Origin of the sequence: Trinickia mobilis, from assembly GCF_017315705.1 — a bacterium.
Taxonomy (GTDB): Bacteria; Pseudomonadota; Gammaproteobacteria; order Burkholderiales; family Burkholderiaceae; genus Trinickia_A; species Trinickia_A mobilis.
In genome coordinates this window covers 164,706-278,035 of sequence record NZ_JAFLRF010000006.1, presented here as the reverse complement: position 1 = coordinate 278,035, position 113,330 = coordinate 164,706, and the positions used below count along the sequence as shown (strand labels likewise).

The following is a 113,330-nucleotide window of genomic DNA, read 5'->3' as shown; positions in this document are numbered from 1 at the left end:
CCTATGCAAACCCTTCGCTTGATCTTCGTTCGGAACAGTGCGAATTTTCCACATCGGCTTTTCCTGGGAAATCCGCCAAGTGAGCACACCCACTACCGCCCAGCGTATCGGCAAGTTTGCTTACGATGCGCACGCCCCTGATCTCACGCTCGATGCACGCAAGGTCTTCAAACGAAACATTCTCGACAGCCTGGGATGCGCAATCGCCGCGTTGCCCGGCGCGCCATTCAAGGCGCTTAGGGGGCAGTTCGCCGAGTATCGCGGTTCGGGATCGTGCACATTGATCGGCGGCGGCAGCACGTCGCCGGATCAGGCAGCGCTGTACAACACGAGCCTCGTCCGCTACGTGGATCTTCTCGACAGCTACATGTCGCCAGGCGGTCTGTGTCACCCGAGCGACAACTTCGGCACGATCCTGGCCGCGGCGGATCATGCGTCGGCGAGCGGGGAGGATTTCATGCTGGCGCTCGCTGTCGCGTATGAGATCGGCTGCCGTATCACGGCAATCGTCCCCGTCATGGCGAAGGGCTTCAATCATGCGATTCAACTGGCGATATCGGCTGCGGCCGGATCGGGCAAGCTGCTCGGCTTGAATGCCGATCAAATCGCGCACGCGATTGCGATCGCGACGGTCGACAACGTGTCGCTTTCGTGCGTGCACTCCGAGCCGGTATCGCAATGGAAAGGCTTCTCGCCCGGCATGACCGGCATGCGAGCCGTCTACTCCGCGTCGCTTGCGAAACGCGGCTTCACGGGCCCGCTTCGCCTTTTCGAAGGGCCCAACGGGCTGGTTCGCATGTTCGATCAGCCGCTCGACGTGGACTGGGACGATCGGCGGCTTGAGATCGTTCATCAGACTGTCATGAAGAAGTACTGTTCGCTGATTCACGGCCAGCCTGTCCTCGAGGCGACGCTCGAACTCAAGCGCAAGCACGGCGTGAAGAGCGAGGATGTGAGTGAGGTCCTCTGCGACATTTTCCAGACCGGATACGACATCGCGGGCGGCGGCGGCTTCGGCCCGAAGGACGATCCGCAGACGAAGGAACAAGCCGACTACAACCTTAAGTATCTGATCGCCGCGGCGCTGCTCGACGCTCAAGTGGGCCCGGCTCAGCTTGAACCGCAGCGCGTCCGGGCGGCCGATGCGCAGGCATTGCTCAAGCAGGTCACCGTGCGTCCGGACGCCGAATTCTCGGCTCAGTACCCGCAAGCCTTGAACGCGAGAGTGACGATCAAATGCAAGGACGGCCGCGTGTTCTCGAAGGAGCACGCGGGCTTCGAAGGCGGCCTCGACAATCCGTTCACGTGGGAACGCACGGTCGAAAAATTCCACTGGTTGAGCGAGCCATACGCAGACGAAGCGCTTCGAGGCCGGATCGTCGATCGGGTCTCAATGCTGGAGGAACACTCGGTTGAGGAGTTGATGCAACTCCTGGCGAAGGTCAGTCCAGTTGCAAAGTACCCTGCGAAACATCCGGGGATTCAATAGTCGATACTGGAGCTTAGGAGATCGGCATGGCCCTTATATCTTGCGGCATGCGGTACGGAGGGACGGATGAGCAGATTGGAGACTCATCGTGCCTTTTATCGAATGCCACATCAAAGCGGGTTTGTCGCCAGCACGTCGCGAACAGCTCATCCGGGATATCATCCAGGTCACGCACGACTCGATCGGATCGGATCGGATCCGAAGATCATCAATGTCATCGTGCATGAACATCCGGCTGAAAATATCAGCGTTTCCAGCCGCATCAACGGCGAAGACTTCAAGCGGTGAAGACGGGCTGATTGCGCGGCTGGCGTGGCGACCCGAGTCCTTGAACTTTTAGGTATCTCTTGCGGTGCGGGATACTTAAATCCTCTCTGAAGGAGTTTGTAATGTCGATCGAACAGGTTCTCTACCGCGCTCACGCGCAAGTCACCGGAGGCCGCGACGGCCGTGCGGTGGTTCCCGATAGCAAGCTCGATCTGCATCTGACCACGCCAAAGGAGCTGGGCGGAAAGGGCGGCGATGGCACGAATCCCGAGCAGTTGTTTGCAGCCGGTTACAGCGCATGCTTCATTGGCGCGATGAAGTTCGTCGCCGCGCGCGACAAAATCGCCATGCCCGCGGATGCGTCGATCGACGGCAACGTCGGCATCGGCCCGATTCCCAATGGTTTCGGCATTGAAGTCGAGCTGAAAATCTCGCTGCCCGGCATGGCGCGCGACGCCGCGCAGGACTTGATCAACAAGGCGCATGTCGTCTGTCCTTATTCGAACGCGACGCGCAACAACATCGACGTGACGCTGACGCTCGTCTAAGCGGAGTTCTCGTTCGATCAATCGCTGGCCGCCTTTGCCAGGGGCGGCCAGTTCGAGGTGCAAAGCATGGATGTTGCCGACCTCAAGGTATTCGAGGCAGTGGCTCGTCATGGAAGCATGAATCGGGCCGCGACCGAACTTCATACCGTTCAGTCGAATGTGACCGCTCGAATCCGGTCTCTGGAACGGGAAATCGGTGTTGCGCTCTTTCAGCGGCACGTGCGCGGCGTGAGCTTGACGCCGGCGGGGCAGCGGATGCTGCCGTACGCGGCGCGTATTGCGAAGCTCGTCGCGGATGCCAAGCTCGCCGCGCTCGATGACGGCCCCCCTAGCGGCGCGCTCGCATTAGGAACCCTCGAAACCACGGCGGCGCTGCGCCTGTCTCCCATCCTGAGCAATTTTGCAAGAATGCATCCGCAGGTGCAGTTGTCGCTGACCACCGGCACCAGTTGCAGCCTGACGGCAGATGTCGCGGAATGCCGTCTCGACGGCGCGTTCGTCGCCGGACCGGTAGAACATCCGGACCTGCATGCCGAGACCATCTTTCAAGAGGAATTGGTGCTGGTGACGCCGCGCACCTTGCGCTCGCTGGAGTCGATCCGGTCGGTCAAGGATCTCAAGACGATCGTCTTTCGCCTCGGTTGTTCGTATCGTCAGCGGCTTGAGACTTTGCTTTCCGAAATGGGAATACTCACCGCCACGCCGCTCGAATTCGGCTCGCTGGACGCGATCGTCGCGTGCGTTGCAGCCGGTATCGGGATCACGTTGCTGCCTCGCGGCGTAGTGGCGAACGCGGCGGGACAGGATCTCGTCGCCGTTCATCCGATCGCTCCTGAGAAGGCGCAGGTCGCAACGCTCTTCATTCGACGGCACGACGCTTATGTGTCGAGCGCAATGCGGGCGTTTGTCGATGTCGCGCGTTCGGAGTTCGGGCCGCGCATGGTCGCGGCCTAGGCGAGGTCCGTCCGGTCGTTCCATAGAGCGTTTCCGCTCGATCCATCAAGCCGTCGACTAGCCCGGCCAGGAAAAGCATTTGTTCCTGGGGGGTAGCGATTTCTCCGCGCCCCGTCTCTAGAATGCTCCTTAATGATTCTTCTAGTGCAGGAAACGATCTCGCAACCCTTCCTGTGTGCCCGCGCTCCATCATTAGCGCCCAGTGATATCCGCAACTGCAATGGAAAACGCCACCACCACCCTCCCGCGATCGGCAGTGCCGCATGCCGAGAAGGTCACTTACGCGGCGCGCAACGCGCAGTATTGGCGAAGGAACCTGATTGTCTGTGTGTTCGGCTCATTTACGACGCTGGTCAGCTTGAGCATGCTGCTGCCGTTTTTGCCGCTTTACGTTCAACAACTTGGTGTCACGTCGACGTCCGCGGTCGTGCAGTGGTCCGGCGTGGCATTCGGCGTCACATTCCTGGGTACGGCGCTCACCGCCCCGATTTGGGGGCAACTCGCCGATCGCTATGGGCGCAAGCCGATGCTCGTTCGCGCAGCGGTCGGCATGGCGATCGTCATGTCGACGATCGGCCTCGCGCACAACATCTATGAGCTGGTGGCGTTGCGATTCGCCGCCGGCTTGATCGGCGGATACGCGTCGGCTGCGATTGTGATGATCGGCACGCAGGCGCCTCCCGAGCGTTCGGGCTGGGCGCTGGGCGTGCTCTCGACAGGCGTGCTTGCCGGTAATCTCGTCGGGCCGCTCATCGGCGGTGTGCTTCCGAATCTGATCGGTATTCGCGGCGCTTTTTTCGCCGGCGGCGGGATGATTGCCGTTGCTGCGATCCTGACGCTTACGCTGGTCCGCGAAGACTTCAGCCAAAGGCCGGAACCCAAGGCGAAGAAGGTGCAGGGAACGGCCGTCGGCGGAACGCGCAATTACGTGGCGCTTGCGGCACTGCTCGTGACCGCGACGATGGTGCTGCTGTCCAACATGTCGATCGAGCCGATCATCACGGTGTATATCGGACAGTTGGGCGTTGCTCATAACCGGCTCGCGACGGTCGCCGGCATCGTGATGGCATGCTCCGCGTTCGGCAGCATGCTGATGGCCGCGCGGCTCGGTGCGCTGGCCGACCGTATCGGCGGCTGGAATGTCATCATCGGCTGTCTCGTGGCGACGGGCCTCGTGATGATTCCGCAGGCCTTCGTCACCGAATGGTGGCAGCTCGCCGCCCTGCGCGGGCTGATGGGCATGACGCTGGCGGGGCTGTTGCCGTCCATCGCCAAGCTCGTGCGCCATGCCGTGCATGAGCGCGAATCGGGGAAGATGCTGGGATATCTGCAGTCGTCGCAATACGCAGGGCAGGTAATCGGTCCGCTGATCGGCGGTGCGATCGGCGTGCACTTCGGCATGCGCTACGTGTTCTTCGTCACGGGCGCGCTTCTGATCGGCTGCGCGGTGCTCGATAAATGGGCAAAGCAAAGAGAGGCGTCGGCGACGACAGCGTGAACTTCTGCTGGCGGCTTCGTTTGCGGTAGTGCGGCCCCTTACGCACGATCCATCAAATAGTCCGTCGGCGATTGCCCCATTGTCTTGCGAAACATCGCGGCGAATGCGCTCGGACTGGCATACCCCAGCGCGTTCGCTGCATTGGCGATGGACTCTCCGTGCTCCAATCTATTCAGTGCCTCGGCCAGGCGCACCTGTTGAACCCAATGCCGAAACGTATGGCCGGTTTCCTTGATAAACAAGCGTATTGACGTCCTTGAGCTGCCCCCCACTTTCTCGGACCGGTAGTCGAGATTCAACCCCTGTATCGGCTGCGGCTCGCATCAAGCCCGACGTCGCGTAGAGCAACTGACCACTGGGATGACTATGGACGATGTTCGTTTTATGCGTGGGCTACATGATCGCGGCGTTAGGCCCTTTGAGCTTCGGCCTTCTGCGCGACTCGACGGTCAGATTCTTCGACGCCTACCTGATGTTGCTGATCGTCAGCTCGATCATGATGGCGATGATCCCGCTTCTCAAGCGGCCGACGGCCGCATAGACAGAGGCGGCCTCGTTCGTTCGGACAGGATCTCCGAGTTTTCAAGTGGAATCGCTGTGGCAATCAAGCTGCCGATTTTCTCCGCGAGCGCAGCGCCCGCTTCGGGGCGCCGGCTGGAACTGTCCCGGCGGAAGAACTCCGTGCAAAAGTCCACGAACGTCCTGAACCGCGCAGGCAGCAGTTCCCGATGCGAATAGAACAAGCAGATTTCGACTTTGCCGTCCGAGGTCGAACAGCCGGGCAGCACGGGGATCAGATGTCCCATCGCAATATCTTCGCGGACCATCGCTTCCGGCAGTTCCGCGATACCGGTGCCCGTCAGCGCCGCAGCGCGCAGGAGCACTTCATTGCCGTCCATGGAGGACCTCGGAATCACTTTCACGGGTTCGTCGTTCTCGAGCAGCTCGATGAAATTCGTGCCGCGCTGTCGCGACTGAGGCAGTAGCAGCAAGAAATGCGCGGCGAGGTCGGCGGCGCGGGCAGGCGTGCCGTATTTGCGAAGATATCCCGGAGAAGCGACCCAGACCCCGGAGGACTTCGACAAGGTTCTGCGAATCGCTGCCGATTGCTCCACCTGGTGAGGCGGGAGAATCGCCATGTCGAAGTGCCCGTCGAAGAGGTTGACCGCGCCTTCCTGAACCGACACCACAAGATTCACGTGCGGGGCGATTGCGCGATAGCTCCACAGAAACTTCGAGAACGTCTCGCTGACCAACATCGGGTGGACCACGAGGCGAAGCTTGCCGCTGTCGACTTCCCTTTCCTGCGTAATTCGGCGGTTAGCCTCGTCCAGTTCCTCTAGTAGCCGGCAGCAGCTGAGGTAATAGGATTGCGCTTCTTCGGTCAGCGTGACCGATCGTGTCGTGCGGTGAAGCACTCGGGTCTGGATTGCCGCTTCGAGTTTGGCGATCGCTTTCGAAATGGAGCCAGTCGTGACGCCGAGCGAGGCGGCTGCCTTGCTGAAGCTGCGCAGCCGAGCTGCCGCAACGAACGCCCTCAATAGGTAAAGCTGATCCATCGCCAACCTCCGATCCGATTGCTGCCTCACTGCGATGTGATCACTTTAGCAACGGATTCGGAGGGCGATGCACGGTTTGTTTCGATAGGGCTATCGCGGGATTTGATAGCTGATGGACTTGCGCATCTGTCTTCGGGAAGCGTCCCGCTGAAACGCAGGACCGAAGTGAATCGCGATCGTGCCGGTGCGCCTTGCGAGGGCGTCAGGCCGCCCCTTGAATGCGCGGATCGAAATCGAACTCGAGGCGGATGCCGCCCGGTTCATAGACCATCGTGTGCTGCTTGGGCCCTTCACCGAGATTCTCCGGCGCAAACTCGACCTGGACGCCCGGCCACCGGGAGACGCGCGCAAAGATCTCCTTAAACGCTTCTTCGGTACCCACACGGAACGCGAGGTGATGCAGGCCGACGTTCGTCTTGCGGTCGAACTCCACGCGTTCGTCCTGATTCGTGACCTCCCAGAGCGTCAGCATCACGTGCCCGTCCGAAACGAAAGCGGCGGGGTACGCGGGCCTCTCGCCGACCTGTTTCCAGCCCAGGCAATTGACGAAGAAGTCGCGCGTGAGGCTCAGGTCGCGCACGGTCAGTCCGACATGATCGATGCCGAGCGTAAGTGGTTTATCGGTCATTCTCGAGTTCTCCTGTTCAGTGGTGGCAGCGATAGCGGCAGCGGCAGCGGTCTTCGCGATCCTTCGAGAACAGTAAGCAATGCCTTCATCGAATGATGCTCAAGCGCATGCCATGGGGAGCATAAACTGAAATCAGTGCTTCATGGCAAAACGTATTTTTTTGCAGGTCATCCGAGCCCGGCGGCGCGGGACGTCCGAACGGTGGGACCTACTTCAGTCCTCGCTGCTTGCGATACTCGGGAACCGGTAGTCCGCCCCAGCCCTAGTTTTCCGTTTCCACCTCTTGGATGACAACGAAGGTGGCTTCGAGCGGCTTGTTCAGCACGTCGAGCAGCAGATGGCTCACGCCCTTGATGAGTTGCGCTTTTTCGTCTGCTGTAACTGAATCGGCGCCGGGCTGGGTGCCCTCGCGGGTCACCTGAATCGTGACGATACGCATCTCGCTCTCCTTGATCGCGATGGATGAATGGGGATGAATGGAGCGCCGGCAAGCAGCGCTCCTCGTCGAATGCTTAGTGGCCGGCGATCTGACCGCCATCGACGTGCAGGATTTCGCCCGTCACGAACGGCGCCGAATCGAGATACAGGATGGCGTTCACGATATCGCTCATTTCGCCCATGTGGCCCAGCGGATGCAGGGCGCCGAGCGCCGCGTGCGTTTCCTGCGGGTGCATCGGCGACTTGATGACACCCGGCGCGACCGCATTCGCGCGAATGCCGCGCTTGGCGTACTCGATCGCGAGCGAGCGCGTGGCGGCGGCGAGGCCGCCCTTCGTCAGCGATGCCAGCACTGACGGCACACCGTCGATGGCGTGTTCGACCAAGGTCGTCGTGATGTTCACCACGTGGCCGCTCTTTTGCTTTTCCATTTCGGCGACGGCGAGCTGCGTGATGTAGAAGTAGCCCGCCAGGTTCACGGCGGTGATCGCGGCGAAGTCTTCGGGGGTGTACTGGGTGAACGGCTTCGCGATGAAGATGCCGGCGTTGTTGATCAGGGTATCGACGCGGCCGAAGCGCTTCACGGCTTCGTCGATCACGCGGCGCGCGGTGGCCGGGTCGGCGATGTCGCCCGCCACGGTCGCGATGTTGGGGTTGTCCGACGGCTGGATGCTGCGCGCCGTTGCTACGACGTTATAGCCGAGCTTGCGGAATGCCTTGACCGTTTCTGCGCCGATGCCTTGCGATGCGCCGGTAACGACGGCGACTTTTTGCGAATTGCTCATAGTAAACCTCGAAGTCAGTTGATTTAGCTTTGGATCTGATCGGGCTCGCAGCTCCGATGAGTGCTAAATCTAAGCGTGTGCCCGCCAAGTTCGAATACCCGGCGGAGACAAACAGTGTTGAGTCGAAGGAATAAATCGGGCGCACGGTTAGAAGCGGCTGCGTATGCCGGCCGTGCCCACTATCTGGTTCGCGGTCGACGGACATGTACCAGATGCTGTACATGCCTGGCCGGGTCCGCTATACTTGTACAACTTAAAGTACATATGGAGTGATCGAATGCGGACCATTCATTTCTCGGATGCGCGCGGCAACCTGAAAACCGTGATCGATCAGGTTGTCGACGATGCCGACGTGACGCTCATCACGCGGCGCGATGCGCCGAATGCCGTCATCATGTCGCAGGACTATTACGACAGCCTGATGGAGACGGTGCATTTGCTTCGCTCGCCGGCCAACGTCGCCCACCTCGAGCGCTCGATTGCGCAGTTGCGCAAGGGCAAGGCAAAGGAACGCAAGCTCACTGAGGACACGGAATGAGCGTGCGCCGCGTGCTTTTTACGCCCGATGCGTGGGACGATTGCGTCTATTGGCAGGGGCAGGACCGCAAGACCCTCAAGCGCATCAACCAGCTCATTCGCGAGGCGCAGCGCACGCCGTTCGAAGGCATCGGCAAGCCGGAACCGCTGAAGGCGAACCTCTCCGGCTTTTGGTCGCGCCGCATCGACGATACGAACCGCCTCGTGTACGACGCGGACGATTTCCAGATCAGCATCATCTCCTGTCGCTACCACTATCAGGCGTGACAGCGCATCGCCGGCGCAGCCTGTTTGGCTGGTGACTTTTGGACGCTTACACCGGAAAGCCTTCGGCAAAGTGCTCGCGAAGGTAAGCGACGAAGACTCCGACCGCACGCGGCACGTGGGACGTATAGGGGCGCAGGATGTAGAGCTGCTCCGCGAACGTGCCGGTGACGCGCCATTCGGGCAAGAGCACGACCAGCTTGCCGGCTTTGACGGCCGCCTGAGCCGTGAAATCCGGCAACAGGGCGATGCCGAGATCGTCGAGCGCCGCGTCGCGCAGCGTTTCGCTGTTGTTGGCGGAAAACGGACCGTTGATGGGCAGCGAGACCGTTGTGGCGGCCGTCTTTCGCGCCGCTTTGCGTTCGAACGACCACATCGGCGCTCCTGTCGAGCGTGGATAGAACAAACAGTCGTGGACGGATAGATCCTGCGGAATCCGGGGCGTGCCGCGCTTGCGCAGATAGGCGCGCGTCGCAACGATCACCGATTGGGTTTCGCAGAGCTTCCAGGCGACGTGCGTATCGGGCGCGGCGGCGCTGTGCCGAATCGCGAGATCGAATCCCTCCACCGCGAGGGAAATCAGCCTGTCGGAAACTTCCAGTTGGACGCGAATCTCGGGATTCGCGCGCAAGAACCCGGACAGCTTCGGCAGCAACTGTTGCCGCGCAAACGCGACGGGCGCCGTGACGCGCACGAGCCCGCGCGCCACGCCCGCCAATTCCCGCACGGTCGCGAAGCTCGCCGCGATCTGCTCGTACTGGCCGCGCGTGTTGTCGACGAGCCGCTGTCCGGCCTCCGTGAGCCGGACGCTGCGCGTGGTGCGCTGCACCAGCGAAATCCCGGCGGCGCGTTCCAGCTCGGAAATGCGCTGGCTCACTGCCGCCTTGCTGACGCCCAGCCGTGACGCCGTCGCCGTGTAGCTGCCTTGCTCGGCGAGCATGGCGAGCCAATGCAGATGCGTCCAGAGACCTTCGATCTTTTGAGTATCCATACACTCATTGTTCATTCGGCTAAACAATGAGTTCAATGGTAGCGTCTTTCCAGCCGGGCCGCCGCTTTCTACACTGCGTACATCGACCATTCACCCAAAGGAATCGACATGCAAGCCTATAACGACAGCGCCGACGTCGTGCATTACATCCATGGCCAGCGCGTGAGCGGCAGCGGAACCCGCAGCCAGCCCGTTTTCAATCCCGCGACCGGCGCGCGGGCCCGCAAGCTGCTCCTGGGCGAAGCGGCCGACGTCGACGCGGCGGTGGCAAGCGCCAAGGCCGCGTTCCCGAAGTGGCGCGATACGCCGCCGATCAAGCGCGCTCGCGTGATGCTGCGCTTCCTCGAGCTGATGAACAAGCACAGTGACGAACTCGCAGCCATCATCACCGCCGAGCACGGCAAGGTATTTTCCGATGCGCAAGGCGAAGTCGCTCGCGGCATCGACGTCATCGAATTTGCCTGCGGCATTCCGCAACTGCTCAAGGGCGACTTCACCGAGCAGGTCTCCACGGGCATCGACAACTGGACGACGCGTCAGGCGCTCGGCGTCGTCGCGGGCATCACGCCGTTCAACTTCCCGTGCATGGTGCCGTGCTGGATGTTCCCGGTCGCGATCGCGGCAGGCAACGCGTTCATTCTCAAGCCGAGCGAGCGCGATCCGTCGGCGTCGCTCTTCATGGCCGGCCTGCTCAAGCAAGCGGGCCTGCCCGACGGCATCTTCAACGTCGTTCAGGGCGACAAGGCGGTGGTCGACGCGCTGCTCGTCCATCCGGACGTCAAGGCGGTGAGCTTCGTCGGCTCGACGCCGATCGCCAACTACATCTACGAGACGGGCGCGAAGCACGGCAAGCGCGTTCAGGCGCTCGGCGGCGCGAAGAACCATATGGTCGTGATGCCGGACGCGGACCTCGACAAGGCCGTCGACGCATTGATCGGCGCCGCATACGGTTCGGCGGGCGAGCGCTGCATGGCCATTTCGGTGGCGCTTCTCGTCGGCGATGTGGCCGACAAGGTCATCCCGCGGCTCGCGGAGCGCGCCCGCAATCTGGTCGTCAAGAACGGCATGGAAGCCGACGCCGAAATGGGCCCGGTCGTGACGCGGCAAGCGCTGGAGCGCATCGAAGGCTATGTCGCGCAGGGCGTGAAGGAAGGCGCGACGCTCGTCGTCGACGGCCGCGGCCTGAAGGTTGCCGGCCACGAGGACGGCTTCTTCACCGGCGGGACGCTGTTCGACAACGTCACGCCCGAGATGCGCATCTACAAGGAAGAGATCTTCGGCCCGGTGCTCGCATGCGTTCGCGTCAAGGATTTCACGGAAGCCGTCGATCTGATCAATGCACACGAGTTCGGCAACGGCGTCGCATGCTTCACGCGCGATGGCCACATCGCCCGCGAGTTCGGACATCGCATCGAAGTCGGGATGGTCGGCATCAACGTGCCGATTCCGGTGCCGATGGCGTGGCACGGCTTCGGCGGCTGGAAGCGCAGCCTCTTCGGCGACACGCATGCCTACGGCGAAGAGGGCGTGCGCTTTTATACGAAGCAGAAGTCGATCATGCAGCGCTGGTCCGAGAGCATCGAAAAGGGCGCTGAGTTCGCGATGCCGACGGCGAAGTAAGGCGGATCCGGCAGAGCGTTGGGCGGCGCGGGATTTCGCCGCCGCTTTGTTTCATCGAAGGAAAAACGCTTTGTCTGCTCGACGGGTTTTTCCTGCGAGTCACAAGTGTTTTTCCCGCCAACCGGTTGACCGGACGTTCGCAGAAAAAGAACATTCTCGTCAGGACGATCTCCGAGTGAGAACCTGACCGAGAGCAACATGAACTTCTCATCGCCGGAAATATTTTGCGCCGTCACTGGCGCGCAGAGCATCACGCGCGCGGCTCGACATCTCGCGCGCGTGCAGTCGAACGTCACGACGCGATGAGTTCGGATCAGCCCGCTGGCGTGTTGCGCGTCGGCGCCTTGGAAAGCACCGCGGCGGCGCGCCTGCCTTCGTTGCTTTCGGTCTACCACAGCCGCTGGCCGCAGGTCGAACTCGAGATTTCGATCGGCACCTCCTGCTCGCTCGTCGACGACGTGCTGATGAGCCGCCTTGACTGCGCGTTCGTCGCCGGCGCAGGCATGGAAGATATTCTTGGCGTGGGCGGCAGGTTTGCCGAGTGCGGCTTGAGCGCAACGCGCGCTTGCACGGAAGACATGCTGCTGGTGCTGCCGCCCAATCACCCACCCGTCGAATGTCCGGAGGACATCCACGTAAGAACGCTGGCTGCCTTTTCCAAGGGTTGCAGCTATCGAAGCGTGCTCGAGCGGTGGCTCGGCATCCGGGATGCGGAGCAGGAGACCGGCTGGAAGGTGATGGAGCTGGCGTCGTACCACACGATGCTCGCCTGTGTGGCCGCAGGGTCGTGTTTCGCCCTTTGTCCGAAGTCGGTATTGGATCTCCGGCGCACCCCGCTGAATGTCCGGACCCGGCAAATCGCCACCGTCGATACCTATCTGATCGCGCGCCCGGCGTACAGTAGCGGTGCGTACGAGGCGCTGCTTCGAGCCGTCGGCACCGGGATTCGCGTTGCGCGCGAAAACGAAGCCGATCGATAGCCGCGCCGTGAAGAACGACATCGAACGGGATTCGACGGCCATGCAGCGTCAATTTGAAGATCTTGTGCTGGGCAGCATCGAACTGTTCTGTCTGGCGGCGGAACTCGAAAGCTTCACGCTTGCGGCCAACGCGGCGGGCGTCACACCGGCTGCCGTCAGCCGGGCGGTGGCGCGCCTTGAAGAGCGGCTCGGCGCGCGGCTCTTCGTGCGGACCACGCGGCAGATCCGGCTTACCGATTTGGGCAGGCGCTACTTCGAGCAATCCCGGCAGGCATTGAACCAGCTCGCGGATGCGGAGCGCGAAGCAACCGGGCAACAGACCACGCCCGCCGGCCTGCTGCGCGTCAGCATGCCGACGCCGTACGGCCACTACCGCGTCCTGCCGCTGCTGGGAGACTTTCGCGCACGCTATCCCGAGGTCACGGTGGAAACGCACCTCAGCAATCGCAACATCGATTTTGCGGAAGAAGGGTTCGACCTGGCGATCCGCGGGCGGGCGCCGCGCGATTCCGGTCTCATTGCGCGCAAGCTCGAGGATGCGGAGATCGTCGTCGTCGCGTCGCCCACTTATCTGCGGCGAGGCGGCAAGCTGGACTCGCCGGACGATCTGGCTCACCACGACTGCATCCAGTTCGCGTTGCCGAGCACCGGCCGCAACCTGCCGTGGGTGTTCAAGCGCGATGGCGAGTCCGTCGAACTCGTCACGCACGGAGGCTATGGGTCGTCGGGCGACGCGCTTGCCGGCGTAACGCTCGCGCGTCACGGCGCAGGCGTCTTCCAGACCTATCGCTTCATTGTCGAGAAAGACATCGTGGAGGGCACGCTCAAAGTCGTGCTCGCATCCTATGGCGGTTGTTCGCGGCCGTTCTACTTGCTTTACCCGCACGGCCGGCATTTGTCGTCGCGCGTGCGCTGCTTTGTGGACTTCCTGATGCTGAAGCTCGAGGCCTAGGGCCTGTTATTAGCGTGAACAGGCCCTGGCCCATCTGCGACCCAACCCATTTGAAGAGGAACCGAAATGACTCACCCGACAGACAATCGAACGCTGCTGCGTTTGCTGGGCATCGAAAAGCCAATCATCCAGGCGCCGATGGCGGGCGTCAGCACGCCTGCGCTGGCCGCCGCCGTGTCGAATGCGGGCGGGCTCGGTTCGCTCGGCGTCGGTGCGATGAACGCCGAAGGCGCCCGCAAGGTCATCAAAGAGACGCGTGCGCTGACGGCGAAGCCCTTCAACATCAACGTGTTCTGCCATAGTCCAGCAATGTCGAACGAAGCGGTCGAAAGCCAGTGGTTGAAGTGGCTTGCGCCGCACTTCGAGAAATACGGCGCGACCCCGCCCGCTTCGCTGTGGGAGATCTACACGAGCTTCCTGGCCGACCCCGACATGGTCGAGGTCTTCCTCGAAGAAAAGCCCGCGGTGGTCAGCTTCCACTTCGGCTTGCCGACCGCCGAGGTCATCGCCGATCTGAAGAAGGCCGGCATCAAGCTGCTGGGCGCAGCGACCAATGTTCACGAGGCGGCGCAGGTCGCGGCGGCGGGTGTCGACGCGATCGTCGCACAAGGTATCGAGGCGGGCGGCCATCGGGGCGTGTTCGATCCTGCGCTCGACGACCGCTTGGGCACGTTTGCGCTGACGCGACTCCTCGTCAAAGCGTTTTCGCTTCCCGTCATTGCCGCCGGCGGCATCATGGACGGCGCCGGCATCGCGGCGGCGCTCGCGCTCGGCGCGCAAGCGGCGCAACTCGGCACCGCGTTCGTGGCTTGCCCGGAAACCTCGATCGACGATGGCTACCGTCGCGCGCTGCTTGGCGATGCGGCACGCCGCACGACGTTTACCTCGGGCATCTCCGGGCGGATCGCGCGGAGCATGGTCAACAAGTTCACCGAACTCGCCAGCGACGCAAACGCGCCGAAGACGCCCGAATATCCGATCGCCTATGACGCAGGAAAGTCGCTGCATGCCGCGGCCAAGGCGAAGGGCGAGTTCGGATACGGCGCGCAGTGGGCGGGACAGGCCGCCGCGCTCGCGAGGTCGCTGCCTGCGGCGGAACTCGTCGCTCAGCTCGAGCGCGAGTTGAAGGAGAGCGTGAGGGAACTGCAGCCGCTTTTGGGCTGAGGGGTTTCACCCAATCGCGATCCGGACACGGGTCTTGACGGAATAAAGCCGCCTTCGCGGTCGTTTACTGCTCACCCGATTTTCCTTCGTGCTGGCGGGCAACGTGCCGACGACCGACGGCACGTTTGCGCCGATCCAAGCCGGCGCGCTGCTGGTGCTCAACCGCACGGGCAACCTCGTTGCGCAGTGGACACCTGCAACGGCCGGTATCGATGGCCCGTGGGACCTGACGATTTGGGATCAGGGCGATCGCGCCAAGATCTTCGTGTCGAACGTGCTCAACGGGACCGTCGTGCGTCTCGACGTCACCATCGACACTAACGGCGTTCATCTCGAGCGCAGCACACAGGTGGCTTCCGGCTACCCGCATCGCGGCGATCCGAATGCGCTCGTGGTCGGGCCCACCGGGCTCGCGTACGATCCGCGGGCGGACGTGCTGTACGTGGCGTCGACGGTCGACAATGCGATCGTCGCGGTCTTCGGCGCGGGCGATACGCAACACGACGGCGGCAAAGGCGTCGTTGTCTACGCGGACCAGACGCACTTGCACGGCCCGCTTGCCTTGGCGCTCGGCCCGAACGGACATCTCTTCACGGCCAATGGCGACGCCATCAACGGCGACGCCAAGCATCCGAGCGAGATCACCGAATTCACGGTGGAAGGCCGATTCGTCGCGCAGCTCTCGGTCGACCCGGCACAAGGCGGCGCGTTTGGTCTCGCGTTCGGGCAAGCGCAAGACGACTTCGTCCATTTCGCCGCCGTCGACGACAACAACGTGCCGAACATTACCGATTGGCGGCTGCCGCTCGACGCCGGTCAATAAGCACGCACGCCAGCCCGCGGCATCCTGCGGGGTGCAGCGGGCTGGTGTCGGAAAGCAGGACAAATCCGGGGCAGGTAGAATCCAGCAGTGCATGGTGTCCGCCGCTATTTCCGCGCCGGCTTCGAAATGCAAATGCTTGCGACTGCTACCTGCCTTAGGACCGCGCATGACCAACCTTTCCGACTTTCCGATCACGGCCAAATGGCCCGCGCAACACCCTGAACGCATCCAGCTTTACTCTCTGCCGACGCCTAACGGCATCAAGGTGTCGGCCATGCTCGAAGAAACCGGGCTGCCGTACGAACCGCATCTCGTGCGCTTCGATACCGATGACCAGATGTCGCCTGAATTCCTGTCGCTCAATCCGAACAATAAAATTCCGGCGATTCTCGATCCCAATGGCCCGGACGGCAAGCCGCTCGCGTTGTTCGAATCGGGCGCGATCCTGATCTATCTGGCCGACAAGAGCGGACGGTTCATTCCCAAGGACCCTGCAGGCCGCTACGAAACGATCCAGTGGCTCATGTTCCAGATGGGCGGCATCGGCCCGATGTTCGGGCAAGTGGGCTTCTTCCACAAGTTCGCGGGCAGGGAGTACGAGGACAAGCGTCCGCGCGACCGCTATGTCGCCGAGTCGCGGCGTCTCCTCGACGTCCTCGACGGGCGGCTCGCTGGCCGTCGCTGGATCATGGGCGACGATTACACGATCGCCGATATCGCCACGTTTCCTTGGGTTCGCAACCTGATCGGTTTTTACGAGGCGGGCGAGATAGTCGGCTTCGCCGATTTTCCGCATGTCGCGCGCGCGCTGGAAGCGTTTCTCGAGCGCCCGGCCGTGGTGAAGGGAATCAACATTCCCAAGCGCGATTAAGCCCCCGGCTCATCGAAGATCGCGCTGGCTTTAAAAGCGTGATGAGCGGGTTGCTCGCCGGTGCTGCGGGTTGCCCATTGCGCAGCACCGGTTTTCATTGCCGCTATCGAGCGTCGTGGTTCGAGCGGCGCGCGATCAGGAATTCGAAGCGCTCCCTGTCCGCGGGATCCTGGTCATCGATCTGGACCACTAATGATTTCACTAGGGATTCGCCTGTCCGGCATTGCGGCAGATGCGCCAGCGCGCGGGCGTCTTCGGCGCTTGCGCGGTCTCGGCGATCTCGCGCCACCACCTTTCGCCACGAAGCGGCGCGGCCAGATCGAGCCGCTCGCCCATGCGCGGCGTTGCGAGCGCGACGCCGCGGGCTGCCGCCAGTCCCGTCACGCGCTCGAACGGCTCCTGCCAGCGATGCATCGCAAGATCGAACGTGCCGTTGTGAACCGGCATCAGCCAGCGGCCGCGCAGATCGACATGGGCCTGGACGGTCTCTTCGGGCTGCATGTGGACGTACGGCCATTGAGCGTCGTAGGCGCCCGTTTCGAGCAGCGTCACGTCGAATGGGCCGAGGCGCTCGCCGATGGTCTTGAAGCCGTCGAAGTAGCCCGTGTCGCCGCTGAAGAACACGCGCAAATCGCCGTCGACGATCACCCACGACGCCCACAGCGTGCTGTTGCCGTCGAACAGGCTGCGTCCGGAGAAGTGCTGCGCAGGCGTCGCCGTGAACGCCAAGCCGCCGATCTCCGCGTGCTGCCACCAGTCGAGCTGGCGCACTTGCGCCGCGTCGATACCCCATTCGATCAGCCGGTCGCCGACGCCTAGCGGCGTCAAGAACACGCTCGTCGTCGCGGCGAGGGCGAGCACGGTTTCGCGGTCCAGATGGTCGTAGTGGTCGTGAGACAGAATCACGCCGGCAAGCGGCGGCAGATCCGCGAGCGCGATGGGCGGGGCGTGGAAGCGCTTCGGACCGACGTGCCGGAACGGCGACGCGCGCTCGGCAAACACCGGATCGGTCAGCCAGAACTGGCCGCGCAGCTTGAGCAGCAGGGTCGAGTGCCCGAGCCGGTACAGGCTGCGGTCCGGCGCGGCAACGAGCTGCTCGCGAGTCAGCGCATCGACGGGCAGCGCCCCTGCCGGCGCCGTGCCGCGCGGCTTGTTGAAGAGCACGTTCCAAGCAATGCTCAAAGTCTTGCCGAAGCCTTCGGCAGGGCGCGGCTTGACGTTGCGAAAGCGCTCGCCGTCGTGCTGCGGGGACGAGTGCGAGCGGCTCGACGCGCGTCCGCGCATCGCGGCCGTGAGACCCAAAGCGCGACTGATGAAACCAGGGAGCGATGTCATGGATGACGAACCTAGATGGAAAGTACACCGGCCAGTGTAGTTTATTTTTTGGAAAAGTAAACCGCACGGTGTAAAATTTCCCGATGGATTCGACTGCTGCCCACCAACGCCTGACCGATCGAAAGCGCGTCGCCATCATCGACGCGGCCATCGAGGAATTCCGCGCGGCCGGTTTCGACGCGACCAGCATGGACCGCATCGCGGCCCGCGCAAGCGTCTCCAAGCGCACCGTCTACAACCATTTCCCGAGCAAGGAGGCGCTGTTCGCAGCGATCCTGCACCAGCTATGGGACGCGAGCCAAACGGGCAACGCGCGGGGCTATCGGGCCGACGAGCCGTTGCGCGCGCAGTTGCTCGACCTGCTGATGCGCAAGCTGCGTCTCATGAACGACGAGGCATTTCTATCGCTTGCACGCGTGGCGATCGCGGCGGGCATTCATTCGCCGGAGCGCGCGCGCGATATGGTGGCGCGCCTCGGCGAGCGTGAGGAAGACTTGACGGTGTGGATGCGCGCGGCCGCGGCCGATGGCCGTCTCAAGACATCGGACCCGGTATTCGCCGCGCACCAGTTGCAGGGGCTCGTGAAGGCGTTTGCGTTCTGGCCGCAGGTGACGATGGGGCAGCCGCGCCTCACCAAAAGCGAACAAAAGAAAGTAGCGGAATCTGCCGCCGACATGTTTCTCGCGCGCTATGCGTGACTAGCGCGCGAGAAACGACGCCAACGCTCGATTACTGATCGTCTGTCGAGACGAAGGCCATGCCGTGCGGGCTCTGCAGATTGGTCACCAGCGGGAGCAGGGCGCCGCTGTGCAGATCGAGCTGACCGACATAGGCCGGCACCGCCGGCGTGGTGCTCGTAGCGGCCACGCCCGTCGACGCGGAGAACGCCGCGTCTTTCTGCCAGACATCGGCCGTGATCTTGTAGATGAGGTTGGCCTTCGTGTCCGACACCAGGATGTAGCCCTTATGTGAAGTGGCGAACACCGTGTCGTCGACCTGCACGTTGCCGAGCAGCGGCAGATATTGCAATTGCGGGTCGCTGCCCGGCGCGCGCCACAGAACGAGCTGCCCGTCGCCCTGATCGTCGAGCAGCACATCGCCCGACGGCGTCAGCGTCATCGAGTCCGGATCGGTCAGGTTCAGCCGCTTCACTGTGCCGAACGGAATGTCGCTCGCTGCAGGCATGCCGGGCAGCACCGCGGATACGTCGATCGTGCCGTTCGACTCGAGGATCGCGCGCACGATCGACGGTCCATTGTTGTGGCCGCTCGCATCGAGCGTCGGATTGGAGGCGCTGATGTACGCCTGACCGTCCTTGAAGACGATGTCGTCGTAACCGCCGCCGTGCGGCGGCTTGCCGAAGACATAGAGGGCGGTGCGGCCCGTCGACGAGTCGATCGTGACGAGGTTGGCATTCGCATCCTCGTTCTGCACGGCCCAGATCTCACGGGTGTAGGGATTGACCTTCAGGCCGTCGTTGTGTCCCGCCACCGTGATGCTGCGCAGGACATTGCCGTCTCGCGAATATTCGACGATCTGGCTTTGCGCGTTGCCCGAACCGTCGGGCGCGCCGCCGTTGGCGTAGCCGACCCAGATGTGATTGTCGAGCACGGCGAGCGAGTCAGGCGCGCTGGACCCGGCGGGCGGCTTGGCGAAGACGCTGATGCTGAAGCCGGGCGTGGGGACCGGGCTCGGCGGCGTCTGCGCAATGGCGCTGCCGGCGGCGAGGCAATAAGCGGCGACTGCGAGCGTGGTGCGATGGAAAATGCGGCGGACTGCAGAAACAGATCGAATGCAAGGCATGTTCGGCTCCGGAGACGGGTAAGCGGGGGGACGCAGAATGCGCAGGACGGATTGAGTCGAGGCGGATTGGCCCGACGCAGATCGCCCGTAATACGCGGAAATAATTCGCACGCTATGGAAGCATTCGAATGTGACTGCGGGGTGACGCGGGCCGCAAAACAGGCTGACTTCACGAAGCGGGCGGTCCGCGCAGTGTCGGTTTGACGGGATCGATGGCGTGCCGCGGCCTGACGGGCAGTGGAATCAGGTGTAGTGTGGCAATGTGCGCGAACCGCCTTGGCAGAAGGCGGCAGCGCCTGGAGACAGGAGACGCAACGTGCAAAGTCCGTCCGCCGAGTGGTCGAGCGACGAGGTGCCGGTGAACGATCGGACTGACGCCTGGGAGGACATCCTGAGTCGGAGCTACCGAAACTGGCAAGTGCCGCAGCGCTTGCCGGCGACTTTTTACGCGCACGTGCGGCAGCATGATTTTGCTGGCGCGGGAATCGTCGAGACGGTATGCGACCCGTGCGTTGGGCAGCGCACACGCGGGCAGGTACGACGCGACGATGAACTATACGTCGGTGTGCAACTGACCACTGGCGGGCGCGAACGGTTCAAGATCGGCGATGCGGGCGTGGAGGTCACGTCCGGCGACCTGGTCGTCTGGACGACGGACCAGGTCGTCCAGTTCGAGGTTCTCGAGCGCCTGCACAAAGTGACCCTTATGATCCCCTGGTCGCTGATGAGGGAGCGGCTGCCGGAGCGAAAGCAGCCGCCATCCGGCGGCAAGATCGAGAGCCGGACCGGCGTGGGCTCCCTGTTGGCCGTGCATTTGCTCGCACTTTCCCACGAAATCGCTGCCCTCGACCAGCGCGTCCAGGGCTCCGTGAGCCGATCGACACTGGAGCTGCTTGGCATTGCCCTGTCCGGCCAGCAGCCTTCGGCGATGTTCGATGCGAGCGCGGCGATGCTCGGACGGGTGCAGGACTTCGTTCTCCAGCATCTTCATGAAGAAGACCTGAATCCGACCCGGATAGCGGAGGCCAACAACATCTCGCTTCGGTATTTGCACATGCTATTCCAGCGCAGCGACATGACCGTTTCGGGGTACATCCTGAACAGCCGCCTGCACGCCTGCAAACAGGCACTCACCGATCCCGCCTTCCAGCGGTTGCAGATATCGGAGATTGCATTTCGCTGGGGCTTCAATTCCACGAGTCACTTCTGTCGGACCTTCAAGGAAAGGTACGGCGCGTCACCGGGCGACGTGCGTCGAGCGGCTCTGCTCGGCGCAGCGGCGACCCTTGCCTGACAAGGGAGCCGCGCAGTCGGCACGCCGCCGCAGGGGTCAGACGTAATGGCCTGAGCGCTCCAACACCTCGATCTTGTAGCCGTCCGGGTCCTGAATAAAGAAGAAACGCGCAAGCATTTCATCGCCGCGTTTGAATTCCTTTACGGGGGTGGGATTGATGCCAAGCCCGGTCATGCGCCTATGCTCGGCCTCGAGATCGGGAACGGCGACCGCAACGTGGCCGTAGCCATCACCGTGTGTACGCGGCCCCACGATCCTTGTTCCACGTCAGTTCGATCTCAAACTCGTTTTCTTCGTTACGCAGATACACCAGCGAGAACTCCGGGAAATCGAGCCGATGACGGGTCGATAGTCCGAGTGCGTTCTTGTAGAACTGCAATGATCGATCAAGGTCGTGAACCCGGATCATGGCGTGGATGATCTTGGCCAATTTGTTGCTTCCAGAATGTGAGTGCCGACTTGCCGGATGGAGTGTCAGGAAGAGAAGGAAGTGAATGTCTGAACGGCAATCTTTCCGTTCTTGACGAAGAGCGTATCGGTAGCCAGTGCTACCCACGGCTTCGCCTCCCAGGCGAGGTACGCCACTTCGCCAGCCGTGCTCATGCTTGTGATCTTGAACGCTGACCAGAATCCAGGATCGGCGCTATCGAGAAAGGCCTTGAAAAAGCCGCTTATCTCGTTCGCGCCGAGATAGGTCTTGTTTGGCGTGGTGAGCGTCGAGTTGCCGTCGTAGTCTTTCAGGATCTCGTCGAGACCTTTGGCGAAAGCGCCGAGATGGTGCTCAAGGACCTGCTTGGTCGTGCCATCGACCTGTGCTGAAGCATTGGACATGGCGAGTTTCTCCATAAACGGGTTGAAGAGCCCGCGACGGTTTGCGGGCATCTGCAATCAATGCAAGACTGTCAACCGGCGTATGCCCGTTGCGCCTCGTCCCACGTCACGACGACGATCGGCGTGCCGTCTTCCTTGATAAACGACAGAGGGCCGAGAAACGTCATGTAGAACTCGCTGTCGACCGGGAAGAACGTCTTGTCATGGCGGGCGTTGGCGGATTCATAGCCGTAGGCCGGCGCGACCACGGTGTCGCCGCCATGTTCCTTGCCGCCACGAACGTCCATGCGACCCTTCGTGAGCAGATATTCACCCGGCCCGACGTGAAAGTGGGCATTGAAGGGCGAACCGGCCGGGCAATCGAACATTGCGGTCCATGCGCCCATTTCCGGCGACGCGTGCAGCATCTTCCAGCGGATACCTCCTTGAGATAGCGCATCGGGGAACGGCTTCCAGGGCAGGTCATCCAGTTGAACTGCTTCCTCAGGGATCTTCGCCTTGATTTCGATCGTCGTCTCCTAGATGTCGCCGGCTCCCGGACGGGGCGGCAGGTTTTGCGGGGTGAGATAACGATATCGCCGAATAGCGCAGTGGCGCTGGCCCGTCAGCGCAGGGCGTCTTGCCTGCCAGTGCACGGTCTTTTTTTAGAGTAAGAAAATGATGAGTCACTTCAGCGGGCCGGGAGCGGTGCCGACCCGAATGGCGGCCGTGACGGCATTCACTCCTCGCACTGCACATCCTGCTTTGGCACAACGATAATCACCGGGTAGGTCCCTTGGTCGAGTTCCACGCGCGCGACCACGGCCATCGTCGCGCTGTCGATGTCGTCGTACACGCTGACCCGTTCATGCCGAAGGCTTGTGATGCCGGTACAGGCGGATGCGCGACCCTCGTCGGAGACTTGGCATTGGATCGGGTGGTCTGCAAGGTAGCGATATTTATCTCTGTCGGGGGTCGCCAGGTATTCACGAACGCTCTGTGCCGATCCGCCGACGCCGGTGACATGCCCAATGGCGCACAGCTGTTTGGGTGTATCGCTGCCGCCGGATGTTTCGGCTTTCACGGCCATGCTTGCGGCCGCGATGACCGCCACGAGTGTCGACGCAAGGAGGTATTTCATGGCGCAAGTCACGGTTGTCGGATCGAAGTGCTGGATTGTAATGGCATCTTGCGCAAGAGGCTGAAAGCGAAGAACGGCTGCTATGGCCAGATTCGAGGTGCTGTTCTGGCAAGGCTGCGGAGGGTTGGCGCTGTTACATGTGGCCAACGTCGGCAAACCACTAGGCCAACAATTTCATGGCGGCATCGACGAGATCGCCCCTCAGATCGGCCGGTTCCGCCATTAGGCCGGTGACGTACGCGCCGTTGATGAGCAGCACGATCTGGGACGCCGTACGGCCGGGGTCATTGGCACCAAGCCGGGTCACTATGGTCGCGAGCCTCGCCCGCATTTCCTCCTTGTTGTCGCGGGCGACGACCCGGCCAGGATGGGTGTCGTCGGGGAATTCCGTCGCCAGGTTGAGGAAGGGACAGCCGCGATAGGCAGGGTGCCCGATCCGCTTCGCGATCCCGGCCAGCAACGCGTCCAGCAAGGCGCGCGGGTCCCCAGCGTGTTGCTCTTCCGTGCGATTCCACCAAGCCCAGAACAGCCGATCCTGTTCGGCAGCGACGGCGGCGATCAAGGCGTCCTTGGATTCGAACAGGCGATAGAGGCTCGTCTTCGACACGCCGGATTGCTCGACGACCGTGTCGACGCCGATGGCGCGAATGCCCTCGCGGTAGAACAACTCGCTGGCCGTCGCGAGGATGCGCTCGCGGGCACCTATTTCGCCCTTTGGCGGGGCTCCCCGGCGGGGTCGGGCTCGTGCTTCCATATCCGCATGCTCCCCTTGTTCCGATTTCTCGCTTGACAAAGTAACAGACCTGTTCGTAGTATTAAAGTAACTTACAGGTTAGTCACTTTATGGAGATGGCCATGCGGGTGATGGAAGCAGAGACCTTTTCAGGCTGTCGCAGGGCATCGTCAATGTCGAAACCATTGCGTATGGCTGGGACTGAATCATGAATCAGTTGAGCGAGCGCTATCTGGAAGATTTCGCAGTGGGGCAGACGTTTGGTTCAGGTCATCTGCGCATCGACAAGGAGCGGGTCCTGGCGTTCGCTGCCGAGTTCGATCCACAGCCCTTCCACCTCGACGAGGCGGCGGCGCGCCGCTCGATTTTCGGCGGACTGGCCGCCAGCGGCTGGCACACCGCTGCCGTGACGATGCGGTTGATGATTGAAACCGAACTCAAGCCGGCTGGCGGTTTCGTCGGCGCTGGGCTCGACGAGTGCCGCTGGCCCCGGCCAGTGCGTCCCGGTGACGAGTTGCGCGTCGAGTGCGAGGTGCTCGAGGTGCGGCCGTCAAAGTCCCGTCCGGAGCAGGGTCTGGTCAAGCTCCGAACGACCACGCTGAACCAGGACGGCGAGGCCGTGCTGGTGCATGTCGTGAACATGGTAGTGCCGCGCCGCTAATCGTCAAGCGGGTATGTGGCTCGGGGGGGCGACGCTCGTCGACTTTATGCCGCAGTGGCAGTTACATTCCGCCCCCTGACCAGGCGTCTGTCGATGCTTACCGCCAGAATCAACGCTGCCGCTTCGCAGGCCGCGGCAGTCCAGCCCAGGTTGCTTACGGACGTGAGGCTCAAGGTAAGCGAACCCAGCGCGGCGCCGAGCGAGAAGCCCAGATACATGAACGAAGCATTCAGTGACAGCGCAATCGGTGTTCCGCGCAGGCCGGCGATGCTAACCAGTGCCGCTTGCTGCGCAGGGTAGAACGACCAGTGCGCAATGCCCCAGGCTATGACGCTGATCAAGACAGGGATCAGCGCAAGGGTTTTTGGCAGCCAGTGCACGCTGACCGATAGCAGCGAGAAAGCCAGGATCAATGTTCCCAGGCAGGGAATGATCACTTGGCGCGAACCAACGCGGTCCACGGCTTTGCCGCCGATGAACACGCCGACGGCCGCCGCAACGCCCCAGGTGAACAAGATGTAGCCGACTTGCGCGCCCTGCAGTTGCGTGGCTTCGGCAACGAATAGCGCCAGGTAGGTGTAGATCGTGTATGCGCCCATGGCCCACAACGAGGTGACGATCAAGGTCATCAGGATGACCGGCTTGCGCGCGGTATGGATGCGCTCGCGCAGGTTAGCGGTCGACAAGCCTGCGCCTATCGCGCGCGGAAGGCCGAACAACAGGCCTGCGGTGGCCGCGGCCGATAAGGCGGCGACGCCGGCAAACGTCATGCGCCAGCCCAGCCGGTCGCCGACCAGTGCGCCCAGCGGTACCCCGAAGGCAACCGCAATCGAAATGCCGCCGTTGACGATGGCCAGCGCCGTACCGCGCCGTTCGGGGCCGGCGATGGCACCGGCCAGGGCGTTGGCACCAGGAACGTACAGGCCAGCGGCCGCGGCGAGCAGGATGCGGGCCGCCATCAATTCCCAATAGTTCTGGGCGACCGAGGCAATGAGGTTCGCCAAGGTGAAGACCGAGAGCGAGACTAGCATCAGGCTGCGGCGCTTGAAGGCGCCGGTCAGGGCCGTCAGGATCGGCGAGCTGAACGCGTATGCCAGCGCAAATACGGTGACCAGCTGGCCAGTGGCGACCATGCTGGTATTCAGGTCGGCGGCCATGTCGGGCAGCAGTCCGGCAATCATGAAGCTTTCCGTGCCGACCGCGAACGTACCTAACGCCAGCCAGTACAGCGGTGCAAGGGAAGTGGGGTTGGGGGTGGAGCTCATTGCTGTTCCAATTGATTATCCGGCGACGGCAGCGGATTGGGGCTAAGGGCGGTGCGTACGCCTTGGCGCTCCGCCATCTGCACGGGAAAGAATCTAGGGACTTGCGCCAAGATTGAAAAAGACTTAATAGGCTGGTTGGCATACTTCACAGGCATGGGATCCGCAATGGAGCTGCGACATCTTCGGTACTTCATTGCCGTCGCCGAGACGGGCAGCCTGACCGAGGCAGCCGAACGGCGCCTGCACACTTCGCAGCCGTCACTGAGTCGGCAGATTCGGGATTTGGAGGACCAGGTCGGGGTCGAGTTGCTGAGCCGCAGCGCGCGCGGCGTGGAGCTGACCCCAGCAGGCAAGGCATTCATCGATCACGCCCGACTGGCGCTGACCCAGGTGGAAGCTGCAGTCGAATCGGCCAGAAGGGCAGCGCAACCTGCGAAGCAGCGCTTCTCGATTGGCTTCCTCACCGGGGAGGAAATGACTTGGCTGCCTGAGGTCATGCGCATTCTGTGCAGCGAGTTGCCGAACGTCGACGTCGTCGTATCCAGCGACTACTCGCCGGATCTTGCCGAAGGGCTCGCGCGCGGCAAGCTGGATTTGGCGTTCCTGCGTGCCGAACCGGACTTCAATCTCGCCTACCAGGTCGTGGGACGGGAACCGCTCGTGGTGCTCATGCCGAGTGACCATCCGCTGACGTCCCGCGTTGCGATCCTTCCGCAAGAACTCGTTGGTGAGCCTTTCATCGCTATGGCTAACAAGGCCAGGGTGCTGCGCGCGGTGATCGACGGCTACCTGGAGCGCTCAGGAGTCCAGATCACGCCGGCACAGAGTGTAGACAACCCCGCGGGGGTCATGTCACTCGTTGCGTCGACGCGAGGCGTGACGCTGATCCCGGCCTATGTCGAGAACCTGATGCCTTGGTCGGTCGTTAGCCGTCCGCTCGAAAGCGGGGCGCCGACGATCGACTTGGTTATCGGCTACAGGAGGGAAAATACCTCTCCGATTCTGAAGCTGTTCCTCGCGAGAGTGGATGAGCTGATCGCAAGCGTCGCGAAGCGTTTGTCGTGATTCTGCTAAAGCCGACGACATCGAGCGCTAAAGCTCAATCGCGGATCTCCGCCTGCTCCTCTCGTTCCGATTTCTCGCTTGACAAAGTAACAGACCTGTTCCTACTATCAAAGTAACGTACAGGTCCGTAACTTTATAGGGTGATACCGATGCGAGCGATCGAGGCGAAAACTTTTTCGGGCTATGGGGCGCTGCGGCAGACCGAATTGCCTAAGCCGCAACCGGCAAAGGGCGGCGTGCTGGTCCGCGTCACGGCCGCCGGCGTCACGCCGCTCGATCACACGATCCTGTCAGGCGGACACCCTCGGGCCAAGGCGCCGCTGGTGCCCGGCAACGAGGGCGCCGGTGTCGTCGAGGATGCTGGCGACTCGGCGCTCGCGGTGGGCAGGCGCGTGATGTTCACCGGGCCCTACGGCGTTCGCGAGAATGGCGCGTGGCAACAATGGCTGCTGGTGAGGCCCGATGATTTGGCGCTCGTGCCCGACGCGATCGACGACGTCGTCGCGGCCAGCCTTCCAGTGGCCTATCTGACGGCACAGATCACGCTGACGCTGGCCGGATTCAAGCCGGGCATGACGGTGCTGGCTCCGGGGATCGGCGGGTCGGTCGGCAACGCGACGTATCAACTCGCGCGGGCGCAGGGCGCCGGCAAGGTGATTTCGACGGCCGGCGGTGCGGCGAAAGCCGCGAAGGCACGCGAGCTTGGCTTTGAGCACGTGGTCGACCTTAGTGCAGAAGGTCTCGCCGACGGCGTTCGCCGGATAACCGACGGCAAGGGCGTCGATATCGTCATTGAGAGCATCGGCGGGAGCGTGACCAGTGAGGCGCTGGCCAGCCTTGGTCCCGGCGGAGTCCTGATCACGCTGGGCTACTCCGCTGGACGCAGAACCACGATCGATGTGACAGACCTGATCTGGAAACGCGCGCGTATGGAAGGCTTCTCTCTGTTCGCCCAGTCGCCGGCCGCGGTCGCCGATGCGTGGCGGGACATCATCCCGCTGATCGTGGGCGGGTCGGTCAAGCCGATCGTCGAGCGGGTCTATCCCCTCGGCGAGGCAGGCGAGGCACTGCGCCATCTAATCGAGGATCGGCCGTTTGGCAAAGTCATTTTAACGATGTGACCGACATGACAAGCGGATATTCACCGCTCCCGCGCGCGCCTTTTCCATTGGTGCGATCCCCGTGCCCTGGTCAAAGCGGGTCAGGCGACGAGCGGACGAGGTTTCCTCGACACGATGCAACCATGAGGAGGTCGTTATGTTGAATTGGCAGGTGGGCGCGGTGAAGATCACCTGCGTGGTCGAGATGTCGATGTCCCTCCCCTACGATCCGGAGGGCTTCTTCCTGCGGGACGCGACGCCGGAGGCGCTGAAGGCCAGCCCCTGGCTCTATCCGCACTTCGCCAACGAGGATGGTTCGCTCAACGTGTCCGTCCAGGCCCTGCTAGTGGAGGCGCCGGGGCTGAGGCTGATGGTCGACACCTGCATCGGCAACGACAAGCCGCGCCGTCTGGTGGGCGGAAACCCGTTGGCGACGCCGTTCCTGCAACACCTGGCGGATGCGGGCTGGAGCCGCGACAGTGTCGACGCCGTGGTCTGCACCCACCTGCACGTGGACCATGTGGGCTGGAACACCATGTTGGTGGACGGCAAGTGGGTTCCGACCTTCCCCATGGCTCGCTACCTGATAGGCAAGCGCGAATTCGAGCACTGGAGCAACGAGGGCGACGAGGAGCCGCAGGCGATCATGGGCGACAGCGTGCGGCCGATCTTCGATGCCGGCCTGGTCGACCTGGTGGAGATGGATCACCGCATCTCGCCTGAGGTGCGTCTGAGGCCAACCCCTGGCCACACGCCGGGCCATGTGAGCGTGATGATCGAATCGGAAGGGCAGAGCGCGGTGATCACCGGCGACATTGCCCACCATCCCTGCCAAATGGCGCACCCCGAGTGGGCCACGAGCCTCGACAGCGACATCCAAGCCGCGACGGCCACCCGCGCAAAGTTGTTCGCCGAGTGGGCCGACCAGCCGATTCTGGTTATCGGCACCCACTATGCCGCGCCGACGGCCGGGCACGTGAAGCGTGACGGGGCGGCGTTCTGGTTCGAGGTGTAGAACCGGACGATCTCATCGGAACGTTCGTTCTGAAGTTCGCCTGGCTCATAAGGAATGCAAACAATGAACATGGTGACTAAGCAGGGCCTCGATGAGGTCCCGGTCCCGGGTCAGATCGGCGCTCTGGTGGGAGTGGCACTCATGGGAATCATTCTCCACACAGTGCCGGATTGGACCGTTCGAGGAAAAGGAGGCCTTTATGTCACTTGCTAGTAACGGCCCGACAGCAGATAACCCGCGTTCGGCACTTGCGCCTTCAGTCCCAGCGTCTTGAGAATGCGATAGACGGTCGACGTCGCGGCGGACAGCACCGGCTTTCCGAGGCGGTCTTCGACGGCCTGGATCGCAGGCAGCGAGGGCATCTGCACACATGCGGAGAGCACGACGGCGTCGGCCGTGCCGATATCGAGCCGATCCGCGTGACCGATCAGATTCATCGGATCGAGACGGCCGACCGCGAGATTGTCCGGCACTTCCAGACTCATCGAGTCCGTCACTTCGATGTCTTCGCTCTGGATGTAGTCGACGACCTGTTGCGTCAGCGGCTTCATGTAAGGCGTGATGATCGCGACGCGCTTGAACCCCATCGTCTTCACGGCTTCGACCAATGCGCCAGCCGAACTGATGATCGGCGTGGGTGCGCCGTTGCTTTCGACCGCCTTGTTCAGGCGCGACTCCGACACGCGGTGATAACCGGGGCCCTGGCACATGATCGCGACGAGGCACGCATAGGCGAGCACATCGCAGCGCGCGTCGCTGAGTTCGAGCGCGCAGCGGTCGCTATCCACGTCCATCTTCTTCAGTTCTTCCGGTGTGACATGCATCATGCGCATGCGCGCCGAATGGAATGTGAAACGCTCGTCGGGGAAAAGGTCGTAGCGCGAGGTCAGCATGGCCGGAATTTCTGTTTCCATCGTCGTGTTGGAACTGGGAACGATCTGGCCGATTCGGTAAGTTTTCATGGTCTTTAACCGGTAAAAGTTGAAAATCAATTTCCGCTTGTGAGTTGAACGCCCTGCGTTTCCCGAAGCGTGAACACAAGAATCGCGGCGGTGACATACGCAATGGATGCGATGCAGTAGGTCATCGTGAATCCGATCAGCGGAATCAGCGCCGGCACGAGCTTGATGCCGGCAATCGCGCCGACGCGTCCAAAGTTGAAGCAGAAGCCCGCGGCCGTCGAACGGATGCTGGTCGGGAACAGTTCCGCGTACCACGCGCCGAAGCCGCTGAAATAACCGGTGAAAAATCCGAGCAGTGCCGACAGCACGCCGATAATGGCGATGTTCTGCACATTGAATTCGAGCTTGCCGTTGGTCAGCGGAATTATCGTCGCGCCATACGCGAACACGGGTACAGCCATCGCGATGCCGATAAAGAATCCCGCAAATGCCGCGCGCCGGCCGAAGCGCTCGGCGAGCGAGCCGTACGCGAGATAGCCAAGCGTCGCGCCGATGCCTGTCCACACCAGAAAGACGGGAGCCTGATCGATGCGCACGTGCAGAATGCTCTGCAGATAGGTCGGCGTGAACGTGGTGATGATCCAGTACCCGTACATGCCGAGAACCGAGATCGTCAGCGCGAGCAGCGTCGTGCGGCGGTATTCGGGCCGAAAAATCTGCAGCAGGTTGCCTTTGCTTGCATGGTTCTTCAAAAACTCGCGGTTCGCGAGCCACACGGGCGATTCCTTCACGAAGACAAGGATGAAAATCGCAACGCAATACGCGGGCACGGCGGACAGCATGAAGAGCCGGCGCCACGAATCGGGGTTCGAGGCATCGAGCAGCGTCCAGGCGAAGATCGCGGCCAGCAGGCTGCCGCCAGACCAGCCAGTCTGCATCACGGCAATCGCCTTCGCGCGGCCTGACGGCGGCCAGATCTCGCTGACGAGGGCCACGGCGGCCGACCACAATCCGCCTACGCCGATCCCCACCGCGAACCGATAGACGTCGAGTTCCGCGATGCTATGGGCGAATCCGCACAGCAGGGTGCCCGTTGCGTACGTGAGGACCGAAATCAGCAACGTGCGCTTGCGGCCGATCTTGTCGGAGATATTGCCCAGCAAGAAGCCGCCGATGCCTGTCGCGAGGAGGAACCACGCGACAGTCGACACCACGTCGGCAAGCGAGGCCGAAAACGTATGGGAGACGGCGAGAATGACGAAACCGAATACGGTCGCGTCGAGTGCGTCGAACAACCACGCGCCCCAAGAGCCGCTGAGCGTCACGTACCGCTGTAGGCGCGGCAATTGATCGGAAGAGGCGGCATGTGCCGTCCGAGCTGTCTCCACGGCTCCAGTACTGTTCATTGTGTAGTCCATTGACGGCCGGGGCGGCCGTGTTGATCCGAGCACCCGGACACGCGCGCCGAGTGCCTTCATGCTAGGGAGATGGCTTTGCGCTGTACACCAGCGAATGGCTATCCTGCCATCGCGAACCGCGATGGCAGGATTCAGACGCCTAACGCGTCAGTGGCTCGCGCGAAGGTGGTCGAAAAAGAGGCGCGCAACGGGTGAGAGCGCATCCGCGCGGCGCACGCACACGACAAGTTCGCGCCTCGCCCATGCCTCGTCGAGCTTCAGCGTGCGCGTGCCCGGCAAGCGGTATAGCTCCGCGTTGCCCGCGGGCAATATGCCGACGCCCATGCCGACCTGCACCATCCTGCACAGCGCGTCGTACGACGATACTTCGACCTTCGCCCGCAGCGTCTTTCCTGCCTGGCTCGCCTCCGTCAGCATCTGGAAGCGCAGATGCGTGCCCGCGCGGAGCACCACATGTTCATGGTCGAGCGTTTCCGCGAATGTGACATGCCGGCGATTCGCCAACGGATGCGTGGACGGGACGAGAACTTTCAGCTCATCGGTGCGGAACGGATGAACCTCTATGTCGGCGCTATGCGGCAGCCGCGTGAAGACGCCGATCTCCGCAATGTTTTGCGCCACGCTTTCGGTAATCGCAAGGCTGTCGCGCTCCAGCAGCGAGATATTGACGTCCGGATAGCGCTCGCTGAACGATTTGACGATGGGGGGCATGAAGGTCGAGATCGCCGAGATGTTGACGAGCACGCGCACCGATCCTCGCAGGCCGTCCGAATACGCTTTCATCTGCAGGACGATATTGCGCATGTCGTCCAGCACATCGCGCGCGAGTATCGACAGATTGACGCCGGCCGCCGTCGGTGTAATGCCCTTGTTGGTGCGCGTAAGCAGCGGCGTGCCGAAGAGTTCTTCGAGTTCGCTCAGGCGCTTGCTGACAGCGGGCGCGGCGATATGCTCGAGCTCGGCCGCAGCGGCGATCGTGCCTTCTTCCACTACGCGTACGAACAGCTTGAGCGAAACGGGATCGAGCTTCAACGCGCGCTCCCGGGCGCTTCGCGCACCAGGCTTTTCCGCACGTTACGCATCGGCGGGCCGTTGCGTCTGATCGAGCCATTCGACGATGTTGCGCACGGTATCGCCATAGAACGTCTCATACAACTCACGCGTCACATAGCCGATGTGCGGCGTGGCGAGCACGTTGTCCAGCGAGCGCAACGGGTGCGTCAGTTCGAGCGGCTCGGTATCGTACACATCGATGGCAGCGCCTGCGATCTGCCCGCTCTCCAGCGCCGCGAGCAATGCCGCCGTATCGACGATCGGACCGCGCGACGTATTGACGATGCGGCTCGTGGGCTTCATCTTGGCAAGTTCCGCAGCGCCGACCAGACCTTGCGTCCGTTCGCTCAGGCGGACGTGGATCGACAGAAAGTCGGAAGCCGAGAACAGCGTATCTTTGTCGACCCGTTGCACGCCTTTCGATTCCGCGCGCTCGGCCGTCAGGTTCTGGCTCCAGGCAATCACATTCATCCTGAACGCGCGGCCGATCACACCGACCGCCGAACCGACATGGCCAAGCCCGAGAAGGCCCAGGGTTTTGCCGGCCAGTTGCGTTCCGAGCGTGAGTTGCCAGCCGCCTTCGCGTAAGGATCGATTCTCGACAGGGATATTGCGGGCCATGGCCAAAATCATCGCCCATGCGAATTCGATGGTCGGCGTGGACGAGTATCCCGTGTGGACGACCTTGATGCCGCGCTCAGCCGCCGCGTCCGTGTCGATCGACGCGTTGCCCGCGCCCGTCGACGCAATCAGCTTGAGATTGGGCAGGGCTTCGAGAATCGGGCGCGTGAGTGGCGTGCGTTCGCGCATCACGCACAGCACGTCGAATGGCTTTAGGCGTTCGATAACCTGCGCGGTTTCCGCCAGGTGGTCGTTGAAGGCCGTGATTTCCGCACGGTTTTTCAACGGAGACCAGTCCGCCAGGTCGAGCGCGGCGTTCTGGTAGTCGTCGAGAATGGCGACTCTGACAAGGGATGGGCTAGGCATGTGTTACCTCCTCCGGGAATTAAGCGGCTGCCGTAAGCCGCGGCCACCGTGCAACGATGGATGTCAGTAGCGCGCTAGTTTGACGCAATGTGCAATTTGATGCAGGTGTTGCGCGGCGGTGGCGGCCGGGATCCGAAGAATGGGACGGCGATACGCGTGGCGTTTGCAGGGTCGCGTGCCGCCGAACGCCTGTGGTCAGGGGCAGTCAATTGCGGACGTTGGCCGAAGGCACCTAGATTTTGCCGCGCTTCGCAGGTTTACTACGACAGCGCGGTCACTACCCTACGCAAGGGTCGCGGATGCGCGGCCTTCTCGATGAGTTGCAACACTACACGCGGTCGGAAGGAGCGGTTAGTGGCTGAACCCATTGTTTGAACGGGATCTTCGGAGCGGATTGACGGGGCGATCCGCAGATCCGTCTGGCTGTCCCGTTCATGCATCGACGAAACGAATTGCATCCGGCGTTAGCCGAACAGCTTGTTTGCGGTCCTGGCGATCAGCTCGCCTTGATGACGAGCGCCAGCGAGCTCGATGGCGCTCGGCTGGCGCTGACCTTGTCCGCCGGCTATGGTCGTGGCTCCATAGGGGGCACCGCCGACAATCTCATCCAGCGTCATCTGCCCCTGGTGGCTGTACGGCAGTCCGACGATAGTCATGCCGAAGTGCAGCAGATTGGTGATGATCGAGAACAGCGTTGTTTCCTGTCCTCCGTGTTGGCTGGCGCTCGACGTGAAGGCGCCACCCACCTTGCCATTCAGCGCGCCGCTCATCCACAGACCGCCGGCTTGATCCAGAAACGCTGCCATCTGGGAGGAGATACGCCCGAAACGAGTCGGCGTACCGACGACGATCGCGTCGTAGTCGGCGAGCTCGGCGACCGTCGCAACCGGGGCTTGCTGGTCGAGCTTGAAGTAGGCGGCCTTGGCCGCTTCCTCCGGCACGGTTTCCGGTACCCGCTTGATGTCGACCGTGGCGCCCGTCGAGCGCGCACCTTGGGCAACGGCATCCGCGAGCACCTCGACATGCCCATACGATGAGTAATACAGAACCAGAATTTTAGACATTTTGAAATCCTATCTATGTTTACGAGGTTATGACGGAACGGAATCCAGAAAGACGTAGAGTGCTTCAATCCTCCCGTCGCGAACGATGACGACATCCACGCCAGTATAGTCGGGTACCTCACCACGCGGACCGGAACCCCATGCCAGGCGGCCGGCATTGTGGAGGGCCTGAGCTTCACCGTGCGGCGTATAAACAAAATGCGGGTGCGTCGCTCGAAGATCTCCTGCGAATTTGTCGAGAGCGTCGTGCCCGACGAACGTACCCGGCGGCACGTAGAGCACACAATCTTCGGTATAGAGTTCCTTGATGGCTGCGCGACGACGCTCTGCGTCACCTTCGCCAAAGACCTCCAGAAGATTACGATGGAGCAGTTCATGGATGCGGTCGTTCATTGCGATTCTCCTTGGTGATTGACTATGGACTGAGCCACGTCACGCTGTGTGGATGTCTGAGGAACTGGAGGTTGCATCGCATTACTGAGCGAGCGCCAGGGTCTTTGCGACGGCCGCGACGACAGCCGGCCGCGTCAACATTTCTTCGTACCAGCGAGCGACGAACGAAAACTTGTCGAGGTTCGCGCCGATCGCCTGATGACGCCATACCCACCCGAAATGGGCAATGTCCGCGATGCTGTACTCGATGCCGGCGGCGTACGGATGGCGCTCGAGAATCTGGTTGAGCACGCCCAGCGTCCGATCGACCTCCGCCAGCGCCCGCGCTTTTGCCTCGGGTTGCGGCGACGCCTGGATCGCGACCTGGAATGACTTCAGGAACGCCGGGCTGAGGCCGGATGCGTGGAAGAAAAGTTGCTCGAAGACCTTGCCGCGTCGGGGGCCGTCCTTCGGAAGAAGTTGCCCGGTCTTCTCTGCGAGGTAGACCAGGATCGCGGCAGACTCGCTGAGTATCACGTCGCCGTCCCCAGGAACGGATCGGTCGATGAGAACTGGGACTTTCGCGTTGGGATTCATTGCCTTGAAGGCGTCGGTCTTCTGCTCGCCCTGGCGCAGGCTGACGGGAACGAGCCGATAGTCGAGCCCCATCTCTTCCAGTGCGATGGGAACTTTGATGCTGTTGGGCGTGGCGAATGCATGAACTTCGAGCATGGTGCTCATGAGCGTTTCCTGCGTGGTTTGATCGTCGGTGAAGGTGCCTGAAGGGCGATTGGAATTGAGCGGCCGGTCCGGGCGGCACGGTCGCTTCGGGGGCCTTTTGTCAAATCTGGGCTTGTCCCCCGTCGATGAAGATCTCGGTACCGGCGATGAAGCTCGAATCGGAGGAGGCGAGAAAGAGGGCGGCACCTGCGACTTCGTCGGGTTCCCCGACGCGCCCGAGCGGGATGGTCGAGGCCATGTAATCGAGCAAGCTCTGCTGTTGCGCAGCATCCGGGCCGGCCAGATCGACAAGCCCTGGTGTCTTGATCGGGCCTGGACTGATGACGTTCACGCGGATGCCGCGAGACTTCAAGTCGAGCGTCCAGCTTCGTGCGAAGTTGCGCACTGCAGCCTTCGAGGCGCTATAGACACTGAACGTCGGTGTGCCTTTGATACTGACATTGGACGCGGTGAGTATCACCGAGGCGCCGTCGACGAGGAGGGGCAATGCCTTCTGCACTGTGAAGAGCACACCCTTCACGTTGCGACCGAACGTGTCCTCATACTGCTCTTCGGTGATCGACCCCAAGGGCAGCATCGAGCCGCCCCCCGCATTGACGAAAAGCACGTCGATGCGGCCTGCCTGTGTCTTCACGCGCTCGTAGAGCCGACTCAGGTCGTTGAGATTGGCGGAGTCCGCCTGCACGCCGGTCGCCCTCGGCCCGATAGCTGCGACGGCGGTATCGAGTTCGGCTTGACGACGGCCGCTCACGAATACCCGCGCGCCCTCCGACGCAAAGCGCTTGGCGGTGGCGAGACCGATGCCGGTCGTGCCGCCGGTGATGACGGCAATCTTTCCTTCCAGTTTTCGTACCATGATCTTTCTCCTGTGCGACGAGACAAATCTATGGCAGCGTGCTACTTTTCGAAATGGAAATGATTGAAAACCATCGTTGCAGAATTGTCGATGTCAAAATTACCGGACTTTGAAGGATTCGCGATGTTCGCGAAGGTCGCCGAAGAAGGTTCGTTTGCAGCCGCGGCGGCGACCATGGGCGTCTCTGTCGCCACGGTTTCCCGGGCGGTCACCCGCCTGGAAGAGCGACTGGGGGGGAGGCTTTTTAACCGTACCTCCCGACGGCTTGCACTCACGGACTACGGCCATACGCTTGCCGAGCGAGCGGCGAAAATCTACGCCGACGCCGAGGAGGCTGAGGATTTCGCACGTGAGACCTCGAGCCGACCGCGTGGTCTGATAAAGCTCGCTGCACCACTCTCCTTCGGTGCTCGCTGGGTCGCCCCGCTGCTGCCCGAATTCTTCCGGATCTATCCGGATATTGCCGTCGATCTTCATCTCACGGATGCCCATGCCGATCTGATCGGGGAGGGCTTCGACGCCGCGCTTCGTATCGCGATCATGGAAGACTCGTCACTCGCGGCGCGTCTCATTGCACCCGTGCGCCGGTTTGTGGTGGCATCTCCGGCCTATCTGTCTCGCTATGGCCGACCGCAGCACCCACACGATCTTGGCGCCCACCAGTGCCTGACCTACGTCAACAGGACCAAGCGCGACGTTTGGCGCTTTACCCACCAAAGCGGCGAGGAATGCACGATCACACCAACCGGGGCATTGCGAGTATCAAGCGTGGAAGCGTTACTGCCCATGCTCGTCGCAGGACTTGCCATCACGGAGCTTCCCGAGTTTGTCGCGACACAGTATTTCGCGGACAAACAGCTCGAACCGATTCTGACCGATTGGCGACTGCCCGAAGGTGGCCTGTATTTCGTTACCCCCACTGCCCGGGCACGGCCAGCGAAGATTAGCGCGTTGGCTGATTTCTTCATCTCCAGGCTTGCCGCAACGGAATGGAGCGCAGAGACGCTGATGGGTCGTCAACCACCTGGCCGTCGCATCAAATGATTGTGACGTCTACAACGTCCGTGACCGGTCATGCTCGACGAAGATCAGGAGCGTCTCAGGGAAGCGTCGAAGCTGATTTGCGAAATCGACCTGGGCGCTACGGCGATCGGGAAGCGTCGCGGAAATCGTCGTCGAGCGAGGACTGCTCAGCCGCGCACAGCTCGAAGCCATTCTCCAGCCGGCGACGCTGACGCAGCCGAGGCATAACGTGGCTCTTTCGTAGCCGCGCTACGCCAGAGGATGCAAATCCTGAAGCAGTGTCGGCACCAGTTCGGTCACGGTCGGATGGATGTGCACCGCGCGGCTGATCGTCGTGTACGGCGCTTTCGCGTACATCACGTCGAGGAGCGCATGCACGACTTCGTCGCCCGTCACGCCGAGGATCGAGGCGCCGAGAATCGCCTTGGAGTCGGCGTCGACGATCACCTTCATGTACCCCTGGCTCTCGCCTTTTTCCACGGCGCGCCCGACGCGCGTCATCGGCCGGGTGCCCACCAGCAGCTTGCGGCCCGACTGCTTCGCCTCGTCCAGCGTCATGCCGACGCGGCCGAGCGGCGGGTCGATGAACAAGGCGTACGCCGGGATGCGGTCCGACACCTTGCGCGGGTCGTTGTCGAGCAGGTTGGCCGCAACGATCTCGTAGTCGTTGTAGGACGTATGGGTAAACGCACCGCGTCCGTTGCAGTCGCCCATCGCCCAGATGCCGGGGACGCTGGTGCGCAGTTGCTCGTCCACCTTGATGTAGCCGTGCGCGTCGATCTCGATCCCGGTCTTGTCGAGTCCGAGATCGTCGGTGTTCGGCACGCGCCCGACGGCGAGCAGCAGATGCGTGCCCGCTGCCTCACGCGCACCAGAGGTGCAATCGAGTCCGACGACCACCTGGCTTGCGTCGCGTCGCGCGCTCAGGCAGTTGGAATCGAGCTGGACGTCGATCCCCTCGGCCTCGAGGATCTCCCGCACCGCCTGCGACACGTCTTCGTCCTCGCGCTGAATCAGGCGCGGGCCTCGCTCCACGATCGTCACCCGCGACCCGAAGCGCCGGTACATCTGGCCGAACTCGAGCCCGATGTAGCTGCCGCCGACGACGATCAAATGCTCCGGCAGGAAGTCCACATCCATCATGGTCGAGTTGGTGAAGTAGGGCACTTGGTCGAGGCCGGGCATGGGCGGAATCAGCGCCCGTCCGCCGACGTTGATGAAGATCCGCTCCGCTTCCAGCAATTCGCCGCCGACTCGCACCGTATGCGCGCTCTCGAAGCGGGCGTGGCCCTGGTAGACCGTGCAGTTCTGCTGGCCGCGGACCCACTTTTCCACGTTGCCGCTGGAGCGCCCCGAAATCTGGTCTTTGCGCGCCTTCACCTGCTTCATGTCGACCGTGACGGGCCCGCCGATCACGACGCCGTACTCGGCAGCCCGCCGAGCCAGGTGGGCCGCATAGGCGCTCGCAATCAGCGTCTTGGTGGGGATGCAGCCGGTGTTGACGCACGTGCCGCCGAACCGTCCCCGTTCGACGACGGCGACTTTCATGCCCGCACCCGACAGCCGCGCGGCGAGCGCAGGGCCGGCTTGTCCGGTGCCGATGATGACGGCTTCGAAGCTTTGAGTCATGATGCCTCCTGTCCCCCAGGGCGCAGCGAACGTGTCGATCCGGAGTAGCGCTTTAGCGCGTACTCCGGTCCCATGCAAAGCAAGTGAGCGTGGGGGTGGTTCATACATCTCCTTCCGGCGGCCGGCGCAAGCCTGCTATCAGCGTGAAAAGGCCCTATCGTTGCGCGAGTTCCGCTAGCAGGCTCGCCGATGGGACGAAGAACAGACCGCCCGTGACCGCGCGGCTGTAGTCGAGCAGACGGTCGTAATTGCCCGGCGGTCGTCCGACGAACATGTTCTCGAGCATCTGCTCGAGCGGCGCGGGCGAACGCGCGTAACCGATGAAGTAGGTGCCGAACTCGCCCATGCCGGGGCGGCCGAACGGCATGTTGTCGCGCAGGATTTTCACTTCCTTGCCGTTCTCTTCGAGCGTCGTCAGCGCGCTGTGCGACGACGTCGGCTTGACCGCTTCGTCGAGCTCGATGTCGGACAGCTTCGTGCGGCCGATGATGCGTTCCTGCTCCTCGACGGACAGCGCGTTCCAGGCGGTCATGTCGTGCAGGTACTTCTGCACGAGCACGTAGCTGCCTCCTGCGAACGCCGGGTCCTCGTCGCCGATCACGGTGAAATCGACAGCCTCGCGGCCCGCCGGGTTCTCGGTGCCGTCGACGAAGCCGACCATGCTGCGCAAGTCGAAGTAGCGAAAGCCGTGCACTTCGTCGACCACGGAGACGGCGTCGCCGAGCCGTCCCGCCAATTGCGCGGCGAGCTCGAAGCAGAGGTCCATCGGGTCCGCGCGGATGTGCAGCAGGAGATCCCCCGGCGTCGCGACGGCGCGGCGTTCTCCCGCGCCGAATTCGCGGAACGGATGCAGGCGCGCAGGGCGGGGGGCGCCGAACAGCGTGTCCCACGCGCTGGAGCCGAAGCCGCACACGCACGACAGATTGCCCGACGGCACGCGCTTGCCGACCGAGCGGACGAGGGCGGCGACGCCGGCACACCACGCGCGCACTTTATCGGAGCGCCCTTTGGCGGCGGGGTCGTGGCCAGCCGCGAGCGTCGCGACGAGGTAGATTGCGCTGCGGGTGATCGGACTGCAGATGGCTTGCGGTTCTGGAATGTCGTTAGGCATCGGATCGCATCCGGTTGAAATCGTTACCAATTCGGACGAAAAGCAGAAGGGCGCAGGTGCGAGAGTACGCCGATTTTCAGACGCCGGAGCGCTTCAATCTCATCGATGCCGAGAACCGGCCGGCAGGGTGGACGCCGATCGATGCCTCGATACGGCTGAGGCCGCGCCGGCGGGCAGACAGCGAAGCAGAAGGGCGGTCAGCGTGTTCAGCAAAGGAGCGCGCGCGAGTCCGCCGCGCCGAGAACCAGGGGCTCGAATGCGCGCGCATCGGCGCACGACTCGATGCCGAGAACCGCATCAGCGAGCGCGTTCACTGCGGGTTCGCTCAATACCATCCCTGCGAGCGTCTGGAATTTCTTCAGCAGGGCGTCGTCCGAAACCGGGTTGCCGGGACTGCCCAGCGGCACCAGCACCCGCTGCTTTGCGGGCGGCGCGCCGCCCGCGGCGAGCGTCACCTCGGGCTCGTCCAGATCGGCCATCGCGGGATCGACCTCCAGCGTGATTCGCGCGAGCATGGCCGCAATGCGCGGATCGGCACGCCGTTCGGCACGATAGGCGTCGATTCCGGTATCGCCGAATACGAGCGCGGCGGCGAGCGCGTAGGGCAGGCTCATTTGCGCGGCGGCAAGCGTGCCGAGATCGCGCGCGCCGCACATGCGGTTCACGAACCCGCTCAGGCGCACGTGCACGCCGCGAACGTCGGCGGCATCGTAGGTCAAGCCGCGCGTCAGCATCAGCATGGAGTCGACGGCGGCATGGGCGCTGCGGCACGATGCGTGAGGCTTGATCGAGCAGCGCATGATTTTCCAGTTCTGGCCCAAGCCGTCGAGGAGCAAGCCGGGCTGCTGGGTCTGCGGCGCAAACGTGTTGAAGAATCCGCCCCACACGTCGGCAAAGACCTGCGCCGGCCCGCTCACGTTCTTCCGGGCGAACAGCGCGGCGAGCAGGCCGCCCTCCGCGGCGCGTCCGGCATGCAGGCGCTTGGTTTGCGACGCGTCGTGGATGAAGCCCCACAAACCGCCGGCAAAGCTTGCCGCATGGCCCAAGGCGAAGCCGGTCTGCGCGGCGTCGAGTCCCAGCACGCGCGCGCTGGCTGCCGCCGCGCCGAATACGCCGCAGGTCAGGGTCGAATGCCAGCCGGCGCCGTTGTGAGCGGAATAACCGCCCGCCGCTTCCAGCACGCGGCGCGCCACGTCGTAACCGAGCACGACCGCGGTGAGCAATTCGCGTCCCGGCACCGGCCGCGAAGTGCAGGACAACGCGGCAAGCGCCGCGGGCAGGACGACCGCGCCCGAATGGTCGCAGCCGCCGGAATCGTCGAGTTCCAGCGCATGCGCGGCCACGCCGTTGACGAAGGCGGCGTCGCGCGCGGTCAGCTGGTACGGCGTGCCCCACGCCGCCGCGCCGCCGCTCTGGCGCGCGACGAGCTCGAGCGCGCAGCGCGTTTCGAGCGCGCGCGCGCCGGCCAGCGCGGCGCCGAACGTATCGAGCACGTGACGAACGGCCTTGTGCGCGACCTCTGCCGGCAACGCGCCGGCCGGCGTAGCGGCTACGAATGCCGCGAGCTGTCCCGCGAGAGACGGTGGGTTCTGCGTCACGATGCGTGTTGCCTGTGTTTGGCGTAGATTTCGACGGGATGTCCCTGCTCATTGCCGGGCACGGTGTCGCGCCACCAGCGCGCCAGGTCGGCGCCGGTCGCGAACCAGACGTCGCCGTGCGAGCGCATGTGAGCCAGCAGGTTGCGCAGGATGTCGATGCGGCCCGCCGTGCCGATGATTTCCGGATGCAGCCTCATGACGAAGCACAAGCCAAAGCGATGGAACGCGTCGAAATCCTGCTTCCAGTTGCCCAGCACTTCGCGATACGAAGCGATTCTCGGTTGCCCGACGGGCACCGGCGGCGCGAGGTTGTAGACGAAGTAGGGTTCGTCCTCGAGTTCATAGTGCAGCGGCAGTTCGACGAGCTTCGCTCTATGCGGCGCGGGCTCCGTATCGTCGGCGTGATAGTAGGGCAGGTCGTCGCCGCGCCACGAGGACGACCATTCGATGCCCCGCTCGCGCAGGAAATCGGCAAAGCCGGGCGCCCAGTTGCCGCTGAACGAACGAAAGCCCATGGCGTCGTGCCCTAGCGTGCTTCGCAGTGCGGCGTGGCCTGCGTCGAAGGTGTTCTGTTGTTCGCTCAAGGTGAGTGTGTCGTAGTCTTCGCAGCGGTACCCGCTGAGGCCGATCTCGTGGCGCCGCGCCGCAATGCGACGCAGCGTATCCGCGTGGGTCTCGGCCACGCGTCCCGGCACGAACCAGCTCGCGGGCACGCCGAATTCATCGAGCGCGGCCAGCACCCGGTCGACGCCGCGCTTGGCGCCATAGCGCCAGACCGAGAGCGATTTCTCGCGTCCCGCGATGCGCGGCTCTTGAGTCAGGATGCCGTGTTCGTCGTTGAAGTCGACGGTGACGGCGACCGCGCATCGCGCGCCGTCCGGCCAGCGTGGAAGGTGGGTCACGTAGAGTCCTGCCGCTCGAATGATTCGTGATGCGCAAGCCACCAGTCGGCGACGTCGCGGCAGCGTGCGAACCATACGCCGCCCTGCGCTTGCATGTGGCCGATGAGCCGCTCGATGAGCCCGATGCGTCCGGGCTTGCCGCATACCTTCGGGTGCCACAGCGTCGTCAGGCACAGCCCTTCGCGATGCGCGCCGTCGAACTCGCGCATCCAGTTGTCGAGCGTGGTCTCGTAGCTGGCGATGCGATCGAGGCCTGCGGGGAAATCGGGCTTGCGCTGATAGGCGAGCGACGCGTAATCGTCCATCTCCCAGCGGCCCGGAATCTCGACGAGCGGCGCGCTGCCGTTTTCAGCCGGCAACAAGTACGGACGATCGTCGCCGCGCATCGAGCTCGAATACTGCACGCCGGCTTCCTGGAGGATGCGAATCGTATCCGGCCCCCAGTCGCCGGACGGCGTGCGAAAGCCGACCGCGCGAATGCCGAGATAGCGCTCGAACACCGCGGCCGAGCGCGCCATGACTTCGCGCTGCCGGTCGCGATCGAGGGTCCAGAACGCTTCGTGCCGATCGCCGTGGTAGGCGACCTCATGGCCGCGCTCGACGATCGCGGCGCACTGTCCGGGCCAGTTCTCCACGACCCAGGCCGGCACGAAGAAGGTGGCCGGCACGGCTCGATCGTCGAGCACGTCGAGCAGCCGGCCGAGCGCGCGCCACGGCCCGTAGCTGCCCAGCGTGAAGTACGAAGGGTTGCGCCAGATCGAACCGTTCAACATCGCGTCGCCGGTCGGACCGTCGAGATCGAACGCGAGCGCGACGCACGAACGGTTCGCGTCCGGCCAGCGCGGCATGTGCCCGGTCATGCCGCGTCAGATCGGCGCGTTGACGGCGGCTTTCTGCACGGCATGTTCTTGCAGCCCCCATTTGGCGAGGATCTTCTGATACGTGCCGTCTGCGATGAGCTGGTCGAGCGCGGTCGCCAGCGCCGATGCGAGTGCGGTATTGCTCTTCGCGACGCCGATGCCCGTGTACTGCGTCATGAACGGCTTGCCGATCGGCGCATACGCGTTCTGCTCGATGCTGTTCTGATACGGCAGCGTTTCGCCGCCTTGCACGCCGGCATCGATGCGCCCTTGGCGCAGCTGCAGCCGCGCGTCTGCCGAGCCGTCGGTGCCGACGACGTCGATCGCCGGCTTGCCGGCCTTCACGCAGTGCACTGCGCTCCAGTTCGCGATGTCGTTCGGAAACGAGGTGCGCCGGCTCGTGCCGACGCGCTTGCCGCACAGCGACTCCATCTGCGGCAAGGCGGCCGCCTGGGTCTTGAGCGTGTAGAACTGCGGGCCGGTCGCGATGTAGTCGACGAAGGACACGCTATCGCGGCGCGCCGGAATATCGGTCATGCCCGACAGGATGATGTCGACGCGCTTCGTGGCGACGGCGCTGAGCATCTGGTCAAAGCTCGTCTCTTCCCACTGCATCTTTACGCCCATCTTCGCCGCCAGCGCTTCGCCGAGATCCACGTCGAATCCGGCGAGCTTGTCGGTGGCCGGGTCCTTGAATTCGAACGGCGGATAGTTCGGCACGATGGCCGCGACGATCGGGTTCTTGACCGCAGCCGATTGCGCGGCGGCGAGGGATCCATGAAAGGCGACGGCGCTGAGCGCCGCCGCAACGAAGGCACGATGGATGAAGGACTGGGTCATGGCGATTCGCCTCGCTGGAAGTAAGGACGGTGGGAAGAAGCGGGTGAAGCTGAGCGGCGGCATCGGTTCATGCGATGACGGCGGAGATGAAATCCTGGGTGCGTCTGTGCTGCGGCTGCGACAGCACCTGCTCCGGCGAGCCGCTTTCGACGATCTGGCCGCCGTCCATGAAGACGACGCGGTCGGCCACCTCGCGCGCAAAAGCCAATTCGTGCGTCACGACGATCATCGTCATGCCGCTTTTCGCAAGGTCGCGCATGACGGCCAGCACTTCGCCGACGAGCTCCGGGTCGAGCGCCGAAGTCGGCTCGTCGAACAGGATCAACTGCGGATGCATCGCGAGCGCCCGCGCAATCGCGACGCGCTGCTGCTGGCCGCCCGACAGCTCGATCGGGAACGCGTCGCACTTGTGCGCGAGGCCCACGCGCGCCAGCAGCGCGCGTGCTTCCACTTCGGCTTCGGCGCGACGGCGTTTGAGCACCTGAACCGGTCCCTCGATGACGTTCTCCAGGGCGGTCTTGTGCGGAAAGAGGTTGAAGCGCTGAAACACCATGCTGGTGGCGAGCCGCTGGCGGGCAATCTGCTTTTCCGACAGTTCGTGCAGCTTGTTGCCCGCTTGCCGGTAGCCGGCCAGCTCGCCGTTGACCCACAGCGCGCCGTCGCTGATCGTCTCGAGCTGGTTGATGCAGCGCAGAAACGTGCTCTTGCCCGAGCCCGACGGGCCGATGATGCACAGCACTTCACCTTGCGCGACGTCGAGCGTGATGCCCTTGAGCGCCTCGAATTCGCCATACGACTTGCGTACGCCTGAAGCGCGAACAATCGAAGTCATGTCTGTTCCTTCAACGGTAGAGCGATTCGCTGGGTCACTTGCGTGCGGCCGCGCGGCCCGCACCGCGCGCATAACGCAACTCCACGCGCGACTGCAGGAGCGACAGCACGGTCACGACGACGAGATACCAGATGCCCGCGACGATCAGCAGTTCGATCACGCGTGCGTTCGCGTAATAGATGTTCTCCGCGTTGTGCAGCATCTCGGCATACTGAATGACGCTCGCGAGCGAGGTCAGCTTGACCATGCCGATCAGTTCGTTGCCGATCGGCGGGATGATGACGCGCATGGCCTGCGGCAGGATCACGCGGCGCAGCGCCTGCAGGCGGTGCATGCCGATCGACTTGGCGGCTTCGTACTGGCCGGTGTCCACCGAGAGCAGCCCGGCGCGCACGACTTCCGAGGTGTACGCCCCTTGATTGATACCGAGCCCGAGCAGCGCGGCGAGAAACGGCGTCATCAGGTCGACGGTGCGGAATTCGGCCACGCCGGGAATGCCGATCGACGGAAAGACGAGCGCGAGGTTGAACCACAAGAGCAACTGCAGGATCACCGGCGTGCCGCGAAAGAGCCAGACGTACCCTTGCGCCGCGACGTTGAGCACCGGGTTCGTCGACAGCCGCATGACGGCCGTCGCGACGCCGAGCACGATGCCGAGGCTCATCGCGAGAATCGTCATGACGATCGTGTTGCCGAGCCCGGTCAGAATCGAGCGCGCGGTAAAAAAACGCCCCACGTAGGCCCATTCGATCTGGCCGCGCGCGAACGCCAGCACGATGTAGCCGAGGCACGCGACGATGAGCGCGGAGGCGGCGTAGCGGCCCCAGTAGCGTCGGCGCACGCGTTCGAGGCCGCTAACGTCGCCGATGTCGGCGACGTTCGTTGCGTCCGCGGCGAGATTCGCGGCGCCTTGATGGTGCTCCGATGCGCTCAACATGCCGGCCCCCGGTAATTGGCCGCCCACGCGGCCTGCTTGTCGATTGCGCTCTCCAAGCGTGCGATTTGCTCCGACACGCGCGCAGGCGCGGTGCCGCCAAAACCGCGGCGGGCGGTGACGGCAGCGTTGGGCGTCACGTGTGCCAGCACGTCCGGCGCGAGACGCGCATCGACTTCGGCCAGCATGCCCGCCGATACGTCGCCGAGTTCGACGCCTTGCGCCTCGCACGCGCGCACCAGCGCGCCGGTGATCTCATGCGCTTCGCTGAACGGCACGCCGGCGAGCGCGAGCCAGTCGGCGACTTCCGTTGCGAGCGTAAACCCGAGCGGCGCCTGCCGGCGCATCTCGTCGACGTTCGCGCGCATCGTGCGGATCATGCCGGCCATCGCGGGCAAGACGAGCTGCAGCGTGTCGATGCAATCGAACGCCGCGACCTTGTCTTCGGCAAGATCGCGGTTGTACGCGAGCGGCAGCGACTTGAGCGTGGCCAGCAGGCCGCTCAGGTTGCCGATCAGACGCCCGGCCTTGCCGCGTGTCAATTCGGCGATGTCCGGGTTTTTTTTCTGCGGCATGATCGAGCTGCCCGTCGCATACGTGTCGTCGAGCTCGACCCAGCGGAACTGCCGCGACGTCCACAGAATCACTTCCTCCGACAGGCGCGACAGGTTCACCGCCAGCATGCTCGCGATGAACACGAATTCGGCGACGTGATCGCGCGAGGCGACGGCATCGATGGAGTTTTCGCAGGGGGCGTCGTAACCGAGCTCCGCAGCCGAGAGCTCGGGCTGGACGCAGATCGCCGAGCCGGCTAGTGCGGCTGCGCCGAGGGGCGAGCGCGCAGAGCGGCGGTCCCAGTCGAGCAGACGGTCGACATCGCGATAGATCGCTTGCGCGTGCGCCAGCAGCGGATGCGCGAACACCACCGGCTGGGCCGGCTGCAAATGCGTAAAGCCGACCGTGATGCTTTGGACATGGGCCTGCGCCTGCTCGAGCAGCGCGCGCTGCAGATCGATCACGCCAAGCGCGAGCTTGCGTGCCTCGTCGCGCAGATAGAGGCGCAGGTCGTTGGCGGCTTGGTCATTGCGCGAGCGGCCCGCGCGCAGTTTGCCGCCGATGGCGGGCAGGCGTTGCGTGAGCACGCGTTCGAGGAACGTATGGACGTCCTCGTCGGCTTGCGACGGGTGAATGCGCTCCGCGATGAAGTCGGCCTCGATCTGCGTCATGGCGTCGAGCAACTGCTGCAGCTCGTCGTCGTTCAGGATGCCTGCACGGCGCAGTTCGCGCGCATGCGCGCGGGAGCCGGCGAGGTCGTACGGCGCGAGGCGAAAGAAGCTCGGGTCTGAGCGGGAAAGCGCCTTCAACGCTTCAGAAGGCTCCGCTTGGAAGCGGCCGCCCCACAGACGCCCGATCGGTTCAGAAATGTTCATTGCCGCAAACCTTGACGCAGTTGAGTGGCTCACACTGTAGTCGTCCAAATTTTCTCTTGTAGCGAGATTTTGATTCGGATTAAATGAAATTTTTCTCAACACCTGACACCCACCCGTGCGCCATCGTCTACCGCCGCTCAATCCGCTACGTGCGTTCGAGGCCACAGCGCGGCGTGGCAGCGTGTCGAGCGCGGCCGAGGAACTGCATGTCACGACGAGCGCCGTCAGCCACCAAATCCGGATTCTGGAAGGGGCGCTCGGCGTGGCGCTGTTTGTCCGGTCGAAGGCGCGTGTCAAGCTGACCCCGGAGGGGGCGGTGCTTCTGGAGCCCGTGAAGGGCGCGTTCGATATGATTGCCAACGCCGTCGTCAGGCTCGATTCGCCCGAGATGGTCGGCAATCTTGTCGTGTCGGCCCCACTGTCGTTCACATCGCGATGGCTTGCGCGCCACATCGGCGAGTTCCTCGACGCGTATCCGGAGATCAATCTCAAGATCATCCCGTCGAATGACGACCGGGAGGTCTATTCGCCTGACGTCGACGTCTGTGTGCGCTATGGCGAGGGCCGCTGGCGCGACCGCAAGGTCACGCTCATCACGCATCCGGCGTTGTTCCCGGTGGTCAGCCCCGCGCTGATGAACAGCGACGGCGCGATCCGCAAGGTTCAGGATCTCGTCGGCAAGACGCTGTTCTGCGAGCACTCGGGATCCTGGATGCGATGGCTCGCCGCGGCATCCGCCGACAAGCTGGAGGGGATACGGATTCTGGAGATCGGCAACGCCCACATCGGTATCGAAGCGGCCGTGCGCGGGCAGGGCGTGGCGCTGGGAGACAGCTTCTCGGTGCGGGACGATCTCGCCGACGGCACCTTGATCCGCCCATTCAATGTCACGGTGCCGGCAAGGCACGCGTATTACCTCGTATCGCGCCACGAGCTGGCGGACATGCCGCTGGTGTCCGCGTTTACAGGCTGGCTTGTTGCGACGCTCGGGTAGGCGGCGGGGTGCGGCGCTACGCCGTTGCGGAGCCCAAATAGCGGGATCAAGCGGAGTGGCCATGTCGCGCGGCGTAGAGGAATGCCAGAACTTGAGCCGCTGCTTTGCAGCGACGTAAAATAGTTTCCCATCGGTTTGTCGAACCCGTGCCATGACCCCGCTTATTTCCGTCAGAAGGCTAAGCAAGAGCTTTCCCGGCGTGAGGGCGCTTCACGACGTTCAGTTCGAGCTCATGGCCGGTGAAGTCCACGCGCTGATGGGCGAGAACGGCGCCGGCAAATCGACGCTCATGAAGATCCTCGCCGGCGTCTATACCCGGGATTCGGGCGAAATCCTCTACGACGGTCAGCCGGTCGAGCTCCATAGCCCGCGCGAGGCGCAGGCCGTGGGCATCGGCATCATTCATCAGGAACTCCAACTGATGAATCATCTGAGCGTCGCCCAGAACATGTTCATCGGCCGCGAGCCGCGCGGACGCCTGCGCCTCTTTCTCGACGAAGACAAGCTCAACGAAGCCGCGCGCGCCATTCTCGCCCGCATGCATGTGAAGCTCGATCCGCGCGCGATTGTCGGCTCCGTCACCGTCGCCAAGCAGCAGATGGTCGAGATCGCCAAGGCGTTGTCGTTCGATTCCCGCGTCCTGATCATGGACGAGCCGACCTCGGCGCTCAACGACGCGGAGATCGCCGAGCTTTTCCGCATCATCCGCCAGCTTAGGGACCGGGGCGTCGGAATCATCTACATCTCGCACAAGATGGACGAGCTCAAGCAGATTTCCGACCGCGTCACCGTGCTGCGCGACGGCGAATATGTGGCTACGGTCGCCACTAAAGACACCACGGTCGAAGCGATCATCGGCATGATGGTCGGCCGAACCTTGACCGATGTCGCGCCTTCTCACCGCGCCGCGGGCCAAGGCGAGGTCGCGCTCGAAGTGAAGAATCTCAACGCCGGGCCGCTAGTCAGGGACGTGAGCTTCGCATTGCGCAAAGGCGAGATATTGGGCTTTGCGGGCCTGATGGGCGCGGGGCGCACCGAGGTCGCCCGCGCGGTGTTCGGCGCCGACCCCGTCGATTCCGGCGAAACGATCGTGAAAGGCGTGAAAGTGACGATCAAAACGCCGAGCGACGCGGTGGCGCACGGCATCGGCTATCTCTCGGAAGACCGCAAGCGCTTCGGCCTCGCGACCGGAATGGACGTCGAATCGAACATCGTGATGTCCAACTTGCGCAAGTTCCTGGCGCTCAACTTCATCTTGCGCCGCACTCAGATACGCCGCACAGCCTCCCATTTCATCAAGCTGCTCGCCATTCGCACGCCGTCGGCGACGCAGCCGGTGCGGCTCCTGTCGGGCGGCAATCAGCAGAAGATCGTCGTGGCGAAGTGGCTCGAGCGCGATTGCGACGTGCTCTTCTTCGACGAGCCGACGCGCGGCATCGATGTCGGCGCCAAGAGCGAAATCTACAAGCTGCTGCGCGCGCTCGCCGAGCAGGGCAAGGCGATCGTGATGATCTCGTCGGAATTGCCGGAAATCCTGCGCATGAGCGACCGCATCGTCGTGATGTGCGAGGGGCGCATCACCGGCGAACTCTGGGCGGCGGAGGCGACGCAAGAGCGCATCATGCAGTTGGCCACGCAGCGCGAAACCTTGAAAGCGGCGTGAGTCTTTAGGGGTCCATTTCATGACACAGCCATTGGATACGTCGACGCTGGGCAGCAAGGAAAGACCGCCGAGCCTGAGAGCGCGCATCTTCGCGCCGAGCACCCTGCAAAGGCTGCTCGCCTTCGCGAGCCTGATCCTGCTGTTGGTGTTCTTCGGCTTCGCCTCGCCCGCTTTCATGCAGGTGGACAATATTCTCGGCATTCTGCAGGCGACGGCGGTCAACGGCGTGTTGGCGATCGCCTGCACGTTCGTCATCATCACGGGCGGCATCGATTTGTCCGTCGGCACGCTGATGACCTTCACGGCCGTGATTTGCGGCGTGTTTCTCACCTACTGGCATTTGCCGATGTGGACCGGCGTCGTGGCTGCGATCGGGACGGGCGCGCTCTGCGGAACCGTGTCGGGAACGCTGGTGGCGAAAATGAAAATACCGCCCTTCATCGCGACCTTGGGCATGATGCTGCTGATGAAGGGTCTTTCGCTCGTCGTCTCATCCGACGAGCCGATCTATTTCACCGACACCGAAAACTTCTACCGGATCTCGCAGGATTCGCTGATCGGCTATGTGCTGCCGAGCGTGCCCGTTCCGAACGCGGTCCTGATTCTGTTTTTCCTGGCAATCGTGAGTTCGATCGCGCTCAATCGCACGGCGCTTGGCCGCTACACGTTCGCGCTCGGCAGCAACGAAGAAGCGGTGCGCTTGTCCGGCGTGAATGTCGATCGCTGGAAGATCGCCATTTACAGCCTGGGCGGCGCCATTTGCGGCGTCGCGGGGCTCCTCATCGCGTCGCGCCTGAACTCGGCGCAGCCGGCCCTGGGCCAGGGCTACGAGCTCGAAGCGATCGCGGCCGTGGTCATCGGCGGCACCTCGCTTTCCGGCGGTTCGGGCACGATTCTGGGCACGATCATCGGCGCTTTTATCATGAGCGTGCTGACGAATGGCCTGCGCATCCTGTCCGTCGCGCAGGAATGGCAGATCGTGGTGACGGGGCTCATCATCATTCTCGCGGTCTACGCCGATATCTTGCGGCGCAAGAAGAGCTGACGGGGCGCAATACGAGATCAAGAGGGGGAGTGCAAAAGGCTCCACACAACTGAAGGTCGATGGTCCACCTTAGGAGGAGAGACATCATGTTGGATAGAAGAATATTCGCTGTCGTTTTCGGCGTTGGCGCGCTCATTGGCGGGACGACTCTTGCCGTCGCGGACGAGCCGTATATACCGCTTATTTCAAAGGGTTTTCAGCATCAGTTCTGGCAGGCCGTCAAAGCCGGCGCGGAACAGTCGGCCAAGGCGCACAACGTCAGGATCACTTTCGAGGGTCCGGAAACCGAGGCGATGGTCGATAAGCAGATCGACATGCTGTCGGCCGCGCTCGCCAAGAAGCCGCAGGCGCTCGGCATTGCCGCGCTCGACAGCAAAGCGGCCATTCCGCTCTTGAAGCGGGCGCAGTCCGAAAAGATCCCGGTGATCGCGTTCGACTCCGGCGTCGACAGCAACATTCCGCTGACGACCTGCGCGACCGACAACGTCGCCGCCGCCGCGCTCGCTGCCGACAAGATGGCCGAGGCAATCGGCGATTCCGGCGAAGTCGCCGTGATCGTGCATGACCAGACGAGCCGCACCGGCATCGATCGCCGCGATGGTTTCTTGAACGAGATGAAGACCAAGCATCCGAACATCAAGATCGTCTCCGTGCAATATGGCGGCGGCGACCACTTGAAGTCGGCGGAAATCGCCAAGGCGATGATCGCGGCCAATCCGAACCTGAAGGGCATCTTCGGCGCCAATGAAGGTTCCGCGGAAGGCGCGGCGATCGGCGTCAAGGAATCGGGCAAGAAGCTCGTGCTGATCGGCTACGACTCCGGCAAGGAGCAAAAAGACGACATCAACTCCGGCCTGATGCTCGGCGCCATTACGCAGAACCCGGTCGGCATCGGCAAATGCGTGGTCGACTCCGCGGTGAAGGCGCTCAAGGGCGAGACGCTGCCCAAGAAAGTCGACACGGGCTTCTACTGGTACGACAAGAGCAATATGAGCGATCCCAAGATCGCTGCGGTGCTTTACGACTGACCGGCGCTGCCGAAGCGCCAAGGCGCCAAGGCTTGACGGGAGAGGAAGGGCCGCGGCCCTTCCTTTTTTGTCGACCCGAGTTAGCGCTTTGGCGCTTACCCGGGTCCCATGCAACGCGTGGGCCGCAGCCGTTCCCGGAGGGTGCGCAGATGACTACGATCACAAGACTGTCGGTTCGGGATATACGGTTTCCCACCTCGCGTTCGCTCGACGGCTCCGACGCGATGAACGCCGCGCCGGATTACTCCGCCGCTTACGTGACGCTCGAAACCGATTCGCCGCAGGGGCTCACGGGTCATGGCCTCACCTTCACGATCGGGCGCGGCAACGAGATCTGCGTGAGCGCGGTACAGGCGCTCGCGCCGCTGATCGTCGGCAAGACGCTCGAAGCGATCGCCGCGAACATGGGCGCGTTCTGGCGCGCGTTGACGTCCGACAGCCAGTTGCGCTGGATCGGCCCGGACAAAGGCGCCATTCATCTCGCGACGGCGGCCGTCGTGAATGCCGCCTGGGACCTGTGGGCAAAAGCGGAAGGCAAGCCGGTGTGGAAGCTGCTCGTCGACATGAGCCCGGAAGCGCTCGTGCGTTGTCTCGACTTTCGCTACGTGACCGACGCGATCACGCCGCACGAAGCGATCGCGATGCTGCACCGGCATGCGAACACCAAGGCCGAGCGCGAACAGGACATGCTCGCGCACGGCTATCCGGCCTACACGACTTCGGCCGGCTGGCTAGGCTACGACGACGACAAGATCCGGCGGCTCGCCCGCGAGGGCGTCGCGCAAGGCTGGACGCATTTCAAGCAGAAGGTGGGCGGCAATCTGGAAGAGGATGTGCGGCGGGCCCGCATCCTGCGCGAAGAAATCGGCGACGACCGCAAGCTGATGATGGATGCGAACCAGGTGTGGGATGTCGATGAAGCGGTGGCGAACATGCGGCGCCTCGCGGAATTCGATCCGTGGTGGATCGAGGAGCCCACGAGTCCCGACGACATTCTCGGTCATGCCGCCATCCGGGAGCGGCTTCACCCCATCGGCGTCGCGACGGGTGAGCATTGCCATAACCGCGTGATGTTCAAGCAATTGCTGCAGGCGCATGCGATCGACTTCTGCCAAGTGGATAGCTGCCGCCTCGGCGGTCTGAACGAGGTGATCGTCGTTTTGCTGATGGCGGCGAAATACGGCGTGCCCGTGTGTCCGCATGCGGGCGGCGTCGGTTTGTGCGAGTACGTCCAGCATATTTCGCTGTTCGACTATATTTGCGTGTCGGCATCGCTGGAAAACCGGGTGCTCGAATACGTCGATCATTTGCACGAGCATTTCGTCGATCCGGTCGTGATCCGCAACGGCCGTTACATGCCGCCGCAACGTCCGGGCTATAGCATCGAAATGCATGCGGCGTCGCTCGACGAGTACGGCTTTCCTGATGGGCCGGTCTGGCGGCCTTGAACCAATCAAAAAAAATCGATGAAGCGCAGCGCACGCCGTGAGGGTGTGTTGCTTCACGTCATATTTACAACGCGTTTCGTAATATGCGGCTGCGGCTGCCCACATCACTCGCTCCGAGCGAACGGGACAGCAGGAGGCGGCCGCCTTTCGGCACAGAGGAACGTTCCTTGCGGGATCAGGCAAAGCAAGTAGGGAATGTCAAAGCCTGTGAATCATCCGAAGGAGAAACCATGAAGTCCACCGAGTTCCTCAGGGCGGCTTGCAGCGTCGCGTGCATCGCCTTCGCGCTGAACGCGACCGCGCAAACCAGCGGTTCGGCCCCGCCGGCAAAGTCGGAAACGATGGGGCAGCATCTCGACGACGGCACGATCACCACGAAAGTGAAGGCCGATCTGCTCACCGCAAAGAACGTGAAGTCGGCTCATATCCACGTGCAGACACGCCAGGGCATCGTTTGGTTGAGCGGCACGGTGCCGAGCGTGGACGACAAGGCGGCCGCCGAAGATGTGGCGCAGAACGTCGCTGGCGTCGCGGGCGTCAAGAACCAATTGAAGGTGGCCGCGCAATAGGCGTTTCGCGTTCCTTCAGCTGTCTTGATGCGCGCGCTCCTTGCCGCCAAGCCGCTTTCGTCCATGCAACGACTTCGACTGGGAGAACGTATTGCCTGTACAAGAAGAGACTTCGCCAAGCCCGGTGCGCGGCGAACCGAAGCAGGGTGCCCGAACCGGTGCGGGGAGGGCCGCTACGCCGCGCCGCGAACGCCATCCGCTCGGTGCGCCGGCGTTGCTGATCGGGCTCTTGGCCGCGCCGCTGGCGTGGTTCGCGCAAATCGGCATCGTCGAGGCGCTCGCGGCGCAAAGCTGCTTCGCCTATGACAAACCAGCGCCCCGGCCATGGGTGCACAGCGTGTTGACCACGAGCGCGTTGGTCAGTGCCGTGTGCTTGAGCATCGGCATAGGCGGCGCCGCTTTCGCCTGGCGTAACCGGCGGGTGGCGGCGACGGTGGCGCATGAAGCGGGCGTTCGTTCGAACCAACCGCTCGTGCGCCGCATTGCGGTCATCACCCGCGTCAGCCTGTTGTCGACCCTGCTGTTCCTGGCGGTCCTGGCGGCGACCGATGTTGCCGGGCTGATCGTGTCGCCGTGCGGTCGTTGGTGAAAGGCAGTGCAATTGTCTATGTGGAAGCCCGCATTAAATAATGGCACTGTTTTGAATTATCGATGTCGATTAAAAAGCCATACAATTCGGCTGTTTTTCCGCCCGCGACGCAGCCCGATAGATTCGGGCTGCCCCTTATTGCAAAGGCCGCAGCCGGACTTTAGTATTCGACCTGCTCCACTCCGTTCTGCCAGGCGGCTCCGCCCTCGGGGCGCCGGAAAAGTTACCGGATTCATTCGCACTTTGCGGCCTTGGGTAATTCATGCCGCTTATTCAATTTACAACCGCGGATATTCTTAATACTTTTCCTTTAGATGCAGCCGGGCAGAATTGCCGAGCGCCATTTGGAAATCGAGTCGCTTCTACTGATCGAAAGCGGGAATGAACATGCTGAGCCCTCACGAATTCGCTACCCTTTTGCTGGTCAAAGACGCTGCCGACGAGATCGCGGACCGCGCCGAACTTAGCGCTCTCGTCGAGCGGCAGCTCGTGGCGCTTGAAGAACTCGCAAGCGGCGTCACGCGTCCTCGTCTCACGGACTGCGGAGACACGATCCTCGAGGCGATTGCGCGTCTTCACTGAGCCGTTTTTCATTCGATCGCGACGCGAACCGGCCCGCTCGCGGCGGGCTCAAGGAAACTTTGCGCCGCCATCGATTCCTGTTCCTTTCCGCCAAGCGTCCTTTCCGTTCTTCGAAGGTCAATCGCTCGCGATCGCCGTCGGCACGCCGAGCCGGCCTTCGCGCCGAGTTCATCGCCGCCGATAGGGTCGCAGTCCGGCTCACACCACCTTTTCACCGCGTTGTAGTTGGGAGTCCAGATTATCTCGCCGGGGCACGAACGTGTTCTACCGCGACGGCGACCACATGTTCCGCACTGACTTCATCAACAACCACGGCGACGAGCCGATTAGGGTTTTCCCCAATAAAGTATATCGAAGCGATGCCGATACCCATGTAGATCTCAACGATGCCGAGCGTTGGTTCGACAATGAAAAAGCAAACGTTTGCCCGAAATCTGTGGCTGTCGTTACTTCCGAGCTTGATCCGCTTGGCCGTGATTCCTGGGGTCGACGCATGGTTACTGCGTCAAGTGCATCGAGCGAACCCGAATCAGCCCGCTGAGGGACGCTAGACATGTTCGACGCCGAAATTGCCGCGACACTCCTGAACCGGTGGGACCGCAATGGCGCGCAACCAGAAGGCCATTCACCGCTCGTTCTCTTGCAGGAGGGCAAGCTCTGCTTCAAGCACGGAAGCGGCGATGTCCGCGCTGCCGATCCCGCCGCAGACTGGCGCCTTAGCATCGAATGGCTGACGTTTTCCGACGGCTCCCATGCCTTACGTGTCGCTGTCCCGGATGAACCAAGCGGTTGGTCGCGCTGGGCAGCCACCGAGCCGATCCAGAAATACGAGACGTGCGTGTCGGGAGAGTATGCCGATGTCGCTTAGCGTCATTCTGCGGTGGCTTTTTGTCGTGGCGAGCCTCCTCGGGCTGCTTTGGTTCTTCGTAACCTATTGGTAGTGCCTGTCGCCGCCTCGGATGGCGGACTGCCGCCACAGCGGCACGAGTTGGCACGATCAGACACTATGTGCTTCGCGCAGGGGCGCGGCAGCAGAGCTGAGATCGCTGATATGACATTCGAAGGTTTCGCGGGTCACTGCAGGAGATGAACGTGAACATGCTGAAGACTGAGATCGAGCAACTTGAGAAGGCGCTGAACGTGTTGGTCCATCGCCCGCAACTCATCCGCCGCGACTATTGGACGTCGCAGATCGACGGGCTGCTGGAACAGCCTGGCCTGTCCCCGCAAGATCAACTCCGCCTGCACGCCCTGCGCGATTTGCTCGGCCTGCCGGCGCGCGAGTGTGCCGCCGTCTCCCCATAGTGCCGCCGCGGCCGATGACGCACGGGCAACCGGTCTGCGGCGAGATCTGTGACGCGCCGCCACCCGAGGTCGTCACGGCACTCAGCGACCTTTACATCCTTTCGAATGCGGCCGCCCAGCGTGGCGCTTACGGGCTGGAAGTCCGTGACACACAATGGCGAGCGCTGGCGCGCGGAACGCAGGACGCGAAGCGGGTCCTCGATCGCCAGTTGTCCGCTTGCGAAACGCAGGCAATCGGCCTGCTTCGCCGTTTGACGTCAATGTGCGAAGGCATACTCGAGTGTTACACGGCCAGCCGGGAGTGCCCGTCGGCGATTTGGCGTGAAGTCGGCCGGCTTGGGCGCGATGCCTACGAGTGCATCGACCTGATCGCTCGCCGTCAACGAGGGACCGACGCATGACTCAAGGACTGCTTATTCCATGCGATCGAGTAACACCGCTTCGCGGCGGCGCAGGGTTTCCTGGAGCGCCGTCAACCCTTCTTCGAGTTCGGTCAGATGCTCGAGCATCCATACCCCGCTGCGGGTATCGAGCATCGCGAGCAGCAGCGAGCACTGGCCGACGAGCCGCTCGTCGCAACGAATCAAGGCCTTGAGCGTATCCGCTTCCTGACGATAGCGTTGCGTCATGCGGTCATTCTCCGGCACCGGCTGCGATTGCAGCCGGCCGCCGACGATGCCGATGCGGGCCGCCAGGCGTTCGAGCTGCTGGGCGGCCGCCGTCACGGAGGGATCCGGGAAGGGCTTGTCGCGAGAAGGGGCGGGGAAAAACTCGCGCCGGTAATTCGCCTCTGCACTCTCCACACACGAGCGCGCCCTGCCGATCAGCCATGCCGCTTTGCTGCGCACGAGCTGATCGTCCGCGCGCAACTGGTTTTCGGTTCGGTAGAAGTTGTAGCCCCAGCCGTAAAAGAGGTTGATCGCAGCCTGCCGGAGCGCACCTTCATCGTAGAATCCGGCGCTCATGATTGCGCATTTCCGGACAGCCCTGTGCCGGCGCCTACGGGAAAAATCCCCGTGGCTGGGACACCAATCTGGAAGGGTAAGCCCGCTGCTGCGTTCGGTGCCGACACCAGGCCCTTCTCGGCCATCTTCAACGCAAGATAGTAGCGAACCGCCTCCAAGGGCGAGAGGCCGATGGCCTGCAGCGAGATCAACTCGCGCATCCGTTCGTCCTTCGGCAGGATCAGGACCTTGAGATCGTGCAGCATGATGCCGAAGGCTTTCAGGAAGTCGGAAAGGTGCGTCTTGACCGAGTCGCGGATTTCCGTGATGTGCTCGTTGATATTCTCCATCTTCGTGACCTGGACGATCTGGTTGATCGCCTGCTCGATGGCGGGGCCGGCATACGCGGCGACCTCGTCCGTATCGATCAGGGGGCCGTTGAATGGAAGATGGGCGATCAGATCGAGGGCGGATTCCTTCGAATCGATGTGAATGTAGTAGTCGACCTGGTAGGCCATCTCAGCCATCTCCGCACTGGTGGCAATGCCCTGGTTGCGGATGAGCAGCTTGGTCCGGTTAATGTAGATCACCTCGAAGACCCAGGGCGATGCGCCGCCGAAGAAACCCTGCGTGATGGAGCCGAGAAGCGGCTTGTCGGGCGTAGCGAGCGCGAATTGCCCCGTCTCGTAGACATTGAGCACGGCACCGCGCGATTTGAGCACGCAGAACTGGTTGGTCTCGACGGTCAGCAGTGAGCCGGAAACAATGCTTTCGTCCGCAATTTTGACCGCCAGGCGCTTGGTGCCCAGCATGTCGGTGCCATCGCCTTTGATCGACGTGATGACTTGCCTTGCGATCGCCATATTCTTTCTCCTCGTTTTCATTCCAACGGTTGAACTACAGGGGAAATCTCACAGCTTCCTGGGACGCCACGCAATTGCGAATTGTTTGAAGCGGTCGTTCATGCTTACCCGCCTATGGCAATACGTGCGATCTTACGGGGACGGTGAGGGCGCACGCAACACGGCATATGTGGCTGTGCACACGTTCATTACGAGTTCGCGCTGATGGGTGCCGGACCATTTGACCGGGTAACGGTCGTGATTCAAACGGCTTATCTCTGTCTTCATGCCTGGGCACTGACGCCGGTCAATGCGCGAACCCGCTCCTCGTCGGCGGCAAGATTGCGTGAGTTGCCTGAATAGACAATGCCGCCATCGTTCAGCACATAAGCGTAGTCGGCAATCGCAAGGCCCATGCGCGCGTTCTGCTCCACCAGCAGGACCGAAATCCCCTCGTCGCGCATCTGCGACACGACGCGGAACACCTCGCGCACGATCAACGGGGCCAGTCCTTGCGAAGGCTCGTCCAGAATCAGCAGCCGGGGATTGAGCAACAGCGCGCGGCCAATCGACAGCATTTCCTGCTCGCCTCCGGAAAGTTGGCGCCCGCGGCTCTCCTTGCGCTCGGCGAGGCGCGGAAACAAGTCGTAGATGCGCGAAATCGTCCAAGGCCCCGCGCGCACGAGCGGGACCCGCAAATTTTCCTCGACACTGAGATTGGCGAAAATTCTTCGCCCCTCGGGTACGTAGCCGACCCCGCACGCGGCGATCCGAAAGGTCGGCCAGCGCGAAGTCTCCGTGCCGAAAATCGTCACACGTCCGCGGCGCGCCGGTGTCAGGCCCATCAGCGTGCGCAGCGTCGTGGTCTTTCCGGCTCCGTTGCGGCCGAGCAAGGCCGTGATTTTGCCTTCTTCCACTTCGAGGCTCACGCCGTGCAGGATGTGGCTCTCGCCGTAGTAAGTGTGGAGATCGTCGGCAACGAGTGCTGCGTTCATGTGGAGTCACCCAGGTAGGCGGCTTGCACGGTCTCGTTGGACGCGATCTCCTGCGGCGCCCCCTCGGCAAGCAGGCTGCCGCGATCGAGCACGGTGATCCGATCGGCCAGATCGAATACGACGCGCATGTCGTGCTCGATCAGTACGATCGTCAGGTCGCGCGCGCTGTGCAAGCGGCGGATGAGCTGCGTAATGTCGTCGGTCTCCTGGTCGCCCATGCCGGCGGTGGGTTCGTCGAGCAGCAGGAGGCGAGGGCGAAGCGCCAGCGCCAGCGCGATTTCCGCCACGCGCTGGTCGCCGTGCGAAAGCTCGCCGACAAGCCTGTGGCTCTTGCCATCCAGACCCGTGAGTTCCAGCATCGCTTCGACGCGCTCGCCCACTCGCATGCGCTCTCTTTGGCTGATCCACGGACGCAGGCGGAAACCCGAGGTGACCTCCGTGCTGATGCGGACGTTCTCGAACACCGTGAGTTCGGGAAAGATCTCCGTGATCTGGAAGGTGCGGGCGATGCCGGCCGCGACGCGCCGATGTGCAGGGAGCGCCGTGATGTCCCGTCCGTCGAATGCGATCGTCCCCGTGGTCGGCGGGAAAAAGCCGCTGATCAGGTTGAAGAACGTGGTTTTGCCGGCGCCGTTCGGGCCGATGATCGCACGCAACTCGCCTTGCTCCACGGCGAGCGATACGTCCCGGACCGCAGCGAGGCTGCCGAAACGCTTCCCGACGCATTTGACTTCGAGAAGGCTCATGAGTCGCCCTTGCGCCGGATGAAGCCGAGCAGGCCACGCGGGAAAAACAGCACGATCGCGACGAACAGCATGCCGACGAACGACATCCAGTTGACAGTGACGCTCGAGAGAGAGTCCTGCAGGACCACGAATACGGCGGCACCGAGGAGCGGTCCCCACAAGCTGCGCATGCCGCCCATCACCGCCATCATCACAAAATCGCCCGACTGGCTGAAGTGCAGCCCGCGCGGATCCGCGAAGTTATTGAGGAGCGCGTAAAGCGCGCCGGCGAAGCCCATGAAGAAACAGGACAGCGTGAAGGCGATCCAGATGTGGCGGTCGACGGGAATGCCGAGAAAACGGGCTCGCTGCTCATTCTCACGAATCGCGATCAGCGTGCGCCCGAACGGCGAGCGCAGGATGAATCCCATCAGCCCGACCGCCAGCGCGAGGCAGAACAATACGAAGTAGTAGAACGCGTTGGAATTCGACAGGATGTCGATCGTCGCCACGGCGAGGTGGAGGGGGGCGCGTGAAAATCCGCGCAATCCGTCGTCGCCGCCGGTCAGCGAGCTCCATTGAAAAGCGATGTAGTAAAAGACCTGGCCGAATGCGATGGTGACCATGGCGAAGTACACGCCGCGCCGCCGCGCGCAAAGCGCGCCCAACAGCGCGCCGGCAATTCCGCCCAGCAAGGTGCCGCAAAGCAGCGCGAGCGGCGTGCTCGACGCAAGGAATTTCAGCGCCAAGCCGGCGCCATAGGCTCCGAGCCCGAAAAAGGCTGCGTGTCCGAAGGACAGCACACCGGTGAAGCCAAGCAGAAAGTTCACCGACATCGCGGCGAGCCCAAGCACGAGCACGCGTGTGCCGAGCGCGGTATAGCCGCCGAGCGGCGGCATCCAGTAGGGCGCGAGCAGCAACACCGCCCAGATTGCCGCGAGCGTCATGAGCCGGCGCTCGCGAGGCTGCTGCGCGCTCATGTCAGCATGCCCTCTTCGCCGAGCAGACCGCGCGGGCGCAGCAACAACACCACGGCCATCAGCACGTAGATGATCGCCTCGCTCGCCGCGGGCAGAAACACGGCGGTGAGGCCCGACGCGACGCCGATCAGCAACCCGCCGAGCAGCGTGCCGGTGAGGCTGCCGACCCCGCCGACGATGATGGCAATGAAGCTCGGCATCAGCAGCCCGGTTCCCATGGTCGGCTCGAGTCCGAGCTGGCCGGCTGCGAGCACGCCGCTCAAGCCGGCGAGAAACGCGCCGACGGCGAAATTGAGCGCGCGCAGCCTGCGCACGTTGATGCCCAGCGCGGCGACGGTTTCAAGGTCCAGGGTGCCGGCACGAATCCGTATTCCGAGCCGGCTGTAGCGCAACAGGGCGAAGAGCAGCGCCACGGCCGCCGCGACGGTGACGACCATGAAGAGGCGATAGCCCGTGACGAAAAAGAACGTCCCGCTCAAAGGCTGCGCCAACACGGGCGGCACGGTTACAGGCTTGCCTTGCGCGCCCCAGATGAAGCGGGTGCCGTCCTCGAAGATGAAAGCGAGGCCGAATGTCAGCAACAGGCTGTATAGCGGATCGCGCCCGTAGACTCGCTGGATGAGCACGCGTTCAATGGCGAGGCCGATCAGGGCGACGCACGGCGGTGCGATCAGCAGCGCGCCCCAGAAGCCCACATACGGGGTGACGGTGTAGGCGATGTAGCCGCCGACGACGAGAAAGCCGCCATGCGCAAAATTGATCACATTGCTCAAGTTGAGGATGAGCGAGAGCCCGAGAGCCATCAGCACATAAAACGTCCCGATGATCAGCCCGTTGGTGAGATTGAACAGGAGAAGTTGGGTCATCGCACACCGTTCTTGTTCGCGCGCATGCGGCGTCCGGGCCTCGCCGGGGTGCTTGCGCCTTTCGCCTTGCCCGGCACGCTCGCCGCTCGTCGCGAGCACGGCACCCGTCGATGCCGGCCACGCAGGTCTCCTGAATCACGCAGGCCATTGCAGCTTGCAGCCGGTCTCGCTTTCGGGCGGCGCGGTCTTGTCGCCGGCGATCACGGAGTCTACGCGGAACAGGTCCTCGGGGTCGCCCGCCGGCTTGGATAGCGCTTCGCCCACGAACGCGGACGTCATCAGCTGGTGGTCCCCTTTGCGGTAATAACACTTGTTGGGCTGCAGCTTGACGTCATCGGCCAATTCGAACCCGCCGAGCGCTTCCGCAAGCTTGATGGCGTCGAGGGTCTTTTCTTGGTTGGCAATGCCGGCAAGCGTATGCACCGAGGTGTACCCGAACCAGTGACGCGCAGTCGGAACCTTGCCGCCGTTCATCTTGCGGATGTCGGCGACGAACTTGTCGACGCCCGGCACGCCCGGCTGTTTCCAGTACCACTCGAACATCCAGAAACCGACGCGCGCCTCGGGCGGCATCGCTTCGAGCGATTCGAGCTCCTGCTGCAGGCCGGCAATGTGCATGTCCTTGCCGAGGCCGAACTGCGCGATCTGTTTTAAACAGTTGACCATGTCGGAGCCTTGCGGCAGCACCAGCAGCACGTCCGGATTCGCGGCGCGCGCCTTGATCAGATAGGCGGAGAAATCAGTCGTCCCGAGCGGCGTGAGCTCGTTTCCCGTGATCGTGCCGCCGAGCTTCTGGAGGTCGGCGGCCGCGGCCTTCTCCAGGGTGTGACCGAATGCGTAGTCCGGCGTGATGAAATGCCACTTCTTGCCGTACTTGGAAAAGAGCAGGCTGGCGACCGCATTGGCCTCCATGCTCGTCGTGTTGCAGACGCGATAGACGTTCCACTTGCAGTCGACGCCGGTGATGGTGTCCGTATGGCCGCCGGAGACGATGTGCAGCACCTTTTTCTCATTGCTGACTTGGGAAATCGCCTGCGCGATGCCTGAATTCACGTCGCCGATGAGGAACGTCACCTGATCGCGATCGATCAGCTTGCGTGCTTTCTGCACGCCGGTTCCGACGTCGTTCGCGGAGTCTTCGACGAGCAGCTCGACTGGCCGCCCGAGGATGCCGCCTTTGGCGTTGACTTGCTGGACGGCAAGCTTCGCGCCGGTGACTTCGTTCTGTGCAACTGCAGCATAAACGCCGGTCAGCGGATCGACCATGCCGATGCGGATGGGAGCCTCGGCGCGCGACTTGATGATGAAGGGCGGCGCCAATTGCAGGGCCGTTGCGGCGGCAGTCGCCTTGAGCACGGCGCGACGGCTAAAGTTAGGGATGCGATTCGGTGTTTTCACAGGGTTCTCCCTCACCGTTCTTTCGAATCGATCAAGCGCGTTGAATTTTGATCAGCGCGTAACAATCCCGAAACAAAGCAATCTTGAGCGCGTTATAGGGAATTCACAAGACCGCGTTTTCCCGCTGGCGGCTCCATGTCGCAAAGTTTTCGCAGGGAGTCCGAAAGGTAGCGCTTTGGGCCCGAACGCCGGCTTTTGCCTTAACTGATCCGGATGCACATGGCAGCCCGAACTTGCTGGCGAAGATTTCGGGCCGCGTGCTATAGGCGGGACAGCGTCTATCGACTAGGTCTCGATATGCTTAGGCGCCCGAGGAAGCTGGCGAATGACCTCTTCGAGTTGAGACGGCCCTGCTGTGACGGCGCTCAATAAGATACTGAGCGAGAAGTGAATCATATGATCTAAACGGTCCGGAAGATCGGATCGGGGCACCCGATCAGAGAGGATTAGCGTGGCCAGTCCGTGCTCCATGCTCCAGGCTGCATGCGTGACGAGTTTCAGTGCGCGCTTTTGCCAGCCGCACTCCAGCGCGACTTGCTCGACCGCCGATGCAAATAGATGGAACGATTTCGCGGTCTCTTCATTGAGTTCCGGATAATCGTCGCGCGAGACGATGCGCGGCCCGATCATTAAGTCGAACAGTCCCTTATGTCGTTGTGCGAATTCGACATAGACCCGCATCATCCGGTAGGCCTTGGCCATTGCCGTGTCGTCCGAAGCCTGAATCTCGCTGCGCAGAGCGGCAAGATCACGAAAACCGTCCGCTGCAATTGCGGCCAGCAATCCTTCCTTACCGGCGAAATGTCGCGAGGGTGCGGCTTCCGACACACCCACCGCGCGCGCAAGGTATCTCAGACTCAAATCGTGAGCGCCTATCTCTTCTAGCGCCTTGCGTCCCTCCGCAATCAGGGCGTTGCGCAGGTTTCCATGGTGGTACGGTGCGGCCGTTGTTGTAGATGGGTTCGAACTCACGATATCGGCAGAAGACAGTTGAAGGTGCGACGGAATTATAGGCGTGCGAATTCCGCGCACGCAATGAGCGTCATCCTGCAAGCCAAACGACCTGCCGGCGAACGCCAACCAGACACAGCCGCAAGACCTCCACGGCCACGATCACAGCTCGGGAATACCCTGATTCTTCTCCAAGTTAACAGTGTTATCATGAACGCCGGATCGGGTCGTGTTGCAAGCGGTGCGGGTGTGGCACCCGAGTTATTACTGTGGCGCGGAACGTCTATGGTTTGCAGTCCTACAGTAATTGTTTTGATCAATTCACCTGGCGTGAAGCCAGGCCTAGATGCAGGGCAAAAAAATGAGCACTGTCGCGTTTGAAAAAGACGGCGCGGTCGGCGTTGTCACGATGTCGAAACCGCCTCACAACCTGATTGAGGACACGTTCCTGAAGGATCTGCTGGACGCGTATGGCGAGGCCATCGAACAAGGCTGTCGCTCGATTCTGCTGCGCAGCGGTATGCGCCACTTTTGCGCAGGCGCCGACGTGGCGGGCTTTACCGGCGGCAAGCGGCGACGCGACCAGGCAGCGCTTGAGTCACTGCTTGACGCGCTCGAAAACGTACCGATTCCCACTGTGGCCGCCGTCCACGGCGGCGCGCTCGGGGGCGGCTTCGAGCTCGCGTTGACCTGCGACATGATCGTGGCCGCCGACACGGCATTCTTCGGCATGGCGGAAGCATCGCTTGGCTTGCTGCCGCTGCTCGGGGGCGTGCAGCGTGTCGTGCAGCGCGTCGGTCCGGCACGCGCAAAGGAAATGGCCATGTTCGGCCGGCGCCACGACCCGGCGGCGCTCGAGCGATGGGGGGCGATCAATCTCGTTATCGCCGAGTCCGAGTTGCCGGCGGTATCGATGTCGTGGGCGCGGCAACTGGCCGCCGGCCCCACCGTGGCCCTCCGGGGGATCAAGAAGCTGGCCAACCTGTCGGCACGCCACGGTGTTGCAGGAGCGGATGCACAGCAAACCGAGATCAACAACATGATGTGGGCGAGCGCCGACCAAAAGCGGGGTCTCGAGGCCTTTGCGAAAAACGGTCCCGGCTCGGCCGTGTTCGAGGGGAACTGATCATGGGCGCGCCTCTTGAAGGACTGAAAGTCATCGATTTCACGCGGGTGCTGGCTGGCCCGCTGTGTACGAAGACACTGCGCGATTTGGGTGCCGACGTGATCAAGATCGAGCCGCCCAGCGGCGATACCGGACGCGGCGGCGTACCGCACATCGGCACGATGTCTGTCTACTACGCGCAGCAGAACGCGGGAAAGCGCAATCTCAGCCTCGATCTGAACTGGCCGGAGGCGCGCGCGATAGCGACCGACCTGTGCCGGGACGCCGACGTCATCGTGGAGAACTTCCGCCCGGGCACGCTCACGCGTTTCGGCCTGGGCTACGAGCAGGTGCGCGAGTTCAATCCTGCGGTCGTTTATGTTTCGATGAGCGGATACGGGCAAACCGGCCCGTGGCGCAACCGGCCTGCGTTCGCTCCGACCGTGCAGGCGGAAACCGGTCTGACCGACATCCTGCGCGACCACTATGGGTATGGCGCCGACGAATTGAAGAACGATGCGTGCAGCCACGCGGATGTCTACACGGGGCTGCATGGCGCAATCGCAGTCCTCGCCGCACTCCAGCATCGAAGCCGGACGGGCGAAGGGCAGCATGTCGACGTTTCGATGGCCGCCACCATGCTGGCCGTCAACGAGCGCGCGGGCGCGCAACTCTCAGGTGTGGACACGAACGGCGAGCCGCCCGCATTGAGCGCAGCGGAATCCCATATCTTCAGGCTGCCCGACGGACGCCAGCTGACGATCGCGGCCAGCCCGATCTATTCTCCGATGTTCGTTCGCTACTGCTCGATGATGCGAAGAACGGACCTGCTGCTCGATCCGCGGTTCGCCAGCGCGCCGTTGCGCAGACAGAACCTCGCTGCGCTATTAGCCGAAGTTCGAGCGTGGATTCTCACGTTCAACGACCTTGAAGAGCTGCAGGCGCAGGTCAGCGAGCAGGGACTGGCCTGTGGCGTCGTGCGAAGCACAAGCGAGCTTGCGGAGTCCGAGTGGGCAGCCGACTGGGGTGCCATCGTGGAAGTCGACGATCGCTCCGGAGGGACGATGCGGATGCCGGGGCCGCCTTGGCGCTTCAGCGGCGCGACGTTGCCGCCGCCAGGTGTTCCGGCCTTTCAGGGGGAACACAACCTCGAATTGCTCGCGGAACGCAACATGGATCCCGCAATGATCCAGCAACTCAGGGAACGCCGGATTCTGTTGAGCCGCCGTAGCCTGCGCGGGGATTTCGATGCGCCTTGATCACACTCACGACCTCGCGGCGAAGAGCTGGCTCGAATCGGCGAACGATGACGACGCGTCTTTTCCATTGCAGAATTTGCCCTTTGCCGTTTTTCGCCGCGCAGGAACAGCCGAGGCATTTCGTGGCGGGGTCGCGCTTGGCGACCAGGTGATCGACCTCACGCGAGTGGTTGAAGCAGGCGGCTTCTCGGGGCTCGCCGCTCAGGCGGCGAGCGCGTGCGCGCAGCCGACGTTGAACGGTTTCTTGGCGATGGGCGCGGATGCGTGGCGTGCCTTGCGGCATGCGCTTTTCGACCGGTTCAAGGCGCAGGACGAAAGGGAGCGTGCCGGACCCGGCGTCGCGGCGCTGAAGCGATGTCTGGTGCCGCAGGCCGATGTCGAATATGGCTTGCCCATGCAGATCGGGGATTACACCGACTTCTATACGTCGATCGATCACGCCCGCAACATCGTCAACCTGTTGCGCCCCGACGGCTCGCTATCGCCGAATTTCCAGTGGATGCCGCTCGCGTACCACGGACGCGTGTCGAGCATCGGGCTGTCGGGACAACCCATTCGGAGACCGCTCGGTCAACGCTTGCCGACCGGCCAGCGTGAGCCGGAGCTGGCACCGTGCGCCCGGCTCGACTACGAGCTGGAACTGGGCATCTTCATCGGCGCCGGGAACGAGCAAGGAACACGCATTCCGGTCGCTCGGGCCGAAGAGCACGTGTTTGGACTGTGCCTGCTCAACGACTGGTCGGCGCGCGATATTCAGTCGTGGGAATCGGTCCCGCTCGGGCCGTTTCTCGCGAAGAATTTCGCGACCACGCTGTCGCCGTGGATCGTCACGATGGATGCGCTCGCACCGTTTCGCGGCGCATGGACGCGACCCTCGGGCGATCCTCAGCCGCTTCCGTACCTGTGCGCTCCGGAAACGCCGGCGTACGGCGCACTCGACATCCAATTGGAGGTGGCGCTCGAGACGGCGAACCATCGGCGCAACGGCATCGCGCCGACGCGCCTGTCGCGCACGAGTTTTCGTCACCAATACTGGACCGTTGCTCAGATGGTCGCGCATCACACGGTGGGCGGATGCAATCTTCGCAGCGGCGACCTGCTGGGCAGCGGCACCGTCTCCGGCCCGACCCGCGCTGAGGCAGGTGCGCTGATCGAACTCACGGAGGCGGGCAAAACGCCGGTCCGGTTGCCCACCGGCGAGACACGCTCGTTTCTCGAGGACGGCGATGCCGTTGTGATGACGGGCTGGTGCGAGCGAACCGGATACGCGCGAATCGGCTTCGGAGAGAGCCGGGGCGAGATTCTTCCCGCGCATGGCGAGTGACGGCGGGAGCGGCAGCGTTACGACTTCCGGCACGCAATCGGGCTAACGAAAAGCTCAGGCAACCCGGCACGAGACCGGGGCAGATGAACTAGGAGATGAATTGATGCGCGCGTTGTTCAATGCAGATGCGAGAGAGGCGGGTGCCGATTCAGGCCGCGCGTTGCGCCATGCCTACTTGTCCTCGGAGTGGCGCATCTTGCCGCTTCTGTTCGGCCTGTGGATGCTGGCGTGGGTCGACCGGGCGAATGTGGCGTTCGCGAAGCTGCAGATGCTGTCGGATCTGCGCTTTAGCGAGACGGTGTACGGATTCGGTGCAGGGCTGTTTTTCCTGGGATATGTGCTGCTCGGTGTGCCGAGTTCGATGATTCAGCAACGCGTCGGCGCCCGGAAAATGATTTCGGCGATCGCCCTCGGCTGGGGTGCGACCAGTGTCGCGATGATATTTGTCAAAAGCGCAGGGATGTTTTATGCGCTGCGATTCCTGCTCGGCGCATTCGAAGCGGGCTTCTATCCCGGCGTCATCCTGTACCTGAACCAGTGGTTTCCGACGAAGCGCCGCACGCGCAATTTCAGCATCTTTCATTCGGCGGCGATTTGCTCGACGGTCATGGTGGGACTGAGCGGCGGCTTCGTGCTCGAACACATGAGCGGCCTTTGGGGCGTCGCCGGGTGGCGCTGGATGTTTCTCTTGCAAGCCGTACCGACGATGCTGCTCGGGTGCGTCGCGTTTGCCGTCCTCCCGGACGGACCGGCTACCGCGAAGTGGCTGTCGCAGACGCAGCGACTTCTCATCCTGAACGATATCGAGTGTGACGGGAAGCGCTTCTCTCCGGACGCCACGCTGCCCGTGCCGTTGCTGGCCAATCCGATGGTTTGGGTGCTTGCCGGTATCTATTTCTGCATTTTGACTGCGAACACCGCGCTGGGCTTTTTCATGCCGACCATCCTGCACGAAGCCGGATTTGGCGGCTATAGCGCGATAGGCAACGCGATAGCTGCGATTTGCGTGCTCGGAGCGCTCGGCAACATTGCGTTCTCGACCTTTGCGAGTCGCTATCGTGATATTCGTCGGCATTGCGCGATGGCTTCTCTCGTCAGCGTGGCAAGTCTCTTGGTGCTGGTTTTGGTCTGGCACAGCAGCCGTCCGGCGACGTTCGTCACGCTGGTTCTCGCCCTCGCCGGAACCGGTGCAGGCGTGTCGTTGTTCTGGCAAATCCCGGTGCGCTTTCTGCGAGGGAAGGCGGCCACGTTGGGCGTGCCGTTGATCAGCTCGGTGGCCAATCTCGCGGGCTTTCTGACACCCTGGTTGACCGGGTACGTACGTGATATTTCCGGCACCTATACCAGCGGATTCGTGACGGCCGCAGGAGTTCAAGCGATTGCGGCCGTCATTCTGATTCTCGGGATACCGCTCGTGCTCCGCAAGCAGCACGCGGCCGCCGGGATGGCAGGCGAGGAGCCTGCGTGACGGCAAGCACGACTCGCAACCCTCTTCGTACCGCGTAATCCGTAGTCTGAAGAAGTAGTCCCGCGAATGGCGCCGGATGCGAAGATTTCGCATGGACGATCATCGTTGTCGACGTAAAACGGACAATTATAATTAGTAATGCGATATAAAATGGAGGCAGTATGAGGAGAAGTGCAGTGCTGGCATCGGTAATTGCCGGCATGATGCCGGTGTACGCGCTCGCGCAGAGCAGCGTGACACTTTATGGCATCGTGGACGCGGGAGTCAGTTACGGCAACAACGTCGCGCCGGCGCTCGGCCAAGCTGGCGCACGCAAGATACAGGAGACTAGCGGAGTCGGAATTCCGTCGAGGTGGGGGCTGCGTGGCGTCGAGGATCTCGGCGGCGGCAATGTGGCGGTGTTCGTGCTGGAGAATGGCTTCAGCGTCGCCAACGGAACCTTGCTCCAGGGGTCCCGGGAGTTCGGCCGGCAATCCTATGTCGGTTTGGGAAACAAAAAGCTGGGAACGGTCACGCTCGGACGTCAGTATGAATCCGTCGTGGACTTCGTCGGCCCGTTCGTGTCGGCGCGGCAATGGGGTACGCAGTACGGCGCGCATGTCGGAGATATCGACAATCTGTACACCACGTTTCGACTGAACAACACGGTCAAATATCAAAGCGCAAACTTGAGCGGCTTCACGTTCGGCGGACTGTACGCATTCAGCAATCAGGGAGCGGGCTCGGGAGGGACGGGATTCTCGAACAATAGCGCATGGAGCGTGGGAGGCAGTTACACGAGCAATGCATTCTCGCTCGGGGTTGGCCATTTCCATCTCAGCAATCCGTCGTCCGGAGCGACCGGAGGCAGCAATACATCAGGTGCAGTCGCGGGGGACTACACAAGTCCAACCGATATTTTCTATGTGCGTCCGGTGGCCTCGCAGGACGTTACCGGGATCGGCGTTTCGTACGCGCTGAAAGGGTTCACGCTGGGCGGGGCCTATACCTACGCGAAGCTTGACTACACCGATCACACAAGCTTTGCGATGTCCAACTACGAGGTAAACGGCAAGTACCAGTTCACCCCGGCACTTGTTGCAGGCGTGGCCGCAATCTACAGCGTCGGCAATGTAGAGGGAGCCTCTTCGATTGCCAATGTCAGTGCCGGACAGCACCCCCACTGGGTTCAGTTCAATGCAGGACTGCTGTATTCGCTTAGCAGGCTTACCGACGTGTACGGTGCCGTGGTGTATCAGAAGGCATTGAACGGCGCGTTGACCGCGGCTATCGATAACATCGGCGGGCCGAGCGGGATCAACTCGCGCTTTCAAGTTGCGACTACCGTCGGCGTGCGGCATAAGTTTTAGGCTGCGCGTCTTGCGGCGTCGGGGTATTCGGCGACAGGTCATTGATGCAGACGCCGCAACAATCTGATGTGGATGGGACGATTGTTCGGTGCTTTCCTCTTCGATAACATCAAATCCGAGTCAAACCAATGGAGCAAGACCATGTCGAAAGTGCCCGTGCTCAATGAAACCAGCTTCAAAGGCACTTGGGTGGACGTCGGAACCCAGGTTCCCTTCGATACGGTTGTATCGCGCCCTGAAGGACGCACCGCTCGCCCTGGACGAAATATTTGAAGCCTTGATTCTCAACGTTACGAAATACGATCATTGAGAATAGAGATCTGCTGAAGAATGGGCTGATACCTGACCAAATCGGGGTACGAGATGCATTTCTTCCTTTCATGCTTGTTGTTTTCTGTTGTGGTTGTCGTGTATTTCACTCCTTCCATGATCGCTCAACGACGATTGAAACAGGAGGCGGCGCGTCTGCTCATTTTCAACCTGCTCCTCGGGTGGACAGTCATGGGCTGGCTTGGGGCGCTGTGCTGGGCGACGAAGTCGGATGGCGCCGACACACGCAGCGCAGAAAATGCAGCACGGTGGCACCGCCGCCTAGGGGATGTCAGGTGCAAGCGCAAGTGGTGTTGATGTTTTCGCCGAGGAAAAGGAATTCGCTTGCGTCGGCCATGGGCATCACCGGCGGACCGGTTGCGCCTGAATGATCGGTGCTCGGTCATTGTGTTCGTCTGGCGCTTGTAAATGTGAGGAAGTAAGCGACGCTAACTGAGACGGCCCCAGATTTCTTACGGATAAGTTCCAGGGGTCAGTCTATCTAAACGCTCGCGTCCAATGCCTGTCCCAAACCCGCGGATTCTCTGTATTCCCGAGCCTGATCTTCTATCCAATCGCGAAACACAGTCAGGACCGCATTCTCGGACTTACGTTCCGGGTACATGAAGTAGTAGGAGCGGTCGCTCAGATATTTGTGCTTCGCTGCGGGAATCAAGATGCCACGCTGTAACTCGTCCTCTATGAGCAGGCGCGGAATGAGGGCAATTCCAATGCCTTGTATTGCCGCTTCGGCGAGCATGGAAAATAGCTCAAACCTTGGGCCTGACATGTCCCTGTCGACCTGCATGCCGCGAGAGGCAAACCATTCGCGCCATGCATAGGGACGTGTGCTCTGTTGCAAGAGGGGATAGCGTTGCCACTCTGCGGCGGTCAGCTTCGTGCGCGGTGCGATCAGACTGGGACTGCATACGGCAATCAGGCTTTCGCGCATCAGGAAAAGTCCTTCGGTTCCCGGCCAGGCCGTTACACCTGCGTGGATTGCTGCATCAAACTCTGTTTCATCGAAAAGAAACGGCCGTGTCCGGGCCGTGAGATTGACCGTGACGTCCGGACGTTCGCCAATAAACAGAGGCATTCTGGGCAGCAGCCACTTGGTCGCAAACGTGGGGACGACCGCAAGTTCGAGCGTGCCGCCTTGGCCACCTTTGGCCATGAGTTCCAATGTGTCCCGTTCTACCTCGTCGAGGCGCGCCGCAACTCTGCGGCTATAAGCCAGTCCGGCTTCCGTCAACGCAACGCCGCGTCGGTCCCGGCGGAATAGCCTGACACCCAGGAAATCCTCTAGTGAAGCGATCTGCCGGCATATGGCGCTTTGGGTAACGGCCAATTCATCCGCGGCTTTGGTAAAGCTTTGATGGCGTGCTGCGGTCTCGAACGCGGAAAGAGCGGTGGTAGAGGGAATTTTTCGGCGCATGGTTCCGACTCGTACGGTGGTCGACGGATATGTGCGATTTTCGCACAGACCAGTGCGAACAAATCGTTTGTGGACCTGAAACGGTACCGATAAATTGACCGCACGATCTTTCGATAGCGAGTGTGAAATGAGTACGCAGCATAAGTCATCGTCTTTTCAGTGGGCGGATCCCTTGCTGCTGGATCAGCAATTGACCGAAGACGAGCGCATGGTGGGCGCGTCGGCCCGGGCGTATTGCCAGGAGCAACTTGAGCCGCGAGTGCTGGAGGCATTCCGTAGCGAACACACTGACCCGGACGTCTTTCGCGAGATGGGCGAGCTCGGGCTGCTCGGCGTCACGATTCCCGAAACCTACGGGGGCTCGGGGCTCAACTCTGTCTGCTACGGACTCGTGGCGCGGGAAGTCGAGCGAGTCGATTCGGGATACCGCTCCATGATGAGCGTGCAATCTTCGCTCGTCATGGTTCCGATTTACGAATTCGGTAGCGAAGCAATGAAGCAGAAGTATCTGCCCAGGCTGGCGAAAGGCGAGTGGATCGGCTGCTTCGGCTTGACCGAACCGAATCATGGCTCCGACGCGGGAGGCATGACGACCCGGGCAAAGAGCGTGGAGGGCGGCTACCGGCTCACGGGCAGCAAGATGTGGATTACCAATAGCCCGATTGCGGATGTGTTCGTCGTCTGGGCTAAAGACGACGAGGGCGCGATTCGCGGATTCGTACTGGAAAAGGGCTGGAAGGGGCTATCGGCTCCCGCCATTCACGGCAAGGTCGGCCTGCGGGCGTCGATCACCGGGGAGGTTGTGATGGACGAGGTGTTTTGTCCGGAGGAGAACGCATTCCCCGAGGTTCGCGGTCTCAAGGGACCGTTCACCAGCCTGAACAGTGCCCGGTTCGGTATCGCCTGGGGTGCGCTAGGGGCAGCGGAAGATTGCTGGCATCGCGCTCGCCGGTATGTTCTGGAGCGCAAGCAATTCGGGAAACCGCTCGCGGCGAATCAACTGATCCAGAAAAAACTGGCGGACATGCAAACGGAAATCACGCTTGGGTTGCAGGGTTGCCTGCGCCTTGGACGGATGAAGGACGAGGGCACAGCCGCTGTGGAGGCCACGTCCATCATGAAGCGCAACTCGTGCGGTAAGGCGCTCGAGATTGCACGCGTTGCGCGAGACATGCTCGGCGGTAACGGCATCAGCGACGAGTTCGGGATCGCGCGACATCTCGTGAACCTCGAGGTGGTCAACACCTATGAGGGGACCCATGACATCCACGCCCTCATTCTCGGGCGTGCCATCACAGGCATCGCTGCTTTCTGATCTTCCATGAACGACACCTTGCAAGAAGGGGCGCTTGACGGTCTGCGCGTCCTCGACCTTTCCCGAGTGCTGGCCGGTCCGTGGGCCGGCCAACTGCTGGCTGACCTGGGGGCAGACGTGGTCAAGATTGAGCGCCCTGGTGTGGGCGATGACACGCGCGCTTGGGGACCGCCCTGGCTAAAGGGCGCCGACGGAGAGGCAACAGCAGAGTCGGCCTACTTTCTCAGTGCCAATCGCAACAAGCGATCGGTCACAATCGATCTCGGTCACCCCGACGGACAACGGCTCGTCAGGCAATTGGCCAGCAAGGCGGACGTCCTGCTCGAAAATTTCAAGGTCGGCGGACTCAGCCAGTATGGCCTCGACTATGCCAGCCTCAAGTCACTGAATCCGCGACTGGTCTACTGTTCGATCACCGGGTTCGGCCAGACGGGTCCCTATGCTCCACGCGCGGGTTACGACTTTCTGATTCAGGGCATGGGCGGGCTGATGAGCCTGACAGGGCGCGCCGACCGTACGGAAGGGGGAGGTCCGTTGAAAGTGGGGGTTGCGCTGACGGACATCATGACCGGGCTGTATGCGACTGTGGCGATCCAGGCTGCTTTGGCTCGGCGCGAGCGGACCGGCCAAGGGCAGCACATCGACCTTGCGTTGCTGGACGTGCAGATCGCGTCCCTCGCAAACCAGGCAGCGAACTACCTCGTTGGTGGCGTGGTGCCAAAACGCATGGGGAATGCCCATCCAAGCATCGTGCCGTACCAGGATTTTCCGACTGCCGATGGCCATATGATCATTGCGGTTGGAAATGACAATCAGTTTGCCAATTTCTGTCAAGCATTGGGCAGATCGGAATGGGCCAGCGACGAACGCTTCTCGCGCAATCCGCATCGGGTGAAGCATAGGGATGAATTGATTGCGTTGATTCGTAACGTCACGGTGTCCCGAACCACTGGTGAGTGGATTGCCGTGATGGAAGCGGCCGGAGTCCCCTGCGGTCCGATCAACAGCCTCGATAAGGTGTTCGCAGATCCGCATGTGCAGTCCCGCAGCATGCGCATCGATATGCCGCACCCCCTGTCGAAAAACGTCGGATTGGTCGCCAACCCGATCCGTATGTCGGAGTCCCCGGTGCAATACCGGCAATCCCCGCCGACGCTCGGCGAGCACACGGGCGAAGTTCTGCAAGGCTGGCTGGATCTGGACACGACCGAAATCGACGATCTACGCCTCAAAAGAGTCGTATGACAGACTGAGTGGGGGCAGTCTGGAGGGATTCTTTTCGCCGTTGTGACAATATGGTGCGCTGCATGGGATGGATCGATTGCAACCTGGCGGCTATGCTGCGGGAATGAATCTGCTCCCCCCCGAAAGTGACGATTGTTTCGCCGTCCGCCAGGCCGCTCGACATATCTCGAAGTTGTACGAGCGCCATTTATCAGAAGCCGGCGTTACGCCGACGCAGTTCAGCATCCTGAACGAATTAGTTCGTAGTCCAGGCATGACGATGATTGAGCTGGCCGACGCGATGGTGATGGACAGAACGACGCTCGTACGAGCGCTTAAACCTTTGCTCCGTGATCGGCTCGTGACCGACTCGGCAGAGGTGCATAGCAAGCGACGCCTGCGGCTCACGCTGACCGAAAGCGGCTGCGCAAAGCTGGAAGAGGCTGCGGCGCACTGGCGTGCCGCCCAGGCCAGCTTCGAGGGCAGCTTCGGGCAGCAACAGGCAACGGACCTGAGAAACGAACTATTTCGCATTACGCGCGACGTTTCATACGCCAAGCGGTGATTGGATTGATTGATCTGATGATTGCCGCAAGCGGCGCCGAGGCGTGAAACGGCCGTGACAGCACCGCACCGGTGCAGCTGATTGTTGTTCCTGGCGTGACAAATTGATGTTTTGGGCGCGCTTGATCGCCTGTTTTCCGGCAAATATCATCTGCACGCGCAATGCCGGAGCCTGCAGCAAATCCAGTCGGCATTTTCAACACGCAAGCTAAGGCGAATACGCCTAGTTCCTCCCCGCTCGTAGTTCGACTTCCACTCTGACCGTGCTTCTGCATGATGCTTCGGTATCCGAATTAAATATTAATTGTCGAACGTGAAAGATATCGGGCAAGCGGGAGGAGGGGTAAATGGGCGAGCCCGTCAAGCCAAGTGAAACAAATTGATGTCGTTTCAAGCATTGAAGGTGCGCTGCGGAATCAATATTCTGTGCGTATGCACTTAACGACATGCGCAAGCATGCAACAGACACTCATTCATTCTGAAATGGAAACGACGATGAAATTCAACCGCTCGGTGCTACGTATCGGAAGCTGGGCAACTCCGTTGGCGACAGCGGCGGCCGTTCTTGGTTTGGCTGGATGCGTCAACTACGCCGGCATCAAGAGCGACCATCATATTGCTCCGCCGACCAGCTTCGCGGCAAGCGAAAGCTTGCCGACTGAAGGCGGCCAGTGGCCGTCGCTCGATTGGTCGGAGCAATTCGGCGACCCGCAATTGCCGCAGTTGGTTGATGAAGCATTGAAGGGCAATCCGACCATCGACGAAGCCCGGGCTCGCATCGACAAGGCGGCCGCCTATGCAGGCAGCGCGAAGTCCACGCTTTATCCGAACGTGAGCGGAAGCTATTCGTGGACCCGCGAGCTCAATTCGGAAAATACGGTCTATCCGTCGCCGTACGGGGGTACCTGGTACAGCGAAAACAGTGTCCTGACGAGCGCTTCGTGGGACCTCGACGTGTGGGGAAAGAACCGGGAGCGGCTTCGCCAGGCTACCTCTGAAGAGAAAGTCGAGGAGGCCGACATGCAGGAAGTCCGTATCTCGCTGGCGGCGTCGGTGGCGGGGACGTATAACCAGCTTGCGCGCCTGTACGAGTTGCGCGATATCGCAACACGCGAGTTGAGCAACCGCGAGCAGATTGGACGCATCACGAACGGGCGGGTCGGCGCCGGCCTTGACACCGACGTCGAGCGGCAGACCGCAAACGGCGACATCGCTACGATTCGCTCCAGCGTCAGCAATCTCGACGGCCAGATTACGACGGTGCGCTACCAACTCGGGGCATTGCTCGGCGCGGGACCTGATCGCGGTTTGAAGATTGCGGTCCCGTCGCTCGGAAAGGGCGCCGCTGTCGCATTGCCCGATAACTTGCCGGCCGATCTCGTGTCGCGTCGACCGGACATCGTTGCCGCGTTCTGGCGGGTCGACGCCGCAACGCACGGCGTCAAGGAAGCAAAGGCGGAGTTCTTTCCGGACATCAATCTGTCAGCTGCAGCCGGCCTGGACGCGTTTGGCTGGGGGCGCTTCCTGACCTCCTCCAGTCGCCAGATCGCGGCAGGTCCGGCAATCCACCTGCCGATCTTTGACGCGGGCGCGTTGCGATCGCAACTCAAGGGACGTTATGCGGACTTTGATTTCGATGTCGCGAACTACAACAAGACGCTGATTGACGCGTTGTCGGATGTCGCTACCCAAGTGTCGCTCATCCGCTCGACTGATCGGCAGCTGATCGATTCGCAGCAGGCGCTCGATGCACAAACCAAAGCGTATCGACTCGCTGTTGCCCGCTACAGCTCGGGCTTGAACCAGCAATTGCAGGTGCTGAACGCCGACGACAACCGCCTCGCGGCGGAACAGGCCGTGGCGAACCTGAATATGGATCGCCGCAACCAGCAGATCGCGCTGATCAAGGCATTGGGCGGCGGCTTCGATTCGGCGAAAGCCAATCTTGCGGCCACCGCAGCCGCCCCTCTTTCGTCTCACCCAGCCGAGACGGCATCCAACTGAAATATTCGTCTTTTAAGTCATCTCGCCGCGCTCATAGCGGGCGTGCGTCAAGTTTTGCCGGAGTGTAAACATGAACCAACCCAACCCCCCTTTGAAGAACGAGCAAGAGATCAAGCCAGGAAAGCGAAAACTGTTGATTGCCTCGCTCGTATCGGCGCTTGCAGTGGGCGCTGCCGCCTACGGGCTCTATTACTTCCTCGACGCGCGCTATCACGTCGATACCGACGATGCCTATGTGAACGGCAACGTCGTGCAGATCACACCGCAAGTCACCGGTACGGTCATTGCCGTCAATGCCGACAATACTCAGACTGTCAAGAGCGGCGATCCGATCGTCCAGCTCGATCCGGCCGACACGCGCATCGCGTTGCAGCAGGCCGAGGCGAATCTGGGTCAGACGGTGCGCCGGGTGCACGGTCTTTATGTCGACGATGACCAGTATCGTGCCGATATCGCACAGCGCGAATCCGATCTCTCGAAGGCTCAGGATGATTTGCGCCGCCGGTTGTCGACGGGCGTGTCGGGTGCGGTGTCCGAGGAGGATATCTCGCACGCACGCGACGCGGTCAACTCTGCCAAGGCTGCGCTCGATGCCGCTCAGCAAAGGCTTGGCGCCAATCGTGCACTGACGGCGCACACCAGCGTCGAGCAGCATCCCGACGTTCTCGCTAGCGCGGCCAAGGTCCGCGATGCCTATCTCGCGTATGCACGCACGACGCTGCCTGCGCCCGTGACGGGCTACGTTGCACAGCGCTCGGTGCAGGTGGGGCAGCGCGTGTCGCCCGGTACGCCGCTCATGTCGGTGGTGCCGCTGAACCAGGTCTGGGTCGATGCAAACTTCAAAGAGTGGCAGTTGCGGCACATTCGTGTCGGACAGCCGGTCGAGCTGACGGCGGATGTCTACGGTTCGTCGATCGTCTACCACGGCAAGGTTGTCGGCTTTTCTCCGGGCACCGGGTCGGCTCTGGCGCTGCTGCCGGCGCAAAACGCGACCGGCAACTGGATCAAGGTCGTGCAGCGTTTGCCGGTGCGCATCGAGATACCGCTAGAGGAACTGGAAAAGCATCCGCTGCGGGTGGGCCTTTCGATGAACGTCGACGTCAATGTGAAGAATCCGAACGGCCCGCAACTCGGTACGGATCCTAGCTCGACGTACAAGACCGACGTATTCGCGAACTACGGCGACGACGCCAATGCGGCGATCGACCGCATCATCGCAGCAAACGAATAACCGGGCCTGTTCGATAAGTCGTGCTCGATTGTTTGCGCAGCCATATCGTCAGCCATTCAAACTCTGAACTTCCATGTCTAACAGTCACCCGAATCACCCCCCGCTAACGGGGGCAAAACTAGCCCTTGGCTCGCTGTGCGTAGGCCTTGCGGGCTTCATGACGGTGCTCGACTCGTCGATCGCCAACGTCGCCATTCCAACCATCTCAGGCAACCTGGGCGTATCCGTCGACGAGGGCACATGGGTCATTACCGTGTTTGCGGCGGCCAACTCGGTAGCGATCCCGTTGACCGGCTGGCTGACGCAGCGCCTGGGTCAGGTCCGTCTGTTCATCGGCTCCATTCTGCTATTCGTCGTGGCGTCCTGGCTGTGCGGGATCGCGCCGACCTTGCCGATGCTGCTCCTTGCGCGCGTAGTGCAAGGCGCGGTGGCGGGACCGCTGATTCCGATGTCGCAGGCGCTGCTGCTCAGCTCATGGCCGAAGGCCAAATCGTCGCTGGCGCTGGCGCTGTTCTCGATGATCGTCGTCACGGGGCCGATCGTGGGGCCGGCACTGGGCGGCTGGGTGACCGACAGCTACAGCTGGTCGTGGATCTTTTACATCAACATCCCAGTGGGCTTGTTCTCGGCGGGTATGGTCTGGATGCTCTATCGCGACCGTGATACGCCGTCCAGGAAACTGCCCATCGATGTGGTTGGACTATTGCTGCTGATTACGTGGGTGGCGTCCCTCCAGGTGATGCTCGACAAAGGCAAGGATCTCGACTGGTTCTCCTCGACCACCATCATTGTGCTGACGATCGTGGCGGCAGTCGGCCTCGCGCTCTTCATCATCTGGGAGTTGACGGACAAGAATCCCATCGTCGACCTGACACTGTTCAAGCAGCGAAATTTTCTGGGCGGCACGATCTCGATTGCGGTGGCGTACGCAATCTTCTTCGGCACCCTCGTGCTACTTCCGCAGTGGATGCAGGAATACCTCGGCTACCGGGCCGTGGATGCGGGGCTCGCAACAGCGCCGCTCGGGATCTTCGCGGTGATCGGCGCACCGATCATGGGGAAAATCCTGCCGCGCTCGGACGCGCGCATCATCGGCACCTTTGCGTTCATCGGGTTTGCGGTCGTGTATTACATGCGCTCGTTCTTCTACACGGATCTGAGCGAGGGCTACATCGTCCTGCCGACCCTGCTGCAGGGCATTCCGATGGCGCTGTTCTTTGCGCCGCTCACGGTGATCATCCTGTCCGGGCAGCCGCCGGAAAAGGTGCCGGCAGCGGCCGGTCTGTCCACGTTCGCGCGGATGTTCTTCGGCGGGATCGGGACGTCGTTGGCGAACGTGCTGTGGAACAACAGAACGATCCTGCATCACGAGATCCTGACGCAGCAGTCCAGTCCGACCAACCCGATGTTCACCCAGCAGCTCCATGCGTATCATTCGCTGCTGGGCCTGGGGGGCGGCGCTTCCTATGCGCTGTTCGATCAGGCCGTGCAGACGCAGGCGGCGATGATGGGCCTGAATGACGTGTTCTATGGGTCGGCGATGATCATGATCGTCATCATCCCGCTGATCTGGATCACGAAGCCGAGCAAGGCGGGCGGTTCCAGCGATGCCGCGGCGGCTGCCCATTGATACTGCCGCCATGTCAATGTTGCCGTGCTTGCAATAGAGAATATTCTAGGTATTAGCTGGCAACGGCCCTTGAATAGGTGTATATGCATATATAAACTGTGCTGGTGGCTTTGGAATCGGCGTATGTTAAGTGCCGCATGGGCGCTGGACTTTGATTGGAGTGATGTGATGAATGCGCGACAAGTAGTCATTTGCAATCCGGTGAGAACGCCAATCGGCGCGTTCGGCGGAACGTTGAAAGATGTGCCGGCTACTGCGCTTGGCGCAGTAGCGGTGCGAGAAACACTGCGGCGCAGCCGCTTGGATCCGAATGAAATCGCGTCCGTCGTGATGGGGAATGTGATTCAGGCCGGCAATCGGATGAATCCGGCTCGACAGGCCGCGATCGGTGGCGGCGTGCCCGTGGCCGTGCCGGCTCTCACAGTGAACCGGGTGTGCGGTTCGGGTGCACAGGCGATCGCGAATGCGGCGCAGGAGATCTGGCTCGGGTTCGGGGATGCGGCCGTGGCTGGCGGCATGGAGAATATGGATCGTGCCCCCTATCTGCTCGAGAATGGCCGGTGGGGGCAGCGCATGGGCAACGCGGAAGTTTTCGACAGCATGCTCAGGGACGGATTGATCGATGCGTTCTCAGGCGAGCATTCGGGCTGGCACACGGAAGACCTCGCCACGAAGTTCGAGATCACGCGCGCGGCGCAGGACCGCTGGGCTGAGCGCTCGCAAAAGCGCTTCGTAGCGGCGCAGCAGCGGGGAGTGTTCGACGCAGAGCTGGTGCCGGTCGAAGTCGAGGGGCGCAAGCAGCCGCTCAGGTTCGAACGCGATGAACAACCGCGTCCCGACACGACACTCGATACGCTCGCCAAGCTGCGTCCGGCGTTTCGACCGGACGGCACGATTACCGCGGGCAACGCGCCTGGCCTGAACAGCGGCGCGGCCGCAATGGTGGTGGCCGAGCGCGGTTTCGCGGAGGCCCGAGGGATTGAGCCGATTGTCAGGCTAGTGTCGTATGGGGTGGCGGCAGTCGAACCCGGCATGTTTGGATTGGGGCCTGTGCCGGCGGTGCAAATGGCGCTGGCGCGGGCGGGCTGGTCTTTGGCAGAGGTCGAACGATTCGAGATCAACGAGGCGTTCGCCGCGGTGCCGATTGCCGTCGCGCGACAACTCGGCATCGACGAAGAGCGGATCAACGTCGAGGGTGGGGCGATCGCCCACGGGCACGCCATTGGTGCCACCGGCGCGGTACTGACGACGCGTCTCGCACACTCGATGCGTCGAGACGGAATCAAGCGTGCTGTCGTGACGCTATGTATCGGCGGTGGGCAAGGTATTGCGCTCGCATTGGAAGCGCTCTAATTTCAGTCGATAACGGCCTCGATTGAGTTCGTTATCGAGCACCTTGTAGGCGCGACATAACCGTCGGCCGCGCCCGTGGCAACGTTTTCCTGAAGAGCGAGAATCGGCCGCATCCCGGGGACCGAATCGAGTGCCGCCACGAAGTGCATTTCCGAGGTGCCCGGGTTACCAAAGCAAACGGTAACGTCGCGGGCAATCAGCGACTTCAATGGGCTCTCTGCTCCATTCATGGTGTCAATCCTCAGGGTTTAATCAGCTTCCGATTCGGTAAAGCTCGCTCCTTCACCGGGGACCAACAATACGGCCAAGCCAGATCGAGAACTGCCGGAAACCCAACAATCTGGGAATATAGTCGGTCACGTCAAGGGTGTCGGGGAATTTGAAAATGGGTCTGTCAAAGGTCGATCTGAATCTCTTCGTTGTCTTCGAAGCTGTCTACAGAACGCGAAACCTGACACGCGCGGCGGAGATGCTGTTCATCACTCAGCCTGCTGTCAGCAATGCGTTGGCGCGGATGCGCAAGGCGTTCGACGATCCGCTTTTTGTCAGTACGTCGAGCGGCATGATACCGACTCCCGTTTCGGAAAACATCATCGGTCGGGTTCGTGAGGCGCTGCAGTTGCTTGACGCGAGCACTCACGCCGGAGGACGCTTCGACCCGGCCTCGTCTGAGCGTACGTTTCGACTCAGCATGACCGACCTCACAGAGGCGCTCCTCCTGCCGGCACTCGAGGAGGTGCTGCAGCGACTGGCGCCCGGCGTCCGCATCGAAAGCTACTTCACGACGCGTAGAGAGGTTCCGGAAGCGCTAGCCAGCGGTGCGGTCAATCTTGCGATCGACGCGCCGCTGATTGACGACCCGTACCTCGAGCAGGAGCCGCTGGGCCGCGACCGCTATGCATGCATGCTGCGCCACGACCATCCGTTTACCAAGAAGAAGCTGACGATCGACGACTACCTCGGGTTCGGTCATATCCACGTATCCAGCCGCCCTCAGGGACCGGGTCTCGTCGATGCGGAACTGAACAGGCTGGGCCTCCGGCGATCGATTCAGACGCGGGTTCAACACTATCTGGTCGCCCCGCTGATCGCGATGCGAACCGATCTCGTCCTCACGGCCCCCCTCGTGCTCCTTCAGCGGTATGACGCGAGAATCCTGGAGCTGCCGTTCGATCTTCCGGATCTCGAATCTCATTGCTACTGGCATCGAAGCGTTACCGGGGACCCGGCTCATCGTTGGCTGCGCGAGCAGGTTGGCCGTCTCATGCGGGAAATGAACCGGTAGCCGGACCCTGCGAGGGCATACGCGCCAGGTGTCACGAAAATTTATTGCCAGCTATCACAACAATAAATTTCCTGAATGACGCGGCGCTGGGTATTCTGCTAGCCATGTTGAAACGAGGACGGCATGGCAGAACTCTATCTCGTACGGCATGGTCAGGCGTCTTTCGGCGCCGAAAACTATGACCAGCTATCACCTTCCGGTCGTACCCAATCGCTTTGGCTCGGCGAGTACTTCGCGCAGGCGGAATTGCGGTTCGATCGCGTTGTCACCGGAACGATGCAGCGGCATCGGCAAACTGCCGATGCGATTCTCGCCGCGATGGGGGGGCCGCAAGTCGAGATCGCGCAAGACGCGGGTTTGAACGAATACGATTTCCAGGCACTGTTCGCAGCCCTCGGCGAAGCGGGCTTGCCGCCGGGTTGGTCGGCCGCAAGTTCAAGGAAGGACTTTTACAAAGGGCTTCGGCAAGTGCTGCAGCTTTGGGCCGATGACCGCTTGCCAGGCCGCGTTCCAGAGACATGGCATCAATTCCAGGCCCGTGTCGAGCGTGCGCGCATCGGAATCCAGCGGGCCGGCGGCAGGCGCGTTCTGGTGGTGAGTTCGGGTGGTCCGATCGCGGTAACGGCCCAACAGGTTCTGCAGGCGCCCGCTGCGGCCGCGATTGCACTCAACATGCAGATTCGAAACAGCAGCGTTTGCCAATATGTCTTCAACGACGGCGCGATGTCGCTAGTCAGCTTCAATTCAGTGCCTCATCTCGAACGTGCCGAGAGGCATGAATTTGTGACCTACGGCTGACCTCAATCGGGATTCCCGCTATATGAACCACCCCCACGCTCACTTACGTTCGCTGTCGGCCGGAGTTAGCGCTTTAGCGCTTACTCCGGTCCCATGCAAAGCTCCCCCCGAGGGGCCTGTTGCCTCTCTTGGGGCGGCCCGGCGGGAGGCAACATGAACGCCGATCTTCAATTCGACACGGAAGATCTCACACGTTATCTGACGGCGCATGTGGCTGGGTTTCAAGGACCGTTGTCCGTCGAGAAATTTCCCGGCGGACAATCCAATCCGACGTTTCTTTTGAAGGCGCAAAGCGGTAGCTACGTGCTGAGGCGTCAACCTCCCGGTGCACTGCTCAAGTCCGCACATGCGGTTGATCGTGAGTTTCGCGTGCTGTCGGCGCTCGGCCGAACGCCGGTTCCCGTCGCCCGCGCATATCACCTTTGCGAGGACCGTGACGTCATCGGCAGCCTGTTTTACGTCATGAGCTATGAAGACGGGCGAATCTTCTGGAATCCGGCGCTGCCCGAAGTCCCCGTCGAGGAACGCGGCGCCATCTACGACGCACTGCTCGGCACGATGGCGGCGCTCCACGACGTGGATATCGACGCGGCCGGATTGTCGGACTACGGCCGCCCGGGCAACTATTTCGCGCGTCAAATCGACGTCTGGACCAAGCAATATCGCGCGGCGCAGACCGATACATTCGAGGAGATGGAGTCGCTGATCGAGTGGCTGCCCGCCCACTGCCCGGCGGAGGCGGGAAAGCCTTCGCTCGTGCATGGAGATTTCCGTATCGACAACCTCATTTTCATGCACGGTGCGCCGCAAGTTCGCGCCGTTCTCGACTGGGAGCTATCCACGCTCGGCAATCCACTGGCTGACATCGCGTACTTCTGCATGTGTTTGCGGCTCCCGCCCGCCGGTCATATCGCCGGACTCGAGGGCTTGAATCGAGGGGCGTTGGGGGTGCCGGACGAAGCGTCGATTGTCGAGCGGTATTGCGAGCTCCGGGGAATTTCGTCGATTGAGAACTGGAACTTCTACCTGGCGTTCAGCTTCTTCCGGCTCGCAGCTATCGCACAGGGCGTGAAGAAGCGGGCCTTGAGCGGTAACGCATCGAATGAAAAGGCGCGACAGGTGGGGGAGATGGCCGGGGTGCTTGCGAAGATGGGCGTTGACCTGATCTGAGGACAGGCAGGAAATCGGAACGTGGACATATTGGGGCTGATTGTGACTACTAACTTGTTTGATCTGAAAGGAAAGATTGCTTTGGTGACGGGCGCCAGCCGGGGTATCGGCGAGGAGATCGCCAAACTACTTGCCGAGCAGGGTGCCCATGTGATTGTTTCGAGCCGCAAGCTGGAAGATTGCGAATCTGTGGCACGCGAGATCAAGGATGCGGGCGGAAGCGCTGAAGCGCAACCGTGCCATGTCGGGCGTCTCGACGACATCCGCGCGATCTTCCAACAGATTCGCGCACGGCATGGCCGTCTGGACATCCTCGTCAACAATGCGGCGACGAATCCGTATTTCGGCCACATTCTCGATACCGATCTGTCGTCCTTCGAAAAGACGGTAGAAGTCAACTTGCGCGGTTTCTTCTTCATGTCCGTGGAGGCGGGCAAGTTGATGCGGGAGCACGGCGGCGGTGCGATCGTCAACACGGCTTCGGTCAATGCATTGCAGCCTGGCGACAAGCAGGGAATCTACTCGATCACCAAAGCCGCGGTTGTCAACATGACACGGGCATTCGCGAAGGAGTGCGGGCCGCTGGGGATTCGAGTGAATGCGCTGCTCCCCGGATTGACCAAAACCCGATTGGCGGGGGCACTGTTCGAAGATCAGGCCACGTACGAAAACTGGATGTCGCGCATCCCGCTGCGGCGCCACGCGGAGCCTCGTGAGATGGCGGGTACCGTGCTTTACCTGGTGTCCGACGCTGCGAGCTACACCAATGGAGAGTGTGTCGTCGTCGACGGTGGACTGACGATCTAGTCAAGTAGTCGAAGCGGGCTGTTGGGCCGATGCGTCGACGACATCAATCAGGATTCTGGAGGAGTAGAAATGGATTTTTCATACAGCCCGAAAGTCGAAGCGCTGCGCACACAGGTGCGTGCGTTCACGGACGCTCACATCGTTCCGCGCATCCGGCAATGGCACGAGGAAGTGAGTGCGGGTCAATATCCGGTTTCCTTTATGGAGACCTTGAAGAAGCAGGCGCGTGAAGAGGGTCTCTGGAACCTGTTCCTTCCGCATCTGCGCGATGACGAGCCCGGTACCCGCCTGACCAATCTCGAGTACGCGCCCCTGGCTGAAATCATGGGGCGGGTGTCGTGGGCATCGGAGGTGTTCAACTGCAATGCGCCGGACACGGGCAATATGGAGCTGCTCCATATGTTCGCCACGCCCGCTCAGCGCGAGCAGTGGCTCAAGCCTCTTCTCGACGGCACGATCCGCTCGGCGTTTGCCATGACGGAGCCGGCTGTGGCCTCCTCGGACGCGACCAATATCACGACGTCGATTCGTCGCGACGGGGATGACTATGTCATCGACGGCCGGAAGTGGTTCATCACGAATGCAGCCCACCCGAATTGCAAGCTCTTCATCGTGATGGGCAAAACGGATCCGGACGCGCCGAGCCACCGTCAGCAGAGCATGATTCTCGTGCCTCGCGACACACCCGGCGTCAAGGTGATCCGCAATATCACGGTGATCAATCACCTGGCACCGGAGGGCCACTGCGAGATCGAGTTCAAAGGCGTGCGCGTACCCCGGACGAACCTCCTCGGTGAAGAGGGCGGCGGCTTTGCGCTCGCGCAGGCGCGCCTTGGGCCGGGACGGATTCACCACTGCATGCGTTCGATCGGCGCGGCGGAACTGGCGCTCGAATTGATGGTGGAACGGGCCCAGGCACGCACGGCATTCGGAAAGAGGCTGCATGAGCATGGGGCCGTCGCCGAATGGATCGCGAAGTCCAGAATCGAAATCGATCAAGCGAGGCTGCTTGTTCTCAAAGCCGCGTGGATGATCGACAACGTGGGGGCGAAGGAGGCGCGCAAGGAGATCTCGATGATCAAGGCGCTCGTGCCGAGTGTTCACACCGCCGTTTGCGACCGGGCGATGCAGGCGTTTGGCGCGATGGGGCTGAGCCCCGACACGCCATTGGCCGATAGCTGGACGTGGGGCCGTGCATTGCGGTTCGCAGATGGCCCGGACGAGGTTCACTTGCAGAGCATTGCACGAATGGAAGTCAAGGCGCAGCGATATGAGCCGGGGAAGGATAATCCCTACCTGCTGGCGTCGGTGTAAGACGGGCAATCCGTTAATTCGCGTTTGGCTCTGGATGCGCGGCCGACGTTCCGGTAGAACAGGACGTCGGCAAGCGTCAGGTCGTCGAGCGATCTCGGAACCAGATGGACCTCTCGCAGATGTCGCAGCGCACGTCATGCATGCGTCTACGGCCATGCGCAACCTCCGTCGAGGCTGAACGGCTTACTGAAAGCTCGAGAGGATGGTTACGGCAGCGAGCGCCGAATCTTTGCCAATCTGGCCTCCGGAACACTCAGCAAGCGCGACTTCGGCTCCTTCTCTCTGGCGCTTGCCCGCGTTGCCCCGCAGTTGGGTCGTGAGTTCGACGATCTGTGCGATACCGGTTGCTCCGACGGGATGGCCGCGACTGAGCAATCCGCCTCCAGGATTGACGGGCAGCCGACCGCCGACTGATGTTACGCCCCCGCGCAGGAGTTCCACGCCTTGATTTGGAAGTGCAAATCCCAAACGTTCATAGAGCATGATCTCGGCTGGCGCCGAAGCGTCGTGGACTTCAGCAACGTGAATATCCTCGGGACCGAAACCTGAGTATTCGTATGCCTGCTCGGCTGCGCGTACGGCACACGTCGGGCCGTCGCCGTCATGATTTGCCGAGACCAGTTTCGACGCACGCACATAGACGCGGCGCGCTCGCAGTCTCCGGGCAACGTCATCGCTGACCAGAATGGCTGCAGCCGCTCCGTCTGCAATGGGAGAACACATGTTGAGCGTCAGCGGGGCGCTGATCATGCGGCTCGAGAGAACCTCTTCGGTGGTGACGGGCTGACGGAACTGGGCCCACGGACTAAGGGAGGCGGCTTGTCGGCTTTTCACGCAAAGGAGGGCGAAGTCTTCGGGCGTCGCGCCGCTGCTTTCCATATAGCGTCGGGCGCGCTCCGCATAGATGTCCATGAACACCGAGTGACCTTGGGGCGCTTCTCGCTGGAGACGCGCGCGCTCTTCAACATCGACGCCGGCGGCGAATGCGCCGAACGTCACGGATTTGTCAATGTGGGTGAGCTTTTCGGCGCCGATCGCAAGCGCTACGTCGGCTTGCCCCGACGCGACAGATAACCATGCGAGATGGAAGGCCGTCGAGCCCGACGCGCAGGCGTTGTCGACGTTAATGATCGGGGAACCCATAAGCGATGTATTTCTGAGTGCAACCTGTCCTCGAATCGTTTCCTGACCGGTTACAAGGCCAGAGAGCGCGTTTGCGAAGTAGGTCACGCCGATTTGCTTGTAATCAACGCCGGCGTCCGCTACTGCGGCGGACAGAGCCTCCTCAGCTAGTGAGCGCACATTCCGGTCAAGGAATTTTCCGAACGCTGTCTGACCAATTCCAGCGACGACGACGTGTCTCATGCCAACTCCTTCATTAAATTAGAACAATCGACCGGCTACGGATGCTCCGTGAAATGGCACGGCGACATGCGTGCCGGTCACAACTCGTCTTGATTTGACTGGGTTCGCGAAGCGAAGCTCTCAAGTCCCGCGCGTTGAGCGCCGGACTGGCTTCGTATTCGCGCGTTGACGTCAACTCCGTACTCGAATGCGGGTCTCCAGTTGGCGATCTGGGCCGGTATCACATCAAGCGCTCGTTTCGTCTCGGAGAGCGCTGCCGCGTCGTATTGCGCAATCTGATGCGCGAGCTTCTCGACATTCGCCTGCAGTTGCGCTCGCGGCACCGAGCGATTGACCATGCCCCACTGTTCGGCTGTGCTGCCGTTGATTCTCGTCCCAGTCAGCATCAGCCAAGCGGCACGCTTTCGAGATAGTTGAATCTGGGTGGCCGGGCCAGCAAGTTGCGCATACGCGGAAAACCCAAGTTCAGGCAGACCAATTTCAGCTTCGTCAGCAGCAAGCGCGAGGTCGCACACGTTGATAAGCGTCGCCCCGCCGCCAAGAGCGACGCCGTTGACGGCGGCGATAAATATCGCGGGATGGCTTCTTACTGCGAGGTTGACTTCCATCCAATCGGACGATGCATCGTCGGATATTCCGTTCTGAAGATCGCAAAAAGCTTCCCCCGGGTCGACACCGGAGCAAAAGCAGTTCGACGTCCCAGTCAGAATTACCACCTTAAAGCGCCCGCGAACCACTTCGAACGCGTTCAGTAAGTCTCGCCTCGCGGCCCTGTTCATCGCATTTCTTTTTCCCGGCCGGTTCATCCGGATTACCGCGTAGTCCCGCCTCTCGTCGGTAATGATCAACGGATCCATGCTATCGCCCGACGAAAATGGGTTTGCGCTTCTCCTGAAACGCCTTGCGGCCTTCCAGGCGGTCTTCTGTATCTCGAAGCAGGCCGAGCGCGAACTGCTCGCTCTGGATAGCCGTCAGGAGAGGCAGATCGAGTCCGTCGCGCACCAAGCGCTTTACAGCCCGTACCGCAAGCGGTGCATTGCCGGCAATACGCTGCGCAATGCGAATGGCTTCTTCTCTCAGTTGTTCAAGCGGCACAACGCGGCTAACAAGGCCGATTCTCAAGGCAGTGTCCGCATCGATCCTGTCGCCGGTCAGCATCATCAGCATCGCATCGGAGAGCCCGACCATTCGCGGAAGGCGCTGCGTTCCGCCAGCCGCAGGGATGCTGCCCACGCAAACTTCCGACTGACCGAATTGGGCATTGCTCGACGCAATCCGGATGTCGCATGCCAATGCAAGCTCCATTCCGCCGGCGAGCGCGAAACCGTTGACCGCGCAGATCATCGGCTTGTCGATCTCCAGGCCCGCGAACGGGTAGAGCCAGCGCGGGCGCCCGAACGTGAGCTCTGCGAAGCTCTCTTTGGGCGGATTGGTTTTCTTGAGGTCGGAACCTGTGCAGAATGCCTTGTCTCCGGCGCCCGTCAGGATAATGACGCGCACCTCATCGTCGTGGTTTGCACGTTGAAAGAGCCCATTCAGCTCCGCGAGAGTCTCGGGATCAAGCGAATTCATCGCCTCCGGTCTGTTCAGGGTAATGGTTGCTACGTGATTCGTCACTTCGTAGAGAATGCCCATCAATGCACCTCGCTAGCGGGGTTCGAGGCGCCTTCCATCGCGTCCAGGACTTCACGAACGCTACGGCCCCTCAGGTTGCTTGCTGCCTTGTAAAGTGATGCCGCGCCGATCCGGCTGTTTGCCCATGCCAGGCAGTCCGTTATTTTCTTGATTAGCTCGTGATCGGATAGGGGATTCGGCGGCGCGCCTCTGAGAGAATCGACGCGCCTTGACAGCAACCGGCCGTCCTTCGTGCGCACCGCGACGGATGCCCAACGGGGCATCATGTCCCCCGCCGCTTCACGAGCGCTGACCGATTCGAGGAAGCTTTGAAGCCGAGGTCTGCGCACGGCTGCATCGGTGAAGCTCGACAAGCCGATCGAACCATCCTCCAGCGCGGCCGCGATGGCGTATCCCATACTGAACTTTGCTTCGGTACCGTTTGTAGGGGCCCTGCGGATAAGAGGCGACAGTGCACCGTAGCTAGTCTCTATTTCAACGGACTCCACATTGTTCAGATTGAGATCGAACTCTTGTTTCAGGGCAAATAGACCGTCCAATGCGCGATGTACGGCGTAACAAGCCGGGTACTTTTTAATTTCGACTCCGCTGCGCTCGATCTCGAGAGGCTGTTCTCCCAGTCGGCGCAACTCGGCCGAAATGTCTTCGGCGTTGGAGTACAGCGACGTGTATCCCGCGCGGCCGTCAATCGCGCTCGATGAGGCGGAGAAGCCGCGTTCGGCGAGCAGCGCCGCCCGCAGCGCCGCGGCGCCGCATTGACCTGCCTGAAAGGACTTCGCGTCAAAGCCGAAATTCGCACGGGTCCCGGCGGTTTGCGCAACGGCCAGACCAAGCGCCGACACGGTGGCGATGACATCCAGTCCGAGCAAGTGAGCACATGCAGCAGCGGCCGCAATCGTTCCCACGGAAGAGGTCATATGCCAGCCTCTATCGTAGTGTGTCACGTCCAAGGCTCTGCCGAGCTTGCACGCGACTTCCAGGCCGACGACATAGCCGCTCACCAGTCTCAGAGCGCTAATGTCACGCGCTTCCCCCAACGCAATGAGCGCGGGTAACAGCACGACGCTTGGATGACCGCTCATGGGCGAAGATGCATCGTCGAAATCCAGGACGTGGGCTGCCGTGCCGTTCGAGAGCGCGGCGCCCTCGACGGTTGTCGCCTCCTGCTTGCCCCAGAGTCGCGCGAATCCCGCTTGCGGAGCCGATGCGTCGTGCCGAAGACCCGGGGCCAATCCAGCAATGTAATCGCGAATGCGATGCACGGCGGGCTCGTCGGAAGCGGCGATGCAGACAGCGAACGTGTCGGCTATCGCCCGCCCGCACGTCCGCACATGACTGTCCTCCAACCAGGCAGGGTCGAACGTGCTCACGAACGAAGCGATGAGCTCACTTGCCGACGGTAACCGGCTCGTCACGTCAATACTCCCTTCGAGCGCAATACGCCGATCTCGGCATCGCTTAGGCCGAAGACATCGCGGCAAACGTCATCGGTATGCTGCCCAAGCAGCGGTGCTGCGTAACGCGGTGTGGTTGGATGATCGCTGATACGGAATGGCGGCGCGTTGTACACGGTCTCACCCATTTCAGGGTGTTGGAGCTTTACCCAATGACCTCTGTGTTGCAATTGCGGGTCGTGATCGACGATGTCGGCTGCCGTTCTGACGACGCCTGCTGCGACGCCTTTGGCCTGCAAAGCAGCCATCAGATCTTCGGCATCCCAGTCTTTTGTCGCCCGCGCCAGTCCGGTTTCGAGTTCGGCGCGCTTCGCCCACCGTCCGGCGCAAGTTGCGAATTCCGGAGCGCTCAGCCACGCCGGCTCGCCGAGAGCCGCGACCAAGCTGTTCCAGGCGCGGTCTTCCCACGCTGAAATAGCGATCCATTTGTCGACGCCGCGGCAGGGAAACACGCCATGCGGCGAGCGTGGCATCCGTTGGTTGCCGCTCCGGCCAACGGTCTCCTGATTGGCGCTGTACTTCATGATGTCCGGGCCGAGGAGGGCGACAGTCGGCTCGGTTTGCGCAACGTCGATGTACTGCCCCTGTCCCGTGCGGCGGCGATGCCGTAGCGCCGCCAGCACGGCAAAGGCTGCGTGGCACGGGTTCGGAATGTGGTCGGGAAAGTTCGTCCCGGTACCGGCGGGTTCTCGATCGGGAAGGCCGCACATAAATTGAAGACCCGTCAGTGCGCCAATCGTCAATCCGTAGCCCAGGTACTGGTATTCCGGTCCCGAAGCGCCTTGCATCGACATCGCCAGATAGATCACGTCGTTTCGAATACGCTTGACGTCGTCGTATCCGAGGCCGAATTTTTCCATCGTACCGGGCGTGAAGTTATTGGCGACGATGTCACTCGTTGCAATGAGCTGGCGCGCAAGATTCTGACCCTCGGCGGTCTTGAGGTTCAATGTGATACTTCTCTTGCTGCTGTTGCGATCGGCAAAATATCCGCTCCGGTTCAGGCCGGGAATCCCGTCCTTATAGGGGCGACTGCTGCGTAGCGAATCGAGGCGCTCGGCGCTCTCGATCTTGATGACGTCCGCACCGTGATCGGCCAGCAGTTTCGTGGTAAACGATCCCGCCCCGATCCACGTGAAATCAGCGACGCGGATGCCGTCTAGAGGAAGTCGGTTCAATTCAGCACTCCTGCTTGCAAAAGCGCCGCTCGCGCGGCTTTGTCGTAGCCTAATTCGGCGATGACTGAATCGGTATGTTCGCCTAGCCGAGGTGGGGGAGAAGGACTGCGCCATGGCGTAGCCGTCAGCTTGTACGGCGCACCCGGCATGGTGAGAATCTGCTGTGAGGGCGGATGCTGGAGGGTTGTGAAGAAGCCCCGATGCTCCAACTGGCGATTTTCGAGGATATCCTTAGGCATGCTGATGGGGCATATCGGTATGCGACGAGCCTGCCCAGCCTGATAAAGCCAGGCCTTCGTGCGCGTCCGGGCGAAGGGCACGAACAGCTCCGCGAAGATCATCTTGGCTTCGTCCGTGACAAGATAGTCGTGGTTGGCCCACTTTTCATCGAGCAGCTGCGCCGCGGCCTGTACGCCCTCGTCCGCGAGCCACTGGACGGTTGATTCCCAGAACCGCGTGGAAGCGATGCCTCCCGCCATGAGGTAGATTTGCCCGTCTGCACAGGGAAAAACACCGGTGCCGGCCATGCGCTGTTGTCCCGCCTCTCTCTTGCGTACGACGTCCTCGAGATCGTAGAACTGAATCGCGTTTTCCAATCCCATGACGACGCATTCCTGGATCGACACATCGATGTGTTTTCCCGGCCGCTCGCCTGGCGCCATATCGACTGAGAGGAGTGCCATTATCGACGCCACGGATGCGAACTGGGCGGCAGCGAGATAGGCCAGATTGCCGTGTGCCGCGATGGGAGGACTGTCGGGATATCCGCCTAGATAGAGAAGACCGCCTAACGCAAGGGCGACGATATCTTCAGATTCGTAATGTGCGTAGGGACCGTCCTGACCAAAGGGCGTAATGCTTGTCATCACCAAACGCGGAGCAACGGATGCAAGACTTTCAAAGTCCAGCCCTCGAGCCGCCATTGTGCCCGGCCTTTCCGACTCGATCAGAAGATCGGAGCGTTTCACGAGCTCCCTGAATATCCGCTGTCCCTCCGGATGGTCCAGGTCGAGACAGACGCTCCTCTTGCCGGCGTTGAAATAGGCGAAAGGAAGGCTGTATTCGATATGGACCTTGTCGTCCAGGAAGGGACCTTCGCGCCGAACACTGGAGCCGCGGATCGGCTCAATAAGAATGACGTCGGCCCCAAGATCGGAAAACTGCTTTCCGCAATATTGCCCTCCGAGACCGGACATATCGATGACCCGGACCCCCTGTAACGCGCCAACGGGATGAGGGGCGGCTCGAACCTCGTTGAGCAATGAATCTAATGTGCTGTTCATGAACATGCCTTTTTGCGTGGAACGCTAGTCGATGCGTTTCGATGCCGCCGGCTCGGCTCGATGGCTCCCCGATTCGATCCAACACTGTTTGCCGGGGTCGCTGAGGAACTCGGCTACAAGCGAGCGCTGCGAAACATGAGACGGAAGGTAGGCTTGGGCGGAAGTTGCGGCAAGAACGAAAGTTTTCTTTCTGGTATGCGCCTTCTACATGGGCGCCGGAGAACGCGGCGCCCATTGCCGGCCTGCGCCAGGCGTGCTGCCCGATGCGTCCGGCACGGTGTGGATTCGAACTTCGCGTGGGCAAGTTTCGATTAGCCGCGGGATGCGCCTTCGACCACTAGCCGCATAACAGAAAGAACGAATCCGTTCTTGTTGATCCGAGGGCGGCGAACGTAGGATTTCCTCAACCGCGGCTTTGCGCGCAACGCAGGCTGATTGATGAACCCATTATTTTCCACGATCGTATGAGCCATCTTTTGTACGAAGCGGTCGATCTTCTCAAGTTCAGCGAGGAGAGCCGCTACAAGTTCCTTACCGGTTCAGTGGTGCCCAGACCGATCGCATTGGTCACATCGTTGAACGACGAAGGTGTTCTCAACGCCGCGCCGTTCAGCCAATTTGTGATTCTCTGCGTCACGCCGCCACTTCTGGGTATCGTCGCGCAGACGACCCCGGCCGGATACAAGGACACCGTCAGAAACGTGCTGCGGTCCGGGCAGTATGTGATTAACGTCGTGTCGGAAGAGATGGCGGAGCAGGTGCAGCAATGTGCGATCGACTACCCCTCTTCGGTAAGCGAAGTCGATGAGGTTGGCTTCAGCACCGTTCCGTCAGTCACCGTATTGCCAAAGCGAATCAGCGAATCACCGTTGCAGTTTGAGTGCCGCCTTCACCAGCACGTGGAGTTCGGCGCGCCGGGATCGCAAACGACGCTCCTCGTCGGCGAAGTCATGCTGGTCCATTGTGCAGACGGGGTGTTGGAGGGACACAGGGTGAACCACGAGGTACTGCGGCCATTGGGCAGAATCGCCGGCAGAAGCTACTGCAGGACCGGGGACACACTGAGCGTCTAGACCTGCCGGCGCAGACAGCGCGCGATCCCGGCAGTTAGCCACTTGAAAACCATGGAGACGGAGACCGGCATGACCAATAGCGATGCCGCTGCAGGTGTTGAGACTTCAGAGGCGCGGCTGGAGCGCGCGCTGTATGCGCGTATCGGATGGCGGATTTTGCCGATCCTGCTCCTTGGGTACATATTCGCGTATCTGGACCGGATCAACATTGGTTTTGCCGCGCTACAAATGAAGGCGGACCTTGGGTTCACCGACGCCATCTATGGCCTGGGGGCGGGAATATTCTTCGCCGGCTACCTCGCTTGCGAGGTGCCGAGCAACCTGCTGCTGCAAAGGGTGGGTGCGCGGCTGACGATGGCGCGGATCATGATCTGCTGGGGAGTGACGTCGTGCTGCATGATGTTTGTGCGGACACCCTCCATGTTCTATATCTTGCGCGTGCTGCTCGGCGTCTTCGAGGCTGGCCTTACACCTGGCGTCGTCTTTTATCTGACGCTGTGGTATCCGGAGGCGCGGCTCGCGAGGGTGACGGCGCTTTTTCTGAGCGGAAGCGTAATGGCCGGATTGCTGGGTTCGCCGGTTTCCGGTGTCGTGCTGGATGCGATGGCGGGTGTTCATGGATTGCGAGGATGGCAATGGCTGTTCCTGGTTGAGGGCCTTCCATCGATACTGCTAGGCGTTGTCTCACTATGTCTCCTGCCAGACGGACCGCAACGTGCGCGCTGGCTATCCGAGGCTGAACGTCGCCAGGTCTCGGCCGGGTTGCCGGCAGGGCGCAACCGGGGTCACGGCGGATTCGGAGCGGCATTGCGCGATTCCAATGTGTACGCCATAGCATTTGCATGGTTCACCGTTATCTGCGGGACTTACGCAGTATCGTTCTGGATGCCGATGATGATGCGCAGCGCAGGAGCGCACGCAGCGTCTTCGATTGGCTTGTGGTCCATCATCCCCTATGGCGTGGGCGCGATGGGGATGATAGTGCTGTCGCGGCACTCGGATCGGACGCTTGAGCGACGCCGGCATGCCGCCGGTTGCGCATTGGCCGGTGCCGCGGCTCTCGCGCTGCTTCCCGTGGTGGGCAACAACTTTCCGCTGACGCTTGTCGCGCTGACCGTCGCGACGGTTTCGGTTTTCAGCGCGATGCCGATACTGTTCTCGATTCCAATGACGTTACTCTCGCCGCGTGCTGCGCCCGGAGGAATCGCCCTCATCAATTCGATCGGTCAGACGGGTGGATTTCTTAGCCCGTTCATGCTCGGCTGGGTCAAGACTTCAACAGGCAGCCTGAATATCGGCTTGTATGTCATTGCCGCGCTGCTTGGCCTTGGAGCCGTTGTCATGATCAAGATCGTCAAGACTTCGCCAAAACAGGTTCGATGCGTGGACGAGGATGCGGTACCCGTCGCGCAACGGACTACCGATCGCTGAAAGTCCACGCAAGCCGTCGAGCGCACCGGTTCGGAGAAATTCCGCGGCATCGGTCAAACTGTGCTCCGACGAATATTTCGCGCAGCCGCGGTATAAAATCCTTTCGTGCACGATTTGACGATCTCGTGATTTTCCGGACCACAGGAAGTGTTGGCGGGCGATGGATATAAAACAGCTGCGTTACTTTGTCCGGGTTGCGGAACTGGGCAGCGTCGGAAAGGCGTCCGACGTCCTTGACATTGCTCAACCCACACTCAGTCGGCAAGTCCGCGCACTTGAGGTTGAACTGAAGGTCACGCTGTTTTCGCGAAACGGTCGTGGTGTGGTTTTGACGCCCGCTGGTCGCCGGTTCCTCGAACATGCCAGGGGAGTCCTTCACGCTGCCGACTTCGCATTGATCGCGTTGAAAGAGGGCGAGTCAGCGTATGAGGGGCGTGTCATTGCCGGCTTTACGCCAAGTGTCGGCCGCACTCTGATTCCTACCTTTGTCGAGCGCTTCATAGAGCGCTTCCCCAAAGCTTCGTTGAGCCTCGTCGAGGGATATTCGAGTTCGCTGCATGAGCAGTTGCTGGTCGGCAGCCTCGATTTCGCAATTCTCCAGAACCCGGCCGCGTCCCCTAACCTGGTCATCGACCCTATCGCGACGCAGGATCTGTATCTGATCGGTGCGAGTCCGATCGGGCCGAGGCATGACGAGGTCGAGTTGAGGGAGCTCGCTCATGTGCCTCTGATCATGCCTCATGCGCCCCATACCATTCGGCCGCTTCTCGAATATGAGGCCGCGCGCTTAGGCATCATGCTTACGATGACCTTCGAGATCGATGCTGTTCGCTCGATAGTTGAGCTGGTTGAGCGCGGCGTCGGCTATACGGTGATGCCGATCAACTCGCTGCGTCGCAGTGATTACCCTGGGTTACATTGGCAAAAAATCGTCTCTCCAAAGATACAGGTCACCCTATCGATGATTACGCCGATCAAGAGGCCGCAAACCCCGCTCCCAGTTGAGGCAGCGAGCTTGGCGAAGGAAACCTTGAGCGGGCTTTTATTGGACTAGCAGGGACCGCGTTTCCTCCGACGGCTCTGCGGTGAGTACGCTTTCAAAGCTGTCCATCAAGCTGGACACGGCGTATTGCGGGGACCAGAGCCCTCCCGAATCGCGATTGTCCCGACTCGCTTCCCACGCTGCCAGTGCGGCATTGCCGTAGATGCCGACGAGCGACAGTCTGTGATCGACTATTGCCGGCGGAATAGGGGAAAGCAGGTTTCGGAGCTGAGCGTTGCAACGCTGATAACCCAGATTCCACTTGTTTTCCAGCGCCTCCCGCAAGAACGCGCGGTTGTTCAACTGCAAGTTGGCGATCATGCGGATGTACGTCGCCTGACCCGTGCGATCCGCCAGATCGAGCATCGGAAAGAGCAGCGCGCCCAATACCGCTCGCACGTTCATCCCGCCCTCCGCCTCCAGTCTGTCGAGCCGCGCCTGACGGTCCTCGTCGATAAGGCGCGCACCGTCGACTACCAGTTCGCGCGCCAGTTCAAGTTTGTTCCCGAAGTAGTAGCGCAGCGAGGCGCTGTTTCGCTGCCCTGCGGCGGAGATGATGTCCTGCACGGACACCCCGTCCAATCCGCGCAGCGCGAACAGGCGTTGGGCTTCTTCCTTTAAGCGAATTCGCGTCTCCGCCCCGTCCGAGCGAAGGGTTTTCCCTGACGTCGTCATTACTTTACCGTTTCGAGTTAATTAACTACACTAGGTTAACTAACCAAGTTGGAGAAACTTAGCATGAAAGTCGTGGTTGTTGGAGGAGGCATTGGTGGGCTCACGACCGCTCTGGCGCTGCTGCGCCACGGCATCGAGCCGATTGTACTGGAGCGCGCCCCGCAGCTGACGGAGGTCGGCGCGGGCGTCCAGATCGCGGCGAACGGCACGATCGTGCTGCGGGAATTGGGGCTTGAACCCGCGCTGGCGCAGATCGCGACAGTGCCGGAACGCTTTGACTACCTCGAACTGTCGACGGGGCGTCTCTTGTACGTTGCGCCGCTGGGCAAGGAGGCGGAGGCACGTTATGGCGCGTTGCTCTACAACGTCCACCGCGCCGACCTGATCGACCTGCTCGCGAAGGCCGTGCCGCCCAATGTGATCCGGCTGGGGGCGGAGTGCGCGTCGGTTTCCCAGGACGACGAGGGCGCCTACGTCACGCTGCAAAATGGCGAAGTGATTCGCGGCGACGCGGTGATCGGCGCGGATGGCATTCACTCCGCCGTTCGGACGGCCCTTCGGGGACCCGAAGAGAAGCAGTTCGCCAACATTCTGATGTGGCGCTCGCTCATCCCTGCCGACCGGCTCACCGGCCTGAAGCTGCCGGTGGCGGGGAACAACTGGTTCGGCATCGGCAGAAATATCGTCTCGTACTGGGTTCGCAAGGACCTCTACAGCATTCTTGCGTCGGTGCCGGCAACCGAAGTGAGCCGCGAGTCGTGGACGCAGTCGGGGGACGTCGAGCAACTGCGGCGCTCGTTCGAGGGTTCCGAGCCCACCGTCCAGAAGATGCTGGAAGCCGTGGACTCGGCGTTCATCACGGGGATGTACCACCGGGATCCGATCGAACACTGGAGTACCGGACGGATCGCCCTGCTCGGCGACGCCGCGCATGCGATGGTGCCCTACCTGGCGCAAGGCGCCTGCCAGGCGATCGAAGACGCATGGGTCCTCGCCGCCTGTCTCAAGAACCATGGCCGGGCCGGCGTTCAGGACGCGCTGCTGGAATACGAACGGCGCCGCCAGCCGCGTACTACGCGGATTCAGGCGGGCGCGCGATTTGTCGTCGATTGGGCGCACGAGCCCGACGAGGCGCGTGTACGCCAGCGTAACGGACGCCTGAAGGGACTCTCGCGTATCGATCCGCTGGCAGAGGCTTCGTGGTCGTTCGCCTGGGGGCACGACATCCTCGAGGCCGCCAAGCTGCCGCCGGGCGAGGTCGTAGGCTTGAGCGCGGCACGCGAAGGAAAGCGGATGGCGCGCCCCGAAAGCCAGCGCGCTTTCGACCTCTGGAAGGGCGTGTTCAAGCCGGATGACATTGCGCGTGGCGACCGGGGGCAGCGTGCAGCCTACGAACGGTTCCTTCTGGAGCAATTCCCTGCGCCGGCAAGCACCGAAGTGACGGACGTCGATCTTCACGGGGTGAGCTCGTTGCGTGTGGTTGCAGCGGGAGCCGCGCAAAAGGCGACCGTGTTGCACTTCCACGGCGGCGGCTACGTGCTGGGTTCGGCAAAGAGCTCGGTTGAATACGCAAGCCGTCTCTCGCGCGCCCTGAACGGTCCGTGCTACACGGTCGACTATCGCCTCGCGCCCGAGCATCCGTATCCGGCGGCATTCGACGACGCATTCGGCGCCTATCGCGGCTTGCTCGCTTCGGGTGTCGATCCGTCGACGGTGTTCCTGAGCGGCGAATCGTCCGGGGGCGGCCTCGCCCTGGCGCTGGCTGCTGCGTTGCGTCGCGCGGGGCTGCCGTTGCCGGCCGGCGTCATTGCAATCTGCCCGCTCACTGACCTCACGCTTGGCGGCCCCTCCGTCAGGGCGAATTCGGGAGACGATCCGGCCGCGAATCGCGAGACGCTTTCCAACCTCGTCGCGTCTTACTTCCAGGGCCACGAGCCGACCGACCCGATGGTGTCGCCGCTGTTCGCGGACCTCGCCGACCTTCCGCCGGTATTCCTTTCGGCCGTCGAGGGAGAGGTGCTGGAGAGCGACACGACTCGCTTTGCACAGCGGGCAAGGACAGCCGGCGCGAACGTGAAGCTGAAGAGGGTGGCCGATTCGGTTCACGTCTTCACGCTCTTCCCGTTCTTGCCGGAAACCGCCGAGACGCTCGAGGAAATCGGCCAGTGGAGCCGCGAGCTCCTTCAGAAGTAGAGCGACGCATCCGCCTCATGGCGCCAGGTTCGGATGCGATCGGTTTCAAGGCGCTGCGCCATATCACTGCATTTCGTCTCATGCTCGGAGTAGACATGACGGCAACATCAACGCGTCGGCTGGTCGACGTGCCGCGGCAACTATCCGCGCCGCAGACATCGCTGTACACGAATCTCGAAATCGCCTCGAACCGCCATCCGGAAAAGGCCGCAATTCTTTACTACGGCACTACCGTGAGCTACCGGCAGTTGCAATACGAAGTTCAAGCGCTGGCGGGATTCCTGCAGCAGCACTGCGGCATCGCCCGGGGTGACCGCGTCGTCCTGTACATGCAGAACAGTCCGCAGTTCGTCGTCGCCTTCTATGCGGTCCTGCGCGCGGATGCGGTAGTCGTGCCCGTCAATCCGATGAACCGGACTTCGGAGCTGCAACACATTCTTGAAGATAGCGGGGCTAGCGTCGCCTTCGTCGGCGAAGAACTCATGGAGCACGTACGGTCGCTGCCGGGCCGCCGCGTGGACTATGTGATCGCTGCACGTTATGCCGACTATCTTTGCGACCCGACCGATCTGCCGCTGCCCGACGTCCTGACATCGTCCGAACCGCGGCCTCGTGCAGAATCTGTCGACGGCCATGCTGCCGTCATCGGCTGGAACGACGCGCTCACGCGCGCATGCGTTGCGCGCGATCACGAATCCCGGCCCGAGGATTTGGCGGTCATTCCGTATACGTCCGGCACGACCGGTCGCCCCAAAGGGTGCATCCATACCCATCGCAGCGTGATGCATTCAACGGTCTCGTGCGCAGAATGGCCGGGCCTCGCGAACGAGAGCGTGATGCTGTGCTCCGTGCCGTTGTTCCACGTCACCGGCATGCAGAACTGCATGAACATGCCGATATACATCGGCGCCACGACGGCGATCATGACCCGATGGGACGCGACATGCGCCGCGCACCTGATCGAACGCCACCGCGTCAGCACATGGGTCACCGTTCCCGCAATGCTCATCGACCTGCTGAACCTGGCGGACGTCGACGAGTTCGACCTGAGTTCCATTGCGTACCTGAGCGGCGGCGGTGCCGCGATGCCGCAGGCTGTCGCGCAGCAGATCCAGGAGCGTTGGGGCATCCCGTACGTAGAAGGGTACGGCCTCACCGAGACGATGGCGGCGACCCACATCAATCCGCCGAAGCACAGCAAGCAACAGTGCATGGGCGTGCCGGTCTTCAACACGGATTCACTCGTTGTCGATCCCGAGACGCTCGAGCCTCTCGGTGAAGGACAAACAGGCGAGATTCTCGTCAGCGGACCTCAAGTTTTCGACGGGTATTGGAAATCTCCGGAAGCCACGCAAGATGCCTTCGTTCTGATCGATGGGAAGCGATACTTGCGCACCGGAGACCTCGGCTACGTGGATCGGGACGGATACTTCTTCATCGTCGACCGGCTAAAGCGCATGATCAACGCCTCCGGCTACAAAGTCTGGCCGGCCGAAGTCGAGGCCATGCTGTTCGAGCATCCCGCCGTACAGGAGGCGTGTGTCATTGCGACTCACGATCCGCGTCGAGGCGAGTCGGTAAAGGCGGTCATCGTGCTTCGGAGCGGCGAGCACGCGACGGAAGAAGACATTGTGTCGTGGGCCCGCGAGCGCATGGCGTCCTATAAGGTTCCGCGCGTCATTCAGTTTGCCGCCGGCTTGCCCCGCACCGCGAGCGGAAAGATCCAGTGGAGACTGCTGCAGGAAGACGAAACGCAGTGTTCGATGCGCTCGCACCGCGGAATGTAAGTTTTCTGGCAGTTGTCGTCGAAGTTTCCGGGCAACGTGCGGTATTGGGCGCAACGCCTTGATCGGAGCCGGTGCCGTAATCAAGCGCTCGTACTCAGCCGGCAATCGATAAGTTGCAGATGTGGTTCGTATGTTTCGCAGTACGACATAATCATAATATTGGAGTTGATGGATGAGGAAGGTAAGGAGATTGTTCGGAAAAGAGCTGCATCGACGCAAGGCCGGCGCGGCGGTGGCCATCATGTCTGCCGCGACGCTGTACTCCGTCTCAGCAGCCGCGCAGTCGTCGGTAACGCTTTACGGCCTCGTGGATACGGGAATTCGCTACACGACTCATGCGGATCGGCAAGGCGATTCACGCGTCGAGCTCGCCAGCGGCGAAAACGAGAGCCACTTCGGATTCGAGGGAGCGGAAGACATTGGCGGCGGAACGAAGGTCCTGTTCGACCTCGAGGATCGCTTCTTCCCGAACTCCGGGGCGACCGACCCCGCCTATCCGTTCTTCAATACGGCTTTTGTTGGCGTGCAGTCGAGCCGTTACGGCAAGTTGACCATGGGGCGTCAGGTCAATCCACTTGCCGACGCGGTTCTGAGCGCGTTCGTGACCAATCCATGGCTCCCGACTTTCTACCAGTTTCGGCCGGAAGTCATGATGGCTCAGGGCGTGTGGACAAGCAACATGGTCAAATACGCAGCGAGATGGCAATACCTGACGGCTGAGGTGTCGTATGTGTTTGGCGGCAATGCAGGCGCATTTGGTGCGGGAAGTCAGATTGGGGCATCGCTGCTCTATTTGCCCGGCGCACCATTGCGCCTGGCGGCCGCGTACCTGGACTCGCGCGATGCCGTGAACGCTTCCGCGCACCTCAAATCCTGGACTGCCGGCGGGTCGTATACGTTCGGAAATACGACGCTCACGGCAGGCTGGGCCGTGAACCGGCAGGACGCAGGGTTTGTCGGCAATTTCCCTAACGGGCCATTCAGCGCGCCGGAATTGACCGCGCTTGAATTCAATACGTTCAGTTCCCGGCAAATGTTTTTTGGCGGGGTGACGCAGCAGGTAGCGGACGTGATTCACCTTTCCGCGAATGTGTGGCGCACGATTCAGACCGGGAAGACGCAAGCAGCCAATGGGAACGCGACGCAGTTCCAGCTGCTTGCGGACTATAACTGGTCGAAACGCACGGATACCTATTTGGAAGCCGACTACTCGCTGTACCGCGGCGGATTGGTTGGCGCCCAGTTCCAAGGCATCAACGCCCTGAGCTCGGCGTACGGCACGACCCAGCTAGGCATCATGGCTGGCTTGCGGCATATGTTTTAACCGGAGAGCGATCGCTCGATCGCTACGACATCGCGCGGGCGTGGCTGACGGCTCGTCATGGAGGTTTGTCCAAACCCGTTACCCGCCTCGATGACTGCCGGGATCGCCTCCTTGCCGTCTTCGCGAAGCGTGAAGTCTTTTTAGCCTGCCGTTTGAAGCCGTCAAAGTACATAAGTGCTGAAGAGGCGCATTCAGGCCGCTGGACTAGGAACTCGACTTTACTAGCCTGGACCGGACCTGACAGGTAGTCGGGGAAGCGAAATAAGGAAGGCGATTCAGTGCGAAATCAGTCTCTCCCCCGGCTGCGTCCACGGCACTCCCCCATTCAGGGGGTACTTCCCGAGTCCTGACACCTGGATGATTGTCCCAACGGGATGTCACAGCAGGGCGAGAAAAATAACTAGATCGGCATTCGCTTGCAATCCATTTTGGGACTAAAGGAGATATCGATGCAGGACGAAGTCAAGACGATAGGGTCCACCGCCTACGCCTATCCGTTGCTGATCAAGCAGCTGTTGCTCACGCCGTTCGTTCAGGCCCGGGACGAGGAGATCGTCTACCGAGATCGGTTCCGGATGACCTATGCGACGTTGCGCGAGCGTATCGCACGCCTCGCCAACGGTTTGAGCCAACTTGGCGTGCAGCACGGCAACACCGTCGCGGTGATGGATTGGGACAGCCACCGCTATCTCGAATGCTATTTCGCGGTTCCGATGATGGGCGCTGTCTTGCAGACCGTGAACGTGCGCCTGTCACCGGCAGAAATCGCCTATACGATCAATCACGCCGGCGCGGAAACCCTCCTGGTTCACACTGATTTTCTGCCGGTCGTCGAAGCGATCAAGGACAAACTGGAAACAGTGCGTACTTTCATCTGGATCGATGAGTCAAGCTGTGAATGTGCACACAGTATTCCCTTCTCGGCTGAATACGAGGCGATGCTGTCGGCAAATAGCACGCGCTACGCGTTTCCGGACTTTGACGAGAACACTCGTGCAACGACCTTTTACACCACCGGTACGACCGGTCTTCCGAAAGGCGTCTACTTTACGCATCGGCAGCTGGTTCTGCACACCATCACCCTCATGGCGGCACTGGCGAGCCCTGTCTCGGGACAGCGTTTCCATCGTGGCGACGTGTACATGCCGCTCACCCCGATGTTTCACGTCCACGCGTGGGGCATGCCGTATATCGCCACGGTTCTGGGTGTGAAGCAGGTCTATCCCGGGCGCTATTTGCCGGACCGGCTCGCACGGCTCGTGCGCGAAGAGGGCGTCACGTTCTCGCATTGTGTCAGCACGATCCTGCACATGCTGCTCTCGTGCGAGGAGGCGAAGGCGACGGACTTGAGCAAGTGGAAGATCGTCATCGGCGGCAGCGCGTTGCCGCAAGGGCTCGCCCAAGCGGCGCTAGACCGGGGCATCGACGTGTTCGTCGGTTACGGGATGTCGGAAACTTGCCCGGTGCTCAGCCTCGCGCAGCTTCCGCCCGGGGCCGAAGCGCTCGACGCCGACGCGCAGCTTCGCCTGCGCTGCAAGACCGGCCGGCCTGTTCCTCTCGTCGACCTGCGTGTCGTCGGCGACAACATGGACGATCTCGTTCACGACGGCAAGGCCGCCGGCGAGATCGTCGTGCGCGCACCGTGGCTCACGCAGGGCTATCTGAACAATGCCGAGGCTTCCCAGCAGCTTTGGGCCGGCGGCTATCTCCATACGCAGGACATTGCCAATATCGATCCGGCGGGCAACATCCAAATCACCGACCGTCTCAAGGACGTGATCAAGTCCGGCGGGGAGTGGGTTTCATCGCTCGAGATAGAAAATCTGATCTCGCAATACGAGGGCGTTTCCGAAGTGGCCGTCATCGGCATCAAGGATGAGAAGTGGGGGGAGCGACCGGTGGCGCTGGTCGTGCTCAAGGAGGGAGCGGCAGTCACGGAGGACGACATCAAGCAGCACGTACTGTCGTTAAGCACATCGGGAAAGATATCGAAATACGCGGTGCCGCAGATCGTGAAGTTCGTCGATGAGCTCGGAAAGACGAGTGTCGGCAAGCTCAACAAGAAGTGGCTGCGCGAGCAGTTCGCCTGATCGGTGAAGACCTTGCCAGGAGTGCGCGGTAGCGACGCCTCGCCGCCGCTGCTCTTGTTCAACGGCATCGGCGCGAATCTCGAACTGGTTGAGCCGTTCGTTGCGGCACTGGACGACGTGACAGTCATCGTCTTCGACGTCCCCGGCGTTGGCGGCTCGCCCGTCCCCCTGATCCCGTATCGCGGCCACGTCTGCCGGGGTGATCATGGTGCCTGCGCGGCTGTCGGTGCTTTCAAAACTGATCGGCCCGCGGCGCTATACCGATCCGGCCTTCGGGGCGGCGGGGGCTTTGAAGGCGGGCGCTCTACCACGTCCGGGTCAGCTCTTCGAATCCCGCAACGAGCGCGTCGAGCAGGTGACGAACGGCCGGAACCATGCCTCGGCGCGTGGGGAAAACCGCATGCACGAGCCCCGGCGTCGTAGACAGATCCGGCAGCAGATGTCGCAGCGTTCCGGCCTGAATGTCGGCGGCCACCAACTCCCGAGGCAGCACTGCCACGCCGAGTCCCCCTATCGCCGCAATCCGCAGGCTGGCCAGGTCGTCCGTCGCCAATCGGGGCTGATGCGTCCAGGACGTCACCTGCCCGTTAGCGTTCGTCAGATTCCAGACAAATTTCTCGCTGCCGCTGGCCATTGAGAGCGTGGGCCATTCCCTCAAGGATTCGATCGAGTTGGGCGCCGGATGGCGCGCCGCCAATTCTGTACCGGCGACCAGAATCTGGATGGACAAGCCCAGTTGCCGAACCGCGAGATCGGTGTTTTCCAGTGGCGGAAGCCTGACCCGGATCGCAAAGTCCAGGCCTTCCTCGACCACGTCCACACGGCGGTTCGTCGCATCGAGCAGAACCTGCACTTGGGGATTGTCCTGAATGTATTGCGAAATGATCGAGGAGACGCCGGAGTTCAGTAGTGCCACGGGGCAACTGATTCGCACGGTGCCCTGCGGCTTGCTCCGCGTCTGGTCCACCATGTCTTTGGCGGCCTTGGATTCTGACACCAGGGCAATGCAATGCTGGTAGAACTGCCGCCCGGTTTCCGTCAAAGACAAGCTTCGGCTCGTGCGATTGAGCAGACGGACGCCAAGCTCCTCCTCCAATGCGCGAATGCGCCGGCTGAGCTTCGACGTCTGGGCGCCGAGGCTGCGGGCGGCTGCTGTGAAGCTGCCGTGCTCGACCACCTGCGCGAAGAGCCGAAGGTCATTGAGGTCAGTGATCTGATCCATTGGTACGCTCCAACCGAATCTTGTCGTTCTACCAGAGGCCATCCTCCGTTGCAATTTCGACCAGATCGTTGGGCACCGCGAGGCGCTGCTGGCAGGCGCAGGCGTCGGGTTGATTCATCGCTACGCCGTCGATGCCGACATCCGCGATGGGCGGCTCGTCCAGTTGCTCGCAGGTAGTCGGGCCGCGTCAGACGACGCCTTTCAAACACGCGTCGGCGCGCCATCCGTGCAACCACTGCAACGCGTCGTAGAACTGCTCCTGCGTGCGCTCGACCCACAGCGAGTTGCGCACCAGACGCTCGACGCCCTTCGCATGATAAATCCGGCCCATCTCCCGAGCCGAATACAGCACGCGCGCCGTGCGCGGAATGCGTGCTCTTTCATACAGCGCGAACGCGGAGTCGAAGTCACCATCGGCGGCTTCGATAGCCGCTCCGAGCGTGACTGCATCCTCGAGCGCCTGACATGCGCCCTGCGCGAGGTACTGCGTCATCGGATGAGCCGCGTCACCGAGCAACGTGACACGGCCAATGCTCCAACGCTCGACAGGATCGCGGTCGGCCGTGGCCCAACGCTTCCACGAGGTTGGGCGGTCCAGCATTTGATGCGGCAATGGGTGAATGCCTTCGAAATACGACAGCACCTCCTCCTTGCTGCCGTCGGTGACACCCCATTGCTCCTGTTGACGGCTATGGAACGTCACGACGAGGTTGTATTGCTGGCCGCCGCGCAACGGATAGTGCACGAGGTGACAGTGCGGTCCGGCCCACACCACCGGCGCGTTGATCCGGAGATCGGCCGGCATGTTCTCCAAGTCGACCACTGCGCGATAGACGACATGCCCGGTCACATGATGGTCGTCGCCGATCAGGGCGGCGCGTATCACTGACTTGACGCCGTCGCAGCCGATGACTGCATCGGCCCGATACCGCGTGCCGCGTTGATCGGTGACGGTCACACCGCTTTCATCTTGCGCGAGAGACTGCACCTGCGTGTTGGTGCGAAACTGAATCAGCGAACTCGCCTGAACCGCTTCGAGGATCGACAGGTGAATATCCGCGCGATGGATCACGGCATAAGGATTGCCGAAGCGCTGCCGATACGGCGCGCCGACGTCGATTCGCACGACCTCGCTGGCGTCGACTGCATCCATCAGCTTCAGATAGTCGGTAAAGACCGCGCGACGGCGAGTCGCCTCTCCCACGCCGAGCGCGTCGAGCGCGTTGAAGGCGTTCGCTGCGAGCTGGATGCCGGCGCCGATCTCTCCGATCTCGGGCGCCTGTTCCAGCAATTCGACGCTGATATTCTGCCGGGCCAGCGCAAGCGCCGCGGCGAGGCCGCCGATGCCGCCGCCGACCACGATCACACGGCGAGTGCCCTTGCTTGTCCTACTCATGTCTGTCCTCCGCTGGCTCAAGCTTTGTAATCCGGCTGGCGCGCGGGCCGGGCCACGTCGAACGCCGGGTGTTCGATCGCGTGTTGGTAAACCGCAAGGCTGCGCGGGTAGGCGCCCAGATCGCAGCCCATTCGTTGCGCGTTTGCGATTTGCGGCACGAGGCAGCAATCGGCCAGCGTAGGCTCCGCGCCGAAGGACCACGGACCGCGGCCATATCGCGCGAGCAAACGCTCGACACTCGCCATGCCTTGCGCAATCCAGTGCCGGTACCACGCATCCTTCTGTTCCGGCGTCACGCCAAGCACGTCCTGCACGTAGCGCAGCACGCGCAGGTTGTTGAGCGGGTGGATGTCGCACGCAATCAAATAAGAAAGTTCGAGCACGCGTGCCCGAGCTTCGACCTCGAGCGGAACCAGCCGGGGCTCCGGATAATGCGCGTCCAGCCATTCGATGATCGCGAGCGACTGTCCCAGGTGAAAGCCGCCATCGACGAGCGCAGGTACCGATGCCGACGGATTGACGTGGTCGACATAGTCCGGCGCGCGATGAGCGCCTGCACGGATATCGACCGGCAGGTAGTCGTATGCGAGCCCTTTGAGCGCGAGCGCGATCCGCACACGCCAGGACGTCGAACTGTTGAAAAAGCTATGAAGCTGCACGATAGCGTCCGCCAGGTTGGGTTCAGACGACTCGCACCGTCAGTTCGCCGAGACGCTCGACGCCGACGGCCATCACATCCCCGGCCTTCACCGCGCCGACGCCTTCAGGCGTGCCGGTAAAGATCACATCGCCTGCTTCGAGACGGAAGAACCTGGAGAGATCGGCGACCGTTTCGGCCACCGACCAGATCAGATGGGACACATCGCTCTTCTGCTTCGTCTCGCCGTTGACCGTAAGCCACAACGCGCCCTGCTCGAAATGACCGACCGAGCTGGCCGGGTGAACCGGGCCGACCGGCGCCGAACGGTCGAACGCCTTGCCGATTTCCCACGGGCGGCCCATCTCGCGCATCTTCATCTGCAGGTCGCGCCGCGTCATGTCGAGGCCGACCGCATAGCCCCAGACGTGGTCGAGCGCCTGACTCAGCGGAATGTCCGAGCCACCCTTGCCGATGACGGCGACCAGTTCCGCCTCATAGTGGTAGTTCTGCGTCTGCGCCGGGTAGGCGAGTTCGAGCGTGTCGCCGTGCGCGACCGGCACCACGGCGTCGGCGGGCTTGCAGAAGAAGAACGGCGGCTCGCGGTCCGGATCGAAACCCATCTCGCGCGCATGTGCCGCGTAGTTGCGGCCGACGCAGTAAACGCGGCGCACCGCAAACAGGTCGTCGCTGCCGGCGACGGGAATCCCGACGGGTGCTTCGGGCGGGAAAACAAATGCCATGATGATCGACTCGCTCGTGCAAAAGGAGGAAACAGAGGGATGCGACAGGTGGGTGCGCGGCTCAGATGCGCTCTTCGCGCAGCAGGTTCAGCGCAGCGAGCACCGGCCGGTCGGAATAGCTGAACAGGACGCTCTCGGCGAGCGCCGACAAGCGCACCGGCTGCCATGACGGTGCGACAAACACGTCGTGCTTCGAGAACGAAAACTCGGCGTCGCCGATGTGCGCCGTGCCATGCCCTTCGACCACGCAATAGACCGTGGCGTCGGTGCTGCGCGAGGTTCGGCCCTGGAAGCCGGCCGGCAGGTACTGCATGAACGTTGCCATCGTCGGCATCGGCCAGCCACCCGTCATCGGGTTCACATAGCGCAGCTTCACGCCGTCCCACGCGTCGAGATCGCCGTGGCGATACAGCTTGTCCAGTGCCTCGCGGCTGCGTTCGTACGGATAACTGAAGATCGGCGAGGTGGGATCCGATACGCGTTCACGCACCGGCGCCATGTTGTGGCCGAAGCGGGCGAAGCTGTAGCCTTCGGGGCGCGTGACGGGTTGGGTCGCTTCCGGGAAGCTTTCCGCAAAGCCGGCGTCGAGACTGGCGACGAGCGGAATATCGAGTCCGTCGAGCCACACCACCGGCTCGCCGCCGTCCTCGGCGGACGGGTTGCCGTGGTCGTGCCACGTCCATGAGGGCGTGATGATGAAATCCCCGGGACGCATCGTCGTGCGTTCGCCGTTGACCGCGGTCCATGCCCCCCGGCCTTCGATGATGAATCGCAGCGCCGATTGCGTATGGCGATGACTGGGCGCGATCTCGCCGGGCAGGATCAGCTGAAGTCCGGCGTAAAGACTCGGCGTAATGCTCGACTTGCCCGGCAGTCCGGGATTTTCCAGCACCAGCACCCGGCGCACCGCTTCTTCGGCACTGATGACTGCGCCCGCCTGCATCACCAGGTCGCGAATCTGTGCGTACTGCCATATCGCCGCCTTCGCTTGCGGCTTCGGTTGAGGGGGCACGAGGTTGTGGAGCGATTCCCAGAGCGGCGCCATCTGCCGCCGGGCGATCAGTTCGTAGTAGGCGGCGCGGTGTTCGTTCATGTCGTCTCCTTGATCGGTCGCTCTGGCATGGTGCCGGTCTCGTTTGATGGATCGTCTGCATCATTTATACGCTTTTGAGATATACCCCGTAAAATAACGAATTCCTATAATCCATACTTTTTTGGATATGGCTCCAATGAGGTGGCGTGATGGACTGGACCTATCGACTGCGCCTGAGGCATCTGCAGGTACTTCTCAGTCTGGCCGAGACCGGCAACCTCAGCCAGTCGGCGGCAGACCTCAATACGACACAGCCCGCGCTATCCAAGTGGCTCAAGGAACTCGAAGCGGATGTCGGATTGCCCCTGTTCGAGCGGCATGCGCGTGGTCTCAGGCCGACTGCCTACGGTGATTCGCTGATCGAGCACGCCCGGCGCATCGAGGCGCATCTCGATGGCGCGCGCGACGATATGCAGGCCTTGCGCGACGGCGGCAGCGGGCTCGTGGCAATCGGTACGTCGGGCGTAGCGTCCTCGGATACGGTGCCGCTTGCCGTATCGCGTCTGTTGCTGCGTCTGCCGCGGGCGCAGGTGCGGCTTGTCGAAAGCACGATGAACCTGTTGATTCCACAGCTCATCCGCGGCGAACTGGACATCGTCGTCGGCCGCTCGGCTCCTGAAAATGCGGACCCGCAGATCGAAGCCGAGATTCTCTATATGGAGCCGATTCATTTGGTCTGTCGGCCGCAACATCCATTGGCCGAGAGACGCACCCTCGACTGGGAAGATCTGCTCGCCTACCAGTGGATCGTGTGGCCTCGCGGCACGCCAGTGCGCACCGCGTTCGAGACTGCCCTCGCGGCCGCCGGACAGACGATGCCGAGTCGTTGCGTGGAATCGAATTCGACGATTCTCAACATTACGCTCCTCAACCACACCGATTTGTTGGGCGTCGCGTCGCATCGGGGCGCACTGCGTTTCGAGCGCATGAACGTTGTGAAGATTTTGCCGGTGCAACTCGCGGGGTTCGGTTCTGTGTCGATGTACTGGCGCCCCGACAGCCTCAGCCGGACTGCGGTCTCAGCCGCCCTGGATAGCTTGCGAGCCTGCGCGGGTGCCGGATCACCATGCGGCGATTGAGCTGGCTCTGCGCAGCCGGTCGGAAGGGGGAGGCGGGTTATGCGAGCTCGAGATCCCGCAGTCGTACGTCACGCATTAACCGGCGTCTTACGTATCCGTCGCAACCGTGTATCCACCCCGGCGCGAGCAGCGCAAGTTGCAAGCCCTGCGTGCCGCTCGTGATCAGCGAGATCACGATCCGTTCATAGTTCGGTTCGAAGCCATAGAGCGAAGCGGCGAGCCGGGTTCCCACCGCATGGCGGATAAGCAGTAAAGGAAGACTGAGTCCCGCCCACAGGCGAATCCATTCGGTAGGCGGGAGCGCCCAGTGGCGGCGTCCGTGGATCGTGTGCAAAGCCAGTGCAAAATGCAGGGAGGCCGCGCCGTACAGCAGGATCGTTCCGGGCATGCCGTGCCACAGATGCAGCGCCAATATGAGGCCACGTCCGGCAAGATCCAGCGACCAGATCCCCAGTGCGTGATTGACCAGGTGGAGAAAGAGATAGGTCAGCAGCACGACACCCGATCCGAGTTGCAATAGACGCAGAGACGGTTTCACCTTCTTTTCCTGATAGCTCATGCGAGGCATCGCTTCGATTGAGCATGTCCAAACCACGTGTACGTTTAATTCGCGGTATTGACCGGAGTGCCGCCGCCGGTGCTTTTGCTGACTGCGTTTTGTTGGGCGATAGGCAATGAGGAGACGCCGTTTCGTCGCCGGATATTCCCACGCCTTCAAAAAAACCGTTTGCCCGGCCGTGCAACCCGCTCGCCGTAGACTAGCCGGCAACGACAAGGCCACGAATTCATTCGAAATGTCCGGCAGGCGGGAATAAAACGGATGACCCGGCAGTATTAGCTCTCGAACCCATTCGGGAGGCCCGTTGGATGATCCGGCGGACTGCTTCCCGGACCTAATCGCGAGGGCACCATGTCGTCAGATCTTCCATCCGATCCGTCGCGCCGCGGCGCGTTGAAATGTCTCGCCTTCGGTGGCGTAGGCACCGTGTTTGTCCTGAGCGGCGGAATTCTCACGCCGGTGGAATTAGCCCTCGCGGCCACAGCGAAGGGCTCGTCAGCCGCCTCGGGGGTTCCCCTGTTCCTGCAGATCAGCGACTCTCATATTGGCTTCAACAAGGAAGCCAATCCGGATGTCGCGGGCACGCTCAGGCAGACGATTGACTTCGTCAACGCGATGCCGGTCAAGCCGGCGCTCGCGATTCACACGGGCGACATCACGCACCTTTCGAAGCCGGAGGAGTTCGACCTCGCGGCCCAGCTGCTGTCGGGCTTGAAGATCACCGAGCTGCACACCGTGCCCGGCGAGCACGATGTGACCGACGGGCCTGGTACCGAATACTTCAACCGCTTCGGTCAAGCCTCGGACAACAAAGGCTATTACAGCTTCGACCACAGCGGCGTGCACTTTGTCGCGCTCGTCAACGTCATGCATTTCAAGCCGAACGGCTTGGGCAGCCTGGGCGACGACCAGCTCGCCTGGCTGGAAAACGATCTGAAGGGCCGCTCGTCCAGTACGCCGATCGTCGTCTTCGCGCACATGCCGATGTGGACGATTTACGAACCGTGGGGGTGGGGCACTGGCGATGCCGGCCAGGCCATGAGCTATCTGAAGCGCTTCGG

112 protein-coding genes and 3 pseudogenes are annotated in these 113,330 nt (G+C 62.0%); 61 read left to right on the top strand and 54 right to left on the bottom strand.

Annotated elements, in window-relative coordinates; all coding sequences use genetic code 11:
- The first annotated feature begins 79 nt into the window (after positions 1-79).
- From J3489_RS38560 to J3489_RS11500, 5 genes are all read left to right on the top strand, one after another.
- Positions 80-1,489 (top strand): MmgE/PrpD family protein, encoded by a 1,410-nt coding sequence (locus J3489_RS38560; RefSeq protein ID WP_206997949.1) that lies wholly within the window; start codon positions 80-82, stop codon positions 1,487-1,489.
- 66 nt (positions 1,490-1,555) lie between these two features.
- The gene (locus tag J3489_RS11515; RefSeq protein WP_242539943.1) at positions 1,556-1,777 is read left to right on the top strand and encodes a hypothetical protein; all 222 of its coding nucleotides are present in this window, start codon (positions 1,556-1,558) and stop codon (positions 1,775-1,777) included.
- Between the two features lie 101 nt (positions 1,778-1,878).
- The gene (locus J3489_RS11510) at positions 1,879-2,304 is read left to right on the top strand and encodes an organic hydroperoxide resistance protein (RefSeq protein WP_206997947.1); all 426 of its coding nucleotides are present in this window, start codon (positions 1,879-1,881) and stop codon (positions 2,302-2,304) included.
- 66 nt (positions 2,305-2,370) lie between these two features.
- Positions 2,371-3,258: a LysR family transcriptional regulator gene (locus J3489_RS11505; protein WP_206997945.1), complete on the top strand. Its 888-nt coding sequence runs from the start codon at positions 2,371-2,373 to the stop codon at positions 3,256-3,258.
- A gap of 220 nt (positions 3,259-3,478) precedes the next feature.
- A complete protein-coding gene (locus J3489_RS11500) occupies positions 3,479-4,756 on the top strand; it encodes an MFS transporter (protein WP_206997943.1) in 1,278 nt (425 codons plus the stop codon).
- 38 nt (positions 4,757-4,794) lie between these two features.
- Here the strand turns inward: J3489_RS11500 and J3489_RS11495 are convergent, their stop codons facing one another.
- Entirely contained in the window at positions 4,795-5,028 is a 234-nt protein-coding gene (locus J3489_RS11495) for a helix-turn-helix domain-containing protein (protein WP_309491365.1), read from the bottom strand.
- A 116-nt stretch (positions 5,029-5,144) separates the two neighbouring features.
- Here J3489_RS11495 and J3489_RS11490 point away from each other — a divergent pair, with 116 nt between their 5' ends.
- Positions 5,145-5,297, top strand: a complete 153-nt coding sequence (locus J3489_RS11490) for a hypothetical protein (protein ID WP_206997941.1) — start codon at positions 5,145-5,147, stop codon at positions 5,295-5,297.
- Here the strand turns inward: J3489_RS11490 and J3489_RS11485 are convergent.
- From J3489_RS11485 to J3489_RS11470, 4 genes are all read right to left on the bottom strand, one after another.
- Complete coding sequence (locus tag J3489_RS11485; RefSeq protein WP_206997939.1) at positions 5,275-6,315, bottom strand: LysR family transcriptional regulator; 1,041 nt, start codon at positions 6,313-6,315, stop codon at positions 5,275-5,277. The genes J3489_RS11490 and J3489_RS11485 overlap by 23 nt on opposite strands.
- 202 nt (positions 6,316-6,517) lie before the next feature.
- Entirely contained in the window at positions 6,518-6,943 is a 426-nt protein-coding gene (locus tag J3489_RS11480) for a VOC family protein (protein WP_206997938.1), read from the bottom strand.
- Between the two features lie 262 nt (positions 6,944-7,205).
- Positions 7,206-7,382, bottom strand: coding sequence for a tautomerase family protein (locus J3489_RS11475; protein WP_206997937.1), 177 nt, complete (start codon positions 7,380-7,382; stop codon positions 7,206-7,208).
- Between the two features lie 73 nt (positions 7,383-7,455).
- The gene (locus J3489_RS11470; protein ID WP_206997936.1) at positions 7,456-8,166 is read right to left on the bottom strand and encodes an SDR family NAD(P)-dependent oxidoreductase; all 711 of its coding nucleotides are present in this window, start codon (positions 8,164-8,166) and stop codon (positions 7,456-7,458) included.
- A 277-nt stretch (positions 8,167-8,443) separates the two neighbouring features.
- Here J3489_RS11470 and J3489_RS11465 point away from each other — a divergent pair, with 277 nt between their 5' ends.
- Both J3489_RS11465 and J3489_RS11460 read left to right on the top strand, forming a co-directional pair.
- On the top strand, positions 8,444-8,704 hold the full coding sequence (locus J3489_RS11465) for a type II toxin-antitoxin system Phd/YefM family antitoxin (protein ID WP_206997935.1): 261 nt from the start codon (positions 8,444-8,446) through the stop codon (positions 8,702-8,704).
- Positions 8,701-8,970: a Txe/YoeB family addiction module toxin gene (locus J3489_RS11460; RefSeq protein ID WP_206997934.1), complete on the top strand. Its 270-nt coding sequence runs from the start codon at positions 8,701-8,703 to the stop codon at positions 8,968-8,970. The genes J3489_RS11465 and J3489_RS11460 overlap by 4 nt, the downstream gene beginning before the upstream one ends.
- Positions 8,971-9,016: 46 nt before the next feature.
- Here the strand turns inward: J3489_RS11460 and J3489_RS11455 are convergent, their stop codons facing one another.
- The gene (locus J3489_RS11455; protein ID WP_206997933.1) at positions 9,017-9,958 is read right to left on the bottom strand and encodes a LysR family transcriptional regulator; all 942 of its coding nucleotides are present in this window, start codon (positions 9,956-9,958) and stop codon (positions 9,017-9,019) included.
- Between the two features lie 108 nt (positions 9,959-10,066).
- Here J3489_RS11455 and J3489_RS11450 point away from each other — a divergent pair, with 108 nt between their 5' ends.
- The 7 genes from J3489_RS11450 to J3489_RS11420 all read left to right on the top strand — a co-directional run bounded on the left by J3489_RS11450 (position 10,067) and on the right by J3489_RS11420 (position 16,368).
- Positions 10,067-11,578, top strand: a complete 1,512-nt coding sequence (locus J3489_RS11450) for a CoA-acylating methylmalonate-semialdehyde dehydrogenase (protein WP_206997931.1) — start codon at positions 10,067-10,069, stop codon at positions 11,576-11,578.
- 198 nt (positions 11,579-11,776) lie between these two features.
- Positions 11,777-11,884, top strand: a complete 108-nt coding sequence (locus J3489_RS38475; RefSeq protein WP_206997929.1) for a LysR family transcriptional regulator — start codon at positions 11,777-11,779, stop codon at positions 11,882-11,884.
- Positions 11,881-12,558: a LysR substrate-binding domain-containing protein gene (locus J3489_RS11440; protein ID WP_206997927.1), complete on the top strand. Its 678-nt coding sequence runs from the start codon at positions 11,881-11,883 to the stop codon at positions 12,556-12,558. Before J3489_RS38475 ends, J3489_RS11440 begins: the two co-directional genes overlap by 4 nt.
- A 40-nt stretch (positions 12,559-12,598) precedes the next feature.
- Positions 12,599-13,510: a LysR family transcriptional regulator gene (locus tag J3489_RS11435; RefSeq protein ID WP_206998078.1), complete on the top strand. Its 912-nt coding sequence runs from the start codon at positions 12,599-12,601 to the stop codon at positions 13,508-13,510.
- Positions 13,511-13,576: 66 nt separating this feature from the next.
- Complete coding sequence (locus J3489_RS11430; RefSeq protein ID WP_206997925.1) at positions 13,577-14,674, top strand: NAD(P)H-dependent flavin oxidoreductase; 1,098 nt, start codon at positions 13,577-13,579, stop codon at positions 14,672-14,674.
- A gap of 103 nt (positions 14,675-14,777) precedes the next feature.
- Positions 14,778-15,497 (top strand): NHL repeat-containing protein, encoded by a 720-nt coding sequence (locus J3489_RS11425; protein ID WP_206997923.1) that lies wholly within the window; start codon positions 14,778-14,780, stop codon positions 15,495-15,497.
- Positions 15,498-15,663: 166 nt separating this feature from the next.
- Entirely contained in the window at positions 15,664-16,368 is a 705-nt protein-coding gene (locus tag J3489_RS11420; RefSeq protein ID WP_206997922.1) for a glutathione S-transferase N-terminal domain-containing protein, read from the top strand.
- 201 nt (positions 16,369-16,569) lie between these two features.
- Here the strand turns inward: J3489_RS11420 and J3489_RS11415 are convergent, their stop codons facing one another.
- Entirely contained in the window at positions 16,570-17,703 is a 1,134-nt protein-coding gene (locus tag J3489_RS11415; RefSeq protein WP_206997920.1) for an MBL fold metallo-hydrolase, read from the bottom strand.
- A gap of 83 nt (positions 17,704-17,786) precedes the next feature.
- Here J3489_RS11415 and J3489_RS11410 point away from each other — a divergent pair, with 83 nt between their 5' ends.
- Positions 17,787-18,401 (top strand): TetR/AcrR family transcriptional regulator, encoded by a 615-nt coding sequence (locus J3489_RS11410; RefSeq protein ID WP_206997918.1) that lies wholly within the window; start codon positions 17,787-17,789, stop codon positions 18,399-18,401.
- A 31-nt stretch (positions 18,402-18,432) separates the two neighbouring features.
- Here the strand turns inward: J3489_RS11410 and J3489_RS11405 are convergent, their stop codons facing one another.
- The gene (locus tag J3489_RS11405; RefSeq protein WP_206997916.1) at positions 18,433-19,506 is read right to left on the bottom strand and encodes a hypothetical protein; all 1,074 of its coding nucleotides are present in this window, start codon (positions 19,504-19,506) and stop codon (positions 18,433-18,435) included.
- A 316-nt stretch (positions 19,507-19,822) separates the two neighbouring features.
- Here J3489_RS11405 and J3489_RS11400 point away from each other — a divergent pair, with 316 nt between their 5' ends.
- Positions 19,823-20,800, top strand: a complete 978-nt coding sequence (locus J3489_RS11400; RefSeq protein ID WP_206997914.1) for a helix-turn-helix domain-containing protein — start codon at positions 19,823-19,825, stop codon at positions 20,798-20,800.
- Between the two features lie 36 nt (positions 20,801-20,836).
- On the opposite strand, the pseudogene J3489_RS11395 reads toward J3489_RS11400, so the two are convergent.
- From J3489_RS11395 to J3489_RS11375, 5 genes and pseudogenes are all read right to left on the bottom strand, one after another.
- A pseudogene (locus tag J3489_RS11395) lies at positions 20,837-21,230 on the bottom strand (VOC family protein).
- Positions 21,231-21,274: 44 nt separating this feature from the next.
- A complete protein-coding gene (locus J3489_RS11390) occupies positions 21,275-21,682 on the bottom strand; it encodes a nuclear transport factor 2 family protein (protein ID WP_242539941.1) in 408 nt (135 codons plus the stop codon).
- 20 nt (positions 21,683-21,702) lie between these two features.
- Positions 21,703-22,101, bottom strand: coding sequence for a cupin domain-containing protein (locus J3489_RS11385; protein WP_374193446.1), 399 nt, complete (start codon positions 22,099-22,101; stop codon positions 21,703-21,705).
- Positions 22,102-22,349: 248 nt separating this feature from the next.
- Positions 22,350-22,751: a hypothetical protein gene (locus tag J3489_RS11380; protein ID WP_206997912.1), complete on the bottom strand. Its 402-nt coding sequence runs from the start codon at positions 22,749-22,751 to the stop codon at positions 22,350-22,352.
- 160 nt (positions 22,752-22,911) lie between these two features.
- A complete protein-coding gene (locus J3489_RS11375; RefSeq protein ID WP_206997910.1) occupies positions 22,912-23,505 on the bottom strand; it encodes a TetR/AcrR family transcriptional regulator in 594 nt (197 codons plus the stop codon).
- A 196-nt stretch (positions 23,506-23,701) separates the two neighbouring features.
- Here J3489_RS11375 and J3489_RS11370 point away from each other — a divergent pair, with 196 nt between their 5' ends.
- Entirely contained in the window at positions 23,702-24,145 is a 444-nt protein-coding gene (locus J3489_RS11370; RefSeq protein ID WP_206998072.1) for a MaoC family dehydratase, read from the top strand.
- A 44-nt stretch (positions 24,146-24,189) separates the two neighbouring features.
- Here J3489_RS11370 and J3489_RS11365 read toward each other — a convergent pair whose 3' ends face one another.
- A complete protein-coding gene (locus tag J3489_RS11365) occupies positions 24,190-25,410 on the bottom strand; it encodes an MFS transporter (protein WP_206997908.1) in 1,221 nt (406 codons plus the stop codon).
- 165 nt (positions 25,411-25,575) lie between these two features.
- Between J3489_RS11365 and J3489_RS11360 the strand changes: the two genes are divergently transcribed.
- From J3489_RS11360 to J3489_RS11350, 3 genes are all read left to right on the top strand, one after another.
- Positions 25,576-26,475, top strand: coding sequence for a LysR family transcriptional regulator (locus tag J3489_RS11360; protein ID WP_206998070.1), 900 nt, complete (start codon positions 25,576-25,578; stop codon positions 26,473-26,475).
- 149 nt (positions 26,476-26,624) lie between these two features.
- The gene (locus J3489_RS11355) at positions 26,625-27,596 is read left to right on the top strand and encodes a quinone oxidoreductase family protein (protein ID WP_206997906.1); all 972 of its coding nucleotides are present in this window, start codon (positions 26,625-26,627) and stop codon (positions 27,594-27,596) included.
- Positions 27,597-27,732: 136 nt separating this feature from the next.
- Positions 27,733-28,590 (top strand): MBL fold metallo-hydrolase, encoded by an 858-nt coding sequence (locus J3489_RS11350; protein ID WP_206997904.1) that lies wholly within the window; start codon positions 27,733-27,735, stop codon positions 28,588-28,590.
- Positions 28,591-28,799: 209 nt separating this feature from the next.
- On the opposite strand, the gene J3489_RS11345 is transcribed toward J3489_RS11350, so the two are convergent.
- From J3489_RS11345 to J3489_RS11310, 8 genes are all read right to left on the bottom strand, one after another.
- Positions 28,800-29,552, bottom strand: coding sequence for a maleate cis-trans isomerase family protein (locus tag J3489_RS11345; RefSeq protein ID WP_289623109.1), 753 nt, complete (start codon positions 29,550-29,552; stop codon positions 28,800-28,802).
- Between the two features lie 26 nt (positions 29,553-29,578).
- The gene (locus tag J3489_RS11340; protein ID WP_242539939.1) at positions 29,579-30,898 is read right to left on the bottom strand and encodes an MFS transporter; all 1,320 of its coding nucleotides are present in this window, start codon (positions 30,896-30,898) and stop codon (positions 29,579-29,581) included.
- Between the two features lie 159 nt (positions 30,899-31,057).
- Positions 31,058-31,942 carry a LysR family transcriptional regulator gene (locus J3489_RS11335; RefSeq protein WP_206997902.1) on the bottom strand — a complete coding sequence of 295 codons (885 nt, stop codon included), beginning with the start codon at positions 31,940-31,942 and terminating at the stop codon, positions 31,058-31,060.
- A 42-nt stretch (positions 31,943-31,984) separates the two neighbouring features.
- Positions 31,985-32,950, bottom strand: a complete 966-nt coding sequence (locus J3489_RS11330) for a D-2-hydroxyacid dehydrogenase family protein (protein ID WP_206997900.1) — start codon at positions 32,948-32,950, stop codon at positions 31,985-31,987.
- A gap of 464 nt (positions 32,951-33,414) precedes the next feature.
- The gene (gene wrbA / locus J3489_RS11325; RefSeq protein ID WP_206997898.1) at positions 33,415-34,014 is read right to left on the bottom strand and encodes an NAD(P)H:quinone oxidoreductase; all 600 of its coding nucleotides are present in this window, start codon (positions 34,012-34,014) and stop codon (positions 33,415-33,417) included.
- A gap of 27 nt (positions 34,015-34,041) precedes the next feature.
- Entirely contained in the window at positions 34,042-34,407 is a 366-nt protein-coding gene (locus J3489_RS11320; RefSeq protein ID WP_206997896.1) for a nuclear transport factor 2 family protein, read from the bottom strand.
- 81 nt (positions 34,408-34,488) lie between these two features.
- Entirely contained in the window at positions 34,489-35,127 is a 639-nt protein-coding gene (locus tag J3489_RS11315; protein ID WP_242539938.1) for a glutathione S-transferase family protein, read from the bottom strand.
- 100 nt (positions 35,128-35,227) lie between these two features.
- A complete protein-coding gene (locus tag J3489_RS11310) occupies positions 35,228-35,983 on the bottom strand; it encodes an SDR family oxidoreductase (protein ID WP_206997894.1) in 756 nt (251 codons plus the stop codon).
- A 90-nt stretch (positions 35,984-36,073) separates the two neighbouring features.
- On the opposite strand from J3489_RS11310, the gene J3489_RS11305 reads away from it, so the two are divergent.
- Positions 36,074-37,027 (top strand): LysR family transcriptional regulator, encoded by a 954-nt coding sequence (locus J3489_RS11305; protein ID WP_206998065.1) that lies wholly within the window; start codon positions 36,074-36,076, stop codon positions 37,025-37,027.
- 228 nt (positions 37,028-37,255) lie between these two features.
- Here J3489_RS11305 and J3489_RS11300 read toward each other — a convergent pair whose 3' ends face one another.
- The 9 genes from J3489_RS11300 to argH form a co-directional block, all read right to left on the bottom strand.
- Positions 37,256-38,635, bottom strand: coding sequence for an FAD-containing oxidoreductase (locus J3489_RS11300; RefSeq protein WP_206997892.1), 1,380 nt, complete (start codon positions 38,633-38,635; stop codon positions 37,256-37,258).
- A 154-nt stretch (positions 38,636-38,789) separates the two neighbouring features.
- A complete protein-coding gene (locus J3489_RS11295; RefSeq protein ID WP_206997890.1) occupies positions 38,790-39,746 on the bottom strand; it encodes a Dyp-type peroxidase in 957 nt (318 codons plus the stop codon).
- A 206-nt stretch (positions 39,747-39,952) separates the two neighbouring features.
- The gene (locus J3489_RS11290; protein WP_206997889.1) at positions 39,953-41,344 is read right to left on the bottom strand and encodes an MmgE/PrpD family protein; all 1,392 of its coding nucleotides are present in this window, start codon (positions 41,342-41,344) and stop codon (positions 39,953-39,955) included.
- Entirely contained in the window at positions 41,341-42,246 is a 906-nt protein-coding gene (locus J3489_RS11285) for a polysaccharide deacetylase family protein (protein ID WP_309491361.1), read from the bottom strand. The genes J3489_RS11290 and J3489_RS11285 overlap by 4 nt, the downstream gene beginning before the upstream one ends.
- Positions 42,243-43,106 (bottom strand): polysaccharide deacetylase family protein, encoded by an 864-nt coding sequence (locus J3489_RS11280; protein ID WP_206997885.1) that lies wholly within the window; start codon positions 43,104-43,106, stop codon positions 42,243-42,245. The genes J3489_RS11285 and J3489_RS11280 overlap by 4 nt, the downstream gene beginning before the upstream one ends.
- Positions 43,107-43,112: 6 nt before the next feature.
- Entirely contained in the window at positions 43,113-43,946 is an 834-nt protein-coding gene (locus J3489_RS11275; RefSeq protein ID WP_206997884.1) for an ABC transporter substrate-binding protein, read from the bottom strand.
- A 67-nt stretch (positions 43,947-44,013) separates the two neighbouring features.
- Positions 44,014-44,778 (bottom strand): amino acid ABC transporter ATP-binding protein, encoded by a 765-nt coding sequence (locus J3489_RS11270; RefSeq protein ID WP_206997882.1) that lies wholly within the window; start codon positions 44,776-44,778, stop codon positions 44,014-44,016.
- A gap of 34 nt (positions 44,779-44,812) precedes the next feature.
- Positions 44,813-45,715, bottom strand: coding sequence for an amino acid ABC transporter permease (locus tag J3489_RS11265; protein ID WP_206997880.1), 903 nt, complete (start codon positions 45,713-45,715; stop codon positions 44,813-44,815).
- Complete coding sequence (gene argH / locus J3489_RS11260) at positions 45,709-47,142, bottom strand: argininosuccinate lyase (RefSeq protein WP_206997878.1); 1,434 nt, start codon at positions 47,140-47,142, stop codon at positions 45,709-45,711. Before argH ends, J3489_RS11265 begins: the two co-directional genes overlap by 7 nt.
- Before the next feature lie 115 nt (positions 47,143-47,257).
- Between argH and J3489_RS11255 the strand changes: the two genes are divergently transcribed.
- The 12 genes from J3489_RS11255 (at position 47,258) to J3489_RS11200 (ending at position 56,766) form a co-directional block, all read left to right on the top strand.
- Positions 47,258-48,136 (top strand): LysR substrate-binding domain-containing protein, encoded by an 879-nt coding sequence (locus J3489_RS11255; RefSeq protein ID WP_206997877.1) that lies wholly within the window; start codon positions 47,258-47,260, stop codon positions 48,134-48,136.
- 151 nt (positions 48,137-48,287) lie between these two features.
- Positions 48,288-49,799: a sugar ABC transporter ATP-binding protein gene (locus J3489_RS11250; RefSeq protein ID WP_206997875.1), complete on the top strand. Its 1,512-nt coding sequence runs from the start codon at positions 48,288-48,290 to the stop codon at positions 49,797-49,799.
- Between the two features lie 19 nt (positions 49,800-49,818).
- Positions 49,819-50,844 carry an ABC transporter permease gene (locus J3489_RS11245; protein WP_206997873.1) on the top strand — a complete coding sequence of 342 codons (1,026 nt, stop codon included), beginning with the start codon at positions 49,819-49,821 and terminating at the stop codon, positions 50,842-50,844.
- An 86-nt stretch (positions 50,845-50,930) separates the two neighbouring features.
- Entirely contained in the window at positions 50,931-51,872 is a 942-nt protein-coding gene (locus tag J3489_RS11240; RefSeq protein WP_206997871.1) for an ABC transporter substrate-binding protein, read from the top strand.
- Between the two features lie 149 nt (positions 51,873-52,021).
- Positions 52,022-53,320, top strand: coding sequence for an L-fuconate dehydratase (locus J3489_RS11235; RefSeq protein WP_206997868.1), 1,299 nt, complete (start codon positions 52,022-52,024; stop codon positions 53,318-53,320).
- A gap of 230 nt (positions 53,321-53,550) precedes the next feature.
- Entirely contained in the window at positions 53,551-53,889 is a 339-nt protein-coding gene (locus J3489_RS11230; RefSeq protein WP_206997866.1) for a BON domain-containing protein, read from the top strand.
- A gap of 214 nt (positions 53,890-54,103) precedes the next feature.
- Positions 54,104-54,478: a hypothetical protein gene (locus tag J3489_RS11225; protein ID WP_206997864.1), complete on the top strand. Its 375-nt coding sequence runs from the start codon at positions 54,104-54,106 to the stop codon at positions 54,476-54,478.
- Between the two features lie 387 nt (positions 54,479-54,865).
- Positions 54,866-55,060, top strand: a complete 195-nt coding sequence (locus J3489_RS11220; protein ID WP_206998064.1) for a hypothetical protein — start codon at positions 54,866-54,868, stop codon at positions 55,058-55,060.
- A 259-nt stretch (positions 55,061-55,319) separates the two neighbouring features.
- Positions 55,320-55,601 carry a hypothetical protein gene (locus tag J3489_RS11215; protein WP_206997862.1) on the top strand — a complete coding sequence of 94 codons (282 nt, stop codon included), beginning with the start codon at positions 55,320-55,322 and terminating at the stop codon, positions 55,599-55,601.
- Positions 55,602-55,613: 12 nt separating this feature from the next.
- Positions 55,614-55,928 carry a protein kinase family protein gene (locus tag J3489_RS11210; protein ID WP_206997860.1) on the top strand — a complete coding sequence of 105 codons (315 nt, stop codon included), beginning with the start codon at positions 55,614-55,616 and terminating at the stop codon, positions 55,926-55,928.
- A gap of 218 nt (positions 55,929-56,146) precedes the next feature.
- Entirely contained in the window at positions 56,147-56,365 is a 219-nt protein-coding gene (locus tag J3489_RS11205; RefSeq protein WP_206997859.1) for a hypothetical protein, read from the top strand.
- Between the two features lie 14 nt (positions 56,366-56,379).
- Positions 56,380-56,766, top strand: coding sequence for a hypothetical protein (locus tag J3489_RS11200; RefSeq protein ID WP_206997857.1), 387 nt, complete (start codon positions 56,380-56,382; stop codon positions 56,764-56,766).
- Positions 56,767-56,778: 12 nt separating this feature from the next.
- On the opposite strand, the gene J3489_RS11195 is transcribed toward J3489_RS11200, so the two are convergent.
- The 8 genes from J3489_RS11195 to J3489_RS11160 form a co-directional block, all read right to left on the bottom strand.
- Positions 56,779-57,330 (bottom strand): hypothetical protein, encoded by a 552-nt coding sequence (locus J3489_RS11195; RefSeq protein WP_206997855.1) that lies wholly within the window; start codon positions 57,328-57,330, stop codon positions 56,779-56,781.
- Entirely contained in the window at positions 57,327-58,172 is an 846-nt protein-coding gene (locus J3489_RS11190; protein ID WP_206997853.1) for an SPFH domain-containing protein, read from the bottom strand. The genes J3489_RS11195 and J3489_RS11190 overlap by 4 nt, the downstream gene beginning before the upstream one ends.
- Positions 58,173-58,435: 263 nt before the next feature.
- Complete coding sequence (locus J3489_RS11185; protein WP_206997852.1) at positions 58,436-59,146, bottom strand: ABC transporter ATP-binding protein; 711 nt, start codon at positions 59,144-59,146, stop codon at positions 58,436-58,438.
- On the bottom strand, positions 59,143-59,892 hold the full coding sequence (locus tag J3489_RS11180; protein WP_206997850.1) for an ABC transporter ATP-binding protein: 750 nt from the start codon (positions 59,890-59,892) through the stop codon (positions 59,143-59,145). Before J3489_RS11180 ends, J3489_RS11185 begins: the two co-directional genes overlap by 4 nt.
- On the bottom strand, positions 59,889-60,851 hold the full coding sequence (locus tag J3489_RS11175; protein WP_206997849.1) for a branched-chain amino acid ABC transporter permease: 963 nt from the start codon (positions 60,849-60,851) through the stop codon (positions 59,889-59,891). The genes J3489_RS11180 and J3489_RS11175 overlap by 4 nt, the downstream gene beginning before the upstream one ends.
- On the bottom strand, positions 60,848-61,717 hold the full coding sequence (locus tag J3489_RS11170) for a branched-chain amino acid ABC transporter permease (protein WP_206997848.1): 870 nt from the start codon (positions 61,715-61,717) through the stop codon (positions 60,848-60,850). Before J3489_RS11170 ends, J3489_RS11175 begins: the two co-directional genes overlap by 4 nt.
- Before the next feature lie 135 nt (positions 61,718-61,852).
- Complete coding sequence (locus J3489_RS11165) at positions 61,853-63,115, bottom strand: ABC transporter substrate-binding protein (RefSeq protein WP_206997847.1); 1,263 nt, start codon at positions 63,113-63,115, stop codon at positions 61,853-61,855.
- A 285-nt stretch (positions 63,116-63,400) separates the two neighbouring features.
- Positions 63,401-64,087 carry a TetR/AcrR family transcriptional regulator gene (locus J3489_RS11160; RefSeq protein WP_309491360.1) on the bottom strand — a complete coding sequence of 229 codons (687 nt, stop codon included), beginning with the start codon at positions 64,085-64,087 and terminating at the stop codon, positions 63,401-63,403.
- Positions 64,088-64,427: 340 nt separating this feature from the next.
- Here J3489_RS11160 and J3489_RS11155 point away from each other — a divergent pair, with 340 nt between their 5' ends.
- The 6 genes from J3489_RS11155 to J3489_RS38330 all read left to right on the top strand — a co-directional run bounded on the left by J3489_RS11155 (position 64,428) and on the right by J3489_RS38330 (position 71,198).
- The gene (locus J3489_RS11155; protein WP_206997845.1) at positions 64,428-65,192 is read left to right on the top strand and encodes an enoyl-CoA hydratase/isomerase family protein; all 765 of its coding nucleotides are present in this window, start codon (positions 64,428-64,430) and stop codon (positions 65,190-65,192) included.
- 2 nt (positions 65,193-65,194) lie between these two features.
- Complete coding sequence (locus tag J3489_RS11150; RefSeq protein WP_206997844.1) at positions 65,195-66,430, top strand: CaiB/BaiF CoA transferase family protein; 1,236 nt, start codon at positions 65,195-65,197, stop codon at positions 66,428-66,430.
- Entirely contained in the window at positions 66,414-67,754 is a 1,341-nt protein-coding gene (gene fahA / locus J3489_RS11145) for a fumarylacetoacetase (RefSeq protein WP_206998062.1), read from the top strand. The genes J3489_RS11150 and fahA overlap by 17 nt, the downstream gene beginning before the upstream one ends.
- A gap of 103 nt (positions 67,755-67,857) precedes the next feature.
- A complete protein-coding gene (locus J3489_RS11140; RefSeq protein WP_206997842.1) occupies positions 67,858-69,222 on the top strand; it encodes an MFS transporter in 1,365 nt (454 codons plus the stop codon).
- A gap of 176 nt (positions 69,223-69,398) precedes the next feature.
- Entirely contained in the window at positions 69,399-70,571 is a 1,173-nt protein-coding gene (locus tag J3489_RS11135; protein WP_309491359.1) for a porin, read from the top strand.
- Positions 70,572-70,934: 363 nt separating this feature from the next.
- A complete protein-coding gene (locus J3489_RS38330; protein ID WP_206997840.1) occupies positions 70,935-71,198 on the top strand; it encodes a superinfection immunity protein in 264 nt (87 codons plus the stop codon).
- 184 nt (positions 71,199-71,382) lie between these two features.
- On the opposite strand, the gene J3489_RS11125 is transcribed toward J3489_RS38330, so the two are convergent.
- A complete protein-coding gene (locus J3489_RS11125; protein ID WP_206997838.1) occupies positions 71,383-72,315 on the bottom strand; it encodes a LysR family transcriptional regulator in 933 nt (310 codons plus the stop codon).
- Positions 72,316-72,442: 127 nt separating this feature from the next.
- Between J3489_RS11125 and J3489_RS11120 the strand changes: the two genes are divergently transcribed.
- From J3489_RS11120 to J3489_RS11090, 7 genes are all read left to right on the top strand, one after another.
- A complete protein-coding gene (locus J3489_RS11120) occupies positions 72,443-73,630 on the top strand; it encodes an acyl-CoA dehydrogenase (protein WP_206998058.1) in 1,188 nt (395 codons plus the stop codon).
- A 6-nt stretch (positions 73,631-73,636) separates the two neighbouring features.
- Positions 73,637-74,875 carry a CaiB/BaiF CoA transferase family protein gene (locus tag J3489_RS11115; RefSeq protein ID WP_206997836.1) on the top strand — a complete coding sequence of 413 codons (1,239 nt, stop codon included), beginning with the start codon at positions 73,637-73,639 and terminating at the stop codon, positions 74,873-74,875.
- 103 nt (positions 74,876-74,978) lie between these two features.
- Complete coding sequence (locus J3489_RS11110) at positions 74,979-75,419, top strand: MarR family winged helix-turn-helix transcriptional regulator (RefSeq protein ID WP_206998056.1); 441 nt, start codon at positions 74,979-74,981, stop codon at positions 75,417-75,419.
- A gap of 494 nt (positions 75,420-75,913) precedes the next feature.
- Positions 75,914-77,422 (top strand): efflux transporter outer membrane subunit, encoded by a 1,509-nt coding sequence (locus J3489_RS11105; RefSeq protein WP_242539936.1) that lies wholly within the window; start codon positions 75,914-75,916, stop codon positions 77,420-77,422.
- A gap of 70 nt (positions 77,423-77,492) precedes the next feature.
- The gene (locus J3489_RS11100; RefSeq protein WP_206997831.1) at positions 77,493-78,653 is read left to right on the top strand and encodes an HlyD family secretion protein; all 1,161 of its coding nucleotides are present in this window, start codon (positions 77,493-77,495) and stop codon (positions 78,651-78,653) included.
- Between the two features lie 73 nt (positions 78,654-78,726).
- Complete coding sequence (locus J3489_RS11095; protein WP_206997829.1) at positions 78,727-80,283, top strand: DHA2 family efflux MFS transporter permease subunit; 1,557 nt, start codon at positions 78,727-78,729, stop codon at positions 80,281-80,283.
- 168 nt (positions 80,284-80,451) lie between these two features.
- The gene (locus J3489_RS11090; RefSeq protein ID WP_206997828.1) at positions 80,452-81,636 is read left to right on the top strand and encodes a thiolase family protein; all 1,185 of its coding nucleotides are present in this window, start codon (positions 80,452-80,454) and stop codon (positions 81,634-81,636) included.
- Positions 81,637-81,692: 56 nt separating this feature from the next.
- Here the strand turns inward: J3489_RS11090 and J3489_RS11085 are convergent.
- Positions 81,693-81,866, bottom strand: a pseudogene (locus tag J3489_RS11085) (thiamine pyrophosphate-binding protein); the annotation flags it as partial.
- A gap of 155 nt (positions 81,867-82,021) precedes the next feature.
- On the opposite strand from J3489_RS11085, the gene J3489_RS11080 reads away from it, so the two are divergent.
- From J3489_RS11080 to J3489_RS11060, 5 genes are all read left to right on the top strand, one after another.
- On the top strand, positions 82,022-82,921 hold the full coding sequence (locus J3489_RS11080; RefSeq protein ID WP_206997826.1) for a LysR family transcriptional regulator: 900 nt from the start codon (positions 82,022-82,024) through the stop codon (positions 82,919-82,921).
- 123 nt (positions 82,922-83,044) lie between these two features.
- A complete protein-coding gene (locus J3489_RS11075; RefSeq protein ID WP_206997825.1) occupies positions 83,045-83,719 on the top strand; it encodes a histidine phosphatase family protein in 675 nt (224 codons plus the stop codon).
- Positions 83,720-83,872: 153 nt separating this feature from the next.
- Positions 83,873-84,889 carry a phosphotransferase gene (locus J3489_RS11070; protein ID WP_206997824.1) on the top strand — a complete coding sequence of 339 codons (1,017 nt, stop codon included), beginning with the start codon at positions 83,873-83,875 and terminating at the stop codon, positions 84,887-84,889.
- A gap of 42 nt (positions 84,890-84,931) precedes the next feature.
- Positions 84,932-85,696: an SDR family oxidoreductase gene (locus tag J3489_RS11065; RefSeq protein ID WP_206998054.1), complete on the top strand. Its 765-nt coding sequence runs from the start codon at positions 84,932-84,934 to the stop codon at positions 85,694-85,696.
- Positions 85,697-85,765: 69 nt separating this feature from the next.
- Positions 85,766-87,010 carry an acyl-CoA dehydrogenase family protein gene (locus J3489_RS11060; protein WP_206997823.1) on the top strand — a complete coding sequence of 415 codons (1,245 nt, stop codon included), beginning with the start codon at positions 85,766-85,768 and terminating at the stop codon, positions 87,008-87,010.
- Between the two features lie 183 nt (positions 87,011-87,193).
- Here J3489_RS11060 and J3489_RS11055 read toward each other — a convergent pair whose 3' ends face one another.
- The 6 genes from J3489_RS11055 to J3489_RS11030 all read right to left on the bottom strand — a co-directional run bounded on the left by J3489_RS11055 (position 87,194) and on the right by J3489_RS11030 (position 93,931).
- A complete protein-coding gene (locus J3489_RS11055; RefSeq protein ID WP_206997822.1) occupies positions 87,194-88,375 on the bottom strand; it encodes a thiolase family protein in 1,182 nt (393 codons plus the stop codon).
- A 77-nt stretch (positions 88,376-88,452) separates the two neighbouring features.
- A complete protein-coding gene (locus J3489_RS11050) occupies positions 88,453-89,232 on the bottom strand; it encodes an enoyl-CoA hydratase/isomerase family protein (RefSeq protein ID WP_206997820.1) in 780 nt (259 codons plus the stop codon).
- Position 89,233: 1 nt separating this feature from the next.
- Positions 89,234-90,010, bottom strand: coding sequence for an enoyl-CoA hydratase/isomerase family protein (locus J3489_RS11045; protein WP_206997818.1), 777 nt, complete (start codon positions 90,008-90,010; stop codon positions 89,234-89,236).
- Complete coding sequence (locus J3489_RS11040) at positions 90,010-91,380, bottom strand: MmgE/PrpD family protein (protein ID WP_206997816.1); 1,371 nt, start codon at positions 91,378-91,380, stop codon at positions 90,010-90,012. The genes J3489_RS11045 and J3489_RS11040 overlap by 1 nt, the downstream gene beginning before the upstream one ends.
- Before the next feature lie 41 nt (positions 91,381-91,421).
- The gene (locus tag J3489_RS11035; protein WP_206997813.1) at positions 91,422-92,642 is read right to left on the bottom strand and encodes a CaiB/BaiF CoA transferase family protein; all 1,221 of its coding nucleotides are present in this window, start codon (positions 92,640-92,642) and stop codon (positions 91,422-91,424) included.
- On the bottom strand, positions 92,639-93,931 hold the full coding sequence (locus J3489_RS11030) for a CaiB/BaiF CoA transferase family protein (protein ID WP_242539935.1): 1,293 nt from the start codon (positions 93,929-93,931) through the stop codon (positions 92,639-92,641). The genes J3489_RS11035 and J3489_RS11030 overlap by 4 nt, the downstream gene beginning before the upstream one ends.
- 458 nt (positions 93,932-94,389) lie before the next feature.
- Here J3489_RS11030 and J3489_RS11025 point away from each other — a divergent pair, with 458 nt between their 5' ends.
- The 3 genes from J3489_RS11025 to J3489_RS11015 all read left to right on the top strand — a co-directional run bounded on the left by J3489_RS11025 (position 94,390) and on the right by J3489_RS11015 (position 97,483).
- Positions 94,390-94,998: a flavin reductase family protein gene (locus J3489_RS11025; protein ID WP_206997811.1), complete on the top strand. Its 609-nt coding sequence runs from the start codon at positions 94,390-94,392 to the stop codon at positions 94,996-94,998.
- A gap of 69 nt (positions 94,999-95,067) precedes the next feature.
- Entirely contained in the window at positions 95,068-96,429 is a 1,362-nt protein-coding gene (locus tag J3489_RS11020) for an MFS transporter (RefSeq protein ID WP_206997809.1), read from the top strand.
- Between the two features lie 160 nt (positions 96,430-96,589).
- Positions 96,590-97,483, top strand: a complete 894-nt coding sequence (locus J3489_RS11015) for a LysR family transcriptional regulator (RefSeq protein ID WP_206997807.1) — start codon at positions 96,590-96,592, stop codon at positions 97,481-97,483.
- Here the strand turns inward: J3489_RS11015 and J3489_RS11010 are convergent.
- Positions 97,472-98,146, bottom strand: a complete 675-nt coding sequence (locus J3489_RS11010; RefSeq protein ID WP_206997806.1) for a TetR/AcrR family transcriptional regulator — start codon at positions 98,144-98,146, stop codon at positions 97,472-97,474. The two genes, J3489_RS11015 and J3489_RS11010, sit on opposite strands and share 12 nt — an antisense overlap.
- Positions 98,147-98,209: 63 nt before the next feature.
- Between J3489_RS11010 and J3489_RS11005 the strand changes: the two genes are divergently transcribed.
- From J3489_RS11005 to J3489_RS10990, 4 genes are all read left to right on the top strand, one after another.
- Positions 98,210-100,339: an alpha/beta hydrolase fold domain-containing protein gene (locus tag J3489_RS11005; protein ID WP_206997804.1), complete on the top strand. Its 2,130-nt coding sequence runs from the start codon at positions 98,210-98,212 to the stop codon at positions 100,337-100,339.
- Positions 100,340-100,434: 95 nt separating this feature from the next.
- Positions 100,435-102,126 (top strand): long-chain-fatty-acid--CoA ligase, encoded by a 1,692-nt coding sequence (locus tag J3489_RS11000; RefSeq protein ID WP_206997802.1) that lies wholly within the window; start codon positions 100,435-100,437, stop codon positions 102,124-102,126.
- 172 nt (positions 102,127-102,298) lie between these two features.
- Complete coding sequence (locus J3489_RS10995) at positions 102,299-103,450, top strand: porin (protein WP_206997800.1); 1,152 nt, start codon at positions 102,299-102,301, stop codon at positions 103,448-103,450.
- 449 nt (positions 103,451-103,899) lie between these two features.
- Positions 103,900-105,540 (top strand): fatty acid--CoA ligase, encoded by a 1,641-nt coding sequence (locus J3489_RS10990; protein ID WP_206997798.1) that lies wholly within the window; start codon positions 103,900-103,902, stop codon positions 105,538-105,540.
- 304 nt (positions 105,541-105,844) lie between these two features.
- On the opposite strand, the gene J3489_RS10985 is transcribed toward J3489_RS10990, so the two are convergent.
- The 5 genes from J3489_RS10985 to gtdA all read right to left on the bottom strand — a co-directional run bounded on the left by J3489_RS10985 (position 105,845) and on the right by gtdA (position 110,631).
- The gene (locus J3489_RS10985; protein WP_206997796.1) at positions 105,845-106,762 is read right to left on the bottom strand and encodes a LysR substrate-binding domain-containing protein; all 918 of its coding nucleotides are present in this window, start codon (positions 106,760-106,762) and stop codon (positions 105,845-105,847) included.
- Between the two features lie 187 nt (positions 106,763-106,949).
- A complete protein-coding gene (locus J3489_RS10980; protein ID WP_206997794.1) occupies positions 106,950-108,158 on the bottom strand; it encodes a 3-hydroxybenzoate 6-monooxygenase in 1,209 nt (402 codons plus the stop codon).
- A 17-nt stretch (positions 108,159-108,175) separates the two neighbouring features.
- Positions 108,176-108,817, bottom strand: a complete 642-nt coding sequence (gene maiA, locus J3489_RS10975; protein ID WP_206997793.1) for a maleylacetoacetate isomerase — start codon at positions 108,815-108,817, stop codon at positions 108,176-108,178.
- 22 nt (positions 108,818-108,839) lie between these two features.
- Positions 108,840-109,538 (bottom strand): fumarylacetoacetate hydrolase family protein, encoded by a 699-nt coding sequence (locus J3489_RS10970; protein ID WP_206997791.1) that lies wholly within the window; start codon positions 109,536-109,538, stop codon positions 108,840-108,842.
- Positions 109,539-109,599: 61 nt separating this feature from the next.
- Positions 109,600-110,631: a gentisate 1,2-dioxygenase gene (gene gtdA, locus J3489_RS10965; RefSeq protein WP_206997789.1), complete on the bottom strand. Its 1,032-nt coding sequence runs from the start codon at positions 110,629-110,631 to the stop codon at positions 109,600-109,602.
- A gap of 149 nt (positions 110,632-110,780) precedes the next feature.
- Between gtdA and J3489_RS10960 the strand changes: the two genes are divergently transcribed.
- Positions 110,781-111,710, top strand: a complete 930-nt coding sequence (locus J3489_RS10960; protein WP_206997787.1) for a LysR substrate-binding domain-containing protein — start codon at positions 110,781-110,783, stop codon at positions 111,708-111,710.
- Between the two features lie 94 nt (positions 111,711-111,804).
- Here J3489_RS10960 and J3489_RS10955 read toward each other — a convergent pair.
- Positions 111,805-112,269, bottom strand: a pseudogene (locus tag J3489_RS10955) (hypothetical protein); the annotation flags it as partial.
- Positions 112,270-112,620: 351 nt separating this feature from the next.
- Between J3489_RS10955 and J3489_RS10950 the strand changes: the two are divergent.
- The coding region (locus J3489_RS10950; RefSeq protein ID WP_206998050.1) for a metallophosphoesterase family protein at positions 112,621-113,330 on the top strand (710 nt) is incomplete at its 3' end.

Excerpts from the sequence above, each read along its gene's own strand:
- J3489_RS10995 (WP_206997800.1), top strand. The coding sequence starts at position 102,299 with ATGAGGAAGGTAAGGAGATTGTTCGGAAAAGAGCTGCATCGACGCAAG.
- J3489_RS11415 (WP_206997920.1), bottom strand. The coding sequence starts at position 17,703 with ATGACATCGCTCCCTGGTTTCATCAGTCGCGCTTTGGGTCTCACGGCC.
- J3489_RS11120 (WP_206998058.1), top strand. The coding sequence starts at position 72,443 with ATGAGTACGCAGCATAAGTCATCGTCTTTTCAGTGGGCGGATCCCTTG.
- J3489_RS11010 (WP_206997806.1), bottom strand. The coding sequence starts at position 98,146 with ATGACGACGTCAGGGAAAACCCTTCGCTCGGACGGGGCGGAGACGCGA.
- J3489_RS11055 (WP_206997822.1), bottom strand. The coding sequence starts at position 88,375 with ATGAGACACGTCGTCGTCGCTGGAATTGGTCAGACAGCGTTCGGAAAA.
- J3489_RS11250 (WP_206997875.1), top strand. The coding sequence starts at position 48,288 with ATGACCCCGCTTATTTCCGTCAGAAGGCTAAGCAAGAGCTTTCCCGGC.
- J3489_RS11025 (WP_206997811.1), top strand. The coding sequence starts at position 94,390 with ATGAGCCATCTTTTGTACGAAGCGGTCGATCTTCTCAAGTTCAGCGAG.
- J3489_RS11470 (WP_206997936.1), bottom strand. The coding sequence starts at position 8,166 with ATGAGCAATTCGCAAAAAGTCGCCGTCGTTACCGGCGCATCGCAAGGC.
- J3489_RS11380 (WP_206997912.1), bottom strand. The coding sequence starts at position 22,751 with ATGAAATACCTCCTTGCGTCGACACTCGTGGCGGTCATCGCGGCCGCA.
- J3489_RS11070 (WP_206997824.1), top strand. The coding sequence starts at position 83,873 with ATGAACGCCGATCTTCAATTCGACACGGAAGATCTCACACGTTATCTG.
- J3489_RS11375 (WP_206997910.1), bottom strand. The coding sequence starts at position 23,505 with ATGGAAGCACGAGCCCGACCCCGCCGGGGAGCCCCGCCAAAGGGCGAA.
- J3489_RS11485 (WP_206997939.1), bottom strand. The coding sequence starts at position 6,315 with ATGGATCAGCTTTACCTATTGAGGGCGTTCGTTGCGGCAGCTCGGCTG.
- J3489_RS11015 (WP_206997807.1), top strand. The coding sequence starts at position 96,590 with ATGGATATAAAACAGCTGCGTTACTTTGTCCGGGTTGCGGAACTGGGC.
- J3489_RS11280 (WP_206997885.1), bottom strand. The coding sequence starts at position 43,106 with ATGACCGGGCACATGCCGCGCTGGCCGGACGCGAACCGTTCGTGCGTC.
- J3489_RS11310 (WP_206997894.1), bottom strand. The coding sequence starts at position 35,983 with ATGGTACGAAAACTGGAAGGAAAGATTGCCGTCATCACCGGCGGCACG.
- J3489_RS11350 (WP_206997904.1), top strand. The coding sequence starts at position 27,733 with ATGTTGAATTGGCAGGTGGGCGCGGTGAAGATCACCTGCGTGGTCGAG.
- J3489_RS11105 (WP_242539936.1), top strand. The coding sequence starts at position 75,914 with ATGAAATTCAACCGCTCGGTGCTACGTATCGGAAGCTGGGCAACTCCG.
- J3489_RS11500 (WP_206997943.1), top strand. The coding sequence starts at position 3,479 with ATGGAAAACGCCACCACCACCCTCCCGCGATCGGCAGTGCCGCATGCC.
- J3489_RS11435 (WP_206998078.1), top strand. The coding sequence starts at position 12,599 with ATGCAGCGTCAATTTGAAGATCTTGTGCTGGGCAGCATCGAACTGTTC.
- J3489_RS11180 (WP_206997850.1), bottom strand. The coding sequence starts at position 59,892 with ATGAGCCTTCTCGAAGTCAAATGCGTCGGGAAGCGTTTCGGCAGCCTC.
- J3489_RS11220 (WP_206998064.1), top strand. The coding sequence starts at position 54,866 with ATGCTGAGCCCTCACGAATTCGCTACCCTTTTGCTGGTCAAAGACGCT.
- J3489_RS11430 (WP_206997925.1), top strand. The coding sequence starts at position 13,577 with ATGACTCACCCGACAGACAATCGAACGCTGCTGCGTTTGCTGGGCATC.
- J3489_RS11315 (WP_242539938.1), bottom strand. The coding sequence starts at position 35,127 with ATGAGCACCATGCTCGAAGTTCATGCATTCGCCACGCCCAACAGCATC.
- J3489_RS11210 (WP_206997860.1), top strand. The coding sequence starts at position 55,614 with ATGTTCGACGCCGAAATTGCCGCGACACTCCTGAACCGGTGGGACCGC.
- J3489_RS11460 (WP_206997934.1), top strand. The coding sequence starts at position 8,701 with ATGAGCGTGCGCCGCGTGCTTTTTACGCCCGATGCGTGGGACGATTGC.
- J3489_RS11240 (WP_206997871.1), top strand. The coding sequence starts at position 50,931 with ATGTTGGATAGAAGAATATTCGCTGTCGTTTTCGGCGTTGGCGCGCTC.
- argH (WP_206997878.1), bottom strand. The coding sequence starts at position 47,142 with ATGAACATTTCTGAACCGATCGGGCGTCTGTGGGGCGGCCGCTTCCAA.
- J3489_RS11200 (WP_206997857.1), top strand. The coding sequence starts at position 56,380 with ATGACGCACGGGCAACCGGTCTGCGGCGAGATCTGTGACGCGCCGCCA.
- J3489_RS11505 (WP_206997945.1), top strand. The coding sequence starts at position 2,371 with ATGGATGTTGCCGACCTCAAGGTATTCGAGGCAGTGGCTCGTCATGGA.
- J3489_RS11205 (WP_206997859.1), top strand. The coding sequence starts at position 56,147 with ATGAACGTGAACATGCTGAAGACTGAGATCGAGCAACTTGAGAAGGCG.
- J3489_RS11045 (WP_206997818.1), bottom strand. The coding sequence starts at position 90,010 with ATGGGCATTCTCTACGAAGTGACGAATCACGTAGCAACCATTACCCTG.
- J3489_RS11100 (WP_206997831.1), top strand. The coding sequence starts at position 77,493 with ATGAACCAACCCAACCCCCCTTTGAAGAACGAGCAAGAGATCAAGCCA.
- J3489_RS11475 (WP_206997937.1), bottom strand. The coding sequence starts at position 7,382 with ATGCGTATCGTCACGATTCAGGTGACCCGCGAGGGCACCCAGCCCGGC.
- J3489_RS11265 (WP_206997880.1), bottom strand. The coding sequence starts at position 45,715 with ATGTTGAGCGCATCGGAGCACCATCAAGGCGCCGCGAATCTCGCCGCG.
- J3489_RS11275 (WP_206997884.1), bottom strand. The coding sequence starts at position 43,946 with ATGACCCAGTCCTTCATCCATCGTGCCTTCGTTGCGGCGGCGCTCAGC.
- J3489_RS11080 (WP_206997826.1), top strand. The coding sequence starts at position 82,022 with ATGGGTCTGTCAAAGGTCGATCTGAATCTCTTCGTTGTCTTCGAAGCT.
- J3489_RS11175 (WP_206997849.1), bottom strand. The coding sequence starts at position 60,851 with ATGAGCGCGCAGCAGCCTCGCGAGCGCCGGCTCATGACGCTCGCGGCA.
- J3489_RS11020 (WP_206997809.1), top strand. The coding sequence starts at position 95,068 with ATGACCAATAGCGATGCCGCTGCAGGTGTTGAGACTTCAGAGGCGCGG.
- J3489_RS11515 (WP_242539943.1), top strand. The coding sequence starts at position 1,556 with ATGAGCAGATTGGAGACTCATCGTGCCTTTTATCGAATGCCACATCAA.
- J3489_RS11030 (WP_242539935.1), bottom strand. The coding sequence starts at position 93,931 with ATGTTCATGAACAGCACATTAGATTCATTGCTCAACGAGGTTCGAGCC.
- J3489_RS11075 (WP_206997825.1), top strand. The coding sequence starts at position 83,045 with ATGGCAGAACTCTATCTCGTACGGCATGGTCAGGCGTCTTTCGGCGCC.
- J3489_RS11450 (WP_206997931.1), top strand. The coding sequence starts at position 10,067 with ATGCAAGCCTATAACGACAGCGCCGACGTCGTGCATTACATCCATGGC.
- J3489_RS11390 (WP_242539941.1), bottom strand. The coding sequence starts at position 21,682 with ATGCCCGCAAACCGTCGCGGGCTCTTCAACCCGTTTATGGAGAAACTC.
- J3489_RS11305 (WP_206998065.1), top strand. The coding sequence starts at position 36,074 with ATGTCAAAATTACCGGACTTTGAAGGATTCGCGATGTTCGCGAAGGTC.
- J3489_RS11090 (WP_206997828.1), top strand. The coding sequence starts at position 80,452 with ATGAATGCGCGACAAGTAGTCATTTGCAATCCGGTGAGAACGCCAATC.
- J3489_RS11050 (WP_206997820.1), bottom strand. The coding sequence starts at position 89,232 with ATGGATCCGTTGATCATTACCGACGAGAGGCGGGACTACGCGGTAATC.
- J3489_RS10980 (WP_206997794.1), bottom strand. The coding sequence starts at position 108,158 with ATGAGTAGGACAAGCAAGGGCACTCGCCGTGTGATCGTGGTCGGCGGC.
- J3489_RS10970 (WP_206997791.1), bottom strand. The coding sequence starts at position 109,538 with ATGGCATTTGTTTTCCCGCCCGAAGCACCCGTCGGGATTCCCGTCGCC.
- J3489_RS11125 (WP_206997838.1), bottom strand. The coding sequence starts at position 72,315 with ATGCGCCGAAAAATTCCCTCTACCACCGCTCTTTCCGCGTTCGAGACC.
- J3489_RS11095 (WP_206997829.1), top strand. The coding sequence starts at position 78,727 with ATGTCTAACAGTCACCCGAATCACCCCCCGCTAACGGGGGCAAAACTA.
- J3489_RS11295 (WP_206997890.1), bottom strand. The coding sequence starts at position 39,746 with ATGCCTAACGACATTCCAGAACCGCAAGCCATCTGCAGTCCGATCACC.
- J3489_RS11110 (WP_206998056.1), top strand. The coding sequence starts at position 74,979 with ATGAATCTGCTCCCCCCCGAAAGTGACGATTGTTTCGCCGTCCGCCAG.
- J3489_RS11360 (WP_206998070.1), top strand. The coding sequence starts at position 25,576 with ATGGAGCTGCGACATCTTCGGTACTTCATTGCCGTCGCCGAGACGGGC.
- J3489_RS11410 (WP_206997918.1), top strand. The coding sequence starts at position 17,787 with ATGGATTCGACTGCTGCCCACCAACGCCTGACCGATCGAAAGCGCGTC.
- J3489_RS11235 (WP_206997868.1), top strand. The coding sequence starts at position 52,022 with ATGACTACGATCACAAGACTGTCGGTTCGGGATATACGGTTTCCCACC.
- J3489_RS11140 (WP_206997842.1), top strand. The coding sequence starts at position 67,858 with ATGCGCGCGTTGTTCAATGCAGATGCGAGAGAGGCGGGTGCCGATTCA.
- J3489_RS11340 (WP_242539939.1), bottom strand. The coding sequence starts at position 30,898 with ATGAACAGTACTGGAGCCGTGGAGACAGCTCGGACGGCACATGCCGCC.
- J3489_RS11185 (WP_206997852.1), bottom strand. The coding sequence starts at position 59,146 with ATGAACGCAGCACTCGTTGCCGACGATCTCCACACTTACTACGGCGAG.
- J3489_RS11000 (WP_206997802.1), top strand. The coding sequence starts at position 100,435 with ATGACGGCAACATCAACGCGTCGGCTGGTCGACGTGCCGCGGCAACTA.
- J3489_RS11005 (WP_206997804.1), top strand. The coding sequence starts at position 98,210 with ATGAAAGTCGTGGTTGTTGGAGGAGGCATTGGTGGGCTCACGACCGCT.
- J3489_RS11300 (WP_206997892.1), bottom strand. The coding sequence starts at position 38,635 with ATGACTCAAAGCTTCGAAGCCGTCATCATCGGCACCGGACAAGCCGGC.
- J3489_RS11270 (WP_206997882.1), bottom strand. The coding sequence starts at position 44,778 with ATGACTTCGATTGTTCGCGCTTCAGGCGTACGCAAGTCGTATGGCGAA.
- J3489_RS11345 (WP_289623109.1), bottom strand. The coding sequence starts at position 29,552 with ATGAAAACTTACCGAATCGGCCAGATCGTTCCCAGTTCCAACACGACG.
- J3489_RS10990 (WP_206997798.1), top strand. The coding sequence starts at position 103,900 with ATGCAGGACGAAGTCAAGACGATAGGGTCCACCGCCTACGCCTATCCG.
- J3489_RS11440 (WP_206997927.1), top strand. The coding sequence starts at position 11,881 with ATGAGTTCGGATCAGCCCGCTGGCGTGTTGCGCGTCGGCGCCTTGGAA.
- J3489_RS11115 (WP_206997836.1), top strand. The coding sequence starts at position 73,637 with ATGAACGACACCTTGCAAGAAGGGGCGCTTGACGGTCTGCGCGTCCTC.
- J3489_RS38330 (WP_206997840.1), top strand. The coding sequence starts at position 70,935 with ATGCATTTCTTCCTTTCATGCTTGTTGTTTTCTGTTGTGGTTGTCGTG.
- gtdA (WP_206997789.1), bottom strand. The coding sequence starts at position 110,631 with ATGAACGAACACCGCGCCGCCTACTACGAACTGATCGCCCGGCGGCAG.
- J3489_RS11480 (WP_206997938.1), bottom strand. The coding sequence starts at position 6,943 with ATGACCGATAAACCACTTACGCTCGGCATCGATCATGTCGGACTGACC.
- J3489_RS38475 (WP_206997929.1), top strand. The coding sequence starts at position 11,777 with ATGAACTTCTCATCGCCGGAAATATTTTGCGCCGTCACTGGCGCGCAG.
- J3489_RS11510 (WP_206997947.1), top strand. The coding sequence starts at position 1,879 with ATGTCGATCGAACAGGTTCTCTACCGCGCTCACGCGCAAGTCACCGGA.
- J3489_RS10960 (WP_206997787.1), top strand. The coding sequence starts at position 110,781 with ATGGACTGGACCTATCGACTGCGCCTGAGGCATCTGCAGGTACTTCTC.
- J3489_RS11330 (WP_206997900.1), bottom strand. The coding sequence starts at position 32,950 with ATGCCTAGCCCATCCCTTGTCAGAGTCGCCATTCTCGACGACTACCAG.
- wrbA (WP_206997898.1), bottom strand. The coding sequence starts at position 34,014 with ATGTCTAAAATTCTGGTTCTGTATTACTCATCGTATGGGCATGTCGAG.
- J3489_RS11190 (WP_206997853.1), bottom strand. The coding sequence starts at position 58,172 with ATGGCGATCGCAAGGCAAGTCATCACGTCGATCAAAGGCGATGGCACC.
- J3489_RS11465 (WP_206997935.1), top strand. The coding sequence starts at position 8,444 with ATGCGGACCATTCATTTCTCGGATGCGCGCGGCAACCTGAAAACCGTG.
- J3489_RS11245 (WP_206997873.1), top strand. The coding sequence starts at position 49,819 with ATGACACAGCCATTGGATACGTCGACGCTGGGCAGCAAGGAAAGACCG.
- J3489_RS11455 (WP_206997933.1), bottom strand. The coding sequence starts at position 9,958 with ATGGATACTCAAAAGATCGAAGGTCTCTGGACGCATCTGCATTGGCTC.
- J3489_RS11420 (WP_206997922.1), top strand. The coding sequence starts at position 15,664 with ATGACCAACCTTTCCGACTTTCCGATCACGGCCAAATGGCCCGCGCAA.
- J3489_RS11155 (WP_206997845.1), top strand. The coding sequence starts at position 64,428 with ATGAGCACTGTCGCGTTTGAAAAAGACGGCGCGGTCGGCGTTGTCACG.
- J3489_RS11230 (WP_206997866.1), top strand. The coding sequence starts at position 53,551 with ATGAAGTCCACCGAGTTCCTCAGGGCGGCTTGCAGCGTCGCGTGCATC.
- J3489_RS11170 (WP_206997848.1), bottom strand. The coding sequence starts at position 61,717 with ATGACCCAACTTCTCCTGTTCAATCTCACCAACGGGCTGATCATCGGG.
- J3489_RS11195 (WP_206997855.1), bottom strand. The coding sequence starts at position 57,330 with ATGAGCGCCGGATTCTACGATGAAGGTGCGCTCCGGCAGGCTGCGATC.
- J3489_RS11320 (WP_206997896.1), bottom strand. The coding sequence starts at position 34,407 with ATGAACGACCGCATCCATGAACTGCTCCATCGTAATCTTCTGGAGGTC.
- J3489_RS11365 (WP_206997908.1), bottom strand. The coding sequence starts at position 25,410 with ATGAGCTCCACCCCCAACCCCACTTCCCTTGCACCGCTGTACTGGCTG.
- J3489_RS11355 (WP_206997906.1), top strand. The coding sequence starts at position 26,625 with ATGCGAGCGATCGAGGCGAAAACTTTTTCGGGCTATGGGGCGCTGCGG.
- J3489_RS11405 (WP_206997916.1), bottom strand. The coding sequence starts at position 19,506 with ATGCCTTGCATTCGATCTGTTTCTGCAGTCCGCCGCATTTTCCATCGC.
- J3489_RS11060 (WP_206997823.1), top strand. The coding sequence starts at position 85,766 with ATGGATTTTTCATACAGCCCGAAAGTCGAAGCGCTGCGCACACAGGTG.
- J3489_RS11150 (WP_206997844.1), top strand. The coding sequence starts at position 65,195 with ATGGGCGCGCCTCTTGAAGGACTGAAAGTCATCGATTTCACGCGGGTG.
- J3489_RS10985 (WP_206997796.1), bottom strand. The coding sequence starts at position 106,762 with ATGGATCAGATCACTGACCTCAATGACCTTCGGCTCTTCGCGCAGGTG.